At 70.1% G+C, this 114,232-nt stretch carries 104 protein-coding genes (2 of these 104 running past the window's edge); 71 read left to right on the top strand and 33 right to left on the bottom strand.

All coding sequences use genetic code 11. From position 1 onward, the window contains the following. Both ABZ098_RS08750 and ABZ098_RS08755 read right to left on the bottom strand, forming a co-directional pair. On the bottom strand, positions 1 to 198 hold the start of the coding sequence (locus ABZ098_RS08750) for a hypothetical protein (RefSeq protein ID WP_356588624.1). 1,059 nt of this gene lie to the left of the window's left edge; the window shows 198 of its 1,257 coding nt (coding positions 1-198); it begins with the start codon at positions 196 to 198; its stop codon lies beyond the left edge, outside the window. A gap of 56 nt (positions 199 to 254) precedes the next feature. Continuing rightward, entirely contained in the window at positions 255 to 761 is a 507-nt protein-coding gene (locus ABZ098_RS08755) for a SigE family RNA polymerase sigma factor (RefSeq protein ID WP_356588626.1), read from the bottom strand. 123 nt (positions 762 to 884) lie between these two features. On the opposite strand from ABZ098_RS08755, the gene ABZ098_RS08760 reads away from it, so the two are divergent. After that, entirely contained in the window at positions 885 to 1,304 is a 420-nt protein-coding gene (locus ABZ098_RS08760; RefSeq protein WP_356588628.1) for a hypothetical protein, read from the top strand. A 145-nt stretch (positions 1,305 to 1,449) separates the two neighbouring features. Here the strand turns inward: ABZ098_RS08760 and ABZ098_RS08765 are convergent, their stop codons facing one another. Next, positions 1,450 to 3,138, bottom strand: a complete 1,689-nt coding sequence (locus ABZ098_RS08765) for a glycoside hydrolase family 18 protein (protein WP_356588630.1) — start codon at positions 3,136 to 3,138, stop codon at positions 1,450 to 1,452. Positions 3,139 to 3,393: 255 nt separating this feature from the next. Here ABZ098_RS08765 and ABZ098_RS08770 point away from each other — a divergent pair, with 255 nt between their 5' ends. From ABZ098_RS08770 to ABZ098_RS08850, 17 genes are all read left to right on the top strand, one after another. Continuing rightward, complete coding sequence (locus tag ABZ098_RS08770) at positions 3,394 to 4,275, top strand: hypothetical protein (protein ID WP_356588632.1); 882 nt, start codon at positions 3,394 to 3,396, stop codon at positions 4,273 to 4,275. Between the two features lie 67 nt (positions 4,276 to 4,342). After that, on the top strand, positions 4,343 to 5,050 hold the full coding sequence (gene cpaB, locus ABZ098_RS08775; RefSeq protein ID WP_356588634.1) for a Flp pilus assembly protein CpaB: 708 nt from the start codon (positions 4,343 to 4,345) through the stop codon (positions 5,048 to 5,050). 9 nt (positions 5,051 to 5,059) lie between these two features. Beyond that, positions 5,060 to 6,310, top strand: coding sequence for an AAA family ATPase (locus ABZ098_RS08780; RefSeq protein WP_356588636.1), 1,251 nt, complete (start codon positions 5,060 to 5,062; stop codon positions 6,308 to 6,310). Continuing rightward, complete coding sequence (locus tag ABZ098_RS08785; protein WP_356588638.1) at positions 6,307 to 6,696, top strand: TadE family protein; 390 nt, start codon at positions 6,307 to 6,309, stop codon at positions 6,694 to 6,696. Before ABZ098_RS08780 ends, ABZ098_RS08785 begins: the two co-directional genes overlap by 4 nt. A 1-nt stretch (position 6,697) precedes the next feature. Next, positions 6,698 to 7,051 (top strand): TadE/TadG family type IV pilus assembly protein, encoded by a 354-nt coding sequence (locus ABZ098_RS08790; RefSeq protein WP_356588640.1) that lies wholly within the window; start codon positions 6,698 to 6,700, stop codon positions 7,049 to 7,051. Between the two features lie 13 nt (positions 7,052 to 7,064). After that, on the top strand, positions 7,065 to 8,402 hold the full coding sequence (locus ABZ098_RS08795; protein ID WP_356588642.1) for a CpaF family protein: 1,338 nt from the start codon (positions 7,065 to 7,067) through the stop codon (positions 8,400 to 8,402). A 21-nt stretch (positions 8,403 to 8,423) separates the two neighbouring features. Continuing rightward, a complete protein-coding gene (locus ABZ098_RS08800; protein ID WP_356588644.1) occupies positions 8,424 to 9,368 on the top strand; it encodes a type II secretion system F family protein in 945 nt (314 codons plus the stop codon). 16 nt (positions 9,369 to 9,384) lie between these two features. Next, positions 9,385 to 10,272, top strand: a complete 888-nt coding sequence (locus ABZ098_RS08805) for a DUF5936 domain-containing protein (protein ID WP_356589371.1) — start codon at positions 9,385 to 9,387, stop codon at positions 10,270 to 10,272. A gap of 191 nt (positions 10,273 to 10,463) precedes the next feature. Continuing rightward, the gene (locus tag ABZ098_RS08810) at positions 10,464 to 11,717 is read left to right on the top strand and encodes a histidine kinase (protein ID WP_356589373.1); all 1,254 of its coding nucleotides are present in this window, start codon (positions 10,464 to 10,466) and stop codon (positions 11,715 to 11,717) included. 1 nt (position 11,718) lies between these two features. Further along, positions 11,719 to 12,513: a response regulator transcription factor gene (locus ABZ098_RS08815; protein ID WP_356588646.1), complete on the top strand. Its 795-nt coding sequence runs from the start codon at positions 11,719 to 11,721 to the stop codon at positions 12,511 to 12,513. A 112-nt stretch (positions 12,514 to 12,625) separates the two neighbouring features. Further along, positions 12,626 to 12,787, top strand: coding sequence for a membrane protein (locus tag ABZ098_RS08820; protein WP_037903624.1), 162 nt, complete (start codon positions 12,626 to 12,628; stop codon positions 12,785 to 12,787). A 56-nt stretch (positions 12,788 to 12,843) separates the two neighbouring features. Further along, complete coding sequence (locus tag ABZ098_RS08825; protein WP_356588648.1) at positions 12,844 to 13,389, top strand: pilus assembly protein TadG-related protein; 546 nt, start codon at positions 12,844 to 12,846, stop codon at positions 13,387 to 13,389. A 36-nt stretch (positions 13,390 to 13,425) separates the two neighbouring features. Continuing rightward, the gene (locus tag ABZ098_RS08830; protein ID WP_356588650.1) at positions 13,426 to 14,007 is read left to right on the top strand and encodes a hypothetical protein; all 582 of its coding nucleotides are present in this window, start codon (positions 13,426 to 13,428) and stop codon (positions 14,005 to 14,007) included. A 7-nt stretch (positions 14,008 to 14,014) separates the two neighbouring features. Beyond that, on the top strand, positions 14,015 to 14,647 hold the full coding sequence (locus tag ABZ098_RS08835; protein WP_356588652.1) for an OmpA family protein: 633 nt from the start codon (positions 14,015 to 14,017) through the stop codon (positions 14,645 to 14,647). A 342-nt stretch (positions 14,648 to 14,989) separates the two neighbouring features. Next, positions 14,990 to 15,283 (top strand): hypothetical protein, encoded by a 294-nt coding sequence (locus tag ABZ098_RS08840; RefSeq protein ID WP_356588654.1) that lies wholly within the window; start codon positions 14,990 to 14,992, stop codon positions 15,281 to 15,283. A gap of 58 nt (positions 15,284 to 15,341) precedes the next feature. Next, entirely contained in the window at positions 15,342 to 17,582 is a 2,241-nt protein-coding gene (locus ABZ098_RS08845) for a DUF6571 family protein (protein WP_356588656.1), read from the top strand. Positions 17,583 to 17,594: 12 nt separating this feature from the next. Then, a complete protein-coding gene (locus ABZ098_RS08850; RefSeq protein ID WP_356588658.1) occupies positions 17,595 to 18,275 on the top strand; it encodes a hypothetical protein in 681 nt (226 codons plus the stop codon). A gap of 63 nt (positions 18,276 to 18,338) precedes the next feature. Here ABZ098_RS08850 and mycP read toward each other — a convergent pair whose 3' ends face one another. The 3 genes from mycP to ABZ098_RS08865 all read right to left on the bottom strand — a co-directional run bounded on the left by mycP (position 18,339) and on the right by ABZ098_RS08865 (position 21,466). Then, complete coding sequence (gene mycP, locus ABZ098_RS08855; protein ID WP_356588660.1) at positions 18,339 to 19,628, bottom strand: type VII secretion-associated serine protease mycosin; 1,290 nt, start codon at positions 19,626 to 19,628, stop codon at positions 18,339 to 18,341. An 85-nt stretch (positions 19,629 to 19,713) separates the two neighbouring features. Further along, a complete protein-coding gene (locus ABZ098_RS08860) occupies positions 19,714 to 21,090 on the bottom strand; it encodes a hypothetical protein (RefSeq protein WP_356588662.1) in 1,377 nt (458 codons plus the stop codon). A gap of 55 nt (positions 21,091 to 21,145) precedes the next feature. Continuing rightward, the gene (locus ABZ098_RS08865) at positions 21,146 to 21,466 is read right to left on the bottom strand and encodes a hypothetical protein (RefSeq protein WP_356588664.1); all 321 of its coding nucleotides are present in this window, start codon (positions 21,464 to 21,466) and stop codon (positions 21,146 to 21,148) included. A 590-nt stretch (positions 21,467 to 22,056) separates the two neighbouring features. Between ABZ098_RS08865 and ABZ098_RS08870 the strand changes: the two genes are divergently transcribed. The 4 genes from ABZ098_RS08870 to ABZ098_RS08885 are packed head-to-tail and all read left to right on the top strand — an operon-like array spanning position 22,057 to position 26,222. After that, positions 22,057 to 22,533 carry an SseB family protein gene (locus tag ABZ098_RS08870; RefSeq protein ID WP_356588666.1) on the top strand — a complete coding sequence of 159 codons (477 nt, stop codon included), beginning with the start codon at positions 22,057 to 22,059 and terminating at the stop codon, positions 22,531 to 22,533. 13 nt (positions 22,534 to 22,546) lie between these two features. After that, positions 22,547 to 23,155, top strand: coding sequence for a hypothetical protein (locus tag ABZ098_RS08875; RefSeq protein ID WP_356588668.1), 609 nt, complete (start codon positions 22,547 to 22,549; stop codon positions 23,153 to 23,155). Next, on the top strand, positions 23,155 to 25,179 hold the full coding sequence (locus ABZ098_RS08880; RefSeq protein ID WP_356588670.1) for a putative T7SS-secreted protein: 2,025 nt from the start codon (positions 23,155 to 23,157) through the stop codon (positions 25,177 to 25,179). The genes ABZ098_RS08875 and ABZ098_RS08880 overlap by 1 nt, the downstream gene beginning before the upstream one ends. Further along, positions 25,179 to 26,222: a type VII secretion system-associated protein gene (locus tag ABZ098_RS08885; RefSeq protein WP_356588672.1), complete on the top strand. Its 1,044-nt coding sequence runs from the start codon at positions 25,179 to 25,181 to the stop codon at positions 26,220 to 26,222. Before ABZ098_RS08880 ends, ABZ098_RS08885 begins: the two co-directional genes overlap by 1 nt. Before the next feature lie 41 nt (positions 26,223 to 26,263). Here ABZ098_RS08885 and ABZ098_RS08890 read toward each other — a convergent pair whose 3' ends face one another. Further along, entirely contained in the window at positions 26,264 to 26,626 is a 363-nt protein-coding gene (locus ABZ098_RS08890; protein WP_356588674.1) for a DUF192 domain-containing protein, read from the bottom strand. 99 nt (positions 26,627 to 26,725) lie between these two features. Between ABZ098_RS08890 and ABZ098_RS08895 the strand changes: the two genes are divergently transcribed. The 9 genes from ABZ098_RS08895 to ABZ098_RS08935 all read left to right on the top strand — a co-directional run bounded on the left by ABZ098_RS08895 (position 26,726) and on the right by ABZ098_RS08935 (position 35,851). Next, the gene (locus ABZ098_RS08895; protein WP_356588676.1) at positions 26,726 to 27,289 is read left to right on the top strand and encodes a dihydrofolate reductase family protein; all 564 of its coding nucleotides are present in this window, start codon (positions 26,726 to 26,728) and stop codon (positions 27,287 to 27,289) included. 152 nt (positions 27,290 to 27,441) lie between these two features. Then, complete coding sequence (locus tag ABZ098_RS08900) at positions 27,442 to 28,230, top strand: methyltransferase domain-containing protein (protein WP_356588678.1); 789 nt, start codon at positions 27,442 to 27,444, stop codon at positions 28,228 to 28,230. Between the two features lie 740 nt (positions 28,231 to 28,970). Then, positions 28,971 to 29,744 (top strand): isoprenyl transferase, encoded by a 774-nt coding sequence (locus ABZ098_RS08905; RefSeq protein WP_306976893.1) that lies wholly within the window; start codon positions 28,971 to 28,973, stop codon positions 29,742 to 29,744. Between the two features lie 368 nt (positions 29,745 to 30,112). Further along, complete coding sequence (locus tag ABZ098_RS08910; RefSeq protein WP_356588680.1) at positions 30,113 to 31,438, top strand: PhoH family protein; 1,326 nt, start codon at positions 30,113 to 30,115, stop codon at positions 31,436 to 31,438. A gap of 397 nt (positions 31,439 to 31,835) precedes the next feature. Further along, positions 31,836 to 32,519 (top strand): lytic transglycosylase domain-containing protein, encoded by a 684-nt coding sequence (locus ABZ098_RS08915; RefSeq protein ID WP_356588682.1) that lies wholly within the window; start codon positions 31,836 to 31,838, stop codon positions 32,517 to 32,519. A gap of 126 nt (positions 32,520 to 32,645) precedes the next feature. Beyond that, the gene (locus ABZ098_RS08920) at positions 32,646 to 34,004 is read left to right on the top strand and encodes an AI-2E family transporter (RefSeq protein ID WP_356588684.1); all 1,359 of its coding nucleotides are present in this window, start codon (positions 32,646 to 32,648) and stop codon (positions 34,002 to 34,004) included. 154 nt (positions 34,005 to 34,158) lie between these two features. Next, positions 34,159 to 34,977, top strand: a complete 819-nt coding sequence (locus tag ABZ098_RS08925; RefSeq protein ID WP_356588686.1) for a MarR family transcriptional regulator — start codon at positions 34,159 to 34,161, stop codon at positions 34,975 to 34,977. 42 nt (positions 34,978 to 35,019) lie between these two features. Beyond that, positions 35,020 to 35,418, top strand: coding sequence for a roadblock/LC7 domain-containing protein (locus tag ABZ098_RS08930; RefSeq protein ID WP_356588688.1), 399 nt, complete (start codon positions 35,020 to 35,022; stop codon positions 35,416 to 35,418). Between the two features lie 4 nt (positions 35,419 to 35,422). After that, positions 35,423 to 35,851 (top strand): hypothetical protein, encoded by a 429-nt coding sequence (locus tag ABZ098_RS08935; RefSeq protein ID WP_356588690.1) that lies wholly within the window; start codon positions 35,423 to 35,425, stop codon positions 35,849 to 35,851. Between the two features lie 22 nt (positions 35,852 to 35,873). On the opposite strand, the gene ABZ098_RS08940 is transcribed toward ABZ098_RS08935, so the two are convergent. The 5 genes from ABZ098_RS08940 to ABZ098_RS08960 form a co-directional block, all read right to left on the bottom strand. Next, positions 35,874 to 38,237 carry an FtsX-like permease family protein gene (locus ABZ098_RS08940; RefSeq protein ID WP_356588692.1) on the bottom strand — a complete coding sequence of 788 codons (2,364 nt, stop codon included), beginning with the start codon at positions 38,235 to 38,237 and terminating at the stop codon, positions 35,874 to 35,876. Further along, positions 38,234 to 38,920, bottom strand: a complete 687-nt coding sequence (locus tag ABZ098_RS08945) for an ABC transporter ATP-binding protein (RefSeq protein WP_356588694.1) — start codon at positions 38,918 to 38,920, stop codon at positions 38,234 to 38,236. The genes ABZ098_RS08940 and ABZ098_RS08945 overlap by 4 nt, the downstream gene beginning before the upstream one ends. Then, the gene (locus ABZ098_RS08950) at positions 38,917 to 39,441 is read right to left on the bottom strand and encodes a PadR family transcriptional regulator (protein WP_057609981.1); all 525 of its coding nucleotides are present in this window, start codon (positions 39,439 to 39,441) and stop codon (positions 38,917 to 38,919) included. The genes ABZ098_RS08945 and ABZ098_RS08950 overlap by 4 nt, the downstream gene beginning before the upstream one ends. 118 nt (positions 39,442 to 39,559) lie before the next feature. Beyond that, positions 39,560 to 39,823 (bottom strand): hypothetical protein, encoded by a 264-nt coding sequence (locus tag ABZ098_RS08955; RefSeq protein ID WP_356588696.1) that lies wholly within the window; start codon positions 39,821 to 39,823, stop codon positions 39,560 to 39,562. Continuing rightward, positions 39,820 to 40,722 (bottom strand): SPFH domain-containing protein, encoded by a 903-nt coding sequence (locus ABZ098_RS08960; protein WP_356588698.1) that lies wholly within the window; start codon positions 40,720 to 40,722, stop codon positions 39,820 to 39,822. Before ABZ098_RS08960 ends, ABZ098_RS08955 begins: the two co-directional genes overlap by 4 nt. A gap of 248 nt (positions 40,723 to 40,970) precedes the next feature. Here ABZ098_RS08960 and ABZ098_RS08965 point away from each other — a divergent pair, with 248 nt between their 5' ends. After that, positions 40,971 to 43,319, top strand: coding sequence for a transglycosylase domain-containing protein (locus ABZ098_RS08965; protein ID WP_356588700.1), 2,349 nt, complete (start codon positions 40,971 to 40,973; stop codon positions 43,317 to 43,319). A 48-nt stretch (positions 43,320 to 43,367) separates the two neighbouring features. On the opposite strand, the gene ABZ098_RS08970 is transcribed toward ABZ098_RS08965, so the two are convergent. The 4 genes from ABZ098_RS08970 to ABZ098_RS08985 all read right to left on the bottom strand — a co-directional run bounded on the left by ABZ098_RS08970 (position 43,368) and on the right by ABZ098_RS08985 (position 50,599). Next, the gene (locus tag ABZ098_RS08970; RefSeq protein WP_356588702.1) at positions 43,368 to 45,500 is read right to left on the bottom strand and encodes a SpoIIE family protein phosphatase; all 2,133 of its coding nucleotides are present in this window, start codon (positions 45,498 to 45,500) and stop codon (positions 43,368 to 43,370) included. A 295-nt stretch (positions 45,501 to 45,795) separates the two neighbouring features. After that, a complete protein-coding gene (locus tag ABZ098_RS08975) occupies positions 45,796 to 46,488 on the bottom strand; it encodes a DUF402 domain-containing protein (RefSeq protein ID WP_356588704.1) in 693 nt (230 codons plus the stop codon). Between the two features lie 72 nt (positions 46,489 to 46,560). Next, the gene (locus tag ABZ098_RS08980; RefSeq protein WP_356588706.1) at positions 46,561 to 47,970 is read right to left on the bottom strand and encodes a class II fumarate hydratase; all 1,410 of its coding nucleotides are present in this window, start codon (positions 47,968 to 47,970) and stop codon (positions 46,561 to 46,563) included. Positions 47,971 to 48,931: 961 nt separating this feature from the next. Then, positions 48,932 to 50,599: a fumarate hydratase gene (locus ABZ098_RS08985; protein ID WP_356588708.1), complete on the bottom strand. Its 1,668-nt coding sequence runs from the start codon at positions 50,597 to 50,599 to the stop codon at positions 48,932 to 48,934. A 189-nt stretch (positions 50,600 to 50,788) separates the two neighbouring features. Between ABZ098_RS08985 and ABZ098_RS08990 the strand changes: the two genes are divergently transcribed. Continuing rightward, a complete protein-coding gene (locus ABZ098_RS08990; RefSeq protein ID WP_356588710.1) occupies positions 50,789 to 51,505 on the top strand; it encodes a DUF1707 domain-containing protein in 717 nt (238 codons plus the stop codon). A gap of 174 nt (positions 51,506 to 51,679) precedes the next feature. Then, on the top strand, positions 51,680 to 52,054 hold the full coding sequence (locus ABZ098_RS08995; RefSeq protein WP_078902679.1) for a WhiB family transcriptional regulator: 375 nt from the start codon (positions 51,680 to 51,682) through the stop codon (positions 52,052 to 52,054). 105 nt (positions 52,055 to 52,159) lie between these two features. On the opposite strand, the gene glpX is transcribed toward ABZ098_RS08995, so the two are convergent. Beyond that, positions 52,160 to 53,194 (bottom strand): class II fructose-bisphosphatase, encoded by a 1,035-nt coding sequence (gene glpX, locus ABZ098_RS09000; RefSeq protein ID WP_031042027.1) that lies wholly within the window; start codon positions 53,192 to 53,194, stop codon positions 52,160 to 52,162. 126 nt (positions 53,195 to 53,320) lie between these two features. Here glpX and ABZ098_RS09005 point away from each other — a divergent pair, with 126 nt between their 5' ends. Then, positions 53,321 to 53,842 (top strand): DUF4245 domain-containing protein, encoded by a 522-nt coding sequence (locus tag ABZ098_RS09005; protein ID WP_356588712.1) that lies wholly within the window; start codon positions 53,321 to 53,323, stop codon positions 53,840 to 53,842. Between the two features lie 61 nt (positions 53,843 to 53,903). Here ABZ098_RS09005 and ABZ098_RS09010 read toward each other — a convergent pair whose 3' ends face one another. The 3 genes from ABZ098_RS09010 to xseA form a co-directional block, all read right to left on the bottom strand. Beyond that, entirely contained in the window at positions 53,904 to 54,494 is a 591-nt protein-coding gene (locus ABZ098_RS09010) for a malonic semialdehyde reductase (RefSeq protein ID WP_356588714.1), read from the bottom strand. A 138-nt stretch (positions 54,495 to 54,632) separates the two neighbouring features. Then, positions 54,633 to 54,866, bottom strand: a complete 234-nt coding sequence (locus ABZ098_RS09015) for an exodeoxyribonuclease VII small subunit (protein WP_356588716.1) — start codon at positions 54,864 to 54,866, stop codon at positions 54,633 to 54,635. Between the two features lie 9 nt (positions 54,867 to 54,875). Further along, positions 54,876 to 56,084, bottom strand: coding sequence for an exodeoxyribonuclease VII large subunit (gene xseA / locus ABZ098_RS09020; protein WP_356588718.1), 1,209 nt, complete (start codon positions 56,082 to 56,084; stop codon positions 54,876 to 54,878). A 349-nt stretch (positions 56,085 to 56,433) separates the two neighbouring features. Between xseA and ABZ098_RS09025 the strand changes: the two genes are divergently transcribed. After that, entirely contained in the window at positions 56,434 to 57,444 is a 1,011-nt protein-coding gene (locus ABZ098_RS09025) for a 4-hydroxy-3-methylbut-2-enyl diphosphate reductase (RefSeq protein WP_356588720.1), read from the top strand. A 29-nt stretch (positions 57,445 to 57,473) separates the two neighbouring features. Further along, complete coding sequence (gene ppgK / locus ABZ098_RS09030) at positions 57,474 to 58,217, top strand: polyphosphate--glucose phosphotransferase (protein ID WP_356588722.1); 744 nt, start codon at positions 57,474 to 57,476, stop codon at positions 58,215 to 58,217. Positions 58,218 to 58,652: 435 nt separating this feature from the next. Here the strand turns inward: ppgK and ABZ098_RS09035 are convergent, their stop codons facing one another. Next, on the bottom strand, positions 58,653 to 59,171 hold the full coding sequence (locus ABZ098_RS09035; protein WP_356588724.1) for a DUF6542 domain-containing protein: 519 nt from the start codon (positions 59,169 to 59,171) through the stop codon (positions 58,653 to 58,655). Between the two features lie 177 nt (positions 59,172 to 59,348). Here ABZ098_RS09035 and ychF point away from each other — a divergent pair, with 177 nt between their 5' ends. Both ychF and ABZ098_RS09045 read left to right on the top strand, forming a co-directional pair. Then, positions 59,349 to 60,437 carry a redox-regulated ATPase YchF gene (gene ychF, locus ABZ098_RS09040; RefSeq protein ID WP_356588726.1) on the top strand — a complete coding sequence of 363 codons (1,089 nt, stop codon included), beginning with the start codon at positions 59,349 to 59,351 and terminating at the stop codon, positions 60,435 to 60,437. 76 nt (positions 60,438 to 60,513) lie between these two features. Then, positions 60,514 to 62,700 carry a DEAD/DEAH box helicase gene (locus tag ABZ098_RS09045; RefSeq protein ID WP_356588728.1) on the top strand — a complete coding sequence of 729 codons (2,187 nt, stop codon included), beginning with the start codon at positions 60,514 to 60,516 and terminating at the stop codon, positions 62,698 to 62,700. A 416-nt stretch (positions 62,701 to 63,116) separates the two neighbouring features. On the opposite strand, the gene ABZ098_RS09050 is transcribed toward ABZ098_RS09045, so the two are convergent. After that, complete coding sequence (locus ABZ098_RS09050; protein WP_356588730.1) at positions 63,117 to 64,040, bottom strand: LysR family transcriptional regulator; 924 nt, start codon at positions 64,038 to 64,040, stop codon at positions 63,117 to 63,119. An 86-nt stretch (positions 64,041 to 64,126) separates the two neighbouring features. On the opposite strand from ABZ098_RS09050, the gene ABZ098_RS09055 reads away from it, so the two are divergent. Next, positions 64,127 to 64,957, top strand: a complete 831-nt coding sequence (locus ABZ098_RS09055) for an oxidoreductase (RefSeq protein ID WP_356588732.1) — start codon at positions 64,127 to 64,129, stop codon at positions 64,955 to 64,957. Between the two features lie 331 nt (positions 64,958 to 65,288). On the opposite strand, the gene ABZ098_RS09060 is transcribed toward ABZ098_RS09055, so the two are convergent. Beyond that, the gene (locus ABZ098_RS09060) at positions 65,289 to 66,440 is read right to left on the bottom strand and encodes a serpin family protein (protein ID WP_356588734.1); all 1,152 of its coding nucleotides are present in this window, start codon (positions 66,438 to 66,440) and stop codon (positions 65,289 to 65,291) included. Between the two features lie 143 nt (positions 66,441 to 66,583). Between ABZ098_RS09060 and ABZ098_RS09065 the strand changes: the two genes are divergently transcribed. The 6 genes from ABZ098_RS09065 (at position 66,584) to ABZ098_RS09090 (ending at position 73,161) form a co-directional block, all read left to right on the top strand. Then, entirely contained in the window at positions 66,584 to 67,846 is a 1,263-nt protein-coding gene (locus ABZ098_RS09065) for a DUF4190 domain-containing protein (protein ID WP_356588736.1), read from the top strand. 147 nt (positions 67,847 to 67,993) lie between these two features. Then, positions 67,994 to 68,746: a GntR family transcriptional regulator gene (locus tag ABZ098_RS09070; protein ID WP_280849532.1), complete on the top strand. Its 753-nt coding sequence runs from the start codon at positions 67,994 to 67,996 to the stop codon at positions 68,744 to 68,746. Between the two features lie 313 nt (positions 68,747 to 69,059). Continuing rightward, positions 69,060 to 69,251 carry an SPOR domain-containing protein gene (locus tag ABZ098_RS09075; RefSeq protein WP_007384464.1) on the top strand — a complete coding sequence of 64 codons (192 nt, stop codon included), beginning with the start codon at positions 69,060 to 69,062 and terminating at the stop codon, positions 69,249 to 69,251. Between the two features lie 25 nt (positions 69,252 to 69,276). Further along, positions 69,277 to 69,669 carry a (deoxy)nucleoside triphosphate pyrophosphohydrolase gene (locus ABZ098_RS09080; protein WP_356588739.1) on the top strand — a complete coding sequence of 131 codons (393 nt, stop codon included), beginning with the start codon at positions 69,277 to 69,279 and terminating at the stop codon, positions 69,667 to 69,669. A 125-nt stretch (positions 69,670 to 69,794) separates the two neighbouring features. Further along, on the top strand, positions 69,795 to 70,202 hold the full coding sequence (locus tag ABZ098_RS09085) for an ATP-binding protein (RefSeq protein WP_356588741.1): 408 nt from the start codon (positions 69,795 to 69,797) through the stop codon (positions 70,200 to 70,202). A gap of 331 nt (positions 70,203 to 70,533) precedes the next feature. After that, positions 70,534 to 73,161 carry a SpoIIE family protein phosphatase gene (locus tag ABZ098_RS09090; protein WP_356588743.1) on the top strand — a complete coding sequence of 876 codons (2,628 nt, stop codon included), beginning with the start codon at positions 70,534 to 70,536 and terminating at the stop codon, positions 73,159 to 73,161. 15 nt (positions 73,162 to 73,176) lie between these two features. On the opposite strand, the gene ABZ098_RS09095 is transcribed toward ABZ098_RS09090, so the two are convergent. Continuing rightward, a complete protein-coding gene (locus ABZ098_RS09095) occupies positions 73,177 to 74,559 on the bottom strand; it encodes a hypothetical protein (RefSeq protein ID WP_356588745.1) in 1,383 nt (460 codons plus the stop codon). Positions 74,560 to 74,639: 80 nt separating this feature from the next. Here ABZ098_RS09095 and ABZ098_RS09100 point away from each other — a divergent pair, with 80 nt between their 5' ends. From ABZ098_RS09100 to ABZ098_RS09110, 3 genes are read left to right on the top strand one after another with little or no spacing between them, the layout of a single operon-like run. Beyond that, on the top strand, positions 74,640 to 75,722 hold the full coding sequence (locus ABZ098_RS09100) for a hypothetical protein (RefSeq protein WP_356588747.1): 1,083 nt from the start codon (positions 74,640 to 74,642) through the stop codon (positions 75,720 to 75,722). Positions 75,723 to 75,767: 45 nt separating this feature from the next. Beyond that, positions 75,768 to 76,736 carry a phosphotransferase gene (locus ABZ098_RS09105; protein WP_356588749.1) on the top strand — a complete coding sequence of 323 codons (969 nt, stop codon included), beginning with the start codon at positions 75,768 to 75,770 and terminating at the stop codon, positions 76,734 to 76,736. Beyond that, positions 76,733 to 77,047 carry a hypothetical protein gene (locus ABZ098_RS09110; RefSeq protein ID WP_356588751.1) on the top strand — a complete coding sequence of 105 codons (315 nt, stop codon included), beginning with the start codon at positions 76,733 to 76,735 and terminating at the stop codon, positions 77,045 to 77,047. The genes ABZ098_RS09105 and ABZ098_RS09110 overlap by 4 nt, the downstream gene beginning before the upstream one ends. On the opposite strand, the gene ABZ098_RS09115 is transcribed toward ABZ098_RS09110, so the two are convergent. From ABZ098_RS09115 to ABZ098_RS09130, 4 genes are read right to left on the bottom strand one after another with little or no spacing between them, the layout of a single operon-like run. Further along, positions 77,028 to 77,798 (bottom strand): succinate dehydrogenase/fumarate reductase iron-sulfur subunit, encoded by a 771-nt coding sequence (locus tag ABZ098_RS09115; RefSeq protein WP_356588753.1) that lies wholly within the window; start codon positions 77,796 to 77,798, stop codon positions 77,028 to 77,030. The two genes, ABZ098_RS09110 and ABZ098_RS09115, sit on opposite strands and share 20 nt — an antisense overlap. Continuing rightward, positions 77,795 to 79,729, bottom strand: a complete 1,935-nt coding sequence (locus tag ABZ098_RS09120; protein ID WP_356588755.1) for a fumarate reductase/succinate dehydrogenase flavoprotein subunit — start codon at positions 79,727 to 79,729, stop codon at positions 77,795 to 77,797. Before ABZ098_RS09120 ends, ABZ098_RS09115 begins: the two co-directional genes overlap by 4 nt. 17 nt (positions 79,730 to 79,746) lie before the next feature. Then, on the bottom strand, positions 79,747 to 80,583 hold the full coding sequence (locus ABZ098_RS09125) for a hypothetical protein (RefSeq protein WP_356588757.1): 837 nt from the start codon (positions 80,581 to 80,583) through the stop codon (positions 79,747 to 79,749). A 19-nt stretch (positions 80,584 to 80,602) separates the two neighbouring features. After that, the gene (locus ABZ098_RS09130; protein WP_356588759.1) at positions 80,603 to 80,893 is read right to left on the bottom strand and encodes a hypothetical protein; all 291 of its coding nucleotides are present in this window, start codon (positions 80,891 to 80,893) and stop codon (positions 80,603 to 80,605) included. 299 nt (positions 80,894 to 81,192) lie between these two features. On the opposite strand from ABZ098_RS09130, the gene ABZ098_RS09135 reads away from it, so the two are divergent. The 12 genes from ABZ098_RS09135 to ABZ098_RS09190 all read left to right on the top strand — a co-directional run bounded on the left by ABZ098_RS09135 (position 81,193) and on the right by ABZ098_RS09190 (position 98,746). Next, positions 81,193 to 83,469: an ABC transporter family substrate-binding protein gene (locus ABZ098_RS09135; RefSeq protein WP_356588761.1), complete on the top strand. Its 2,277-nt coding sequence runs from the start codon at positions 81,193 to 81,195 to the stop codon at positions 83,467 to 83,469. 126 nt (positions 83,470 to 83,595) lie between these two features. Beyond that, positions 83,596 to 85,503, top strand: coding sequence for a translational GTPase TypA (typA, locus tag ABZ098_RS09140; RefSeq protein WP_356588763.1), 1,908 nt, complete (start codon positions 83,596 to 83,598; stop codon positions 85,501 to 85,503). A 370-nt stretch (positions 85,504 to 85,873) separates the two neighbouring features. Beyond that, positions 85,874 to 86,893 carry an ABC transporter permease gene (locus ABZ098_RS09145; RefSeq protein WP_356588765.1) on the top strand — a complete coding sequence of 340 codons (1,020 nt, stop codon included), beginning with the start codon at positions 85,874 to 85,876 and terminating at the stop codon, positions 86,891 to 86,893. 99 nt (positions 86,894 to 86,992) lie between these two features. Then, a complete protein-coding gene (locus tag ABZ098_RS09150; protein WP_356588767.1) occupies positions 86,993 to 88,798 on the top strand; it encodes an ABC transporter substrate-binding protein in 1,806 nt (601 codons plus the stop codon). Between the two features lie 98 nt (positions 88,799 to 88,896). Then, the gene (locus ABZ098_RS09155) at positions 88,897 to 89,874 is read left to right on the top strand and encodes an ABC transporter permease (RefSeq protein ID WP_356588769.1); all 978 of its coding nucleotides are present in this window, start codon (positions 88,897 to 88,899) and stop codon (positions 89,872 to 89,874) included. A 15-nt stretch (positions 89,875 to 89,889) separates the two neighbouring features. Continuing rightward, entirely contained in the window at positions 89,890 to 90,951 is a 1,062-nt protein-coding gene (locus ABZ098_RS09160; RefSeq protein ID WP_356588771.1) for an ABC transporter ATP-binding protein, read from the top strand. A 13-nt stretch (positions 90,952 to 90,964) separates the two neighbouring features. Further along, a complete protein-coding gene (locus ABZ098_RS09165; protein ID WP_356588773.1) occupies positions 90,965 to 92,092 on the top strand; it encodes a dipeptide ABC transporter ATP-binding protein in 1,128 nt (375 codons plus the stop codon). Between the two features lie 188 nt (positions 92,093 to 92,280). Further along, entirely contained in the window at positions 92,281 to 93,924 is a 1,644-nt protein-coding gene (locus ABZ098_RS09170) for an ABC transporter substrate-binding protein (protein ID WP_356588775.1), read from the top strand. Positions 93,925 to 93,931: 7 nt separating this feature from the next. Then, positions 93,932 to 94,855 (top strand): ABC transporter permease, encoded by a 924-nt coding sequence (locus tag ABZ098_RS09175; RefSeq protein ID WP_356588777.1) that lies wholly within the window; start codon positions 93,932 to 93,934, stop codon positions 94,853 to 94,855. Further along, positions 94,848 to 95,816 carry an ABC transporter permease gene (locus tag ABZ098_RS09180; RefSeq protein ID WP_356588779.1) on the top strand — a complete coding sequence of 323 codons (969 nt, stop codon included), beginning with the start codon at positions 94,848 to 94,850 and terminating at the stop codon, positions 95,814 to 95,816. The genes ABZ098_RS09175 and ABZ098_RS09180 overlap by 8 nt, the downstream gene beginning before the upstream one ends. A 925-nt stretch (positions 95,817 to 96,741) precedes the next feature. Next, the gene (locus tag ABZ098_RS09185; protein ID WP_356588781.1) at positions 96,742 to 97,716 is read left to right on the top strand and encodes an ABC transporter ATP-binding protein; all 975 of its coding nucleotides are present in this window, start codon (positions 96,742 to 96,744) and stop codon (positions 97,714 to 97,716) included. Further along, a complete protein-coding gene (locus ABZ098_RS09190) occupies positions 97,709 to 98,746 on the top strand; it encodes a dipeptide ABC transporter ATP-binding protein (protein WP_356588783.1) in 1,038 nt (345 codons plus the stop codon). Before ABZ098_RS09185 ends, ABZ098_RS09190 begins: the two co-directional genes overlap by 8 nt. Before the next feature lie 122 nt (positions 98,747 to 98,868). Here ABZ098_RS09190 and ABZ098_RS09195 read toward each other — a convergent pair whose 3' ends face one another. Continuing rightward, positions 98,869 to 100,989 carry a prolyl oligopeptidase family serine peptidase gene (locus tag ABZ098_RS09195; RefSeq protein WP_356588785.1) on the bottom strand — a complete coding sequence of 707 codons (2,121 nt, stop codon included), beginning with the start codon at positions 100,987 to 100,989 and terminating at the stop codon, positions 98,869 to 98,871. 188 nt (positions 100,990 to 101,177) lie between these two features. Between ABZ098_RS09195 and ABZ098_RS09200 the strand changes: the two genes are divergently transcribed. From ABZ098_RS09200 to ABZ098_RS09235, 8 genes are all read left to right on the top strand, one after another. Further along, entirely contained in the window at positions 101,178 to 101,372 is a 195-nt protein-coding gene (locus ABZ098_RS09200; protein ID WP_053851478.1) for a hypothetical protein, read from the top strand. Between the two features lie 45 nt (positions 101,373 to 101,417). Further along, entirely contained in the window at positions 101,418 to 102,275 is an 858-nt protein-coding gene (mshB, locus tag ABZ098_RS09205) for an N-acetyl-1-D-myo-inositol-2-amino-2-deoxy-alpha-D-glucopyranoside deacetylase (RefSeq protein ID WP_356588787.1), read from the top strand. Next, positions 102,272 to 102,682, top strand: coding sequence for a DUF6113 family protein (locus ABZ098_RS09210; RefSeq protein ID WP_356588789.1), 411 nt, complete (start codon positions 102,272 to 102,274; stop codon positions 102,680 to 102,682). The genes mshB and ABZ098_RS09210 overlap by 4 nt, the downstream gene beginning before the upstream one ends. 248 nt (positions 102,683 to 102,930) lie before the next feature. Continuing rightward, entirely contained in the window at positions 102,931 to 105,507 is a 2,577-nt protein-coding gene (locus ABZ098_RS09215; RefSeq protein ID WP_356589375.1) for a hypothetical protein, read from the top strand. Positions 105,508 to 105,627: 120 nt separating this feature from the next. After that, entirely contained in the window at positions 105,628 to 106,539 is a 912-nt protein-coding gene (locus ABZ098_RS09220) for an ABC transporter ATP-binding protein (protein ID WP_356588791.1), read from the top strand. After that, positions 106,536 to 107,276 (top strand): ABC transporter permease, encoded by a 741-nt coding sequence (locus tag ABZ098_RS09225; RefSeq protein ID WP_356588793.1) that lies wholly within the window; start codon positions 106,536 to 106,538, stop codon positions 107,274 to 107,276. Before ABZ098_RS09220 ends, ABZ098_RS09225 begins: the two co-directional genes overlap by 4 nt. Then, the gene (locus tag ABZ098_RS09230; RefSeq protein ID WP_356588795.1) at positions 107,273 to 108,439 is read left to right on the top strand and encodes a histidine kinase; all 1,167 of its coding nucleotides are present in this window, start codon (positions 107,273 to 107,275) and stop codon (positions 108,437 to 108,439) included. Before ABZ098_RS09225 ends, ABZ098_RS09230 begins: the two co-directional genes overlap by 4 nt. Then, on the top strand, positions 108,436 to 109,053 hold the full coding sequence (locus tag ABZ098_RS09235; RefSeq protein ID WP_356588797.1) for a response regulator transcription factor: 618 nt from the start codon (positions 108,436 to 108,438) through the stop codon (positions 109,051 to 109,053). Before ABZ098_RS09230 ends, ABZ098_RS09235 begins: the two co-directional genes overlap by 4 nt. A gap of 66 nt (positions 109,054 to 109,119) precedes the next feature. Here the strand turns inward: ABZ098_RS09235 and ABZ098_RS09240 are convergent, their stop codons facing one another. Both ABZ098_RS09240 and ABZ098_RS09245 read right to left on the bottom strand, forming a co-directional pair. Next, the gene (locus ABZ098_RS09240) at positions 109,120 to 109,980 is read right to left on the bottom strand and encodes a transglutaminase-like domain-containing protein (RefSeq protein ID WP_356588799.1); all 861 of its coding nucleotides are present in this window, start codon (positions 109,978 to 109,980) and stop codon (positions 109,120 to 109,122) included. Positions 109,981 to 110,012: 32 nt separating this feature from the next. Further along, a complete protein-coding gene (locus ABZ098_RS09245; RefSeq protein ID WP_356588801.1) occupies positions 110,013 to 111,020 on the bottom strand; it encodes a GNAT family N-acetyltransferase in 1,008 nt (335 codons plus the stop codon). 140 nt (positions 111,021 to 111,160) lie between these two features. On the opposite strand from ABZ098_RS09245, the gene fdxA reads away from it, so the two are divergent. Both fdxA and ABZ098_RS09255 read left to right on the top strand, forming a co-directional pair. Beyond that, positions 111,161 to 111,478: a ferredoxin gene (fdxA, locus tag ABZ098_RS09250; RefSeq protein ID WP_007384503.1), complete on the top strand. Its 318-nt coding sequence runs from the start codon at positions 111,161 to 111,163 to the stop codon at positions 111,476 to 111,478. 121 nt (positions 111,479 to 111,599) lie between these two features. Beyond that, positions 111,600 to 112,694, top strand: a complete 1,095-nt coding sequence (locus ABZ098_RS09255; protein WP_356589377.1) for a bifunctional succinyldiaminopimelate transaminase/glutamate-prephenate aminotransferase — start codon at positions 111,600 to 111,602, stop codon at positions 112,692 to 112,694. 64 nt (positions 112,695 to 112,758) lie between these two features. On the opposite strand, the gene ABZ098_RS09260 is transcribed toward ABZ098_RS09255, so the two are convergent. Both ABZ098_RS09260 and ABZ098_RS09265 read right to left on the bottom strand, forming a co-directional pair. Then, on the bottom strand, positions 112,759 to 113,214 hold the full coding sequence (locus ABZ098_RS09260) for an ATP-binding protein (protein ID WP_355743336.1): 456 nt from the start codon (positions 113,212 to 113,214) through the stop codon (positions 112,759 to 112,761). Positions 113,215 to 113,488: 274 nt separating this feature from the next. Next, positions 113,489 to 114,232, bottom strand: partial view of a heavy metal transporter gene (locus ABZ098_RS09265; RefSeq protein WP_356588803.1) — the 3' portion only. It continues 225 nt past the right edge of the window; 744 of the gene's 969 nt are visible here — the last part of the coding sequence; its start codon lies beyond the right edge, outside the window; its stop codon occupies positions 113,489 to 113,491.

Genomic DNA, 114,232 nt, shown 5'->3' on the forward strand with positions numbered 1-114,232 from the left:
CGTCCCGCCCACGCAGGCGAGCACGACGCTCGCGGCGCCCCCGACGACGGCGGCCCGCCGCACGAACCGTTTGCGCCGACCCCGCACCGCGCCGCGGGTAGCGAGGGCCGTGCGGTCGGTGTCGAACCCGGCGCCGGTCTCGTGCAGGGCGGCGGCGAGCCGCTCCTCGAAGGGGTCCTTGTGCTGGTCTGCGGACATGGGGCAGCCACCGTTCGGGTCGGTCGATCGGTCGAAAGGGCGGTCAGGGGGGCCGGTCAGGGCCGCGCGTAGGCGTCGATGTCCTCGCCGAGGAGCCCGCGCAGCTGCTTGAGGGCTCGGGTGCAGCGGGTGCGGACGGCGGCCGCGGTGGCGTCCAGGACTCCGGCGGTCTCCTCGATGGAGCGGTCCTCCCAGTAGCGCAGGACGACCACGGCCCGGTCCTTGGCGGGCAGCCGTGCGAGGGCGTCGAGCAGCGTCAGCCGCAGGGGCGTGTCGACGCCGGCGGCGGCCACCTCCGGCAGGACGTCGGTCGCGCGCTCCTTGCTGCTGCGGCGGCGCTGATGGGTCAGGAACACCCGGACCAGGACGGTCTGCGCGTACGCCGCGGGGTTGCCGACGTGGGAGACCCGGCTCCAGCGGACGTAGATCCGCCCGAGCGCCTCCTGCACCAGGTCCTCCGCGAGATGGGTGTCACCCGCGGTCAGCAGACACGCCGACCGGTACAGATGTCCGGCCCGGGCGGCGGCGAACTCGGCGTACTCGTCCGCGCGGGCCTGTCTCATGTGTTTCCCCCTGGTGCTGTACGCCCGGCCGTGGAAGAGGTCCTCACTTCACTGACGCCGTGAGGTGGGGAGAATGTTTCACATGATCTGGAAACACTTCGCGACGCGAGGGGACGGACGCCGATGACCACCCAGCCACCGCCCTACGGCGGCGGGCCCCATCCGTACGGCCCCCCGCCGCCCCCGCCGGGCGCGGCCCCGGGTTTCGGTCCGCCCCCGCCCCCGTCGGCCTTCGCCGCGCAGCCGCCCCAACAGGCCCTGGAAGGCCCGGAGTTCATGGCGGTGGACCGCCACAACTCCATCGTCGTCGACTCCGCGGGCGTCGCCTTCGAGGACCACGGCCACTCGGCCGAGTTCCCCTGGCACGAGATCCGCAGCGTCCACTACAAGGCGGGCCCCAACGGCAAGACCCTGATGATGGCCGTCATCCACCTCGACGGCCGCTTCTACGAGTGCGTCGTCGACGCGAGGAGCCGGGACACCCTGGGCCGCTGGTTCGCCGAACTGGCCGCGATCCTCGGTTACTACAAGCCGTTGGCGTGAAGGTGGAGATCGCCGAAGTGCGGAGCGCCAAGGCGGCGGAGGCGACAGTGGTCGTGCGCCCGAGCTGACCCCGACGGTCGGGGACACGGGCCGGGAGGTCATGCCTGTCGTCCAGGGCGACAACCCGGCCGCGTCCTGACCCCGGCTACGGCAGCCCGTGCACGTGCGGTCCCACCGCGTCGGACCAGGCGTTCCCCGCCGCCGCGTCCCAGTTCGTCGACCAGGTCATGGCGCCCCGCAGGTCCGGGTAGGTCCTCGACGGCTTGAAGGAGCCGCAGTTCGTGCCGCGCGTCAGGCAGTCCAGGGCGTTGTTCACCACGGTGGGGGAGACGTAGCCGCTGCCCGCCCCCCTGGTAGACGCCGGCAGGCCCAGCCCGACCTGGGACGGCGACAGTCCGCCCTCCAACTGGATGCAGGCCAGGGCGGTCAGGAAGTCCACCGTGCCCTGCGAGTAGACCTTGCCGTCGCAGCCCAGCATCGAACCGCTGTTGTAGTACTGCATGTTGACGACGGTGAGGATGTCCTTCACGTTCAGCGCGGTCCGGAAGTACGCGTTGGACGTCGACTGCATGTCGATCGTCTGGGGTGCCATCGTGAGCACCAGCGAACCGCCTACCTTCGCCGAGAGCGATCGCAACGCCTGGGACATGTACGTCGCGTCGAGCCCGTTCTCCAGGTCGATGTCGACGCCGTCGAAGCCGTACGTCTGCATCAGCGCGTACACCGAGTTCGCGAAGTTCGCCGCGGACGCCGGGTCGTTCACCGAGACCGTGCCGTTCTGGCCGCCCACGGAGATCACGACCTTCTTCCCGGCGGCCTGCTTCGCCCTGATGTCCGCCTTGAACTGGTCGACCGTGTACCCGCCGAGCCCGGCCGAGTCCAGGGTGAAGGTCACGGCACCCGGAGTCGTCGTCGCGTCCGCGAACGCCACCGCGATGATGTCGTACTGAGACTGCACGGCCGACAGCCTCTGGACCGTCGCCCCGTTGTCGAAGTTCTGCCAGTACCCGGTGACGGCGTGCTTCGGCACCGCGCCCCCGCCGCCGCCCGTCGCCGAGGTCCTCCCCGTCACGGTCCCGGACCTGGCCGACTCACCCGCCGCGTTCGTCGCCGTGACCTGGAAGCCGTACGACGTCGACGCGGCGAGCCCGGTCACGGTCGCCGAAGTCCCCGTGACCGCCGTGACCTTGGTGCCGTCGCGGTAGACGTTGTACCCGCTCGCCCCCGACACCGGGTTCCAGGCCAGGGAGACCGACGAGGACGACGTACCGGAGACCGTCAGGCCGCCCGGCGCCGAGGGGATCGCCGGGTCCGGGTCACCGCCACCGCCGCCGTCGGGGCCGTAGACCGACACGTCGTCCGCGAAGTACGCGGCCTGGCCGTACCAGCCGTGGGTGTACACCGTCACCGAGGTCGTCGAGGCGCCCGTCGTGAAGGTGGTCGTCAGCTGCTTCCAGGAGGCGGAGTCCGGGGTCCAGGTCGACACGTCCGTGGTGCCGGTGCCGGTCGCGCCCAGATAGGCGTAGCCGCCCTGCACCCACGCGTTCAGCGTGTACGTCGAGCTGGGCCTGACCGCCACCGTCTGGACGCAGCGCGCGTTGTCCTGCCCGGCCGGTGTCGCCTTCAGCGCGGCCGAGCCGCCGTGCACGGGGGAGGAGACCGTCGTACCGCTGCTCGCGGAACAGGTCCATCCCGACAGGCCGGACTCGAAGCCGGCGTTCTTCGCGTTGTTGACGTCGGCGGCGGAGGCGGGCCCCGCGAACCCGAGGGCGAGGGCCGCGACGAGGGTCGTCGTCCAGAGCGTCCGGAGTCGTTTGCTGCTGAGTATGGGCATGACAAGAGAGTTGGTCCAGACCAATGCCCTGTCAAGGAGGTCGGCGTGAATGGCTGCGCAACTCGCCTTTCGCCGGCTCGCGCACGTGGCAAGTGCGCCCCATCTGGGCAGGAATCGCCCGCTTTTGATCCTTCGGATAGGCCAGGAAGTCACAGAATCGCTGTTCTCCGGTCACTGAGCCGTGGTTACAGTGCTCAGGTAGTCACGCAGTGAAGTCGACCGGGTGCGCCGGAGTGATCCGCCGGACCCTCGGGCATGGGATACGGGGAGCTGCGCGTGCCAACTGCCATCGCAGTGACCGGTGCCGACATGGCGCTGCCGGCGCAGGACGAGCGGACCCTGCCCGCCGTCGTGCTCGACGGCCTCGACCGGCAGCCGCTCGACCACACGCTCGCCGTCCTCCGGACGCTGATCGACCAGCACGGCCATGTGGTCGTCGTGTACTCCCGTGCCGTGTCCCCCGCGGTGGACCAACGGCTGCGTACCGTACGGTCCCTCCTGGAGAGCGACCGGATCGCCCTGTTCCAGCCCGATCTGCCACCCCTCGGACTCGCGGTCCTGGCCCGTCAGTTGAGACAGCTCGCCTCCTGCGACCTCAGCCCCGGCGTCCTCGCCTCTGCGGGCCGGCTGCTCACCCACTACCTCCACGCGGGCGCGCTCCTCGGCTCGGTGGCGAGGCTCGACCGGGTCCCCGTCGGGCTCAAGTCGCACGCCAAGTCCTGGGTGCCGGGCAGCCAGTTCGCCGTGCTCGCCCACCCCCAGCCACAGCTCGTCAGGCTCGCCCCGGACGCCACGCTCGCCGGCCCGGAGTTCGCCACCTCGATGCTCGTCGCCCGCGGCCAGCTCCAGTCCGACTGGGTCTCCGGGAGCCTCGCCAAGTCCTGGCGCATCCAGGGGCTGCGGGAGACCCCGCTGCCCGCCGAGTCCGCCGCGTGGTGGGGCACCGGCAAGCTGATCGAGTTCTGCACCTTCCTGCCCGACCTGTCCGTCCTTTACCAACTGGTCACCTCGGTACGGCAGAACATCTGTCACTGGTGCGGTATCGACGTCATCGGAGACCGCTGTGTCTTCTGTTCGGCCACCGCACCCGTGACCCCCGCCCCTCAGTACGAACAGCACCAACTGCCCGCCGGGTGAGCCGTACGCCGGATCGCCCCCGTCCCCGATTCCGCCCGACCGAGCCCCCCAACGAGGTCCACGGTTCATGAACTCCCGTCAGCGCCGCGGCGTGATACTCCTGCTCCTGTCGGTCCTGGGCGCCCTCGCGGCCTTCGCCGGCGTGCTCTCCGTCATCGACGACGTGAAGTCCAAGGTCGGGCCCGAGGTCACGGCGTACGAGGTCAAGAAGGACATCGAGCCCTACACCCGGCTCACCGCGGCGCAGTTCGAGAAGACGGAGATGCCCGAGCGCTGGCTGTCGACGAACGCGATCACCGACCTCGACGCCATCCGCGACAAGATCGCCGTGACGACCCTCAAGAAGGGCTCCCTGCTCCAGAGCGACATGATCGTCGACCAGCCCGCGCTCCAGCCCGGGCAGCAGGAGATCGCCATCATGATCGACGCGGCGACCGGCGTCGCCGGCAAGATCACGGCGGGCTCCGCGGTCAACGTGTACGCCACCTTCGAGGGACAGAAGGAGGGCGACCCCGACCTGTCGAAGATCATCGTGACGAACGCCCGGGTCCTGGACGTCGGCGACCTCACCCCGCTCCAGCCCGACGCCGACGACCGCACCCGCGCGGCGACCGATGCCCGCCCCATCACCTTCGCCCTCTCCGCCCTCGACGCCCAGCGCATCACGTACGCCGAGTCGTTCGCCAAGCGGGTCCGGCTCGCCCTGGTCGCCCCGGGCGAGACCGGCACCGTGCCCGAGCAGGAGCGCACGTACGAACTCGCGAAGGACAAGTGAGAGGCCGCCATGCCCACGAGGATCCTCCCGGCAGTCGGCGACGCGGACGCGGTCCGCTCCCTCACCACGCTGCTCAGCCAGCTCCCGGACGCCGAGCCCCTCGCCCCGGTCACCGACTCCACCCAGCTCATCGACACCCTCGCCCGCCTGGCGTCCGAGTCGATCGACGAACTGCCCGAGGTCGTGGTCGTCCATGAGCGCATCGGCCCCGTCCCGGCCCTGGAGCTCATCCGCGAGGTCGCCCTGCGCTTCCCGGCCGTCGGCGTCATCCTCGTCACCTCCGACGTCGGCCCCGGCCTCTTCCAGGCCGCCATGGACTACGGCGCCCGCGGCCTCATCGCCCTCCCGCTCGGCTACGAGGAGCTCGCCAACCGGGTGCACGCGGTCGCCCAGTGGTCGACGGGCGTACGACGGCACCTGGGCGCCGCCACCGACGTGTTCACCGGCGTCGGCGGCACGGTCGTCACCGTCAGCGGCGCGAAGGGCGGCGTCGGCGCCACCACCACCGCCATCCAGCTCGCCCTCGCCGCCCAGGCCTCAGGGCGTACCACCGCCCTGCTCGACCTGGACCTCCAGACCGGCGACATCGCCTCCTACCTGGACGTGCAGTTCCGCCGCTCGGTCGTCGACCTCGCCACCATCACCGACATCTCCCCGCGCGTCCTCGCCGACGCCGTGTTCCCCCACGACACGGGCCTCGCACTGCTGCTCGCCCCCGGTGAGGGCGAACGCGGCGAGGAGGTCACCGAGCGCGCCGCCCGCCAGATCGTCAGCGCCCTGCGCTCCCGCTACGAGGTCGTCGTCGTCGACTGCGGGGCCCAGCTCAGCGGCGCCGGCGCGGCGATCGTGGAGATGGCCGACACGGCTCTGCTGGTCACCACCCCCGACGTGGTCGCCGTACGCGGCGCCAAGCGCGCGGTGCGCATGTGGGACCGGCTCCAGGTCCGCAAGGCCGAGGAGACCACCGTCGTCGTCAACCGCCACAGCCGCGGTACGGAGATCCAGCCCGGGCTCATCCAGAAGATCACCGGCACGGGGGTCGCGGCGACCGTGATCCCGGCCAACTTCAAGGAACTCCAGGGCGCGGTGGACGCGGGCCGGGTCCACGAACTCGACGCCAAGGGCACGGTCAAGCAGGCCCTGTGGGCGCTCGCCGGGGAACTGGGCCTGGTCAAGGGGACGGAGGCCAACTCCCATCGCAACGGAGGGCGGGAGCGGGGGGCGTTGGCGTTCCGGCGGCGCAAGGAGCTGGGGAGATGAGCACCCGGGTCCTTCGGCGCTTCCGGCGGGACGAGGGCCAGGTCACCATCGAGTTCCTCGGGATGACCCCGCTGATCCTGATCACGCTGGTGCTGCTGTGGCAGTTCGTGCTGCTGGGGTACACCTACACGCTCGCCGGGAACGCCGCTGACGAGGCGGCGCGGGCGGGGACGGTGGTTCCGGCCGGGGAGCGGCAGGCCGCCTGCCAGGAGGCGGGCACGGACAAACTCCCGGGCGCGTGGAGCGGCACGGTGAGCTGCGCGACCGGAGGCGGCTACGTCAAGGCCACCGTCACCCTCCAGGTCCCCGTCCTGTTCCCGGGATCGATCGGCTTCCCCTTCGACGTGGAGGGCCACGCGGGCGCCGTGGAGGAGGACAGGGACTGAGATGTCGTACTCCCACAAGAGCCCTCGCGACCGCGGCCAGGTGGCCCTCGAATACCTGGGCTTCATCCCGATCCTGATCCTCGTCGCCATGGCGGGCGTCCAGATCGGGCTCATCGCCTACACCGCCCAGCAGGCCGGTACGGCCGCGAGGGCCGGCGCGCGGGCCGCCTCGCTGGACCTGAGCGCGCAGGACGGCTGTGTGAACGCGATCAGCGACTGGCTGTCCGTCGACTGCACCGAGGGCGGGGGCGGCGACTCGGTCACCGTCACCGCCACCGTCCAGATCCCGTCGATCGTGCCCGGGTGGGACTTCGACCCCGCCGTCAAGACCGCCACCATGCCGCTCGACCACTGAACGAGGTGCCCCCATGAGCCTGCGGTCCCGCATCAACACCCCCGAGGAGAACGGCAGCCGGGGCGAGGACGGCCACCTCGTCTCCTCCTACCGGGCCAAGCTGCTGGAGGAGATCGACCTCGCGGAGATGAGCTCGCTGGCGGCGGCCGAGCGCCGGGCCCGCCTGGAGCGGGTGCTCGGGCACATCATCAGCCGCGAGGGGCCGGTCCTGTCGACCGTCGAACGCTCCCAGCTGATTAGGCGCGTGGTCGACGAGGCGCTCGGCCTCGGCATCCTGGAGCCGCTGCTCGAAGACGCCTCCATCACCGAGATCATGGTCAACGGACCCGACTCGATCTTCGTCGAACGCGCCGGCCGCGTCGAGCAGCTGCCGCTGCGCTTCCCCTCCCACGACCAGCTCATGCAGACCATCGAGCGCATCGTCTCCACGGTCAACCGACGGGTCGACGAGACGAACCCGATGGTCGACGCGCGCCTCCCCTCCGGCGAGCGCGTCAACGTCATCATCCCGCCGCTCTCCCTGACCGGCGCCATCCTCACGATCCGCCGCTTCCCCCGCTCCTACACGCTCCAGGAACTGGTCGGCTTCGGCTCGCTCGACGAGAACATGCTGTACCTGCTGGCGGGCCTGGTGCAGGCGCGCTTCAACATCATCGTGTCGGGCGCGACGGGCACCGGGAAGACGACCCTGCTCAACGCCCTGTCCGGGCTCATCCCGGAGGGCGACCGGATCATCACCATCGAGGACTCCGCCGAACTCCAGCTCCAGCAACGACACGTGGTCCGGCTGGAGTCCCGGCCGCCGAACGTGGAGGGGCAGGGCCGGGTCACCATCCGCGACCTGGTCCGCAACTCCCTGCGCATGCGCCCCGACCGGATCGTGGTCGGCGAGGTCCGCGGCGGCGAGTCCCTCGACATGCTCCAGGCGATGTCGACGGGCCACGACGGCTCCCTCGCCACCGTCCACGCCAACAGCGCCGAGGACGCGCTGATGCGACTGAAGACGCTCGCCTCCATGTCGGAGGTGGAGATCCCCTTCGAGGCCCTGCACGACCAGATCAACAGCGCTGTCGACGTGATCATCCAGCTCACCCGGTTCGCCGACGGCGCCCGCCGGATCACCGAGATCGCCCTGCTCGACAGCCACGGCAGCGAGCCGTACCGCCTGGCCACGGTGGCCCGCTTCGACGCCGAGCCCATGGCGGCGGACGGCCGGATCTACGGCCGGTTCGCGTACTTCCCGCTCCCACGCCGTACCGTCGACCGCCTCTACATGGCGAGCCAGCCCACCCCCCAGGCCTTCGGGGTGGCCGAGTCCACAAGCCAGTTGGCCATCCGAGAAGCCAGGTAGGAACAGGTAGGACGCACCCTCATGGACCTGCAGACCCTAGTCACGCTCACCATCGGCGTCACGCTGCTGACGTGCGCGCTCGCCGTCGTGGGCGTCCACTTCTACGCCAGGGGGCGGGCACAGCGGGCGGCACTGGTCGACCGGCTGTCGGCCGCGGGCCAGGTGCCGTACACCGGCCGCCGCCGGCACTTCCGCGACCTGGACCGCCGGCTGCGCCGTACCCGGCTCGGCCGGGAGCTGGAACTGCGGCTGGCGGCGACCGGTCTTGACGTGACCCCGGGCGAGTTCTTCGCCGCGATGATCGGGCTCGTCGGCGGCCTGTGGTTGATCGGCCAGGCCACCCTGGCGCCCTTCTTCGGCCCGCTGGCAGGCCTCGCGGGCGTCTGGGCGGCGGTGCAGTTCCTCAACTGGCAGCGCCAGAAGCGCATCGAGAAGTTCATCAACCAACTCCCCGAACTGGCCCGCATCCTGGCCAACGCCACCCACGCCGGTCTCGCCCTGCGCACCGCGATCGGCATGGCCGCCGAGGAGCTGGAGGCACCGGCCGGAGAGGAACTGGCGAACGTGGCCAACCAGTTGGCGGTGGGCGTGGCGATGGAGGACGCGCTCGACGAGATGGCGAAGCGGCTGCCGTCCCGCGAACTGGTGGTCCTGGTCACCACCCTGGTGCTGTCGAACCGGGCGGGCGGCCAGGTCGTCAGCGCCCTCCGGAACCTGACCGAGACGCTGGAGGAACGCAAGGAGACCCGGCGCGAGGTCCGCACCCAGCTCTCCCAGGTCAACATGACGTCGTACGCCGTCCCGGTCCTGGGCATCGGCTCGCTGTTCCTGATGAACGGCGTCAAGGACGGCGCGCTGGAGCGGATGACGGGCTCACCGCTCGGCCAGGGCGCGGTGATCATCGCGTTCGCCCTCTACGCGGTCGGATTCATCCTGATCCGCCGCCTGTCCCGCATCGACGTCTGAGGAGGGGGCGGCTGTGATCGCATTCGGGCTGGCCCTGCTGATGGCCGTGAGCGTGTGGGGCGTCTTCGCCGGCATCCGCATGTACCGGGCGGAGGCGAAACTGCCGAGCGACCTGGTGCTGGCGCTGGAGGTCGGCTCGACCCGCACCGGCGCCGTCGACTCCCTGATCGACCGCATGGGCATGCGCTACGCCCCCGCCGTCCTGCGCCTGATGGGCCCCAAGCAGGTCGCCAAGTACCGCCGCAAGATCGACCTGGCGGGCAACCCGGGCGGTCTGACCATCAACCGCTACGCGGCCCGCAGGGCGGTGTACGGCTTCCTGGGCGGCCTGGGCTTCCTGGTTTTCCTGCTGCGGGGGCAGCTGTTCGTGGCGTTGTTGCTCCTGGCCTTCGGGGCGTTCTGGACGGAGGTCGGCATCTGGTCGGCGATCCGGGTCAGGAAGGACGTCATCGAGCGCACGCTCCCCGACTTCCTCGACGTGCTGGCCGTGGTGGTGAGCGCGGGCCTGGGCTTCCGCCAGGCACTGGACCGGGTGGCCTCCAAGTACGAGGGCCCCTGGGCCGACGAACTGCGCATCACACTGCGCCAGATGGACCTGGGCATGAGCCGCCGCCAGGCCTTCGCGGAGCTGCGCCGCCGCAACGACTCCGAACAGGTGGCGATGTTCGTGACGGCCCTCCAGCAGGGCGAGGAACTGGGCGCTCCCATCGTGGACACCCTGGTCTCCCTGGCCAAGGACATGCGCCGCACGGACGCCCAGAACGCCCGCCGCAAGGCCGCCCGCGCGGTCCCCAAGGCCACCATGATGATCACGACCTTCATGGTCCCGGCCACGATGCTGCTCTTGGCCGCGGGCCTGCTCCTCGGCTCGGGCACGGACTTCGGCACGATCACGGGGAAGTAGGGGGGCGGGGGATGTCGATGACGGGTGAGCGGAGCGTAGGGCGACGGGTGGGGGTGGCACCCGCACTCGACGACGAAAGCAGTACGGGTGCGGGTGGGAAATCGAACCACGCGCACGCCCACGCACCCGTATCCGCAAGGGCACCCGCACCCGCACCCGCCCTGGACATCCAGGTCAACGCCCTCCAGGCCATGTGCCGCCAGGTCTTCGGCTTCCGCCTGGCGATGATCGCCCTGGCCGCCCCCGCCGCCCTCCTCAACGCCAACCCCGGCCTCGGCACCCGCCTGGTGGGCGCCGCGGTGGTCGTCACCTTCATGGTCTCGTACGCCCTCTTCAGGGACTGGGAACGCTTCGGCCCCCTCCTCCTGCGCCACCCCTCCCTCCTCGCCGCGGACACCCTCTTCGGCAGCCTCCTCCTGATCTCCGCGGGCCCGGACACCACGCTCGCGTACGTCAGCGTCTGCACCCCCCTCCTCGCCGGCATCGCCTACAGCTGGCGGGGCGCCGCGGTCTTCGCGTCCCTCCAGTCCCTGATCCTCCTGCTGGCCCAGACAGCTCTCCCGCACCCGAACACCACCCCCGCCGACACCCTCCTGCTCCCCGGCTTCTGCGTGATCACCGGCGCGGTCGGCTCCACGCTCCGCAACCTCCTGCTCCGCTTCGGCACCGCGACCCAGGCCCTCACCGCGATGAAGGCCCGCCTGGCCGTGACGGAGGCGATCAGCGAGGAACGGGCGCGCCTGGCGAGGGAGATGCACGACTCGGTGGCGAAGACCCTGCACGGTGTGGCCCTGGCGGCGGAGGGCCTGGCGACTTCAGCGGCGGCCCCCGCCCCGGACCCGGCCCAGCTCAGACAGCAGGCCGAACTCGTCGCCCGGGCGGCCCGCAGAGCGGCAGCGGAGTCCCGCGAACTCCTCACCGACCTGCGCCGCGACCCGGCCCCGAGCACGGACGTACTCCAGGAACTGGCCGCCCGCGTCCGCGACTTCAGCGCCCGCACCACGCTCCCCGCGACCTACCGCGCCCCCTGTCACGCCCACCTCGCCCTCACCGTCCCGCACCCCGTGGCCCGCCAACTCCTCACCATCACGGAGGAGGCGATGGAGAACGCCCACCGGCACGCCGGGGCCACGCGCGTCGACATCACGGCGGACGTCGACCCCGACCTCGGGCTGCTCAGCATCAGCGTCCAGGACGACGGCCGCGGGCTCCCGCCGGACACCACGCTCGACGCACTCCGCCGCTCCGGCCACTTCGGTCTGGTCGGCATGGTGGAACGCGCCGAGTCGGTGGGCGCCGGTATCCACATAGGCGAGGGCACGGACGCGAAGGGCACGCGCGTACTCCTGCAACTGCCCCTGTCACCACCTCCGTCCCCACCTCCGTCCCCGCCCTTGCCGCCCGCACAGTCGGACGACCCCCCACCCCACGAGAGGAGGCCGTGACATGCCGGACGACCCCCAGCACCCCACCCCACCGATCGCGCTGTTCCCGACGGCCCCGGCCACCCCCGTCCGGACCGTCGTCGCCGACGACAACCCGGTGGTCCGAGCGGGCCTCACCGCCCTGCTCTCGGGCCGCGCGGACATCACGGTCGTGGCGGAGGCGGCGGACGGCCGGGAGGCCTACGAGGCCACGAACCGACACCGCCCGGACGTGGTCCTGCTGGACGTTCGCATGCCGGGCATGGACGGGATCTCGGCGCTCCCGTACCTCGTGCCGATCGCCCCGGTGCTGATGCTGACGTACAGCGGAGAGCCGGAGACCGTCCAGGAGGCGCTGCGCAGGGGAGCCGACGGCTACCTCGTCCACGGCGAGTTCACGGCGGACCAACTCGCCGCGGCCGTACGGGACACCGCGCGGGGCCGCACCCATCTCACCCCGACGGCGGCCGGCGCCCTGCTGACCCATCTACGCGATGCGAATGCACACGTAAACCCCCATGTCCCTTCCCCCGCGCACCCAATCCCCCTCAAAGGGCTTTCGCAACTGCAACCATCTGTGGGACAGTCGTCCTCGGACAGGTCGCGTTTCCAACTCAGCGCGAGGGAGGCGGAGATCATGGACCTCATCGCATCCGGCATGACCAACCAGCAGATCGCCGCCGCCTGCTTCATCAGCGAGAAGACGGTCAAGAACCACATCAACCGCATCTTCGCCAAGCTCCACAGCACGAGCCGCTCCGAGGCCGCCGCGAAGTGGCTGGGCACCGCCCCGAGTTCGGGCCGAGGGGTGGGGTGAACCGTGCCGATACGACGTTGGGCCCGGATTTGGGCCCAGGGGCCCTGCGCCGACCGGGATCCGCGGGACTACGTTCCGGTTGTCGATGGCGGCGACACCGAAGGGTCTCACGATGAGCAACCGGTTCAACGACGACAAGGGCCAGACCGCGGTCGAGTACCTGGGCATCATCGCGGTGGTGGTGGCGATCGTGCTGGCGATCACGGGGACGGACATCGGCAACACGATCTACGACGCCATCACCGAGCAGATCGCCAACGTCACCGGCGGCTGACGGGCCTTAACTCGCACGGCGACGCAGGGCAGGCATTCCCCCTCTACATCACGGTGGTGGGGGGCTTGCTCCTGCTCGCGTTCGCCTATCTCGCGGTCGGTCAGGCTGCGGCCAACCGGAACAGCGCCCAGACGGCGGCCGACGCGGCCGCACTGGCAGCGGCCCTGGACACCCGGGACAAGCTGACCGACGAATGGGTGGAGAACATACTCGACCCCACCAAGTGGCGGGACATCTTCGAGGGCGGGGGAGTGGCGTTCGGGGGTTGCGCCCGGGCGAACGAGTTGGCCGCGCAGAACGATGCCACTGTGCTGTGCACGCCGCGTCCGGATCTGTCGCCCCCGGGTTATGAGGTCGAGGCCACGACCAACCAGAGCGTCGGTGATTCCATCGTCCCCGGCACCGAGGGCGAGCATTCGACCGAGCGCGCCACGGCCGTGATCGAGCGACGCTGCGACTTCGAGCTTCCCGGGGCGGGCGCCGACCCTGCCGTGCTGCCGAAGCTCACATGCGAAGGCGACGTCGAGTGGACCCTGGACCCGGAGGACCTCACGGATCTCCCAAAACCCGAGGACCTCTTCGACGTCCACCTGGCGGACTGACAAGCTGACGACACCAGCGACGAAGGAAATACAGTGATGAGCATTCGGTTCACGGCGAGGGCCCGCAGGGGGATCGTCGCGCTGACGATCGCGGCCGGACTGGCCGTCGGTGTGGCCGGCTGCGGCGGAGGTGGCGGCGACGGCAAGAAGCCCGAGACTTCGGCTTCCGCCTCCCGGGGGGAGGGCTCCCAGCCCAGTACTCAGGAGGGCCAAGCGGACGTCCCCTTGGCCGAACTGAAGGGCCAGGACGGACTGTTGCTTCAGATCACCTCCGCCGAGCGGGACGCCGGGGGCTTCGTCACGGTGAACGGAACCCTGAAGAACGACAGCGACAAGGGCGTGGTCGTTCCCGCGGCGGTGCGGGGCGACGAGACCGAGATCGTCCGGAACGGTAGGTCGCTGGGCGGCGCCACGCTCGTCGACTCGAAGGGCAAGAAGCGCTACTACGTGCTCCGGGACACCGACGGCCGTCCGCTGACCACCACCGGCTTCTCGACCCTCAAGGCCGGCGAAAGCCTCGCTGTGTTCATGCAGTTCCCGGCACCGCCCGAAGGTACGACGGAGGTGGCCTTCCAACTCCCCACCTTCGCCTCCGCCACCATCCAGATCTCCGGATGACGCCGCCATGACCGCCACCCGAACCCCACCCCGCCTGGCCCTGGCCCTCACGGTCACGTCGCTCATGGCGGCCCTGACCCTCACGCCCGCCCAGGCGGACGACGGCGGCCCCAGCGTTCCGCCCGGCACCGAACCCTCCGCCACCGCCCCCGTCGAGGTGGACCCCAACGACCCGGACCTGAAGCTCCCGGAAGGGGCCACCCTCGCCGAACCGAAGGTCCTGGACATCAAGCAGGTCGTGGAGGACCAGAGCGGAGACGAACGGCGTGAGGACACCAACGCGGACGTGAAGTTCGCCCTCCAGGCGGAGGTCCTCTTCGGCAAGGACAGCGCCAAGCTGAACGGCGAGGCGAAGGCCCGCATCTCGGCGATCGCGGCGGAGATCAAGAACCAGCACGCCACCCAGATCCGCGTCTTCGGCTTCACCGACAACCTGGGCAGCTACGCCCACGGCCGCACCCTCTCCCGCCAACGCGCCAACGCCGTACAGGACGTCCTCGACCAGGAGTTGAAGGACGCGGGCATCACCTACGAGGTCCGCGGCTACTCCGAGGACTACCCCATCGCCTCCAACGCGACAGAAGCGGGCCGCAAGAAGAACCGCCGCGTGGAGGTGTCGTTCCCACGGGGGGAGGGGTGACGCAGGGCGGTCGAGGGTACGAGGCCGGCCGGGACAGCTGTCGGGGAGTACTGGAGTATCCGGAGGCGTCCATGACTCGGCGCCCTGGGTGGAAGAGCTGTCAGGTCTTGCAGCCGCCTGCAGACCCCTCGAATGACACCGCCAACTGCTTTGTCACCGGCGCGCCAGCTGCGCCCCGGCCCCTTCGCGACTGCCCAACGCCCGTTCCTGACCCCACCCTTGGTGATCCGTTTAGCGTCTCTTTGGATATGGTCGACCTGACATGCGGCCGCTCGGGGTCGTGCCAGGGGGACAGAGGGGGCAACCGTGTCAGGCGGTACGGACGTCGATGACCCGGCGTCGTTGAAGAAGGCCGGCAATGGGGCGGCGGAGATCGCGGGTGAAACCCAGACCGCAGGCAAGCATCCGCTCGACGAGACCCGCGCGGCGGCCAAGGACTTCAGCGCCGACTGGAGCGGCGGATCCGGCGCTGCACTCAACCGTCTCGCGGCGGTCTGGTCCCTCCAGGTGGAGGGGCTGGTCGGCAAGTGCCGGGACCTCAGTGCACAGTTCGGTACAACCGGCGGTAACTACGTCGAGGTCGAGTCGGTGAACACACAGACCGTGAAGTCGGTCCGGCCGTCGCCCTTCGGTTGACCGGCTGGGCTCCAGTCAGCCGTTCACACGATCGTTCTTACGGGGAGAAGTCAGGCCGATGCCGACCTACGAGCAGCTCTACCACCTCAACCTGGCCAACCTCCGTACGGCCGCGGACCGGTGGGCGGAGACCTCCACCAAGTTCAAGGGCCTGCACACCTCTTTCGGGGATCGCGTCGAGCGCCCCTTCAAGGAAGCGGGTTGGCGCCAGCCGGTCATGACCGCCACCCTCGCGGGGACCAGGACCACCGAGGCGAAGCAGGAGTTCGACGACGCCCGGATCGAGGCCGATGGCATCGCCAAGATCCTCACCGACCTGCACACCAAGCTCAAGGGGTACCAGGCGGAGCTGCGTCACTGCGCCGACGTGAAGGCCAAGCAGAAAGGTCTGCACGTCAGTGCCAAGGGTGAGGTCACCGCGCGCGACGACCTGTCGGACGACCCGATGCGTCACCACGATCCCGACTACCAGGACCTGATCCGTCAGCAGCACAGCGACATCGACGCCATCGTCGCCGAGCTGGAAGGCATTCTGAAAAAGGCCGCGGAGGCCGACGAAGAGGCCTGTTACGCCCTGGACAAGAACCTCGGCGGAGACAACGCGAACTTCAACGACCACGTCTACACCTCTTTGAACGAAGCGGATGCGACCCGGGACTCCATCCGCGCCCTGGAACTGGCCGGCAAGGGCAAGGACATGTCGGACACGGAACTGACGGAACTCAACGCACTCCTCAAGGAGCACCGTGAGGACGGCAGGTTCGCCGAGAGGTTCGCCACCGGCCTTGGCCCCAAGGGAACACTGGCCTTCTGGTCACAGATGGCCGACCCGTACGGCGGCGACCACGGCCGCAGCGAGGAGCGCGAGAAACTCCTGCAGGACCTGCAGAAGCAGCTCGGCACCACGCTCGGCACCGCGACCCAGTCCGACAGCAAGGCGATGACGGACTGGAAGCAGGACATGATCAAGCTCGGGCCGCAGCGGCTCGAGATCGATGACGCCGGCAACCCGTACGGCTTCCAGGTGATGAGCAACCTGATGCGGCACGGGGAGTACGACAACGCCTTCCTTCAGCAGTACGGCGACGCCCTGATCAAGACCGAGAAGCCCTGGAACGACGGGGACTCCCACCAGGGCCTGGGCCTCGACCGGCTCTGGACCGGCAATTTCAACAGCGCCGACCTCAACTTCGGCTCCAAGAACGACCGCGGCAACGATCCCATGACCGGCTTCCTCGAGGCCCTCGGCCACAATCCCGAGGCGTCGGCCAAGTTCCTCTCCAAGGGAGAGCATTTCGATTACCTGGTCGGTGGTGGTGACGACACCAAGGCCCGTGCCTGGCCCCACGACACGGCGTTCGGAGGCGACCACGACAAGATCGGTGGGTACGACTCGCTGGGGCACGCGCTGGAATCGGCGACGTTGGGACAGCGCTATGACGCGGATCCCCCGCACCCGAACCGTGGCATGGACGGCGCGGCGAACATCATGGAGAAGGTGGTCCAGCGCTACGGCAGTGACCCCGAGCTGCTCAGTGACCGCGACGGTCTGTCCGACAGCGTGGCCGAGATGGGGGCGGCGTACATGGACGACCTCAACTACGCCGCCGCGGACATCGGTGGCAGCGGCAACGTGATCGGTAAGGATGAGCTGTTCCCCGCAGCCGGGCGGGAGCGCATGGAGGTCAGCCCACGCGAGGCCGGTGAATTCCTCCGTTCCCTGGGCCATGACAAGGACGCCCACGCCACCGTCTCCCTGGCGCAGCAGGCGTACACGTCTGGTCTCCTCGCCGACCCGAACACTTCACCGTCCGAGGCGGCAACCGTGGCTCGGATCGGAGGAACCGTGCACGGGATCCTGGACCAGGGGCGCATGGACCAGATCGAGTCCGACTACGGCGACAAGGGTGACGCCAAGAACCGCGAGATCGCCGAGTCCACCGCGTGGAAGTCCTCTGCCACGAGCATCGCCATCGGAGCTGGGGTAGGGCTGATCGCGGTGCCGACGATGGGAGCGGGTGCCATCGCCGTGCCCATCGCGATCGGGGTTGCGGAGGGAACCGCCAACACCTACTTCGGCAACATGTTCGAGGCTGACGCCGAGGAACAGGCGAAGGAGGCCGAGGACGAGCGGAACAAGGAGAAGCGGATGGACGAGAACCAATTCGAGGACGCGGGGCTCACAGCTTCCCAGTTGCCTCTGAATCGGTACATCCTCAATAACGGTGTTGCCCAGGAAGACAGCGGTGAAATGGTGTCCGGCGTTCAGAACGCATACATGTTCGGCCGTCAATACTAAAGGAAAACTGTCATGTGGGTACGGCGACCTTCGAACGCGCCATTTTCTCTGTCCCGAAAAGCATGGCGCTTTGGTGCTGTTGCTGCGCTGGTTGGCCTTGTAGCGGGCTGTTCGAACGACGGAAAGGACAAGGACTCGGAGGACGATGCTCTTTGTGGCGGTGTGATCAGCACCGCTTCGGAGCGAGCCCTGGAGAAGATGGCCGGCGAATCCTCCCTCGAATCCATTGTTCCTTCGGACTCTGAGAGCGGCCGGGACCTGAAGAAGGAGTCTCAAGGGTGGAAATCCGACCCGAATCCTGAGATCAGCAATTCCCGATGGACCTGCTCGGTGGATCCGAGCGGCGATCGGCACAAGAGGATCGTGCTCTTTGCGGGCTGGTCGAAGCTTCAGACGGAGAGCATCGCGAAGCTTATCGAAAAGGGCTCGGACAAGTATACGAAAGTGTCTCCGGAGGTTTTCATTGTTCCCCGGGGAAAGGAGTTTGCCAATGACTCCACCGTGTACTTCTCCTGCGAACTGCAGACCGAAGGCTCGCGGGCCGTCCGCCATACCCTCACCGCAGGTGTGACCGACACCGTTCGATCAAAGGGGACCCAGGCGGATGCGAACCAGATCACGCTTTCCGTCGCCCGCTGGATGGCTGACGAGGTCGACTGCGTGAACGCCGCCGACCTCCCGGCCTCTGCATAGTTCGGTCGAGGGTTTGTCGGGGCATGGCCGCGAGAACGAGACCGACGTTGATGTTGCATGCAGCTACGGCTGGGGCGGCCACGGCTCCTGGGGCGAAGCCGGCTGCTGATACGGGTTCTGCTGTGGCGGCACGTATTGCTGGTGCGGGTTGTGCTGGTCGTACTGAGGGTAGGCTGCGAGGCCGCCGGGCCCGCCGCTGTCGTTCCTGTGCCGCTTGGACCGCTTGACGAGCAAGAGCACAAGCAGGCCGATGACGGCCAGGCACGCGACACCGATGACACCCCAGATGATCATCGCCTTCTGATCGGCCTGCGCCTGATCCTCATCGGAATTGCTGAGAGAAGAAGTACTCGACTTATCCCTCAGGGACTCCGGCACGGTGAGCGGGCCGTACTTCGAGCCTGCCGGGATGTTGTCCTTGAGGGCGGCGAGCGGCTGGATGATGCCGTAGCCGTAGGTCTTGTCCGGAAGGGACAGGCCCTTCTCGGTATCGGGGAGAGCCGCTGTTTTGACCAGGCGGTTGGCGATCTGGCCTGCCGTAAGATCGGGGAACTTCGACCTGAGCAGGGCTGCTGCCGCTGACGTATAGGCGGTTGCGTCCGACGTGCCGTCGGCCGCGTGATACCCGTTGCCGGTGCCGTTCGCAGAAACGATGTTGGTGCCAGGAGCTGACAAGGCGACGAAGTCACCTGGGTTGGATCCGCTCCAGATCGACCCGTCGTTCTGCACGGCGCCGACGCCTAGAGCGCCTGGGGAAGCGGCGGGATAGCACTTACCGCCCTTGTCCTGTTCGTTTCCCGATGCGCCGACGACTAGGACGTCATGGCTCAAGGCGTAAGCCACAGCATTCGATGTCTCGTCCAGTTCGTCCTGATCGCTGGAATTGAAGCATTGTGAGACATTGATTACGGATGCGCCGTTGTCGACCGCCCATTTGATCGTCTGGGAAAGCTTTACTTCCTTCGAGTCCCGGACCGGTAGGATTTTCGCCTCGGGGGCAAGTCCGATGACTCCGTCATTTGTCCCGTGCCCGTGGGCGGCAATGATTGACGCCATGGCTGTGCCGTGATTATCGCCAGCGGCAGGCTCTGTATTTCCGCCATCCACGAAATCCTTGCCCTTGAGGACATTCCCTTGCAGATCAATGTGATTGGCGTTAACTCCGCTATCGATAACTGCGACGGTGACACCGCTTCCCTGGGAGATTTTCCACACGGATTCGGCATTGAGTGCTTCTAGTGCCCACTGGTCGTCTCTGACCTGGTCTGCAACAGCAAGCGGAGCAGAGGCAAACAGTAGAGCCGTGGCCAAGGTGCCACAGCCTGCTGCGTGAAGTAGCCGGGTGAAGCCCATCCGTATGTTCCTCTCCTGGGACGGTGCGGGGGCGCGCCGTAGAACACCCCCGCAGCACCGTCCTGGCTGCCTGTACACCGTGCGGTTACTCCTCGATGACCCGAGGTGCCACATTACGTTGAGGGGTCCAGGTCTCCTCGTCTTCGACAAGGTAGTCGGGGCGCTCGCCCTCGCGCCGCTCCTCTTCCCTGGAGCGACCGGTGCGGGAACCAGGAACACCTGCCACGCCACCCTGGCGAACAGCGCCGACTCCCCGCCCTGCGGCACCGCGGCTGCTGTGGAGACCTGAACCACCGGCAGTTCCCCTGCCCGAGCCCACACCCGCACCCGCCTTGGGCGCGCCGCCCACCACGCCACCACGGGCGCCACTGCCGGGACGCGCGGTGCCACCTGCGCCGGTGGCACCGCCTGCGCCCCCGGCACGCCCCGTCACACCAGCCCGACCGGTCATGCCGCGGGCGGCGCCGGCTCCGACAGCCCCTCCCATCGGGCCACCCATGAAACCGGTGCCACCGATGCCGGCGCCGCTGGCAGCTCCGCCACCGACCGACGCGGCTCCACCAAATGCGGGCGTTCCCGTGCGACCGACAGAGACACCGTCAATCGCCGTGCCGACATCCTCGGTTCGCACGGTCGCCTTATGTGCCCCACCCGTGATACCCGAAGGCGAAGCAACGGACTTCGAAGAGCTGATGGCACCTGCTTGGGCGGCCCCGGCTGTACTTGATGACACGCTCCGCGGGCTTCCAGAGGAACGGGCAGTCGGCATGACGACGGGCGTAGGCGTAATCCCACCGGGGTCCCCCGGGTAGTCCTTTTCCGCTTCCCTATTCGGCTTCTTCTCCCACGACCCCATAGCCTTCGCCTGCGAGTTGTACGCAGCCCCCAACGTCTCCATTTTCGCAGCCATCCGCAACTGTGCCTCGCGCCCCGCCGACAGGTCGTCCTTGTTGCCGTCGAGTGCCTCCTGCGCACCCTTTCCGGCGGCGATGTCCTTGTTGAGACCGTCGTCGCTGCGAGTGAAGCCGTCGCCGGCGGCGTTGGTGAGGCTGGACATCCGGCCAGGCTTCTCCATCGCCATGACCTCGTCCTTGATGGGCCTCAATGCGGCGCCCACGTTCGTCATAGCGATCGACGTATGGCTGGCGTATTTGGCCGTGTTGCCGATGCTCTTGCTGACCTGCCTGGCCTTCGCGGCGAATCCGTCGGCGGCTGCACCCCTCCAGTGCGCCTGGATGCGGGTGACCTCCTTCTCGAACTCGGCCTGGATACTGGCCAGCTGAGCCGACAAACCCGACCAGCCCTTGGCGACGTCTGTCACGAGGCCTGGTCTCGCATGGCTGAGCATGGCCTTCATCTCGTCCATGTTCTTGCCACCGGCGAAATTCGTCGTGTGCTTCTCGTTGAAGCACATGTTCATCTCGGTGTAGTCGTAGTCGATCTGACCGTCGCTGTCAGCCATGCCTTTGTGCCCCCTCGTTACCGCGCATCTCGGCCTGCACGCCGTCCATGAACCCCTACTGTCCCGCGTTGGGGAAGCTCGCCTTGGCCTCGTAGTCGGTGTCCTGGTAGGCCCCGTGCGTGTACTTCGTCTTTCGCCCGAACTCGTCCATGACGGAGTTGAGGTACCTCACGGCGTCCTCGATGTACGTCTTGATCTCGTTGTGCGCGTTGGCGAGCTTGTCCGCCTCGTCGAAGCCGGTGCCGAGGGCCCCTGGCGGAAGGTAGGTGTTGGTCGCCGCGTCCGTGTTCGCCTTGCCGAGACCGCTCAACACCTGGTTCAACGCGCTTACGGTCTTTTCGAGCTCGTCGAGATCGACGCTTACTTCTTCAGCCATGCCCAGCTCCCCGTGGATCCCCGTTGTCCCCAGCGTGAGCCCGCGCTTCAGACAAGCGCCACTCGGCTCACTTCGACCGGTACAACGAACGTCTCCGCCATCACCGAGCGACGGCAGACGTCCCCAACCTGGTCGGGTACCACCCTAGTTACGTCCAGTGACATCACGATCATCAGGGGAGGTCGGTGGCGAGATCGCGATCAACTCAGCTCACCTTCTTCACATCAACCGGGAACGGTGTCCAAGGGTGCGGTCGATCCCGAGGGGGAGGGGCGTGGCACCGCGGGCGGTGAATGAGGGCACACAGAGCCCTGAACGCAACCGATGCGGGCTCCGGGTGTCGGCAAGCGCACCCCGCACCCCCGAAGGGATGTGCAGGGCCGAGAGTTCCAGGCCTCACTCTTAAGACTGACGAACGGCCCGACGTTGGCCCAAACTCCCCCGCGTGGACGGGCAGACGACTCCCGGCCCTGCAACTGCCCCCGCTCCCACCACGGTTCTCGCACCCCACGCCATCACCGGTTGGACTGGCGCACGATCATCATGATGTGCTTTCGCGCATTACGACGTCAGCCGCGGGGTGACCAAGAATGAAGCCGGACGTGGCCGACAGCCCGACACACCGCCAGGGCGGGGCCGAACGGGCAACGCTGGCCGCAGAGATGCACGACCTGTACGACGGTCGGGGCGACAGCGAGAGGCTGTTGGCGGCCTTCCGGGCAGCGGCACTGTACGTGCCGTTCGCCGAGGACGATGCGATGTGCTCCGGTGAGACGGACGGCATTCGCTGGCTCTACGCCTTCACCTCCGCCACCGAGTTGGAGCGTTTCGCTCGCGCCCGCGTCGAGGCGGGCACCGACCCCGGGTGGGCGAGCGGCCGGATCCGTTACTGGACGGTGCTCGGCTCCCGGCTGCTCGACGTCGCCGTACCCGCCGCCGTCACCGAGGCTCGGATCCCCACCGGGGTCGCCGTGGACGTGGGCGGTGTCAGGCCCCTCTTGCTCCCCCCGGTGTCCGGGATCGTGCCGGGCCCGGTGGCGGTGGACCTCGTGGACCAGAACCTGTAGCGCCGGGAGAAACGTGGACAACGGTTACGGAGCGGACCCGCAGGTCCTCAAGCAGGCTGCCCAGGGCATCAACCGGACGATCGATGAGCTGCAGGACGTCGGCGTGGGCGTCGGCGCGGGAGCGGTCGGACGGGGCTTCGGCAGCCTGGAGCTGACGCAGCTGCAGATGGGACACACCGGCCTGGCGGCCGCCTTCGCCACCTTCGCGCAGCGCTGGGAGTGGGGCGTGCGGGCGCTCGTGACGGAGGGCAACGCCATCGCGCAGAAGCTCGACCTGTCGGCCGGCTACTACCACGAGGCCGAGGAGTACGCGATCGGCGTGGTCAAGGACTCCGTCGTGGCCTCCTACGGTGACCCGGCCGCCTCCGGTGAGGAGACGGAGCGGATGTCGTGGAGCCAGGTCGGTTCGGCGATGAAGGAGACCTGGACACCGGACCTCTCCCAACAGTCGGCCGACGAGGCACGGCAGCAGATCGGCCACACCTGGCAGACCACCCAGGAGGACCTCACCACCACTGGCCAGTACGGCACCCAGCTGCGGATCGGCACCGAGTTCGTGCAGGAGTCGATGGAGAACGCCACCGGCAGCGGCGACGAGCCCGAGCACACGGGTGGTAGCTGATGGGCTTGGGGGACCTGGCCGACGGCGTCAAGCAGGGCCTGGCCGACGGAGTCGGCTCGGTCGCGGACGCGGTGGGCGACCAGTTCGACGTAGTGGGCCTGAAGTCCGTCGGGGAGAAGGTCCGCGACGGTGCCGAGTACGTCACCGGGGCGGTCGGGGCCGTGGTGCCCGAACGGGAGCTGGGCCAGACCGACGAGCCGGGCGAGTTGATCCACGGCTCGCCCGGTGACCTGAACGACACGGTCCGCCACCTGCGGGCCCTGGCCGCCGCCTTCGAGAACACCGGGCAGGCGCTCCGGAAGCTCGACCCGGACCACTGGACCGGCACCGCCGCCGCGTCGTTCCGGGACTCCTTCACCACCCACCCCAAGCGGTGGCTGACCGCGGCCGACGCCTGTACGGCCGCCGCGGACGCCCTGGCCACCTACGCGGACACGGTCTCCTGGGCACGCGGCCGGGCGGCTGAGGCGATCGAGAAGTGGCGGGCCGCGGAGGCGCAGAGCTCGGCGGCCCGGAAGACGTACGACCAGCGGTTCTGGGAGTACCAGTCCGCACTCACCGTCGGCTCCCTGGCGGGCGCCGGCGCCGGCACCCCCATCGACCCGGGAGACTTCGTGGACCCGGGAGAAGCCGGCCGCAAGGCTGCCCGGGAGACCCTCGAACACGCCCGCCGGGAGCGGGACTCCGCCGCCGAGACCGCCACGGTCAAGGTGACCGGCGCCTTCGAGGCGGCCCCGGCCGAGCCCAGCACCTGGGCCAAGTTCCAGGCTGACCTGATGGACGGCACCCAGGCCGTCAACATGGAGCTCGAACACTTCGCCGGAGGCTTCGTCCAGGGCGGGACCGGGATGATCCGCATGGTGCGGACGGTCAACCCGATGGACCCCTACAACCTCACCCACCCCTCGCAGTACCTGCGGAACGTCTCCGTCACCGGCATGGGCCTGCTCACCGCGGCCAACCACCCGGTGAGAACCGCCAAGTCACTGGCCGGCTCCGGCTGGTCCAGCGACCCGTCCGAGGCGCTGGGCACCCTCTCCTTCGACGTCTTCCTCGACGCGGTCACCGGCGGCGCGGCGGCAGGAGTGGGCGCGGCCCGCCGTACGGCGACCGGTGTCGCGAGGGATGTCATGGAGACGGCCGGGGAGCGTGGCGCCCGCGACGCGGCCGGGGCGGCTGTCCGGGACACCGGGGAATCGGCCGCCGAGGCCGCGTCCAAGTCCGCGGGCAAGAGCGCGCCGCTTCCTGACAGTTGGACCCCCTACAAACACAGCGGGGATGTCACCGACGCGACGGCGGACACGGCCAAGGACGCCGCCGACACCGCCAAGGAAGCCGCTCGTGGCAAGTGGGACGGCGATGTCGCCGGCTCCTCGGACGGTTCACCGGCCACGGAGTCCGGCGCCGGGAACCACGTCCGTGATTCCGCCGAGCACCGATCGGCGATGGCCGAGATCTCCGACAAGGCGGTCACGTTCGACAACAACGCGGACGCGGCGCAGTACGGCGCCAAGCACTGGAACGACTATGCGGAGAGCCTGCCCGCCGAACAGAAGGCAGCGGTGCACAGCTACACGGGCCCCGCACACCACCGGATCAACGGGTTCCTGCGAGAGGGCGAGGGCAGCTACCACGACATCCCCGAGGTACGCCGACACGTCGAGCAACTCGACAAGGCACTCGCCGGGAATCGGCTGCCCGAGGCCGTCGTCGTCAGCCGTGGTACGGGTCTGGAGCACTATCTGGAAAAAATGAGTTCCGCGAACCCGGCGGACATGATCGGTAAGAAGTTCACGGATGACGCCTACATGTCCACCTCGTTGGGGGACGCCGTGTTCACGAACAAGGGCGCTGTCCTCCACCTGCGCGTGCCCGAGGGGACTCAAGGCCTGTACGTGGAGAAGCTGAGCCGCTACGGAGCCGACGAGCGGGAACTTCTGCTCGGCCGCGGCAACGAATACACGATCACCAAGGCGTTCGAAGACGGCAACGGTACGTGGCAGATCTACGGGAAGATCCACTGATGAGTGAGCAACACGGCCCGGACGAGCACTCCGAGGAGAGGCCCTTCTCCCGGCTGGGGCAGGACCTGCAGGTACGGGTGACCGGTGGCCAGGACGACTACGTGCTGCGGGCCGAGGGACCCGTGCAGTATGTCCTGTTGGCGAATATGGACGGGATCCTGGGGGCCCTGTTCGCGTCTGACGCTGAGGGCGCCGTCGGCACAGTCGTACGCCCTGAGCTGGGGCCCGATGCCAGCAATGCCACCATCCATTGGATCAAACTGCGGCGATCCGCGAAACAACGAGGCCTGTCTCCGACCGAGGCCCTCGCCGAGATGGCACAGCAGCCCGGCGCCTACCCCCTGCCGGGGCGGGTGCTGCCCGGGTCCTGGCAGGAGGCCCCCAGCATGGCGGCGCTGAAGGAAGAGATCGTGGGCGACGGCGAGTGGGTCCGCGGACCACGCGACCTCAAGATCCACGTGTATCCCGACATCCCGCTCCGCGGCCCCAAGATGCTGCCCCCCAAGGTGACCGAGGCCATGCGGGTGTCCGCCCGGCGTCAGCCCGGCAGGGCGATCTTCGCCATCGACCCGGCCTACACCAACCCGCACGGCGAGGTCCCCGAGCACGGAAAGCTGGGCGGCTGGCCCATCGACGAGCACGGTGAGATCGGCGAGTTCCACTTCAACCCCGGGTACGAGCCCACCCTCACCGCGCTCGGATACCGGCCCCCGGAGAACGAGGTGGAGCGCACGCTCCAGGCCCTGCGCTCACGCCGCGGCACCCCCGAGGCACTCCTGGACGCCTTCCGCAAGGCCACGCTTCTGGTCTCCGTCGAGGCGGACGGCACGCAACTCCGCTTCCGCCGACGCGACAACGGCGAGCCCTGCCTCGACGTCTACACCGGGGCCCAGTACGTCCCGGAGGACGGCCGGCAGGTGCGGGCGATGAACGGGGGAGAGCTCACCAAGGGCCTGTACGGCTGCTTCGTGGGGATCAACCCCGGTAGCCGGCCGAGCATGTACATCCCGGCCTCCGATCTCGCCGTCAGCGCCTTCGGCTGACGGCGGCCAGGCGGCCACTTCGAAGCCCCCGCGCACCACTCCTACTCCACGACAACCTGCACCCGCACCCCCACCCGAACCCCCCACCCCTCCATCACCCCGGCCCCCGCCTCCAGCACATGCCGAGACCGCACCCGCGGCAGCCCCAGCCGCCCCGGCCTCATCGTGCGGACGGCGATGACGCGGAGCCCGCGGTCGAGGTAGGCGACGTCGATGGGGAACCGCATGCGGAACGTGTGCACACTGCCCGCGGGGGAGAGGAGCAGGGCCCCGTCGACGGAGTCCCGGCCGAGCAGGCCCTTCGTCCTGGCCCGGTAGGAGGAGGCGATCTCCAGCGGTACGGCGAGCTCTCCCCGCTCACCGTGCACGACCAGCTTGCCCCGACCGTCCTGCCAACGCCCCATCCCGGAGCCACCCTTCCGCCATGGCGTTCCCACGCCGTCCCCGTCGCCCCCGATACCGTGGGAGTCGATCCTCTCCCCACTGCCCAGGTCAGGTGTCCGATGCGCAAAATCGTCCTGATGATGTCGGTGTCCCTCGACGGCTACATCGAGGGCCCCGACGGCGACATCGGCTGGCACCGGGTCGACGACGAGCTGCTCGCGCACATGAACGCCACGGTCGGGAGGATGGGCGGCCTGATCCACGGCCGCCGCGTCTACGAACTCATGGCCGCCTACTGGCCCACCGCCGACGCAGACCCCGACGCCCCCGCGTCCGACAAGGAGTTCGCCCCGATCTGGCGGGACCTCCCCAAGATCGTGTACTCCCGTACCCTCACGCACGTCGGCTGGAACTCCACCCTCGTCCGTGAGGTCGTACCGGAAGAGGTCCGGGCCCTGAAGGAGCAGCCCGGCGGTGACCTCGGGCTGGGCGGGGCCGACTTGGCGGAGACCTTCCTGCGGTACGGCCTCGTCGACGAGCTGCGGATCTACGTCCACCCCGTCCTCGTCGGCCGGGGCAAGCCCCTGTTCCCGCACACCGACACGACGACGTCGCTCCGGCTCGTCGAGTCGCACACCTTCGGCAACGGCGTCGTACTGCTGCGGTACGAGCCGACGCCGTAAAGAAGTTGCCGCACCGTAAGGAAGTTGTCGCACCGGAAAGAAGTTGTCGCACCGGAGCGCGAACCACACCGCAGCACATCCACCCGAGCCCGGAATGACCGCCCCGAGAAAATGAGCGGCGCCCACCCCCGCCCCCCTGCCACCATCACCCCATGATCTCCCCACACCCCCGCACCTTCGAAGACCTCGTCGCCGAGGGCGCCGCCGTGCCCACCGCTGGTTGGGACTTCTCGTGGTTCGAGGGGCGGGCCACCGAGGCGCGGCCCTCGTGGGGGTACGCGCGCTCCCTGGCCGGACGGCTGGCCGGGGCCGCCGCCTCGCTCGACATCCAGACCGGCGGCGGCGAGGTCATGGACTTCGCGCTCGGGCAGGGGGTCAAGACACCCGTGCTCGCCGCGGCCACCGAGGGCTGGCCGCCGAACGTCGCCAAGGCCACGGCCCTGCTGCGCCCGCGCGGCATCGTGGTTGTCGCCGCACCGGAGGACGCGCCGCTGCCCTTCGCCGACGACACCTTCGACCTGGTCAGCAGCCGGCATCCGGTCAGCCCCCAGTGGGCGGAGATCGCGCGTGTGCTGCAGCCCGGTGGCACGTACTTCGCCCAGCACGTCGGCCCGCGCAGCGTCTTCGAACTCGTCGAGTACTTCCTCGGCCCGCAGCCCGCGGCACAGAGCTCGGACCGTCACCCCGACCGCGAGCGCGCCGCCGCCGAGGCCGCCGGACTGGAGATCGTGGACCTGCGCGCCGAGCGGCTGCGGATCGAGTTCCACGACATCGCGGCCGTCGTCCACTTCCTGCGCAAAGTTGTCTGGATGGTGCCGGGATTCACGGTGGCGGAGTACGAGCCCCGACTGCGGTCCCTGCACGAGCGGATCGAGGCAGAGGGCCCCTTCGTCGCCCACAGCTCCCGCCATCTCTTCGAGGCCCGCAAGCCGCTCGCCTGACGTTCGCGCCCGCGGATGGTCCATACATGCCTGCAAAGCGGACAATGGGCGCACTGTGGGCTGATCCACCCCGCATATCCATGGTCTTCACGGGGTTTCCACATCGTTATCCCAGGCGGCTCGCATCCGGACCCCGGCTGACGTAAATTCAAGGCGAGGCAATTCGCGTCAGCAAAGCTGCGCGGGGGCACCGCGCAGAGGAGGGGGCTGCGCGGTGCCGCGCCCACTTCCCGGCGTCAAAGAAACGTTCCGACCCGGAGTCACCCACGCGGGCGATGCCCCACGCCCCCATGATTCCGCCGTGATTCGGCCACGAAACCCCCATGAACAGGGCCTTGACCGCCCACCGCGCCGTCGCCGCCCGACTCCGGAGAGTAGTTGTGGCACGCCGATGCACGCACCATCCCTCACGAAGGGTTATGGTGGAAACCCCCCCTCGGGCCGGTCCGTCTCCCCCCCACGGACCGGCCCGTTTTTTGTGCCCCGACATGAGCTCGAGACCGGCGTACGGCATACGGGGAGATGTGCGGGAGACGCGCGGGGGACGCGCATGAGTGGGGCGGACGGGGTACCCGCCAGGCCGCGGGGCCCGAAGCGGCAGGCGCTCCGCCGCGTGGCCCGACCGGTGCCCGACGACCCGCGGTCGCCCATGCGCCAGAAGGCCCCGCGCAGTTGGCGCCCGGAAGCCCCCGGTACGCTCTAGCCGCGGGGACCGCCATCTCAGAGGGGCTGACTTTCACGTGAACCTGCGCGACAAGCTGCGCGGCCTGCTGGTCAGGCTCTACGCACGCCGGGTGGAGGGCCACCTGGACCACGCCCAGGTGCCCAAGCACATCGGTGTCATCGTGGACGGCAGCCGGCGCTGGGCGAAGGCCGCCGGTTCCACCCCTGTCGACGGCCACCGCGCCGGCGCGGAGAAGATCGAGGAGTTCCTCGGCTGGTGCACCGAGACGGACGTCGAGGTCGTCACCCTCTGGCTTTTGTCGACGGACAACTTCAACCGCCCGCCGGAGGAGCTCGGCCCCCTCCTCGGCATCATCGAGGACGTCGTGCGCACCCTCGCCGCCGACGGCCGTTGGCGCGTCCACCACGTCGGCACCCCCGACCTGCTGCCCTCCCCGATGCAGACGGCGCTGAAGGAGGCGGAGGAGTCCACCGCCCACGTCGACGGAATACTCGTCAACGTCGCCATCGGCTACGGCGGCCGCCAGGAGATCGCCGACGCCGTACGGTCCATGCTGCTCGACGCGCACGACAAGGGCACCTCGATGGAGGAGCTCGCCGAGGCCGTCGACATCGACATGATCGGCCGCCACCTCTACACCGGCGACCAGCCCGACCCCGACCTCGTGATCCGCACCAGCGGTGAGCAGCGGCTGTCCGGATTCATGCTGTGGCAGACCGCCCACTCGGAGTACTACTTCTGCGAGGTCTTCTGGCCGGCCTTCCGCAAGGTCGACTTCCTGCGCGCGCTGCGCGACTACGCGGCCCGCCACCGCCGCTACGGCGGCTGACGCAGGCGCCGTAGCGACCGGTACAGGCGCCGGGGCGACCGGCACGGGCGCTCCACGGAAAGCGCACGACTACCCGTTTTGGGGCGGAAGTAACAAGGAGTTCACCAGCGCGCCGTCGCCCGGGTCGGCATGGCGGCGCGTGTTCGAGGGCATAAGCCAGTCAGGTCGATGCCCGAACCACGGGTGTCGGATCTCAGCGGGCGGCACGGGGCCGTCCGCCCGGGAGGCCCTTTGCACCAGCTCGACCGTGCGGTCTCAGCACGGAAGAAGCAGTGGAGGGCCGGTTCCCGGCCCGTGCAAACGGGCCGTCGACCGGTCCAGCTCCACTCCGTCGCTCCCCGACCTCATCCGAGGGGGTACGTCCTTCCGTGGTGACCAGCACAAAGCGCCGTATGCCTGACCGGCGCACCTACGTTCTCGACACCAGCGTCCTGCTGGCCGACCCGAACGCCCTGAGCCGCTTCGACGAGCACGAGGTCGTGCTCCCCATCGTCGTGGTCACGGAGCTGGAGGCGAAGAGGCACCATCCCGAACTCGGCTATTTCGCCCGGCAGGCCCTTCGGCTGCTCGACGAGTTCCGGGTGCGGTTCGGCCGCCTCGACGCCCCCATCCCGATCGGGGAGCTGGGCGGGACCGTCCGTGTCGAGCTCAATCACTCGGACCCCAGCGTGCTGCCGAGCGGCTACCGCCTGGGGGACAACGACTCCCGCATCCTCGCGGTGGCCCGCAATCTGCAGGCCGAGGGGTTCGACGTCACCGTCGTGTCGAAGGACCTCCCGCTCAGGATCAAGGCCTCGTCCGTCGGTCTCCTCGCCGAGGAGTACCGCGCTGAGCTCGCCATCACGGACTCCTCCGGCTGGACCGGAATGTCCGAACTGACCCTGCCCGGCGAGCAGGTGGACATCCTCTTCGAGGAAGGCCACGTGTATGTCCCCGAGGCCTCCGAGCTGCCCGTGCACACGGGGCTGACGATCCACTCCGAGCGCGGCAAGGCGCTCGGCCGGGTCTCGCCCGACGGCAACATCCGCCTGGTGCGCGGCGACCGGGAGGCGTTCGGCATCAAGGGCCGCAGCGCGGAGCAGCGCATCGCGCTGGACATCCTCCTCGACCCGGACATCGGGATCGTGTCCATGGGCGGCCGGGCCGGCACCGGAAAGTCGGCGCTCGCGCTGTGCGCGGGCCTGGAGGCGGTCCTGGAGCGCCGCCAGCACCAGAAGGTCATGGTCTTCCGTCCGCTGTACGCGGTCGGCGGGCAGGAACTCGGCTATCTGCCGGGCTCCGAGTCCGAGAAGATGAGCCCCTGGGCGCAAGCGGTCTTCGACACGCTGTCCGCGGTCACCAGCCGCGAGGTCATCGAGGAGGTCACCGCGCGCGGGATGCTCGAGGTCCTGCCGCTCACCCACATCCGCGGCCGCTCGCTGCACGACGCGTTCGTGATCGTGGACGAGGCGCAGTCCCTGGAACGGAACGTCCTTCTCACCGTTCTGTCCCGAATCGGCGCGAATTCCCGGGTGGTTCTCACCCATGACGTGGCACAGAGGGACAATCTCCGCGTCGGCCGCTACGACGGTGTCGTCGCCGTGGTGGAGAAGCTGAAGGGGCACCCGCTCTTCGCGCATGTGACCCTGACCAGGTCCGAGAGGTCCCAGATCGCGGCCCTTGTGACCGAAATGCTGGAAGACGGCCAAATCTGAGGTAGTACCCACCAGTTGGCGCCGTCCGGAAAGGCCAAGAGCCTAGCCGGGCGGCGCCTTCGCGTGTCGAGGTTTCTCGAATCCCTGGGGTCAAACGGGATGTGAGCTTTCACACGCAACTCAGAATTGCCACCCGGCGTCCGGTTACGGCAGAGTCTCGGTTCTGTCAGGCCCCGCATACGGCACACCTGTACCCCCAGCGGTATAGCACCACAGCAGCACCACCAACTCCATAGTCGAAGCCGTATGCCGCCCGCGAACCACGCGGCGCTCCCCGCAAGGGAGTTGCCCACCGGGCCCGCGCCTCCCGTGACCCCGTTAGTTGGGAGGCCAGTGTCTAGGGGCACGATTGCGTCCGCCAGGGTCACCGAAGCGGGCGATGCTGGAAGGAAACCGTGTGAGCCCGATTTCGGTCCGGGGATTCGCAGTGGCCTCCGCCACCGCGGTCACCGCTGTCGGAAGCGTTGTCGGAGTTGCCTCCGGCAGTGTCGCGCAGCCGAACGACGCCGAGGCGACGGCAGCCGGCACGACGCTCCTGGCGGACATCCCCGCGGGTGAGCAGGCTCAGGTGCAGACCGCGTCCCTCACGCAGCAGGCCGACACGCAGGCCATCGCCGCGGACGCGAGCGCCAAGAAGATCGCGGAGGAGTCGGCCCGCAAGGCCGCCGCCAAGTCCGCGATCGAGAAGAAGGAGGCCGCCGAGCAGGCGGCCAAGGAAGCCAAGGAGCGCGCCGAGGCCAAGGAGAAGGCCAGCAGGAGCTCCTCCAGCTTCCCGGTGCAGAGCTCGTACACCGTCGCGCAGATCCAGGCGATGGCTGCCTCGATGGTGCCGAGCGGGCAGTTCCAGTGCTTCAGCAACATCGTGGACCACGAGTCCAGCTGGAACTACCGGGCCGTCAACGCCTCCTCCGGTGCCTACGGTCTCTTCCAGGCCCTTCCGGGCTCCAAGATGTCCTCGGTCGGCGCCGACTGGCAGACCAACCCGGCCACCCAGATCAAGTGGGGCCTCAACTACATGGACAGCCGGTACGGCAGCCCCTGCGAGGCCTGGTCGTTCTGGCAGGCCAACCACTGGTACTGAGCGCGCCCGACTCTCAACCTTGCGAAGCCCCTCCCCGTCCTAGGGGGAGGGGCTTTCGCCATGTACGGTCGGACCGGACGACTCCAGGGGGGAGTGGTGAGGAGAGACGGGGGAAGAGGACGGATCATGTCGCGAGTGCCAGGGTGGATCGGTCGGCTCGGTGCCCGGCTGACCGATGTGGGAGAGCGGTTGGACGAGCGCCGCGCGGAGGTGGCCCGCGAGGAGGCCGAGGCCGAAGCGGCCGAGGCGCCTGAGCGCGGGCCCAAGAAGTCCCCGAGGGTCGCGGCCCGCCCGCCCGTCGTACTGGTCCCCCGCCCCGACCCGGCGCAGGCCGTGCCGTGGGGCGTACGGGTCGCCGCCGAGGCCGGCTGGCGGCTCCTGGTCCTGGCGGGCACCGTCTGGGTGCTGATGCGGATCATCAGCTCCGTCCAGCTCGTGGTCTTCGCCTTCGTCGTCGCCCTCCTCATCACCGCGCTGCTCCAGCCGACGGTCGCCCGCCTCATGCGGCACGGCGTCCCGCGCGGCCCCGCCACCGCTCTCACCGCGATCCTCGGCTTCGTCATCATCGGGCTGCTGGGCTGGTTCGTGACCTGGCAGGTCATGGAGAACATCGACGACCTCTCCGACCAGATCCAGAACGGCATCGACGATCTGCGCAACTGGCTCCTGAAGAGCCCCTTCCACGTCACCGACAAGCAGATCAACCAGATCGCCAAGAACCTCAGGGAGGCGGTCGGCGCCAACACCGACCAGATCACCTCGGCCGGCCTCGAGGGCGTCCAGGTCGTCGTGGAGGCGCTCACCGGCATCCTGCTGACCTTCTTCTCCACCCTCTTCCTGCTCTACGACGGCCGCCGCATCTGGAACTGGACGCTGAAGCTGGTCCCCGCGGCCGCCCGTCCCGCCGTGGCCGGCGCCGGCCCGCGCGCCTGGCACACCCTGACCGCCTACGTCCGCGGCACGGTCCTGGTGGCCCTCATCGACGCCGTCTTCATCGGCATCGGCATCTACTTCCTCGACGTCCCCATGGCCGTCCCGCTGGCCGTCTTCATCTTCCTGTTCTCGTTCATCCCCCTGGTGGGCGCGGTCGCCTCCGGCGCGCTCGCGGTTCTCGTCGCGCTGGTCACGCAGGGCGTCTTCACGGCGGTGATGACCCTCGCGGTGGTCCTGGCCGTCCAGCAGATCGAGGGCCACATCCTCCAGCCGTTCATCCTCGGCCGCGCGGTGCGCGTCCACCCGCTCGCGGTCGTCCTCACGGTCGCGACCGGCGGCATGGTGGCCGGCATCGGCGGCGCGGTGGTGGCCGTACCGCTGGTGGCGGTGACGAACACGGTGGTGAGCTACCTCAAGGCCTACGCCGAGGAACAGTCGCCGCCCGAGGACGAGGACGAGGGCGAGGGCGAGGGCGATGTCGTCACGGACCAGGAGGGCCGGGCGGAGCCGCCGCCGGATCCTGAAAAACCTTCCTCGAATTCGGTCAATTGAGCGCCGAACAGAGTGTTTTGAGCAGCCCGCGAACTCAACTTCCGTCAACTAGGGGCAGGTGGGAAACCCGCCCCCGGAATATGCGCGCGGACTGATACACCTTCCCTCCTCAGCGCTACGCGTCAGGCGTGTGTGCGAGACGGCGGGGGGTGTGATGTCGGGCCACGAGCTCCTGGCGCAGGCCCTGGCCGCGTGCGGCCGTGACGGTTTCACCGGAGAGCTGCGGATCACCGGGGCACCCGGCGGCACCTTCCACTTCGGGGACGGCCGGGTGGTCGCCGTGGAGTCGCCCGGCGCCCCGGGCCCCGAGGCGCTGCTGCTGCGCTCGGGGCGGGTCAGCGGCGAGCAGTGGGCCGAACTGGTGCGGGAGTCCGGCGGCTCGCGCTGGCCGGCCACGGCGCTCATCGCCCACGGTTACGCGGGGGCCGCGCAGCTCAGGGTGGTGTGCGCGCTGGCCCTGCACGACGCCGCCTTCGCGATGGCCGCGGGCCGGGTCGAGGAGTGCGAACGCCGGCCCACCGCCGAGCCGTTCGCGCAGGTCCCGCTGGGTGAACCGCCCCTGCGGCTGCTCCAGGACGCGCTCCGCAGACTCACCGCCCTCGCCGCCCTGCCGCACCCCGTGCACCCCGACCGGGAACGTCCCGTACGCTCCGGCACGGACAGCGGGACCGGGGCCCTGCGGCGCGAGTTGCTCACCCACGCCGACGGCCGCCGTACGGCCCGCGACCTCGCCTTCCGGGTCGGGCGCGGTGTCTACACCGTGACCGTCGAGGTCGCCCGCATGCTCGACGAGGGGCTCCTGGTGTGCGCGGGACCGCCCGCGCCCGTCGCGGTCCGCTCCCTCCCCGACGGCGACGAACTCCGGCCCCGCAGGCCCCCGGCAGTGGAGCCGTCCCCGTCCGCGGCGAGAACCGATCTGCCCCGCCGGAAACCCGGCAACTTCTTCCGACTCAGAAACGGAACAGCCAGATGAAAACGCCGATCAGATACGCAAAGAATCAGGGGAGTTGACTTTATGGACCACCAAGCCCTGGCGCTCGAAATGCGCGGTCTGCGGGAACAGGTCACCGGGATAACCGACACCGCGGTGGCCGCCGCGGACGGGCTGCTCATCGCCGCCGACACCGCCGACTCGATCGACCCGGAAGGCCTCGCCGCACTCGCCGCGGCCGGCCTCGGCCTCGCCCGGCGCACCGCCGAGGCGACCGCCCGCGGCACGCTGCGCCGGACGGTGACGTACGGCAGCCACGGCTGCGCCGCCTTCTACGCCGTCGGCGAGACCGCCCTGATGGTCGTGCTCGGCGACGAGGGCATGGACGTGGACCACCTGCACCGGGCGACCCAGCCGACCCTGAACCGGATCGGCTCGATCCTCACCGACAAGGCGCCCGGGAAAGCACCAGAAGGAGTCTGAAGGGATGGCGACGAAGCGCATGGCCACAGGTTTCTCCGACCAGGTGATGGGCCTGGTCAAGTCCCTTCGTACCGACGCCCCCGACTGCGTGGCTTCCGGCGTGGTCGACATATCCACGGGCATGCTGCTGTCGTACGAGACCGTCGAGAACCACCCGCCGGAGGTCCTGGACCTCCTGGCGGGGGCGACTCTCGACCTGTTCCAGGGCCGTACGGTCGTGATGATCGAGGACGTCTTCAAGGAGCGTCGCGGGATCAGCAGTGACAACCACTTCTTCCAGGAGATCCTTGTCAACAGCGAGAACCTCACGCACCTGTTCGTGCGGCTGGTCGAACAGCAGGACGTCGTGGCCGTCGTGGTGTGCCGCAAGTCGGTCAACGTCGGCATGCTGTTCGCCCAGGTCCGGCGGGTGGTGAAGGAGTACAGCCTCTGAGCGGACGGCCGGCTGCGGGCGGTTACTCCGTCCGCAGCCCGTCCGGGCGCATCAGCCTGAGCAGCGGCGGCAGGCTCAGCAGCGTCACCACCAGGACGACACCGGCGCCCACGCCGGTCATCGACAGCACGCTCGACCAGTCCACGCGCACCGAGGTGTCGGTCATCTTCAGCAGGACCACGCCCAGCGTCAGCCCCACCGCCGACGCCAGCAGCAGCCCGAGCCCGACCGGGATCGCCGTCTGCCACAGCACCGACAGGCTCAGGGTGCGCCGCCTGGTACCGAAGGCGACCAGCGCCGACAGCAGCCTCCTGCGCTCACGCAGCTGCTCCAGCTGGGAGACCAGCAGGCTCGCCCCGATCAGCGCGAGGACACAGACGGCGCCCACGAACAGGCCGGTGCGGATGGAGGAGTAGCGGTCGTTGCTCTCGGTGGACACCCAGGTCATGGGCTCCTCGTACGGGTTGATCCGGGCGGCCGTGTTGCGGACGTGGTCGCGCGCGTCCGGCAGCGAGTCGTCCACCCGCACGTAGATCTCTCCGCGCACCCCCGCCGCGGCCTGTGCCGGGAAGGCGCCCGGGGTGAGCAGGATTCCGCCGCGCCGGTAGCCCGTCGGGTCGGCGATGGACTCCGCCTGCTTGACGGCCTTCGGGACCGTCCAGACGACCGAGGTCTGCTTTTCCGCGGCCTCGGAGGTGTCGAAGTAGAGCTTCTGGCCGGGCCGGGCCGTCACGTTCGACTCGTCGTCGGAATTCTGCCTGGCGGTGTCGCTGTCGCCCACCGCCGGCGCGACATGGGAGACGAAGACGTCACCGTCGCGGCAGGAGGACAGCTTGGCCACCTCACGCAGGGACGTGCAGTCGGCGACGGTCACCCGGGCCCAGTGCGCGTCCTCGCCCGTCCCGTCGTTGACGTAGCCCTCGTTGAACGCGTACACCTGCCGGACGCCCTTGGTCTCGGCCAGTTCCTTCGCGGTCGCCGCGAGCGTCTTCCCCTTCGGGACGGTCACCTGCATCTGCGCCCGCGAGATGTCGTAGCCGGTGTCCTTCGTGTAGTCGCTCGAGGTGCCCGCGAACAGCATCTGCAGCGCGATCGCCCCGGCCACCGCGACCGCGATGCCGTTGACCATCCGGGCCGCCGTGCCGCTGCTCAACTGGAGCCTGCGCACGGCCAGTTGCCAGGACACCGCGCCCGCGCCCAGCCGGGCCACGACCGCCTCGACGATCCACGGCAGCAGCGCGGTCACACCGACAAGCAGCAGGATGACACCGCCGCTGACGAGGTACTGGTTGAAGTCGCCGCCGTCCCGGCCCTGTCCGACCATCGGGTACAGCATCCCGAGCCCGGCCAGCGGCAGCAGCAGCCGCCACCACAGCCTGCGTCGCGCGGGCTTCGCCGTACGCACCACGCCGAGCGGTTCGATCACCACGCCCCGCAGGGCGAGCAGCGTCACCAGCACGGCCGCCGCGGGCACCGCGACCGCGACCAGCAGGGCCAGCAGCGGCGAGGGGTTGAGATAGCTCGGGAACACGCTCTGCCCGAACACCTCGACGGAGCCCGCCACTTCGCGGCCGATCAGGAAGAACCCGGTGCCGAGCACGAGACCGAGCACCGAGCCCGCCAACGCCTCGCCGGCGGCGATCCGCCGGGTCGAGCGGCCGTCGGCGCCCACCAGGCGCAGGGCCGCGAGCCGCCGGTCGCGCCGCTCGCCGCCGAAGCGCGCGGCCGCGGTGATGAACACGGCGACCGGCATCAGCAGCACCACGAAGACGACCAGGACCAGCAGCACCAGCACGGGGTCGGAGTCCGACTCGGTGGGGTTCGGGTTGCCGTACTTGTTGATCCGGCTGATCCCGGCGCCGTTGATGTCCTGGGCGGCGAGCCCCTCGGCCCCGCGGTAGAAGGCGAGTTCGTGGGAGCCGATCAGTCCGCTCTCGGCGATCGTCCCGGAGATCCGGTTCGGCAGCCGCTCCCGCAGCAGCTTGCCGTCCTCGGACTCCAGAAGTTTCTTCAGCGCGGGGGAGACGACCATCTCGCCGACCGCGGGGAACTTCGCGACGCCGGGCGGCAGGGGCGCCTTCGGCCCCTCGGGCTCCAGGTCCCGGCCGCGGATGTCGGTGTCCCGGAAGGTGGTCGACGCGTTCCCCGACAGCAGGGTGTCGTCGCCCTTCTTCATGTCCTGCCCGTAGTTGATGTCCGCGCGGGCGTCGCCCCGCTCGTGCCGGACCGCCAGCGCGTTCGGCAGCGCGGTGGTCAGCAGCAGCAGCGCCACCCCGAGCCCGACGCCGACCGCGGTCAGCAGCGCCCGGACCCACCCCTCGCGTCCGCCCGCGAAGGCGAACCGGACCCCCATGGCGAGGTCTCGCCACCACTGCCCGAGTTTCATACGACCCGCTCCATGTCCCGGGACTTCCCGTCCCGTACGACGATCTCGCGGTCGGAGTAGGCGGCGACCCGTGCCTCGTGCGTGACGAGGACGACGGCCGCGTTGGTGGACCGGGCGGCCTCGGTGAGCAGTTCCATGACCCGCTCACCGTTGAGGGAGTCCAGCGCACCGGTCGGCTCGTCCGCGAACAGCACGCGCGGGTTGGTCACCAGGGACCGGGCCACGGCCACCCGCTGCCCCTGACCGCCGGAGACCTCACCGGGCCGCTTCTTCCTCAGGTCGTCGACCTCCAGGCGCTCCATCCAGCCCAGGGCCGCCTTCTCGGCCTCCTTGCGGGAGGTGCCGTTCAGGCGCAGCGGCAGCGCCACGTTCTCCACACAGGTCAGCTCGGGGACGAGCTGGCCGAACTGGAAGACGAACCCGAACTCGGAGCGGCGCAGAGCGCTGCGCTCGGAGTCGTTCATCGTGGCCATCTCCCGGCCGTTGTACGTGATCGAGCCCGAGTCCGGGGTGACGATCCCGGCGAGGCAGTGCAGCAGGGTCGACTTGCCGGACCCGGAGGGGCCCATCACGGCGACGACCTCGCCGGGGTGGATGGAGAACTGGGCGCCGTCGAGGGCGACGGTCGGACCGTAGGCCTTGCGCAGTTCGTCGGCGACGAGCAGGGAACCGGCCGGGGTCACTTGACCACCACCTCCGCGAGTTTGTCCAGACGCGCGGCGGTCAGCTCCAGCCAGCGCAGGTCGGCTTCCAGATGGAACAGGGCGTGGTCGCAGATGAGCTGGTCGGCGAGGTCGCCCTTGCGCTTGCGGTCGGTGAGGATGCGCATCATCCGCAGGTGCTCGGCGCGCTGGTTGTCCAGGATGTCGCCGGCGTCCCGGTGCGTGAGCAGCGCGAGGACGACCTTGGTGTACAGCGTGGACTGGAGGTACGGCTCGGGCTTCTCGGGCGTGGCGAGCCACCGCTGCACGTCGGTGATCCCGGCGTCGGTGATGGCGTAGCGCTTGCGCTCGGGGCCGCCGCCGGGCTCGATGCCGTCGACTTCGACGAGCCCGTTCTTCAGCAGTCGGGACATCGTCGAGTAGACCTGGCCGTAGTGCAGCGGCCGGTCGTGACCGAACTTCTCGTCGAAGGCCCGCTTGAGGTCGTAGCCGTGGCGGGGCCCGGACTCCAGGAGCCCTAGGAGGGTGTGACCGATGGACATGGAGAGGACTGTACATGCGGTGTATACCCCGCATGTATACGCGGAGTGTGTAGATGGCTGTCCGGCGTGAGCAGCCGCAGGTGGCGGCCGATTGTCACGGTTCTGCTACGCCCGCGCTCTAGGTGTCCCGAGCGTCGCCGGTGTCCTTGGGCGGCCGGCCCCGACGCGGCAGCGGGCCGGTGTCACCGGGCAGCCGGCCGGCCTCCTTCAGGGCCCTGCGCAGCAGGAACTCGATCTGCGCGTTCGCCGACCGCAGCTCGTCCCCGGCCCACCGCGCCAGGGCCTCGTACACCAGCGGGTCCAGCCTCAGCAGCACCTGCTTGCGCTGCTGAGGCCGCCGCTCGGGGGGGCCGCCCTCGGAAGGTGCGGAAGGTGCCGTCACTGGTAGAGCGTCCCGGTGTTGAGGACCGGCTGCGGGGCGCGGTCGCCGCACAGCACCACCATCAGGTTGGACACCATCGCCGCCTTGCGCTCCTCGTCCAGTTCCACGATGTCCCGCTCGGTGATCCGGGCCAGCGCCTCCTCGACCATGCCGACCGCGCCCTCCACGATCTGCCGCCGGGCCGCGACGACCGCGCCGGCCTGCTGCCGCTGGAGCATCGCCGAGGCGATCTCCGGCGCGTAGGCGAGGTGGGTGAAGCGGGACTCGATGATCTGCACGCCGGCCGACTCCACGCGCGCGTGCAGCTCGGTGGCGAGCTTCTGGGTGATCTCGTCGGCGTTGCCGCGCAGCGAGAGCCCGTCCTCCTCGTGGGCGTCGTAGGGGTACTCGATGGCGATGTGCCGGACCGCCGTCTCGGTCTGGGTGGCGACGAACTTCACGAAGTTGTCCACCTCGAAGGTGGCCTGGGCGGTGTCCTCGACCTTCCACACCACGACCGCGGCCAGTTCGATCGGGTTGCCGTAGGCGTCGTTGACCTTGAGGACGGCGGTCTCGTGGTTGCGGACCCGGGTGGAGACCTTGGTCCGGGAGGTGAAGGGGTTCACCCAGCGCAGGCCGTCCTGGCGGATGGTGCCCTTGTAGCGCCCGAAGAGCTGGACGACCCGGGCCTCGCCCGGCGCGACCGTGTTCAGGCCGCGCAGCGAGATGAGTGCGGCGATCAGCACGAGGACCCCGCCCACGGCGAACCCGGGGTTCTCCCCGCTCAGCGCGAGAAGGAAGACGGCGATCAGGAGTCCGATCAGGCCCAGCAGCAGCGCGAGCGCGCCGCCGATGCTGTGCGCGGCGAACTCCCGCACGCGCGGGGCGGGCATGTCGGGTACCGAGTCGTCCATGGACATAGGGGTCCCCCTTGTTCGATCTCACGGATCAGCTAGCGCTGATCTAGCTAAGTGATATCACTTTACCCTGTCCCGGCAACCTTCAAGCCCCCTCGGAGGTCTGGTTCCGAGGAGGCGGGTGCTGATTCTCACGCCCCCCCGAGGCCGGATCGAGGGCCCTGTGTCATATAGACCGGTGTTAGCTTTCTGAGCTGACCTGAGCCACGAACCTGTGTGGCCGCCGATGAGGAAGCGGAGCGAGTCGACCCATGGGACGAGCGGAAGAGAGAAGAGCACGTCAGCGCGGTGGCCGCCGCGCGGCGCCGCCCACGCGCTCGTCCGGGACGCCGAGCGAGGGCCTCGCCACCGGCGGCAGGGCCGCGGCGCGCAAGGCCGCGCGAGGCAAGAAGGGCGCGAAGAAAGGTAAGAGCGGCATACGCCGGCTCTTCACCTGGAAGAAGATCCTCGGCACGTTCTTCGCCGTCTGCCTGCTCGGCATCGGCGCCTTCGTCGTGATGTACATGATGATCGACGTGCCCAAGGGCAACGCGAAGGCGCAGGAACAGAGCAACATCTACAAGTACAGCAACGGTTCGGTCATGGCCCGCGAGGGCGACACCAACCGCGAGATCGTCGACCTCTCCGAAGTGCCCAAGCCGGTCCAGCGCACCTTCGTGGCAGCGGAGAACAAGACCTTCTACACGGACGCGGGCGTCGACTTCAAGGGCATCGCCCGCGGACTGTTCAACACCCTCTCCGGCAAGGGCAAACAGGGTGGCTCCACGATCACCCAGCAGTACGTCAAGAACTACTACCTCGACCAGGACCAGACCGTCACGCGCAAGCTGAAGGAACTGGTCATCTCGCTGAAGGTGGACCGCGAGACGCCCAAGGACGACATCCTCGCCGGCTACATCAACACCAGCTACTACGGCCGCGGCGCCTACGGCATCCAGGCCGCCGCCCAGGACTACTACCGCGTCGACGCGAGCAAGCTCAGCGTCGAGCAGGGCGCCTACCTCGCCGCGCTGCTCCAGGCCCCGAGCCAGTACGACTGGGCGGTCGCCAACGACACCGGCAAGAAACTGGTGACGGCCCGCTGGAACTACGTCCTGGACAACATGGTCAAGCAGGGCTGGCTGGACAAGACGAAGCGCGCGGAGATGACCTTCCCGGTGCCGAAGGAGCCCAAGGCCGACCCCGGCCTGGAAGGGCAGAAGGGCTACTTCGTCAAACTCGCCAAGCAGCAGCTCGAGAAGCAGCTGATGGCCAAGGAGAACATCACCCAGGACGAGGCCGAGGCCCGGGTCGAGAACGCCGGGTGGACCATCACCCTGAACATCGACAAGAAGAAGCAGGCCCAGCTGGAGAAGGCGGTCAAGGACAAGCTGACCAGCCAGCTGGACCCGAAGAAGCGCACGGTCGACAGAAACGTCCAGGCCGGTGCCGCCTCCGTCGACCCCAAGACGGGGAAGATCGTCGCCCTGTACGGCGGCACGGACTACACCAAGCACTTCTACAGCAACGCCAACCGCACCGACTACCAGCCCGCCTCCACCTTCAAGCCGGTCATCCTCGCCGCCGCCCTGGAGAACAACTCCGAGACGCAGGACGGCAAGCCGATCGGCGCGAACACGATCTACGACGGCACCAGCAAGCGTCAGGTCGTCGACAGCAACGGCGACAAGGTCGGATTCGCCCCCGAGAACGAGGACGACCACAACTACGGCAAGCAGGTCACCGTCCAGACGGCGATGAACCAGTCCATCAACTCCGTCTTCGCGCAGATGGGCGTCGACGTCGGCATGGACAAGGTCCTCGCGACGGCCACCAAGCTCGGCATGGACACCGGCAAGCTCAGGCCGCTCCCCGCCTACACCCTGGGCACCATGGGCGCGAGCCCCATCCAGATGGCCGGCGTCTACGCCACCCTCGACAACCACGGCAAGCAGGTCACGCCGACCATCATCAAGTCGGCGGAGCAGGGCGGCAACGAGTTCCAGATGCCCGACCCGATCGGCGAGCAGGTCATCAGCCGGGAGGCCGCCGACACGGTCACCTCGGTGCTGACCGGCGTGGTCAACGACGGTACGGCTCAGAAGTCCGTGCAGCAGAACCCGGACCGCGAGGGCCGCAAGGTCGCCGGCAAGACCGGTACCTCCGACGACAACAAGTCGGCCTGGTTCACCGGCTACACCCCGGACCTCGTCACCTCGGTCGGTCTGTTCGGCGAGAACTACAAGACCAGGGCCCAGGCCAAGATGTACGGCGTGGGCGGCGAGGCGCGGGTCAACGGCGGTGGCTTCCCGGCGGAGATCTGGGCCGAGTACACCTTCGGCGTGGCCGGCGAGAACACCAAGTTCGACCTGGAGACCGACCAGGGCGCCGCGGTCCAGCCGACGTGGACACCGACGGTGTCGAACACGCCGAGCCCGACGCCGTCGGCGACGCCCAGCACCAAGAAGCCGTCGCAGACGCCGAGCGCGACACCCTCGCAGACGCCGTCGCAAACCCCTTCGCAGACGCCGTCGCAGTCGCCGCCGACCGGTGAGCAGAGCACTCCGGTCGTGACGACGAGCCCACCGGCGAACCCGTTCGACCCGAACGAGGACCAGTAGCGAACGAGAGAGGGCGCCCGGTGACCACCGGGCGCCCTCTCTCGTTCCCTAGCCCCTGTTGAGCTCGAACCACACGACCTTGCCGGTGCTCAACCGAGTGGCCCCCCACCGCCGGGCGAGCCGGTTGACGAGGTACAGCCCGCGCCCGCCCTCGTCGGTGGCGCGAGCCTGCCTCAGCCGCGGCAGCTGCGGTACGTCGTCCCCGACCTCGCACCGCAGCACATCGGTCCGCAGCAGCCGGAGCGTCACCGGCCGGGTCGCGTACCGCACGGCGTTCGTCACGACCTCACTGACCAGCAGCTCGACCGAGTCGGTCAGATCCTCCATGCCCCACCGCGACAGCGCCCGCCGCGCGAGCCGCCGGGCCCGGCCCGGGGCCGCGTCCTCCGGCTCCAGGAACCAGTACGCCACATCACTGGGCGCGATCCCGTCGAAGCGGGCCGCGAGCAGCGCGATGTCGTCGTCCCGGTCGCCAGGACCGAGCATGTCGAGCACCTCGTCGCACAGCGCCTCCAGCGGCGGCGGATGATCTGGCCCGGTCAACTGCGCCGTCGCGGCGAGCTTCTCCCGCAACTGCTCTATCCCGGTCCACACGTCCCGCAGCCGCGACTCCACCAGCCCGTCGGTGTACAGCAGCAGCGTCGCCCCGGCCGGCGCGTCCAGCTCCACGGCCTCGAAGTCCACGCCGCCGACACCGATCGGCGCCCCCGGCGGCACCCGGAGCACCTCGGCCCGGCCGCCCAGATGCAGCAGCACCGGCGGCGGATGACCGGCGTTGGCGATGGTGATGCGGTGCGAGACCGGGTCGTAGACCGCGTAGAGACAGGTCGCCATACGGTCCGTGCCGAGCCGCTGGGCCTGTTCGTCAAGGTGGTGCAGCACCTCCTGCGGCGGCAGGTCGAGCCCGGCGAGGGTCTGCGCGGTCGTCCGGAGCTGGCCCATGATCGCCGCGGACGTCATGGAGTGCCCCATCACGTCACCCACGACCAGCGCGACCCGGCTGCCGGGCAGCGGGATCGCGTCGTACCAGTCGCCGCCCACCCGGGCCGTCTCGGCGGCCGGCAGATAGCGCGAGGCCAGCCGGACACCGGTCGGCCGCGGGAGCGTCTCGGGCAGCATGGTGCGCTGGAGCTCGTCGGCGATGTACGCCTCACGGCCGTAGAGGACCGCCTTGTCGATGCCCAGCGCGCTGTGCGTGGCGAGCTGGGCGGCGACGAGCAGGTCGTCCGGGTCGAAGGGGATGCGGTCGGGGCGGCGCAGGAACAGGGCGGCGCCGATCACCCGGCGCCGACCGCGCAACGGGGCGAGGATCGCACGCCGGCCCGACGGTACGGCGAACTCGCCGCCCTCGCCGAGCAGTTCCGGCAGCGCGGCGTGGGCCGCGGGCGTGTCCGTGAAGACCGGGCGCACCCCGCGCAGCACCTCGGCGAGCGCGCTGCCGGGCTGCACCTCGCACAGTTCGGTGCCGAGCGCGTCCAGCTCGGTCGGGTTCTCCGGCACCGGCACCGGCAGGATGCCGTCCTCCAGGTCCCGCTCCTGCTGCGGGATGCGGTCGCTGCGCCGCAGCCGGAGCACGAGGGGGCCGGTGGGCCGCTCGTCGCCGACGGGCAGCGGGTCGCGCAGATAGACGAGGATCGCGTCCGAGAAGGTCGGCACGGTCGCCCGGCACAGACCCATCACGATCTCGTCCAGGTCGATACCGCGGGCGATCCGGCGGGTCGCCGCGCCCACGAAGCGCAGCCGGTCGCCGTCGCGCCGCATGGGCGTGGGCCGGCCCGCGGGCAGCCCCTGCCCGGTACGGCGTTCGTCGCCGCTCTGGGGCGGCCGCTCGCCCTCGCCGCCCGGCTGGACCGGAACCCCCTCGGGGACGGGCCGCGGGCGGTGCGTGTCCGGCTCGGCGGCGGCCGGCTGGGAGTGCTCGGGGCCGGTACCGGCCGGGTTCATGCCCATGTCCTTGTGGTCGCCGGTCCTGCCGGTCCTTCCGGTCGTGCTGTTGCCTGCCTGGACGACGGGTGCCGCCTCCGGGGTGGAATCACCGGAGCGGGCCTGGAGCGGTAAAGCGGTGGGCGCCTCGACGCCCTGGGCGGTCGGCGGCACCGGGGAACGCAGGAGCGCCCCGCGGGGGTCCGTGGGGTCGACGCCCGGCTGGGGGCGTTCGAAGGAGGTCGGGTGCTCCGTCACGCGTGTCGAATCCGTCCGTCCGGGGCTGCACGCCGTACGCGCAGTTGGTCCCGCCGAAATCCCGATACCCGGAATACGTGTCCCAGGAACGGAATTCCCGCGTGGTCAGGGGCTGTTCCTGCGTTTTTGGTCAACCTTCCGCGGCCCGTACCGGTGTTGCCCTCGTACCCCACGCTCACGTCCTGCCGCCCCTCGGTGACGATCGGTCAAGCCCAGTGCCCGCTCCGGTAGTTGCCGCTGCGCGCTCTTGCGGAGGACGATCCTACGTTTGCAGCCCGGGGGCGCATCAAGGGTCTCATGAGGACAAGTGCGCGGGCGTACGGTCCCAGTCTTCCGGAAGGAGCGGCACGGTCCAGGACGGATCGGGCCGCCAGTCGGGCCAGCCGTCCGAGAACGGCGGGCCCCAGGCGCGGATCACCTCCACCGCACAACGTCCCGCCGCTCTGACCCGTTCGGCCAGGTCCGGGCCCATCAGCCCGTCCCGCTGGGCCTGCGCGAACTCGTCCTCGTCCCGCCACTGCCAACGGCGGTCGGGATCCACGGTGATGTCCAGGAAGTGATCCTCGGAATCCACACCCCCGGCCCAACGCGCCAGCGGCTCCTCCAGGTTCACGTACCAGTTCTTGAACTGCCAGCCCGGCTCCCAGAACAGCCACACCGACCACGGCAACCCCGGCCGCGCCAGCTTCAGCACCCCGGTGCCGAACCAGCGGTCCCGATGGACCGAACGCGGCTTGGTGTAACGGGACTCCAGCGGCTCGGCGTGCACCGGCGTGCCGTCGGCCAGCACCGGCCGCACACACTCGGTACCCGGTGCCAGCCACACGGCGAGCAGGTCCTCGTCGTCGCGTACGACGGTGACCGGGCGGGCGATGTGGAAGTGCGCGCCCGCGTTCTCCCGGTAGCGCCACAGGATCTGACTCCCGGGCTCCCAGAACCGCGCCGACGTACCTGCTTCCACCGCTCTCACCGCTCCACCGTCTGCCATGCACAGATATTAGGTGCCATAGGCATACGACGCTGCGGTACGCGTCACGGTTCACGCCGGCGCCGGGAAAGGTTACGGCCGTGTCATCCGCAGGACATCCAGCGCCTCGTCGAGTTGTTCGGCCGTCAGATCACCGCGCTCGACGTACCCGCTCTCCAGGACGACCTGGCGAATCGTCTTCTGTTCGGCGAGCGCCTTCTTGGCGACCTTCGCGGCTTCCTCGTACCCGATGTACTTGTTGAGCGGGGTGACCACCGAGGGCGAGGACTCGGCGTACTCGCGGGCGCGTTCCCGGTGGGCGACGATGCCGTCGACGGTCCGGTCGGCGAGCAGCCGGGAGACGTTGGCGAGCAGCCGGATCGACTCCAGGACGTTCTTCGCGATGACCGGCAGCATGACGTTGAGCTCGAAGTTGCCGGCCGCTCCGGCGGTCGCGACGGTGGCGTCGTTCCCGATGACCTGGGCCGCGACCATCAGCACGGCCTCCGGGATCACCGGATTGACCTTGCCGGGCATGATCGACGAACCGGGCTGGAGGTCGGGCAGCGAGATCTCCGCGAGCCCGGTCCTGGGCCCGGAGGACATCCACCGCAGGTCATTGGCGATCTTCGTCAGCCCGACCGCGATGGTCCTGAGCTGCCCGCTGGTCTCGACGATCCCGTCCCGGGCGCCCTGGGCCTCGAAGTGGTCCCGCGCCTCGGTGAGCGGCAGGCCGGTGGTGCGGGCGATCTCCTCGATGACGGCGGCCGAGAAGCCGGGCGGGGTGTTGATGCCGGTGCCGACGGCGGTACCACCCAGGGGCAGTTCGGCGAGCCGGGGGAGGGAGGCGTTCAGGCGCTCGACGCCATGGCGGATCTGGGCCGCGTAGCCGCCGAACTCCTGCCCCAGGGTCACCGGGGTGGCGTCCATCAGGTGGGTCCGCCCCGACTTCACGACGTCGGCGAACTCCTCGGACTTGCGGGAGAGGGCCGCGGCGAGGTGGTCGAGGGCGGGGATGAGGTCCCGGGTGACGGCGGCCGTGGCCGCGATGTGGATGGAGGACGGGAAGACGTCGTTGGAGGACTGCGAGGCGTTCACGTGGTCGTTGGGGTGCACGCCGCGGCCCTCGCCGAGCCGTTCGCTCGCCAGGGTCGCGATGACCTCGTTGGTGTTCATGTTGGACGAGGTGCCGGACCCGGTCTGGAACACGTCGACCGGGAAGTGCGCGTCCCAGTCGCCCCGGGCCACCTCGTCGGCCGCCTCCTGGATGGCCTCGGCGATGTCCTTGTCGAGCACGTCCAGCCGCGCGTTCACCTTCGCGGCCGCACCCTTGATCCGGGCCAGCGCCTCGATGTGCGCCCGCTCGATCCGCTGCCCGGAGACGGGGAAGTTCTCCACCGCCCGCTGGGTCTGCGCCCGCCACTTGGCGTCCGCCGGGACCCGGACCTCGCCCATGGAGTCGTGCTCGATACGGAACGCCTGTTCCTGCTGCTCGTCGGCCACTGCCGATCACCTCCGTCTTGGTCAGCGTCTGCCCCTGTGGCACCTATTCCTGCCGCACCGAGCCGTTCTGGATCACTCCGACCGGTGACGAGACGAACAGACGGCGACGCGAGGAGGTGCCTCGCTGCAGGTGCCCTCAAGGCGCAGCCTGAAGCGCGCCCCACCGGACCGGCAGAGGGACAGCCATGATCGCAGAGGTGCCGCCCGTGGACTTGGAGCCACGGAACGGCCAGGAGCGGCGGAGTGGCGAGTCCCCGCGCTGCCCCTTGCCTGCGCAGACAAGGCGCCAGACCGAACGGCACGCGGGGTTCGGGCCCACGGCGAATCAGTGGGCGAAGCCCGGGGGTGGCGTGCAGGGGACGCAGTCCCAGCGCGGGCTGAGGGGGCGGCTGCCCCCGAGGTGGGACGGGTAGGGGCGGGGGCGAGAAACACCCCCCCGCTGCCCCGGTGGGGCACTCCAGCCCAGCCCAACCCCCAGCCCAACCTCCAGCCCGGCCCGGCGTCGGCGCGGTGTCCTGGAAGCAGTCGTTTGACTTGTTCGGCGGCGACACCCATCAGCCCGGCCGGCCTTTGAGAATGGGGTGTCAGGCCGGTCGCCCGGCCGCAGGAGGTCCGGGTAGCCGTGGGCCGGCGGGAAGTCGTGGGCCGGGCCGACGGGGCGGCTGGCTCTGGGGATGGCACGGGTAGGGGCGGCGGGGGCGAGCCCCCTTCCACCCCCAGGGCACTTCCGCCGGCCCCGGCCCCCGGACCGGAATGGAGGTGAACGTCGGGGCGGGCGCCGGGGCCTGGAAGAAGTCGTTCCACTCTGTTCGTCCGGCGGGTACTGGCGCGTGCCACGCCGAGCCGCCTCGCGGGGGTTCGGGGGCGGAGTCCCCGGCGGGGTCGAAGGGGCGGAGCCTCTGGTAACGGGACGGGTAGGGGCGGCGGGGGCGAAAACCGTCCCCGCCGCCACCCGAAGGCATTACGCCAGGCCGGGACCGCGCACGGGGATCGACGTGAAGGTCGGCTGAGGGGCGGGATCTTGGAAGAAGTCGTTGCCCTTGTCGTCGACCACGATGAACGCCGGGAAGTCCTCGACCTCGATCTTCCAGACCGCCTCCATGCCGAGCTCCTCGTACTCGACGACCTCGACCTTCTTGATGCAGTCCTGGGCGAGCCGCGCGGCCGGGCCGCCGATGGAGCCGAGGTAGAACCCGCCGTGCGCACCGCACGCGTCGGTGACCTGCTTGCTGCGGTTGCCCTTGGCCAGCATCACCTTGGAGCCGCCCGCCGCCTGGAACTGCTCGACGTAGGAGTCCATGCGGCCGGCCGTCGTCGGGCCGAAGGAACCGGACGCGTAGCCCTCGGGCGTCTTCGCCGGACCCGCGTAGTACACCGGGTGGTCCTTCAGGTACTGCGGCATCTCCTCGCCCGCGTCGAGACGCTCCTTGATCTTGGCGTGCGCGATGTCCCGCGCCACCACGAGCGGACCGGTCAGCGAGAGCCGCGTCTTCACCGGGTACTTGGTGAGCTCCGCGAGGATGTCGTCCATCGGCTGGTTGAGGTCGATCTTGACGACGTCACCGTCGGAGTCGAGGTGCTCGTCGGTCGTCTCCGGCAGGAACCGCGCCGGGTCCGTCTCCAACTGCTCCAGGAAGACACCCTCGGCGGTGATCTTCGCGACGGCCTGCCGGTCGGCCGAGCAGGACACGGCGATGGCGACGGGGCAGGACGCACCGTGCCGGGGCAGCCGCACCACCCGCACGTCGTGGCAGAAGTACTTGCCGCCGAACTGCGCCCCGATCCCGATCTTCTGCGTCAGCTCGAAGACCTTCTCCTCCAGCTCCTTGTCCCGGAAGCCGTGCCCGAGCTCCGAGCCCTCGGCCGGGATCTCGTCCAGGTAGTGCGCGGAGGCGTACTTCGCGGTCTTCAGCGCGTACTCGGCGGACGTACCGCCGACCACGATCGCCAGGTGGTACGGCGGACAGGCGGCCGTACCGAGCGAACGGATCTTCTCCTCCAGGAACTTCATCATGGAGGCCTCATTGAGGACGGCCTTCGTCTCCTGGTACAGGAACGACTTGTTGGCCGAGCCGCCACCCTTCGCCATGAACAGGAACTTGTACGCGCCGCCGTCGGTGGCGTACAGCTCGATCTGCGCGGGGAGGTTGGAGCCGGTGTTCTTCTCGTCCCACATGGTCAGCGGGGCCATCTGCGAGTAGCGCAGGTTGAGGTTCAGGTACGCGTCGTAGATGCCCTTCGACAGGGCCTCCTCGTCGCCGCCCTGCGTGAGCACGTTCTGCCCGCGCTTGCCCATGACGATCGCCGTGCCGGTGTCCTGGCACATCGGAAGCACGCCCGCGGCCGCGATGTTCGCGTTCTTCAGCAGGTCCAGCGCCACGAACTTGTCGTTGCTGGACGCCTCGGGGTCGTCGATGATCCGCCGCAACTGGGCGAGGTGCGCGGGCCGCAGGTAGTGCTGGATGTCGTGGATGGCCTCCGCGGCGAGCTTGCGCAGCGCCTCCGGCTCCACCTTGAGGAAGGTCCGCCCGTCGGCCTCGAAGGTGGAGACACCCTCGGAGGTCACCAGCCGATAGGGGGTGGTGTCCTCTCCCATGGGGAGCAGATCGGTGTACGCGAACTCAGGCATCTCAGCCCATTCCTCACTCTGCGGGTCGACCACCCGCCTCCGTTGGCGGGCCTCACCAGCCTAGAACCTGCCCGAGGACGCGAGCTTGTGAGGTAGGGCTCAGTCGGTGCTCGTTCGGCGCTTGTTCGGTGTGCCAAGACTTGTCCACAGCCCTAGTCGCGATCTATCGCGTTTGGGTACGCTGCTGACGTGGACCTTCAGAAGCCGGACCTTCAGAAGCACGCGGGCCCCGCCCCCGCGGTGGCCGACCTGCGTGCCTCGGACGCCGACCGCGACCGTATCGCCGACATCCTGCGCGAGGCCCTGGCCGAGGGCCGCCTCACCGCGGACGAGCACGCCGAGCGGGTCGAGGGGGTGCTGAGCGCCAAGACCGTCGGCGAGCTGGAGGTCTTCATACGGGACCTGCCGGCGGCCCACGAGCCCCGTACCGCCCCGGCCTGGACCCCGGCCCCCAACCGCCCGACCGACGCGATCCCCCCGGACCCGGACGACAACGTGGTGGCGGTGTTCAGCGCCGCCGTCCGCAAGGGCCGCTGGCGCGCCGGCCGCCGTATCCACGCCTACGCGGTCTTCGGCAGTGTCGAGATAGACCTCAGCGAGGCGATCTTCGAGTACCGCCAGGTCGTCATCAAGGCGTTCTCGGTGTTCGGCAGCGTCGAGGTGCGCGTCCCGGAGAACGTCTCGCTGCGCGGCACGGGAGTCGGGGTCCTCGGCGACTTCCAGGTGGACACGCTCGACTCCGCGGAGCCGGACGCGCCGGTGGTGTACGTCGACGGCTGGGCCGTCCTCGGCAGCGTCGACGCGAAGCCCAGGCGCGGCAAGCTCGTCGCGGACATTCTCGACCGGGTTCAGCGCGCGGTCGATCGCAAGGTCGACAAGAGTTTGCGCAAACACCTGGATCGTTGACGGTTGTGAATCAGGGTGGGTCCGAAACGGCGGAATCCGCCCTCGGTCGGCCCGCGGAAGCGCACACGACCGCCCGCGATCCAGCGGTTGGGGACTCAGTGCATAGGCGCGCGCACAGCGGGTAGGGCTTGCTGCATCGTCTCTCGCTCGCGAAGCCGTCGTCAGGAGTAGACCGTGCTGCAACCGCCGCATTCGTCCCTGCAGGTCGCTGCCGTTCCGGCCCAGCGGGTGCCAGTGCGGGACAGGGACCAAGACGCTCCATGGCACACCGAGGCGGTGTGCCGGCGCGACGAGGCCGGCCTGTTCTTCGCTCCGTCCAAGGAACCCACCGCTGCCCGGCTCTCCCGGGAGGAGGCCGCGAAGCGCGTCTGTGCCCGCTGTCCGGTCATGGTCGAGTGCCGCGAACACGCCCTGCTCCAGCCCGAGCCCTACGGCGTCTGGGGCGGCCTCACCGCGGCGGAACGCCGTGTGGTCCTGGCCCGCCGCAGGCGCCGCGACCTGGAGCTCACGAAAGCGGCGCGGGCGGCACGCATAGCCCAGGCCGGCTGAGCACAAGGACAAGAGGAAGGGCGCCCCCTCCGCACCGGGGGCGCCCTTCTCCTCAGGGACGCGGGGCTTGATCGCCACGCTCCGAAGCTCCCGAGCCGTCAGGCGCTATTTGGCGCGATCGAAATCGATCGCGCTGTAGGCCCGCAGCTTGCTGAGCCGGTGCTCCGAGTCGATCCGCCGCACCGTCCCGGACTTCGACCGCATCACGATCGAGTCGGTGGTCGCGGTCTCCGACCGGTACCGCACACCCCGCAGCAGCTCACCGTCGGTGATCCCGGTCGCCACGAAGAACACGTTCTCCCCGGAGACCAGGTCGTCGGTCGTCAGCACCCGGTCCAGGTCGTGCCCGGCGTCGATCGCCCGGGCCCGCTCCTCGTCGTCCTTCGGCCACAGCTTGCCCTGGATCGTGCCCCCGAGGCACTTCACGGCACAGGCCGAGATGATCCCCTCGGGCGTACCGCCGATGCCCAGCAGCATGTCGACGCCGGTGCCCTCGCGCAGCGCGTAGATCGACCCGGCCACGTCACCGTCGGAGATGAGCTTGATCCGCGCTCCCGCCTCCCGGATCTCCTTGATGATGCCTTCGTGCCGGGGCCGGTCGAGGATGACGACGGTCACGTCCTCCGGGGTGGAGCGCTTCGCCTTGGCGACCCGGCGGATGTTCACGGAGACCGGCGCGTTGATGTCGACGAAGTCCGCGGCTTCCGGTCCCGTGACCAGCTTGTCCATGTAGAACACGGCGGACGGGTCGAACATCGAGCCCCGGTCCGCCGCGGCCAGGACCGCGATCGCGTTCGGCATGCCCTTGGCCGTCAGCGTGGTCCCGTCGATCGGGTCGACGGCGATGTCGCACTCGGGGCCGGTCCCGTCGCCCACGCGCTCTCCGTTGAAGAGCATCGGGGCCTCGTCCTTCTCGCCCTCACCGATGACGACGACGCCGTTCATCGACACGGTGGAGACCAGGGACCGCATGGCGCGCACCGCGGCGCCGTCGGCGCCGTTCTTCTCGCCCCGCCCGACCCAGCGGCCCGCGGCCATCGCGGCAGCTTCGGTCACCCGGACGAGTTCCAGGGCGAGGTTGCGGTCGGGGGCCTCGGAGGGGACTTCGAGTTCGGACGGCAGATGATGATGCTCGGTCATCGGAGCGCACCTTTCTGATACGACGACGGCCGGATGAGGGTTCGACCGTCGACTCTATCGTCAGTCCGACAAAATGAGCAGGGGACCCCACGGATGAGCGGACCGGGCACCTGCGACGATAGGGGCGTGGCAGGTTCGAACGGCAAGCAGAAGACGGTCCGGGACATGATTCTGTCCCTGGGCCTCATCGGGATCGCGGCGGCGGTCATCTACGTGTTCATCCCGCACGACGACTCCGCTCCCGACATCAAGACGGTCGACTACCGCGTCGAGCTGCTCACGGCCCGCCGCGCGGCCTCCTACCCGGTGGCCGCGCCCGAGGGTCTGCCGGCCGGCTGGAAGGCGACCTCGGTGCGCTTCCGGGGCGACCAGTCCGACGCCTGGCACCTGGGCTTCAACGCCCCCGGTGGGCAGTACGTGCAGATCGAGCAGTCGACTCAGAAGCCCTCGGAGTTCATCGACGAGGCGAGTCAGGGCGGCGAGGCGACGAAGCAGACCCAGGAGATCGCGGGCCGCACCTGGACGCGGTACACGGGCGGCCGTTACGACGCCCTCGTGCACAGCGGCGACGGGGCGACGACGGTGGTCGCGGGCACGGGGTCGTTCGGGCAGCTCACCGAGATGGCGAAGGCGCTGAAGATGGCGTGAGGTGACACACGGGAGGGGCCCGGCTGCCAGGCAGCCGGGCCCCTCCCGTGTGTCAGTCGTCTCAGACGGTGGTGACGACCTCGTCGTACGCCAGGCGCGGGGAGCGCGGGAACCAGGCGTCCTCGCCCGGCTTGCCGATGTTGACGACCATCAGCGGGGTGTGGTCGTCGTCCAGGAACTCCTTGCGGACGCCCTCGAAGTCCAGACCGGTCATCGGGCCGGCGGCGAGGCCCGCGGCACGGACGCCGATGATGAAGTAGGCGGCCTGGAGGGCGGCGTTCAGCCCGGCGGCATCCTCGCGGGCGGGGCGCTCGCTGAAGAAGACGTCCTTGGCCTGCGGGAAGTGCGGGAAGAGCTGCGGCAGCTCCTCGTGGAACTCGTTGTCCGCGGAGAGGATCGCGACCAGCGGGGCGGTGGCGGTCTTCGGCTGGTTGCCCTCGGCCATGTGCTGGACCAGGCGCTCACGGGCCTCGGCTGAGCGGACCAGGGTGATGCGCAGCGGGCTCTGGTTGAAGGCGGTCGGGCCGTACTTGACCAGGTCGTAGATCGCCTGGACCTGCTCGTCGGTCACCGGCTCGTCGGTGAAGGTGTTCGCGGTACGGGCCTCGCGGAACAGCAGGTCCTGGGCGGCGGGGTCAAGGACGAGAGACATGGGGAACCTTCTCGGGATGTACGTCGGTCCCGTAAACGGACCGTGGACCGGTTGACGTCTCCGACCGTACGCGAATGAAGTTCAACCTTCAATCAAAAGTGGGGTGTGGTGATCCGCTTCACAGATCACCCGTGCCCGCTACGCGGAGTCGCCCTCGCCCTCCTCCGACTCCTCGGCCAGGGCCGCGTCCAGGCGTGCCCGCGCCCCGTCCAGCCACCGCCGGCACACCTTGGCCAGCTCCTCGCCCCGCTCCCAGAGTGCGAGGGACTCCTCGAGTGTCGTACCGCCCGCCTCCAGCCGCCGTACGACCTCGATCAGCTCGTCCCGCGCCTGCTCGTACCCGAGCGCCTCTTCCGCCACCTTGCTGGTCATCCGCCCACCCTATGCATCGACTCGGACAGTGAACTCACCCTCGGCGACCCGCGCCCGCAAGGTCTCCTCCGCCGTCACCTCGTCCGGTGCCCGCACCACGTGGCCGTCGGCCTTCTGGAGGACGGCGTACCCGCGCTGGAGGGTCGCCGCGGGGGAGAGGGCCACCACACGCGCGCGGGTGTGCGTCAGCTCGGAGTCGGCGCGGTCCAGCAGATGCCCCAGGGTGCGGCGGGCGCGGTCGGCCAGGGCGGCCACATGGTCGGCGCGCTCGTCGATCATCCGGTGCGGATCCTCTATCGACGGCCGCGCGAGCGCCTGCGCGAGCCCACGCTCCTCCCGCTGGAGGAAGGACTCGACACACCTTCGCGCCCGGTCCCGCAGCGCCCGCACCCGCTCGTACTCCTCCCCGACGTCCGGTACGACTTTCTTGGCCGCGTCCGTGGGCGTGGAGGCCCGCAGGTCGGCGACGTAGTCGAGCAGCGGGGTGTCCGGTTCGTGCCCGATCGCCGACACCACCGGCGTACGGCAGGACGCCACCGCCCGCACCAACTGCTCGTCGGAGAACGGCAGCAGATCCTCCACGCTGCCCCCGCCGCGCGCCACGATGATCACGTCCACGTCGTCCTGCGCGTCGAGCTCCTTGACGGCCTGCACGACCTGCGGGACGGCGTGCACTCCCTGCACCGGGACGTTGCGCACCTCGAAGCGGACGGCCGGCCAGCGGTGCCGGGCGTTCTCCAGGACGTCGCGCTCGGCGGCCGAGGCACGGCCGCAGACCAGCCCGACGAGCTGCGGCAGGAACGGCAGCGGCTTCTTGCGCTCCGGCGCGAACAACCCCTCCGCGGCGAGGGACTTCTTCAGCGCCTCCAAGCGGGCCAGCAGCTCACCGACCCCGACCGGCCTTATCTCGGCGGCCCGCAGCGAGAGCTGGCCCCGCGGCGCGTACCACTCCGGCTTCGCCAGGACGACCACGCGGGCGCCCTCGCCGACGACCTCGGCGACCTCGTCGAAGACCTGGCGGAAACAGGTGACGCTCACCGAGATGTCGTACGACGGATCGCGCAGCGTGAGGAACACGACACCGGCGCCCGGGCGCCGGGAGAGCTGGGTGATCTGCCCCTCGACCCACACGGCACCGAGCCGGTCGATCCAGCCGCCGATCAGGCGCGACACCTCGCCGACGGGCAGGGGCGTTTCGGGGGTCGAGTTCACAGCCATGCCGCGAGCGTAACGGCCGGGTACGACAACACACGGTCACCGGTGCGCAACCCCCGGCCGCGCTCGGACGAGCCGCCGCACGCCACACGTCGCACGACCAGCACCCGAGCCCGTAGACGCCGACGGGCGCCTGGGCGCGATGACAGCGGGTCGCGGACGACGAGGTCCCGGAAGCAGGGGCTGCGCCGCAGGTCGCCGTGCGGCCTCCTCGGCCGTGCGGTCCGCCGTACCGGTGCCGGACACAGCGCTCCGCCTGGTCCTCGTCCGTCCCGCCCGTCACATCTCCTGGTCAGTCTCCCCAGGAAGGTCACGCCCGCGTGATCTTCGACCCACCGAACGCGGCCTTACGATGGGACGCATGACCGCTTCGCCTGGCCGCCGTGTCCTGCTCGCCGCCCCCCGTGGTTACTGCGCGGGTGTGGACCGCGCCGTGATCGCCGTCGAGAAAGCCCTGGAGCAGTACGGCGCTCCGGTGTACGTCCGGCACGAGATCGTCCACAACAAGTACGTCGTACAGACCCTGGAGAAGAAGGGCGCGATCTTCGTCGAACGGACGGAGGAGGTCCCGCCCGGCAACATCGTCATGTTCTCGGCGCACGGCGTCGCCCCCGTCGTCCACGAGGAGGCCGCGCGCGGAAAGCTCGCCACCATCGACGCGACCTGCCCGCTCGTCACCAAGGTCCACAAGGAAGCCGTCAGGTTCGCGAACGAGGACTACGACATCCTCCTGATCGGCCACGAGGGCCACGAGGAGGTCATCGGCACCTCCGGCGAGGCTCCCGACCACATCACCCTCGTCGACGGCCCCGCGGACGTCGCCAAGGTCGAGGTCCGCGACGAGTCGAAGGTCGTCTGGCTCTCCCAGACCACGCTCTCCGTCGACGAGACCATGGAGACCGTCGACGCCCTCAAGGAGAAGTTCCCGCAGCTCATCTCCCCGCCCAGCGACGACATCTGCTACGCCACGCAGAACCGTCAGCTCGCGGTGAAGCAGATGGGCGCCGAGGCCGAGCTGGTCATCGTGGTCGGCTCCCGCAACTCCTCCAACTCCAAGCGGCTCGTCGAGGTCGCCAAGCTGGCCGGCTCCCGCGAGGCCTACCTCGTGGACTTCGCCAGCGAGATCGACGAGGCCTGGCTGGAGGGCGTGACCACGGTCGGCGTGACCTCGGGCGCCTCGGTGCCGGAGGTGCTGGTCGAGGAGGTCCTGGAGTGGCTGGCCCAGCGCGGCTACGGCGACGTGGAACTGGTGAAGGCGGCCGAGGAGTCCATCACCTTCTCCCTGCCGAAGGAACTGCGGCGCGACCTGCGCGAGGAGGCCGCGGCGCTGGTCGCGGAGCGCAAGGGGACCTCGCAGGCGTGACTGTCAGTCGTCCGTCGTAACGTAGGGCCATGCAGATCTTCGGCTTGGACATCGGCGGATCCGGGATCAAGGGCGCCCCTGTGGACCTGGACAAGGGCGACCTGGCGCAGGAGCGTCACAAAGTGCTCACCCCGCACCCGGCCACGCCCGACGGCGTGGCCGACGGGGTGAAGCAGGTCGTGGACCACTTCGGCTGGACCGGCCCGGTCGGGCTGACCTTCCCCGGCGTGGTCACCGGTGGATCCCACATCCGTACGGCGGCCAATGTCGACAAGAGCTGGATCGACACCGACGCGCGCGCGTTGTTCAGCGAGCGGCTCGGCGGACTGCCGGTGACCGTCGTCAACGACGCGGACGCGGCGGGCGTCGCCGAGATGAGCTTCGGCGCGGGCAAGGACCGCAAGGGCACCGTCATCCTGCTCACCCTGGGCACCGGCATCGGCAGCGCGGTCTTCGTCGACGGCGTCCTCGTCCCCAACACCGAGCTGGGCCATTTGGAACTGCACGGCCACGACGCCGAGAAGAAGGCCTCCAGCAAGGCCCGGGAGGACGAGGAGCTCACCTGGGAGCACTGGGCCCACCGCGTCCAGAAGTACCTCGCCCACGTCGAGATGCTCTTCTCGCCCGAGCTGTTCATCATCGGCGGCGGCGTCAGCCGCAAGTCCCAGAAGTTCCTGCCCCACATTGAGGGCATCAAGGCCGAGATCGTCCCGGCGGAGCTCCAGAACAACGCGGGGATCGTGGGGGCGGCGATGCGGGCGGCGCAGGGGTAAAGGGGCGCGGGTGAGAAGGGGCGCGGGCTGGACCCGGCGCTCCTGCTCCCTGCCGGCGCCGTGACCGGCGGGGCCCTGACTGGTGGCGGGCCGCCTCCGGTGGGGGTGCCGTGACCGACGGGAACGGTGTGCCCGGCACGGCGTCGGGGCGAGCTCCGGCGGGGAGGTGCCGTGACTGGCGGGGGCGGTGTGGCCCTGCATGGCGGCAGGGCGGAGTCAGAGTGAGCGGCACCGTGTCGGCGGCCCACGTCAGCGTGAGTAGCCCCATGCCGTCGCCCCAGAGCGGCCCCGTGTAGTCGGCCCAGGTCAGTGCGAGCGGCCCTGTGCAGCCGGCCCGCGTCAGTGCGAGCGCCCCCGTGCAGTCGGCCCATGTCAGCGTGAGCGGTCCGTGGAGTCGGCCACGCCAGCGTGGTGGCCCCAAGCTGTCGCCCCACGTCAGCGCGAGCGTCCCCGTACCAGGCGGATTCTGCGGACCAGCGCGATGAGGCCGGCGGCCAGCGTGCCGGCGTAGAGCCAGCCGGCCTGTGTGGCCAGGGCGGTGAACAGGCCCATCAGACGGCCCGAGGTGCCGCCGCTGCTGTCGGCGACCGGGACGAGCCCGGCCGCGAAGGCGATCGGGACGATGATCGGGGCGGTCAGCAGGTCACCCCGGCGCATCCAGACAGACGTCAGCACACTGACCGGCACGAACAGGACGCCGTACAGCGTCAGCGACGAGCCGAAGAGCAGGGAGACGAGGAATCCGAGCACGACCATCAACCCAGCGCAGAACAGGCCGCCGCCGAGCCCGGTGAGCCGGGGGTTGGGCAGCCGTCGCAGCGTCTGGACCACGGGCGGCGGCGGGCGGCGCGCCACGGGTGGCCGTCGCTCGCCGCGGGCCTGCGCGGGCAGCGGTGCTCCTTGTGCCGGGCGTCGTGTTCCGTTGTGCGGGGGTCGGGTCCTGTGTTGCTCCACTGGACCAACCTAGGTCTGTTTATGTGCCGAATGGCTCCTCGGACACGCCGTGGGAAAGACCTTGGCCATGCGTTCGAGAGGACCGCCGGAGCGTGCCGCGACACGCCGTAGACTGGTGGATCGGTCCCCTGGCCGCCAGTCTCCTCACGTCTCCTCTCACGTACGGGAAGTCGCAACGTGTCGCTCACGATCGGAATCGTCGGTCTGCCGAATGTCGGCAAGTCGACCCTGTTCAACGCCCTGACCAAGAACGACGTGCTGGCGGCCAACTACCCGTTCGCCACGATCGAGCCGAACGTCGGCGTGGTCGGCGTCCCGGACCCGCGGCTGACGAAACTGGCCGAGATCTTCTCCTCCCAGAAGATCCTCCCGGCGACCGTGGACTTCGTGGACATCGCGGGCATCGTGCGCGGCGCGAGCGAGGGCGAGGGCCTGGGCAACAAGTTCCTGGCGAACATCCGTGAGTCGGACGCGATCTGCCAGGTCATCCGCGCCTTCAAGGACGAGAACGTCGTCCACGTCGACGGCAAGGTCTCGCCCAAGGACGACATCGAGACGATCAACACCGAGCTGATCCTCGCCGACCTCCAGACCATCGAGAAGGTCCTGCCCCGCCTCCAGAAGGAGTCGCGGATCAAGAAGGACATCGCGCCGAAGGTCAAGGCCGTCGAGGAGGCCAAGGAGATCCTGGACAAGGGCGACACCCTCTTCTCCGCGGGCATCGTCCAGGGCTCCGGCAAGGAGGAGCTGCTGCACGACCTGCACCTGCTGACGACGAAGCCCTTCCTCTACGTCTTCAACGTCGACGAGGACGAGCTGGTCGACGAGTCCTTCAAGGACGAGCAGCGCGCCCTGGTCGCCCCCGCCGAGGCGATCTTCCTCAACGCCAAGCTGGAGGCGGACCTCGCCGAGCTCGACGAGGCGGACGCGATGGAGCTGCTGGAGTCGGTGGGCGCCGAGGAGCCGGGTCTGGCGACGCTGGCCCGCGTCGGCTTCAACACCCTCGGCCTCCAGACCTACCTCACGGCAGGCCCGAAGGAGTCCCGCGCCTGGACCATCAAGAAGGGCGCCACGGCCCCCGAGGCGGCCGGCGTGATCCACACCGACTTCCAGAAGGGCTTCATCAAGGCGGAGGTCATCTCCTTCGACGACCTGGTGGAGACCGGCTCGGTGGCCGAGGCCCGCGCGAAGGGGAAGGCGCGGATGGAGGGCAAGGACTACGTCATGCACGACGGGGACGTCGTGGAGTTCCGCTTCAACGTCTGACGGCCAGCCAGAAACCTGTGCCCGACGCGCTTCCCGGCGCATCGGACACGGGTTTCTTCCGTAGAGGGGCGGGAGCGTGGGGCGAGACGAGCGGGACACGGTCGCGAGGGGAGCGCGGCTGTACGAGGCGGCCCAGGCGGTGGTCGCCGACCGTGCGAGGGCCGCGGAGGCGGTACGGGCGGCCCTGAAGCCGATCCACGACGCGGCGGTGCGGCGGGAGCTCGACGCCATCCCCGTGGCCCGGTTGCAGGACGTCACCGACGGGCGGCTGCGGCTGGGGAGTGTCGAGAAGAGCGGGCTGAGCACGGTCGGCGGTGTGCTGGAGGCAGGCCCCTACCGGTTGCGGCAGATCCCCGGTGTCGGGCAGCGCACCGTCGACCAGATGCTCGCGGCCGCCCGCCGGCTCTCCGAGGCCGCGCACGAGACCGTGGCCGTCCACATCGACGTGGAGCGGCCGCAGCCGAGTACCACCGCGCTCGTCATGGCCCTGCACGTCCTGGTGGAGGCCGGTCCCGACGCCCGGCGCGCGGTCGACAAGGCCGCCGTACTGTCGACGCGGCTCGGGCCGCTGCTCACCGACGCCAGGCTCGCGGTCGGACGCATCCGGATGCTCCTGGCCGGCCAGGAGAGGAAAGCCCGTGCGTGGGCGGCGGTCGCCGAGATCCGGTCGCTGGTGGACGAGGCGGATCGGTCGGACCTGCCCGGGCTGCTCGCCCAGGCATCGGTGGACCTGCTCCGCGTGCCCTCGTCCGACATCGCGGCCTGGGTGGACTTCGAGCTCCGCTCCGCCGAGTACTACAGCCTGCTCGCCGAGATCTCCGGGCGGCAGCCGGACGCGGCCGCCGCCGAGGGCTTCCTGCCGGACGAGATCGCCGAGCGGGTGCGGACCCAGCCGCTCGACGACACGCACCGGCGGGTCTCCCTGCGCGGCTACCAGTCGTTCGGCGCACGGTTCGCGCTCGCGCAGCGCAAAGTGATACTCGGCGACGAGATGGGACTCGGCAAGACCATCCAGGCGATCGCCGTCCTGGCACACCTGGCGGCCGCCGGACAGAGCCACTTCATGGTCGTCTGCCCGGCGAGCGTCCTGGTGAACTGGACACGGGAGATCGAGGCCCGCAGCGCCCTGCGGGTGACGGTGCTCCACGGTCCCGACCGGCGCCACGCGCTGGCCGACTGGCAGGAGCGGGGCGGGGTCGGGGTGACCACCTTCGACGCCCTGCGCGGTTTTCCCGCGCCCGCGCCCGGCGACGGGGAGGTCGGGCTGCTCGTCGTGGACGAAGCGCACTCCGTGAAGAACCCGAAGGCCAAGCGGTCCCAAGCGGTCGCCCTGTGGGCCGAGCGGTGCGGGCGCACGCTCCTCATGACCGGAACCCCTATGGAGAACAGGGTCGTGGAGTTCCACAACCTGGTCCGGCTGCTCGACGGCGACCTCGCGGACTCCCTCGGCGAACGGGACGCGGTGGCCGGATCGGTCGCCTTCCGCAAGGCCGTGGCCCCGGTCTACCTGCGGCGCAATCAGGAGGACGTGCTGACGGAGCTCCCCAGTCTCCAGCAGACCGACCAGTGGGAGGAGCTGAGCGCGTCGGACGAGGAGGCGTACCGGGAAGCCGTGCGCGCGGGCAACTTCATGGCGATGCGCAGAGCCGCGTACATGCGCCCGGAGAGGTCGGCCAAGCTGGACCGGCTCCGGGAGATCGTCCAGGAGGCCGGGGAGAACGGGCAGAAGACGGTGGTCTTCTCCTACTTCAAGGACGTACTGGGCGTGGTGGAGGAAGCACTCGCGACCGCGGACACCGACGGCACCCCACTGTTCGGCCCCCTCACCGGAGGTGTCCCGGCCGGACGGCGGCAGCAGATCGTCGACGACTTCGCCGGTGTTCAGGGCCCCGCGGTGCTCCTGGCGCAGATCCAGGCAGGGGGCGTCGGCCTCAACCTCCAGGCCGCCTCCGTCGTCGTCCTGTGCGAACCCCAGATCAAGCCGACCCTCGAACACCAGGCGGTGGCGCGCGCCCACCGCATGGGCCAGGTCAGGCCGGTCCGTGTCTACCGCCTCCTCGCCACCGGGGGCGTCGACGAACGCCTGGTGAAGCTGCTGGAGACCAAGACCCGCCTCTTCGACGCCTACGCCCGCCGCAGCGCCGTGGCCGAAGCCTCCCCGGACGCGATCGACGTCTCGGACACCGAGCTGGCCCGACGGATCGTCGAGGAGGAACAGGAGCGTCTGGGCATGAGGGACGAGAAGCTCACAGCAGCGGAGTGAGCCGGGACAGCGTGGACCCGAACCCCGCGCCCCGTCAGACGGCCCGGACCTCGCACCCGCCGGACGGCCCGGACTCCGCTCCCCGTCAGTCGGCCCGGACCTCGCACCCGCCGGACGGCCCGGACTCCGCTCCCCGTCAGTCGGTCCGGATCCCGCTCCCCGCCGGACGGCCTGGACCTCGCTCCCCGCCGGACGGCCCGGATCCCGCTCCCCGTCAGTCGGCCTGGACCTCGCTCCCCGCCGGACGGCCCGGACCTCGCACCCGCCGGACGGCCTGGACCCCGCTCCCCGTCAGACGGCCCGCACCTCGCACCCGCCGGAAGGCCCGGACCCCCTCCGTCAGACGGCGCAGACCCCGCTCCCCGTCAGTCGGCCCGGACTCCGCTCCCCGTCAGTCGGCCCGGACCCCGCACCCGTCAGACGGTTTTCGCCTCCGCCCCCGCCACCCACCGACAAGCCCGCGCATACCCCCGCACCAGCGGCCGCCCCTCGTCCTCCCTGCGCCAGGCCAGGACGTATCTGCTCGGGCCGATTCCGCGCACCGGCCGGGTGACCACCCCGCCCAGGGTGATCAGGGGGGCGTTGCCGGCGGCCACGAGGCAGATGCCCAGGCCGGCGACGAGGGCCTCGTACGTCTCCTCGGTGCCGGCGATCTCCGCGCCGACGCGGGGCGGCCGGCCGGACCGTTCGTCGAGGGCGAGCCAGAAGTCACGCAGGGGGCCCGCGCTCGGCGGCAGCGCGAGGAACGGTTCGTCGGCCAGGTCGGCGAAGTCGATCTCGGCGCGGGCGGCGAGCGGGTGGCTGTCGGGGAGGGCGACCAGGCGGGGTTCCTCGGCGATCACGGTCCAGCCGTAGCGTTCCTCGTCGGGCAGCGGCAGCCACACGAACGCGACCTCCGTCTCACCGTCCGCCAGACCCGCGGTCGGATCCTGCCAGCCCATCTGCCGCAGCCGTACGACCGCCTCCGGATGCGCGGCCGTGAAGCGGGAGCGGATCGCCGGGAGCAGGCCACCGCGGCCGGGGCTGGTGCTCATGCCCACCACCAGCGTGCCGCGCCCCGCCGCCCGGGCCGTCGCCATCGCGGAGTCCGCCGCCGCCCAGGCCTCCAGCACCTGCCGGGCGTGCGGCAGCAGGGCCTCGCCCGCCTCGGTGAGCAGCACGCCCCGCGGGTCCCGCCGGAACAGCTCCACGCCCAACTGCCGCTCCAGCGCCCGGATCTGCTTGCTCAGCGCGGGCTGCGACACATAGAGCCGCTCGGCCGCGCGCGTGAAGTGCAGTTCCTCGGCCACCGCCAGGAAGTAGCGCAGCTCCCGTACATGCACGTCGGTCGTCATGACCATCGGTTATCACCGTGGGTCTTGGACGGGCAACCGACTTACCCAGCAAGGTGGTTGGCGACACGAGCTGTGGATCACGAGGAGTCTTCATGAACAAGGTGTGGCTGATCACGGGTGCGAGCAGCGGGTTCGGGCGGGCGATCGCCGAGGAGGCCCTGGCCGACGGGGACGTCGTGGTGGGCGCGGCCCGCCGGCCCGAGGCCCTGGACGACCTGGTGGCCGCCCATCCGGACCAGATGGAGGCGCTGCGCCTGGACGTGACCGACACGGCCGCCGCGGAGGCCGCCGTACGGGACGTGGTGGCCCGGCACGGGCGGATCGACGTGCTGGTCAACAACGCGGGTCGCACGCATGTCGGCGCCTTCGAGGAGACCACCGACGACGAACTGCGCGACCTGTTCGACCTGCACGTCTTCGGCCCGGCCGCGCTCACGAGGGCGGTGCTGCCCTCCATGCGGGAGCGGCGTTCGGGGGCCGTCGTGCAGATGAGCAGCATGGGCGGGCAGATGTCCTTCGCGGGCTTCTCGGCGTACAGCGGGACGAAGTTCGCGCTGGAGGGCATGTCCGAGGGGCTCGCCGACGAGGTGCGGGAGTTCGGCATCAAGGTGCTGATCGTGGAGCCGGGCGCCTTCCGCACCTCGCTGTTCGAGACGGGTCGGGCGGGGGCCAGTGCCGACAGCGGCGTGTACGCCAAGGTGACCGAGACCCGCGGGTTCGTCTCCGGCGGCGACGGCACCCAGACCGGCGACCCCGCGAAGGCGGCGGCCCTGATCCGCGCCGCCCTCGAAGCCGAGGAGACGCCGCTGCGGCTGCCCCTCGGCGAGGACGCGGTGACCGCCGTCCTCGACCACCTCGACGGCGTACGGGCCGACGTCGTCGCCTGGGAGAAGAGCACGCGGGCCACGGGTTTCGACGACTGAGCGCCGGGTCAGGTCGAGGCGGAGCCGTACAGGTTGCCGTGGGTCCGTCGGGGCCGTGGGCCCGCGGACGCGTCGGCGGGACCAGGGGGACCGCGCCCGGGCCCCGCCTGACGACACCGCGAACTGCTCCGGCGTCTCCCCGCCCGCATCCGCCGGCCCTGGCCCGCTCGGAGTCGTTGACCTCGGCCGGCGCCTGCCGGACCACCCGCTGCTGTCCGGCGTCCAGCGTGCCAGTGTCCCGCCCGACGAGGTCGGCGCCGATGACACCGTCCGACCACGACGGGAGAGCCGAGCGGCCGGCCTTGGCCCCCCGCCCACCCGCTCACCGCCGTCAGAACTCCTCGGAGAACAGAAGCGCGTCGTCGTCGGGGTAGGGCTCCGGATCGGTGACCCAGCCGGCCATGAGCGCGAGCCGTGAGTGGCGGTGTACGGCGAGGAAGCCGAAGGGGCGGTCGAAGACGGCCTGCACGCCGGTGGTGATCCAGCGCAGGTCCGGCACCCCGGCCACGAGGGCCCCGACCGCGGTGACCGCGGCGGCGTGGAAGCCCTTGGCGCCGAACGTCGCCGTCGTGGACTGCCGGGCGGAGCCGACGGCCAGAGGCGAGGGGCTGATGCCGGGGAAGTGGCCCTCCCGTGCGTCCCGCGCCGCGGTGAGGCCGAACAGCCGGTGCAGTTCCAGCAGATCGTGCCCGGCCCGTATGTCGAAGGCCGGGGTCCCCACGGTCAGCGTCGGGGGCAGCGGTCGCGCGCTGCGCCTCTTGAACACGTGCAGACCTGGCCCCGGTTCCCCGTAGGGCAGATGGAAGCCCGACACCACCGGCCAACGGCGGGCCAGCAGACCGATGCCCGCCCCCAGCACCTGGCCCGCCGTCATGTGCTCCTCGCCCAGCAGCAGATGGACGTCTACGGCGGTGTCGCCCAGCACCTTCAGCTCGGTGACATGACCGTCGGGTGTGTCGGCGACGCCGACCCGGTCCAGGAGTTGGCTCGTGCGGTACAGGCCCAGCAGCTCGCGATCGGCCCAGGGTCCGGTCTCCGGTATCAGCCGGAGCTCCCGGAAGGGGCGCAGCCACGTGGTCCGCAGGGCCAGCGCGCTCGCCAGCACCAGCTCGGTGTCGTCCCGCACCTCCACCGGCATCCGCTCGATCAGGCCGCCCGTCCGTTTCGCCGCCCAGGCGTCCATCTCCCGCCGGTCGAGCGCGGGGTCGCCGGTGAGGACCCCGTGCGCGTCGGTGGGCAGCCCGGCCCGCCACTCCTCGCGCGGCTCCAGCGTCCGACCGGTCCACAGCCCGAGCGCCGAGTCCAGTGCCCTCACCCGGGCCAGTCCCGCGAGCAACTCCCGTGCCGCAGCGGCCGCTTGGTCCGCGGGCACCCCGAGCGCCCGCGCCAGCTCGGCCCGTGCCGTGCCCTGTGCGCCGTCGGCCAGGAAGGCCAGCAGCGGCCACACCCCGGCGGCCGAGAACACGGTCCCCCCGGAGGACATCGCGGCCCACCGTGCCGTGAGTCCGTTCACCGCCCGGGTCGTCCCACCCGTGATCGGCATTCCGCCCCCGCCCACCCCGCGCATACCATGCGCCCTGTCGTACGTCAGTTCCCCACCACTGCTGAACCAGGAGCACGGAACCCGTGTCCATACCCCCGCCCCCTGGGCCCCACCAGCCCGACCCCGCCCAGGGGCCGTCCCCGGCCCCGGACCCGTACGGGCCGCCGCCGCAGGGACAGCAGCCGTATGGGCAGCAGCCGTACGGGCAACAGCCCTACGGGCAGCAGTACGGGCAACCCTATGGCCCGCCCTACCAGGCCTGGGGGCAGGGCTACAGCCCCTACGCCCGCCCCTCCTCCGTCAACGGTCTCGCCGTCGCCTCCCTGGTGCTCGGCGTCCTGTGCTGCTTCCCGGCCGTGGGACTGGTGCTCGGCCTGATCGCGCTCGCGCAGATCAAGAAGAAGGGCCAGTCCGGCAAGGGACTGGCGATCGCCGGGTCGATCCTGTCGTCGCTCGGGCTCGCCCTGTTCGTGACGGCGCTCGCCACCGGCGGGTTCTCCGACGCCTGGGACGAGTTCAAGAAGGGCGCGACGGAGGGTACGGCCTTCTCCGTGGTCAAGGGCCAGTGCTTCGACGCGCCGGGGGAATCGCTCGAAGGCCTGACCTACGACGTCGACGAGGTGCCCTGCGCGGGTGAGCACGACGGCGAGGTGTTCGGCGAGTTCCGGATGACCGGCGGCTCCGCCTTCCCGGGGGACAGCGCGGTCTCCGACGCGGCCGACGAGAAGTGCTACCCGCTCCAGGAGACCTATGCCATGGACACCTGGGCGCTGCCCTCGGACGTCGACGTGTACTACTTCGGCCCGACCCGGCAGAGCTGGCGACTCGGTGACCGCGAGGTCACCTGCATCTTCGGCAACACCGACGAGAACGCGACCCTGACCGGCTCGCTGCGCGCCGACGAGAGCACGCTCGACGGCTCGCAGGTCGCCCTCCTCAAGTCCCTCAACGCCCTCGACACCGTGCTGTGGGAGGAGCCCGAGGACTACCCGGAGGACGATCTGCCCGGCTACCGGACCTGGTCGCGGGACGTCCACGACAGCCTGGACCAGCAGATCAGGGCGCTCCGCGCGCACTCCTGGCCGGCCAAGGCCGACAAGCAGGTCGCGGCCCTGGTGAAGGACATGGAGGACGCCCGCGACGAGTGGGAGAAGGCGGTCGCCGCGGCGGAGGACGACGACGTGGACGCCTTCTACATCCACTACGACAAGGGCTACGAGTACGTCGACGGCCCCAGCACGGTCACCGCACGCAAGGCTCTGGGGCTGGCCACGAAGCGGCCGACGTACGACGAGGAGGGCGGCGACGGGAGCGGCGAGCGGAGCGGTGGCGAACTCAATGTGTGATCGCCGCCATAGCGGGGAGAAAGTGCCTGCGTAAAGCCCACCACCGGCACATGTCATCACATCGAGTGATTCTCTGGCCTTTGCTTGCATGGGCCAACCCACGGTTGCCAGGCTGTTGCTGTCTGTACAACCTGATGGGAGCGGCCAGTGACATTCGGTGAGCAGCCGGCGTACCTGCGCGTCGCGGGTGATCTCCGCAAGAAGATCGTCGACGGTTCGCTGCCACCGCACACCCGCCTGCCGTCCCAGGCCAGAATCCGCGAGGAGTACGGCGTCTCGGACACCGTGGCGCTGGAGGCCCGCAAGGTGCTGATGGCAGAAGGCCTGGTCGAGGGCCGCTCCGGCTCCGGGACGTACGTGCGCGAGCGGCCCGTGCCCCGACGCATCGCCCGCTCCGGCTACCGCCCGGCGTCCGGTGCCACCCCCTTCCGGCAGGAGCAGGCCGACGGGGAGGGTCGCGGTACCTGGGAGTCCAGCAGCCGGCAGACCGAGGCCTCGGCGGTGATCGCCGAGCGGCTCGCCATCCGGGCCGGTGACCGGGTGATGTGCACCAAGTACGTGTTCCGGGAGGCGGGTGAGCCGATCATGCTCTCCACCTCCTGGGAGCCCCTCGCGGTCACCGGGCGCACTCCCGTGATGCTCCCCGAGGAAGGCCCCCTCGGTGGCATGGGCGTGGTCGAGCGCATGGCCGCCATCGACGTCGTCGTGGACAACGTCACCGAGGAGGTGGGCGCCCGCCCCGGCCTCGCCGAGGAGCTGCTCGCCCTGGGTGGTGTCCCCGGGCATGTCGTCCTCGTGGTCCACCGCACCTACTACGCCTCGGGCCGGCCGGTGGAGACGGCCGACGTGGTCATTCCGGCCGACCGTTACCAGGTCGCGTACCACCTTCCGGTGAAGTAGCGCGCGCCCCGGGGAAGTTGCCCGGGGCGAACACGCAACCGGAGCCCAGGCGAACGCCGTTCGAATTCGGCCGTTCTGGCAGGTCGATACCGCTGTTCCGGAGGCCTCGCCGACGGGGGGCACCGCCGTCCACCGGGGGCGTGTTCATCGGTGTGCGCCCCTGCCGGAGGAGTCCGTCCTGGCTGGTTGCGTACCTCTTTGTGAAAACGCGTGTTCGCTGCGTAAAGGTTGGGCGTAGGCTCGGGCATATGCGGAGTGCGGTTTCCTTATCGGGTGGGGCTCGACGCAGGTCGGGAAGGAGCGGTGGGGCGCGGTGAACGACGGCACGATCACTCTTCCCTGGCTCGTCATACGGCAGGACGACAACGGCAATCGCTACCGCGTGGGCAGGTACGCGACCCGGGCCGAGGCCCAGAAGATCGCCGACAGCCTCGATGCCCGCGGCCACAAACAGCTCTACTGGGTCGAGCGCATCGGCCCGAACGGCGCGAGTTCGGCCGACTGACGGAGCCTGTCGTAGGCTCCGGCGCATGACGGAACGGATCGTGGTGGTGGCGGCCGCCCTGTACGACGGCGACCGCCTCCTCGCAGCCCGCCGCAGCGCACCTCCCGAACTGTCCGGCCGCTGGGAGCTGCCGGGCGGCAAGGTGGAGCGGGGTGAGACGCCCGAGGAGGCGTTGTCCCGCGAACTGCGCGAGGAACTGGGTGTGGACGCGGAGGCGGTGGAGCGCGTCCCCGGCGAGTGGCCGCTGAGGCCTCCGTATGTCCTCCAGGCGTGGCGGGCCCGCCTGCTCCCGGGTTCCGCCGAACCGAAGCCCCTCCAGGACCACGACGAACTGCGCTGGCTGACGCCGGCGGAGATCTGGGACGTGGACTGGCTGGACCAGGACGTGGAAGCGATCGGCGCGCTGAAGGCCCTTTAGGGGCGCGGGCGGCTGCCCGAACTCTCGGGTGCGCCCCACTTACGCCATTCGCCGCGGTACCGCACCCCTGATATCGGGTATGTGCCCCTTAACCCCACGAAAGCGGACATGGGCTGGCCCGGGATGTGATCGGCGTGATCGACACCGAAGGCGACTGCGCCAAGTGGACTTTCCCGGCGGACCCGGGCGCCGTACGCGCCGCCCGGACGGCCGTCCGGAACCGGCTGACCGCCTGGCGTCTCGACGGCCTCGCGGACATCGCCGCCCTGCTGGTCAGCGAGCTGGTGACCAACTCCCTGCGGCACGCCACCGGTCCCATCGGCGTCCGGCTGGTCCGTCCCGAAGGCGTCGGCGGTGTCCTCCTGGTCGAGGTCTCCGACCCCCTCCCCGACCCGCCCCGTGAACGCGTCGCCGACCTGGACGACGAGAGCGGCCGGGGCCTGCAACTGGTCGCCCACGCCGCCCGCCGCTGGGGCACCCGCCCCGGCACCACGGGCAAGACGGTCTGGTTCGAGCTCTCGGTGCCGGGGTGAACGGCACCTGACGGCGGCGAAGAACACCATGAAGATCATGAACACCGAGAAGTGAAGATCATGAAAACCGACAAGGGCGGGAACACCTGTACGGCACCCCGCTCGCTGTCCATCGACTGGTTCAGGCCAGTGGCGGTTGTCGGCAGACGTGATTCGAGGTCGTGTCCGCTGGTTAGAAGACTGGAAGTGTTGTCGCAGCCCGGACCGAAAACCGTCGGGATCGTGCTGTGATCGTGAACACCGTGTTGTGCGGCGCCGTAGTGCTGGATACTGCGGGCAGCCGCCCCCGGTGACCGGTACCGGACGCGGTGAGCTGGAGGGGACGGTTCGCGTGAGCGAGATACCAGCGAAGGCCACGGAGTCGAAGGACCCGTCGGACGGCGCGAGGGCGGAGGCCGCGGATGCTGCCGTGGTGGACCTCCGTCACGGCGACGCGCCGTCCGGGGACGCCATGTGGCAGAGCAGCCCGCCCGGCTCGATCTACGACTACATCAAGGTCGCGTCCTTCTCCATAGGCCCCGACGGTCTCGTCGACCAGTGGAGCCTGCGTGCCGAGCAGCTCTTCGGCATCCCCGCCGAGCACGCCGTCGGCATGGACCCCATCGAGGCCTTCATCGACCAGGACCTGCGCGCGCAGGGCCAGCGCAAGATGGCCGAGATCCTGGACGGCCGCGAGTGGACGGGTGTGGTCCCCTTCCGGGTGCCGCCGTCGGCTGCCGACGGCGAGTCCGGCCGGGAAGGGCTCGCCGAGGTCTACGTCATGCCGACGCGGACCGAGGAGGGCGAGAAGGCCGCCGTCTGCATCGTCGTGGACGTGCGCACGCTGCGCAGCATCGAAACCGACCTGGCCGCCTCGCAGGCGATATTCGGTCAATCTCCCTTCGGGTTCGTGCTGATCGACCCCGAGCTGCGGGTCCGCCGCGTCAACTACCGTTTCGCCTCCCTCTTCGGCGGCACCCCTGACGACCACCGCGGCAAGGGTGTCCACGACTATCTGCCGCGCCCCGAGGCCGAGCGGGTCACCGCGACCCTGCGCCGGGTCCTGGAGACCGGCGACTCCATCACGGACATGCACGTCACGGGCTTTCTGCCCGGCTCCGACGAGCGCCGCCACTGGTCCATCAACCTGTACCGGGTGCGCAGCGGGTCCGGCCGGCCCATCGGCATCGCCTGGCTGGGAACCGACATCACCGCCCGCCGCGCCGCCGCCCGCGAGGCCGCCGCCGCCCGGCGCAATCTCGCCCTCCTGAACGAGGCCGGCGCCCGCATAGGGAACTCCCTCGACCTGGAGACCACGGCCCGCGAACTCCTCGACGTCGTCGTCCCCGGCTTCTGCGACCTGGCCACCGTCGACCTCTACCAGGGCCTGCTGGCAGGCGACGAGACCCCGCCCGGGCTCGCCGACGGCAGCGCCGAACTGCGCCGGGTGGCCTTCGCCAGCGCGGTCTCCGACGCCCCGTTCGCCGGCTCCGGCGCCCCCGTCTCGGTCGGCGCGGTCCACCACTACCCCTTCAACTCGCCCTGCGCGGACGCCCTGCGCACCGCCCGCCCGCAGTACATCCCGGCCGAGGACGGCGGCCTCGTGCAGTCCACGCTCGCGGTGCCGATGGTCGCCCACGACACCGTCGTAGGACTCGCGCAGTTCTCCCGGACCAAGGGCAGCGAGCCGTTCGGGGACCGGGACCGGGATCTGGCGGTGGAGCTGGCGGCCCGTGCCGCGGTCTGCATCGACAACGCGCGCCTGTACCGGCGGGAGCACGAACGGGCGCTGATACTCCAGCGGTCCCTGCTGCCCCCCGGCGACCCGGTCGCCTCCGGACTGGACATCGCCTGCCGCTACCTGCCCGGCAACTCCTCCGCGGACCGCCCCAGCGAGGTCGGCGGCGACTGGTTCGACGTCATCGAACTGCCGGGACACCGCACCGCGTTGGTGGTCGGCGACGTGATGGGCCGTGGTCTGCGCGCGGCCGTGGCGATGGGCGAACTCCGCTCCGCCGTCCGCACCCTGGCCCTGCTGGACCTCGAACCGGCCGAAGTCCTCTCCGCGTTGGACGAGATCGCCCGCGGCCTCGGCGCCCCCGGCGGCGTCCAGCAGGCCACCCGCGCGGCCCGCCGCCCCCGTGAGGCGGACCTGTCCGAGGTGTACCTGGCGACCTGCGTCTACGCCGTCTACGACTCGGTGACCCGCCGCTGCACCTTCGCCAACGCGGGCCATCTGCCGCCCGTGCTGGTCGAGCCCGGCGAGGACGCGCTGATGCTCGACGTGCCGCCCGGCATGCCGCTCGGCGTCGGCGGCGAGCCCTTCGAGGAGGTCGAGGTCGAACTACCCGAAGGCGCCCTGCTCGCGCTCTACACGGATGGACTGGTCGAAAGCCGCGATCACCCCCTCGACGAAGGGCTCCAGGCGTTCGTCGGAGCGCTCACCGACCCCTCCGCCCCGCTGGAGGACGTGTGCGACCACGTCCTCAACACCCTCGACACCCACCACGGCGAGGACGACATCGCGCTGCTGATGGCACGTGTCCAGGGGCTGCCCGCCGACTCGGTCGGCGACTGGACCCTCCCGCGCGAGCCGCGCAGTGTGGGCCGGGCCCGCGAGTACGCCCGCGGCCAGCTGCTGAGCTGGGACCTGGAACCCCTGGTCGACACCACGGAACTCCTGGTCAGCGAACTGGTCACCAACGCCCTGCGGTACGGCGAGGGCGACATCCGGCTCCGGCTCCTCCTCGACCGCACCCTGGTCTGCGAGGTCTGGGACTCCGGTCTCGTCCAGCCCCGCCGCCGCCGCGCCCGCGACACCGACGAGGGCGGCCGCGGCCTGCAACTGGTCGGCCTGCTCAGCGCGGCCTGGGGCTCCCGCCGGACCCCGCGCGGCAAGACGGTGTGGTTCGAACTGCCGCTGCCGGACGGGGAGAACGGCATGGTGGACCCGGCGGAGGCCTTGCTGAGCCTGTTCTGAGTCCCGGGCCTGTCTCTAGGCGGGGTGCCCGCGCAGGCGTACGTCCCGTTCGGCGAGGTCACGCGCCTCGCGGGCCAGGGCGTCCGCCCGCGGGAGCTCGTCGGTCAGCCGTGCCTCCGACAGCAGGACACGGGGCCCGGCGCCGACCGCCTCGCGGTGCACGCCCACGTAGTCGTCCGCCGCGGCCACGGACTCCCGCGCCACCAGCAGCGCGGCCACCTCCAGCACCCCGGACCGCCCGGTCGCCAGGGGCGCGGTCGCGTGCACGATCCGGCGCAGGACGCCGAGCGGATCGTACGGCTGTCCGGACGTCGTCTCCCGGCGTACGGCGGCGAGGACCGCGTCGGCGTGCAGGAGCAGGGCGTACGTCTCGCCCTCGTACGCGGTGCTGTCACGGAAGGGCGCCAGTTCCGCCTCCGCGCCGGTGAGGGCGGGCGGGATCAGCCGGGCGGCCTCGGCGCGCGTCTCGCGCAGCCGGGTCACGGCCGTCACCAGCACGTCCGCCCGGGCGATCGCGGTCTCCGCCGCGCGCAGGTGCCCGGCCGCCTCGTCGGTACGGCCGGAGGCGGTGGCCTGGTGGGTCTGGTTGAGGTGGACGGTGGCGGTGACCAGGCTGTCCTTGGCCGACTCGACGTACCCGGTGACGGAGTCGTCCAGGAGCCCGGTCTCCGCCCCGGCCGTGCGGGCGGTCAGGTCACGGAATCGGGTCTCGGCGGACGCCAGGGCCGCGGCGGGATCGCGGTCCAGCCCCCGCAGGACGCGCAGGCTCTCCGCCGCCCCGGACAGTCGCCGCCCGGCCTCCTCGCAGCGGCCCACGACCCCGGCGAGCGCGGCCGCCTCCTCCGGTACGCCCTCCTCGTACCGTCGCCGTATCGCGCACGCCGCCGTCAGTTCGGCCTCCGCCGCCTCGGCCGCCCGGGTGAGCGGGGTCACCGCGTCGGGGTCCGACCCGGTCTCGGCGAAGGTGAGTTCCTCGCGGAGTGTGCGCAGACGGTTGTCGGCGTCGACCAGCGCGGCCCGGGAGCGCTCGTCGAGGCCGGCGAGCGGGGGCGTGGCCGCGGGGGAGGGGTACGCGCCGACGTGGGTCGTGCCGGCGGCCGCCGGTGTCGTACGGCGGCGGGTACGGCGTGTGCGGCGGACCGCGCCGTAGGCGGCGAGGACCGCCACCACGGCGAGGGCGGCGACCGGCAGGACGAGGTCGGTGCCGGAGGACTCGTCCGCGGCCGGGGCGGCGGCGCTGACGCGGGCGTCCGCAACCGGAGCGTCGTCGTTGATCGTCATCCATGGCAACACCAGCCACACGACCCCGGCCACCACACCCAGCAGGGCGTGCGCCACCCGCACGGATATGTGCGAGCGGCCCCGCCGCGGTCGGCCCCGTACCAAGGATGGCGTCACATTTCGGAGCGTATGGGCCGGGATGCGGGGGCGCGAGCGGGGTGGGACGGGCGGGGGTACGCGAGCGGATGGGGGAGCGGATGTCACAGGCGCGGGACGTACGGGCCGACGCGGACGGCGAGGCGGAGAAGGAAGCGCCGACGCCGGTGCCGGTGCCGAGGCGCCGCCGCTGGGTCCGCTGGAGCGTCATCGGGCTCGCGCTCGTCGTCCTCGTCCCCCTCCTGTCCGTCGCCGTCGCCCTTCGCCTGAACTACGCCGGCGACCTCGCCGACGGCACCCGCACCCGGGGCAAGGACGCGATCTGGCTCGGGCACGCCTGGGTGGACGGCCGCAAGACCGACGCCGACGTCAGGGCCCTCGCCCGGCGCCTGAGCGACACCGGGATCCGGGACCTGTACGTCCACGCGGGGCCCCTGGAACACGACGGGACGCTGCCCGCGTCGGCGTACCCGAGGGCGCGCTGGCTGATCGGCGCCGTGCACGAGGCGGCCCCCGGCATCCGCGTCCAGGCCTGGCTCGGCGACAAGCTCGCCACCGAGAGCCCGGACGGCATGCGCCTCGCCGAGAAGGACACCCGCGCCGCCGTCGTCCGCTCCACCCGCCAGATCCTCGCCGCCGGGTTCGACGGCGCCCACTTCGACCTGGAGCCCCTGCACTCCGGCGACGAGCACTACCTCGACCTCCTCGACGCCCTCCACGAGGTCACCCGCGCCCGTGGCGTCCCCCTCTCGGTCGCCGCCCACCAGATCGACCCGCTGCCCGCGCTGCACTCCGTGGCGGGGACGCTCGCCGGGCACCCCAAGTGGTGGTCGCAGGCGTACTTCGGGCAGGTCGCACGACGGGTCGACCAGATCGCGGTGATGTCCTACGACACGAGTACACCGCTGGAGAGCCTGTACGGCGGTTACGTGGCCCAGCAGACCTCGCTGGCCCTGGAGGTGACCCCGGACTCCACCGACCTGCTGATGGGCCTGCCCTTCTACCAGGAGAACAACTTCGACCACTGGGCCTTCGCCGAGACCGTCCCCGCGGCCGTCCGGGGCGTCCGCCTCGGCCTCTCCCGCACGGACGCGGACCGCGCGAACTTCGGGGTGGCGCTGTACGTCGACTTCGCGGCCAGGGAAGCGGACTGGACGGCGTACGAGAAGGACTGGGTCCGCTAGAAAACCAGCTGCGGTCCGGCGCGCCGCCCTGCCACGATCTGCCCGGTGACCGTCACCCGCAGACACCTCACCCGCGACGACCTCGCGCCTCTTGCCCGAGTGGCGACCGGCCGTTCGCTCACCGCCGCCGAACGTCTGCGCGGAGGCACCAGGAAGGGTGTCTACCGGCTCTCCCTCGACGACGGCACCACCGTCGTCGCCTACGTCTGGTCGGCGGACGAGGACTACTGGGACGCCGGCCCCGCCGACCCCCGCGACCCGTTCTCCGCCGGCTCCGGTCCCGAGGTGTTCACGGCCGCCCACGACCGGCTGGTCGCCGCCGGTGTCCGCACCCCGCGCCTCCTGTACGCCGACACCACCAGGGACGCCGTGGTCGTCGAGGACCTGCGGGGAGGCAGCCTGGAGGAAGCCCTGGAGCGGGACCCGGTCGCCGGGCGGGCCGCGCTGGAGCGGTTCGCCGACGAGCTGGCGACCCTGCACGCACAGGAGGGCCCCGCCTTCGGCAAGGTCGGCCTCGTCGACAACGGCGGTACCTCGTCGGCGGGTTCGGCCGTGGAGCGCGTCACCGAAGGAGCCCTGCGGGACATCGAGCGGGCCGCCGTCCGGGACACCCGGATCGCCGTCGTACGGGACGAGGTGGAAGAGACCGTGCGCCGGCTCGCGGCGGCGGTACGACCCCGCGACCGGCACACTCTCGTCCACGGCGAACTGGGCGCGGACCACGTCCTGTTGGACGACCGGGGGCGGCCCGCCCTGATCGACGTCGAAGGACTCATGTACTTCGACGTCGAGTGGGAGCACGTCTTCCTGCGGATCCGTCTCGGTCCGCACTACGACGCCCTCGGCGTCCCCGACCTGGACGAGGACCGGATGCGCCTGTACCGCCTAGCCCTGCACCTGTCCCTGGTCGCCGGCCCCCTCCGCCTGCTCGAGGGCGACTTCCCGAACCCCGAGGGGATGCGGGAGATCGCGGAACACAACCTGGTCAGGGTGCTGGAGCTCGTGGGACGATGATCGATGTGCACGTGACGCTGGTGGTTCTCGCGGTGCTGGTCCTGACGGCCGGGGCGGTGCTCTCCCTGGCCGCGATCACCACCGGGTGGATCGCGCCGGGCCGCGGACGGGCCAAGGTGCTGCGGCCCCGGGTGTGGGGCTACGGCACCCTGGTCGCGATGGCCGGGATCGGCACGTACCTGTTCGTCGGCCCGCTCCAGGGGCCGGACATGGGGAACTTCCCGGTCGCGATGAGCGGCATGGCCGCGTTCGCCGCGGGGCTGTACGTCCAGCGGCAGTCGCTGAAGCCCGCTAGGAAGACCTCCTCCTGATCTTCGAGCCCAGCCACACCAGCGGGTCGTACTTGCGGTCGACGGCCCTCTCCTTCAAGGGGATCAGCGCGTTGTCCGTGATCTTGATGCCCTCGGGGCAGACCTCCGTGCAGCACTTGGTGATGTTGCAGTAGCCGAGCCCGTGCTCGTCCTGGGCCGTCTTCTTCCGGTCCAGGCCGGACTCCTCCGCCGCGTCCAGCGGGTGCATGTCCAGCTCCGCCACCCGCATGAGGAAGCGCGGGCCCGCGAACGCCGTCTTGTTCTCCTCGTGGTCGCGCACGACATGGCAGGTGTCCTGGCACAGGAAGCACTCGATGCACTTGCGGAACTCCTGTGAGCGGTCCACGTCCTCCTGCATCATCCGGTACTCGCCCGGCTCGAGACCGGACGGCGGCACGAACGCCGGGACCTCGCGCGCCTTCTGGTAGTTGAAGCCGACGTTCGTGACCAGGTCCCGGACCACCGGGAAGGCCCGCAGCGGAGTGACGGTGATCGTCTCCTCCTGCGTGAACACCGACATGCGGGTCATGCACATCAGCCGGGGCCGTCCGTTGATCTCCGCCGAACACGAACCGCACTTGCCCGCCTTGCAGTTCCAGCGGACGGCGAGGTCGGGCGCCTGGGTGGCCTGGAGGCGGTGGATGATGTCCAGCACCACCTCGCCGTCGTTGACCTCGACCTTGAAGTCCTCCAGGTCGCCGCCCTTCACATCGCCCCGCCACACCTTGAAGTGGGCCGTGTAGCCGCTCATTCGTACAGCTCCTCTTCGGCGAGGTACTTGACCAGCTCCTCCTTGTCGAAGAGGGCGAGCAGGTCGGCGCGGATGGGGTCGGTGGTCTCACGGGTGAGGTCGATCTGGCCCCGGACGGGGTCGGTCGCCGCCAACCCGCCCGTGGGATCGGTCAGTCGGCACAGCAGGTTGACGCGGCGCCACTCGCGGTCCATCCCCGGATGGTCCTCACGGGTGTGGCCGCCGCGCGACTCGGTCCGCTCCAGCGCGGCCCGCGCCACACACTCGCTGACCAGCAGCATGTTCCGGAGATCGAGCGCGAGGTGCCAGCCCGGGTTGAACTGCCGGTGCCCCTCGACCCCGGCCCGCCGGGCTCGTACCCGAAGCTCCGCGAGCTTCTCCAGGGCCTGCTCCATCTCGCCCTCGCGGCGGATGATGCCGACCAGGTCGTTCATCGCCTGCTGGAGCTCCTGGTGGAGTGTGTAGGGGTTCTCCGGAGGTCCTACGGCGGGTTCGACGCCCTCCGCCGAGAACGGCCTGAGCGCCTCGGCCGCCGCCGCGTCGACCTGGGCCTCGTCCACCGGCGGACGTGCCGCGGCGAGCCCGGTCGCGTACTCCGCCGCGTGCCAGCCCGCGCGGCGCCCGAACACCAGCAGGTCGGAGAGCGAGTTCCCGCCGAGCCGGTTCGAGCCGTGCATGCCGCCCGCGACCTCACCGGCCGCGAACAGCCCCGGCACTCCGCGCGCCGCCGCCGTGTCCGACTCGACCGCGACGCCGCCCATCACGTAGTGACAGGTCGGCCCGACCTCCATCGCCTCCGCCGTGATGTCGACGTCGGCCAGCTCCTTGAACTGGTGGTACATGGAGGGCAGCCGGCGCCGGATGACCTCGGCGGGCATCCGGGTCGAGACGTCCAGGAAGACCCCGCCGTGCGGGGAGCCGCGGCCCGCCTTCACCTCGGCGTTGATCGCACGGGCGACCTCGTCACGGGGGAGCAGCTCGGGGGGACGCCGGTTGTGGTCCGGGTCCTCGTACCAGCGGTCGCCCTCCTCCTCCGACTCGGCGTACTTCTCCTTGAAGACGTCCGGGACGTAGTCGAACATGAACCGCTTGCCCTCGGAGTTGCGCAGCACCCCGCCGTCGCCGCGGACCGATTCGGTGACGAGGATGCCCTTCACCGACGGGGGCCAGACCATCCCGGTCGGGTGGAACTGCACGAACTCCATGTTCAGCAGGGGCGCGCCCGCGAGCAGCGCCAGCGCGTGCCCGTCGCCGGTGTACTCCCACGAGTTCGACGTCACCTTGAAGGACTTGCCGATGCCACCGGTCGCGATCACCACGGCCGGGGCTTCCAGGACGAAGAAACGGCCGGTCTCACGGTCGTAGGCGAAGACCCCGGAGACGCGGGAGCCGTCCTTCAGCACCCGCGTGACCGTGCACTCCTGGTAGACCTTGAGGCGCGACTCGTAGTCGCCGGTCTCCTTCTTGTCCTCCTGCTGGAGGGACACGATCTTCTGCTGGAGCGTGCGGATCAGTTCGAGGCCCGTGCGGTCGCCGACGTGGGCCAGGCGCGGGTACTCGTGGCCGCCGAAGTTGCGCTGGGAGATCCGGCCGTCCTTGGTGCGGTCGAACAGGGCGCCCCAGGTCTCCAGCTCCCAGACCCGGTCCGGGGCCTCCTGGGCGTGCAGCTCGGCCATCCGCCACTGGTTGAGGAACTTGCCGCCGCGCATGGTGTCGCGGAAGTGCACCTGCCAGTTGTCGTTCTCGTTGGCGTTGCCCATGCTGGCCGCGATGCCGCCCTCGGCCATCACGGTGTGCGCCTTGCCGAACAGGGACTTGCAGATCACGGCCGTACGGGCACCGCGCTCGCGGGCCTCGATGGCGGCGCGGAGACCGGCACCCCCGGCGCCCACCACCACGACGTCCCACTCCTGCCGGTCGACCACGGACATCAGAAGGCACCTTCAATCTAGAAGAAGCGCGGATCGTCGAAAGCGCCCGAGGCGACCAGGAAGACGTAGAAGTCGGCGAGCGCCACGCTCACCAGCGACGCCCAGGCGAGCTGCATGTGCCGGGCGTTCAGCTTCCCGACGAGCTGCCAGGCCCTGTAGCGCACGGGGTGTTTCGAGAAGTGCTTGAGCTTGCCGCCCACGATGTGCCGACAGGAGTGGCAGGAGAGGGTGTACGCCCAGATCAGCACGATGTTGACCAGGAACACCAGGGTGCCGAGGCCCATGTGGCCCCACGCGTAGTGCTCGTCGCGGAAGGCGAGCACGGTGTCGTAGGTCAGGATGCCGGCGACCAGGATCGCGGCGTAGAAGAAGTACCGGTGGATGTTCTGCAGGATCAGCGGGAAGCGGGTCTCACCGGTGTACTTCTTGTGCGGCTCGGCCACCGCGCAGGCCGGCGGGGACGCCCAGAAGCCCCGGTAGTAGGCCTTGCGGTAGTAGTAGCAGGTCAGCCTGAAGCCGAGCGGGAAGATCAGGATGATGATCGCGGGGGAGATCCCCCACCAGCCGCCGAAGATCTCCCAGTTGGGGCCGTGGCGCATGGGCGCGCAGCGCTCGGCGAGGCAGGGGGAGTAGAACGGCGAGACGTACGGGGCCGCGTAGTAGTCCGTGTCGGCGAAGGCCCGCCAGGTCGAGTACACGATGAAGGCGAGCAGCCCGGCGGCCGTGGCCGCGGGCGCCAGCCACCAGCGGTCGGTGCGCAGATGCGGGGCGTCGATCGCGGCGCGCGTACCGGTGCGTACGCCGCCGCTCACGGTATGGGATTCGGTGTCGGGGGGTTCCGTACCAGTGGCCAACGCTTGACTCCGGTCGGGTTCAGGGGGCTCGGCGGTCGCGGGCGCCGAGTCCCTCGTCGTCCGAGTCCGTCCACAGGGTGTTGTCGTACGGGGTGTCGGAGATGGAGACGAGATCCGGGCGGCGGGCCTTGGCCAGCGCCGGGTCGGTCTCCCTCAGCAGCGCGAGGCTCTCGCGCAGGCGGTCGGCGTCGATCCGCACACGGCGCATCTCCAGACCGTTGCTGCCCAGCTGCTGCTCCAGGCGCTTGACGTACCTGAGCACCTCGTCGAGCGAGCGCTGGGCCGCTGCCAGTTCGTCGTTCACGGACATGACGTGACCTCACTTCCGTGGGCGGGGATGCCCTGGACGGGAACGGTCATGCGCCTGCGAGTGTTGCGCGTCACACCTGCCGGTGTGAAGGGACGTGCATGGATTGGCGGATCGTGTGCCTCCGTGCGCGCCCCTCGTGCGCCGTCGATTGCGCCGCACGGGTGGGCTTCCCGGTCGTTGTCGCCGTGTCGCCGTCCGTTGCCGAACCCTTTCCTCTTCAGTGGCCGCAATAGATGTGATCAGCTCCATATACCGCCAAAAGTGATCATAACGCCCGTGGCTCCCGGAGGTAAGCAGAGATGTCCCACAACGGCGTCGCCCTGCGCGCGGTCACGCGCTCGGTCGGCTTCCTCACCGCGGGCGCGCTCGCGGTGACCGCGCTCTCCGGGTGCAGTTCCGATGAGAAGACCAGCAAGCCGCTCGCGGAGCAGGACATCGCGCCCGCCGCCCGCGACCAGGTCGCCGACGGCGGCACTCTGCACTGGGCCGTGGACGCCGTCCCCGAGACCCTGAACACCTTCCAGGCGGACGCGGACGCGACCACCACCACCGTCGCCCAGGCGGTCCTGCCGTCGATGTACCGGCTCGACGCGAACGGGCGACCGCAGGTCAACCCCGACTACCTGGAGTCGGCCAAGGTCGTCGAGACCGAGCCCCGGCAGGTCGTGCTGTACAAGCTGAACCAGCAGGCCGTGTGGAGCGACGGCCGGGAGATCGGCGCCGCCGACTTCGCCGCCCAGTGGCGCGCCCTGTCCGGCAAGGACTCCGCGTACTGGACCGCCCGCAACGCCGGCTACGAGCGCATCGAGAAGATCGAACGCGGGGTCGACGACCTGGAGGTCCGGGTCACCTTCGCGCGGCCGTACGCCGACTGGCGCTCGCTGTTCTCGCCGCTGTACCCGAAGGACGTCATGGGCACCCCGGACTCCTTCAACGACTCCGCCCGCAAGAAGCTCAAGATCACCGCCGGTCCCTTCCAGGTGAAGAAGGTCGACCGCAAGGAGGACGAGGTCACCCTCGCCCGCAATCCGCGCTGGTGGGGCCACCCCGCCAAGCTGGACGAGATCGTGTTGCGCGCCGTACCGCGCGACGAGCGGACCGCCGCGCTGGCCGCCGGCGCGATCGAGCTCGCCGAGATCGATCCCGAGGCGCTCGACCGCATCGGCCTCGCCGCCCGCGCGGGAGCGAAGACCGGCGGCAGCCCGGTCGCGGGCCCGGGCGGAGTCCCCGCCCGCCGCTCCGGCAACCTGGAGGCCGCCGACGCGCTGCGCTCCTGGGCCGAGGCCCACGGGGACGACGAGGAGGCCGACGACGAGGAGCTCAGCGCCCGGCAGAAGGAGCGCAGGGCGCTCGCCGCCTACCGGCGTGAGCAGGCGGCGCTGAAGGGCTTCGAGGTCCGCAGGTCCCTGGAGCCCGCCTACACCCAGCTCGCCCTCAACGGCGCCTCGGGTCCGCTCGCCGACGAGCGGGTCCGCCGGGCCGTCGCCCGCGCCCTCGACCGCAAGGCGCTGGCCGGCGCCGTCCTCTCGCCGCTCGGACTGCCCGCCGTGCCGGTCGGCAGCCACCTCGCGCTCTCCGGCCAGGACGCCTACGCCGACAACAGCGGCGCACTCGGCGGCCAGGACGCCAAGGAGGCCCGGGCGCTGCTCGCGGACGCCGGGTGGGTGCCCGGCGGACCGGTCGACAAGGAGAAGAAGAAGGGCGACAAGGCGGCGGGGGCCGAGGGCGAGAAGGCCGGACGGGACTCCGGGGGCGAGAAGGCCGGACGGGACTCCGAGGGCGAGAAGGCCGGACGGGACTCGGAGAAGGGGGACGACGGGACGTACATCGTCGGCGAGGACGACAAGAGCGACGACAAGGACCCCAAGGACCACCGTGAGGGCGGGGCCGGCCCGCGGCACCTCGCCCAGGACGGCAAGCAGTACGCGAACAAGCTGAGGCAGGGCGGTGCGCCGGGGGCGTACGCCCCCAAGGGCACGGCGGCTCCGGCGGACGCGGCGACGAAGGTGCTGGCCAAGAACGGCAAGGCGCTCGCCCTGCGGTTCGTGCTCCCGTCGGGGCCGGGGTCCCAGACGCTGCGCACGGTGGCCGGGCGGATCTCCGCGATGCTGGAGAAGGTCGGTATCCGGACCGAGATCTCCAAGGTCTCCGACGAGAGCTACTTCAAGGACCACATCGCGTCCGGGCAGTACGACCTCGCGCTGTACTCCTGGCCCGCGTCCGCCTTCCCCGCCACCGACGCCCGCCCGATCTTCGCGAAGCCGGTGCCGGCCGCCGACGGGTCGCTGAACGTCGAGCAGAACTACACCCGGGTCGGCACCGACCAGGTGGACCAGCTCTTCGACCAGGCCGTCGGCACGCTCGACGAGGGAAAGAGCCGGAGCCTGATCCGCAAGGCCGACTCCCGGATCTGGGCCGCCGCCGGATCCATCCCGCTGTACCAGCGGCCCCAGCTCACGGCCGCCAAGAAGAACGTGGTGAACGCCGGTTCCTTCGGGTTCCAGACACCGGTCTACGAGGACATGGGCTTCCTGAAGAAGGGCGCGAAGCCGGCGGCCGGCCCCTCCGCCGACTGAGCCCGGCGAGCCCCCGCCCAGGAGGCAACGTACGATGGGGTGAGGCCGTGGCATGTTGAGCCCGGCAGGGTCCGCGTAACACAGAAGTACGCGTCGGCCTTCCTCACACTCCAGGAGTACGCCTTCATGGCCACGCGCCACGACATCCGTAACGTCGCCATCGTCGCCCACGTCGACCACGGCAAGACGACCCTCGTCGACGCCATGCTGAAGCAGGCCGGTGCGTTCGCCGCGCACGCCGCCGAATCGCTCGACGACCGCATGATGGACTCGAACGACCTGGAGCGTGAGAAGGGCATCACGATCCTGGCCAAGAACACGGCCGTGAAGTACCACCCGAAGGATGGCGGCGAGGTCGTCACCATCAACATCATCGACACCCCGGGCCACGCGGACTTCGGCGGCGAGGTCGAGCGTGGTCTGTCGATGGTGGACGCGGTGGTGCTGCTCGTCGACGCCTCCGAGGGCCCCCTGCCCCAGACCCGCTTCGTGCTGCGCAAGGCGCTGCAGGCCCGGCTGCCCGTCATCCTCTGCATCAACAAGACGGACCGCCCCGACTCGCGCATCGACGAGGTCGTCAACGAGGCGTACGACCTCTTCCTCGACCTCGACGCCGACGAGGACCAGATCGAGTTCCCCATCGTCTACGCCTGCGCGCGTGACGGTGTGGCCTCGCTGACCAAGCCGGAGGACGGCACCGTCCCGGCCGACAGCGACAGCCTGGAGCCCTTCTTCTCCACGATCCTCTCGCACGTGCCGGCTCCGGAGTACGACGACGCCGCCCCGCTCCAGGCGCACGTCACCAACCTGGACGCCGACAACTTCCTGGGCCGTATCGCGCTGCTCCGCGTCGAGCAGGGCGAGCTGCGCAAGGGCCAGACCGTCACCTGGATCAAGCGCGACGGCACGATGTCCAACGTGCGCATCACCGAGCTGCTGATGACCGAGGCGCTCACCCGCAAGCCCGCCGAGAAGGCCGGCCCGGGTGACATCTGCGCGGTCGCCGGTATCCCGGACATCATGATCGGTGAGACCCTCGCGGACCCCGAGAACCCGATCCCGCTGCCGCTGATCACGGTCGACGAGCCCGCGATCTCCATGACGATCGGCACGAACACCTCGCCGCTGGTCGGCCGTGGCGGCACGGGCAAGGGCGCCGACGCGAAGGCGGCCGTCAAGGACCGCAAGGTGACCGCCCGTCAGGTCAAGGACCGCCTGGACCGCGAGCTGATCGGTAACGTCTCGCTGCGCGTCCTGGACACCGAGCGCCCCGACGCCTGGGAGGTCCAGGGCCGTGGTGAGCTCGCGCTCGCCATCCTGGTCGAGACCATGCGCCGGGAGGGCTTCGAGCTGACCATCGGCAAGCCGCAGGTGGTCACCAAGGAAGTCGACGGCAAGGTGTACGAGCCCGTCGAGCGCATGACCATCGACGTGCCCGAGGAGCACATGGGCGCGGTCACGCAGCTCATGGGCGTGCGCAAGGGCCGTATGGACAACATGTCGAACCACGGCTCCGGCTGGGTGCGCATGGAGTTCGTGGTGCCCTCCCGCGGTCTGATCGGCTTCCGCACGGAGTTCCTGACCCAGACCCGCGGTACCGGCATCGGGCACTCCATCCACGAGGGCTTCGAGCCCTGGTTCGGCACCCTGCAGACCCGTAACAACGGCTCGCTGGTCGCCGACCGCTCCGGTGCCGTCACCGCCTTCGCGATGACGAACCTTCAGGAGCGCGGCGTGCTCTTCGTGGAGCCCGGCACCGAGGTGTACGAGGGCATGATCGTCGGCGAGAACTCCCGCGCCGACGACATGGACGTGAACATCACCAAGGAGAAGAAGCTCACGAACATGCGGTCGTCCTCGGCCGACTCGTTCGAGGCGATCGTCCCGCCGCGCAAGCTCTCCCTGGAGCAGTCCCTGGAGTTCTGCCGCGACGACGAGTGCGTCGAGGTGACCCCGGAAGCGGTGCGCATCCGTAAGGTCAACCTGGACGCCCGCGAGCGCGCCCGCGCCGCGAGCCGCGCCAAGCACGGCTGACCCGACCGCCGGCGACGGTCGGCAGCCCGGTTCCCCGACGCGGGGAACCGGGCCTCAGGCGTGCCCGCGAAAGCCTGTCCGCGATCCATGAGACACCGTCCGGATATCGGTAAGGACCCGATCGTGTTTCGGACATGTGAACCGAAATCCATTGCGGTATGTCCGATTTGACGGTCTGTCGTCTTGCGTGTCAAGCGCGACCAGGTGTCAATCTTTGCAATTTTTCCTCAAAATATGGTCGGTAGGGAGATCCCTATGTCTTCCGCCCTTGACGCGCGTTGAACACTTTGGCGAAAGTTCCCCCAAACCACAGAACCTGCCGGTATCTGTGCTGCGCTCAACTCTCCAACCCCCCGGGGGAAGTACACACATGACCAGTCCAGTCGCCTTGGACCCCGAGCTCGAGTCGAACGCCGAGCCTGTCAAGGCCGAGCAGAAGCTCGAGGGTCGTTCTCCCGGCCAGTTGATGTGGCAGCGCTTCAAGCGCGACCGTACCGGTGTCATCTGTGCCGTGGTAGTGATTTTGTACTTCGTGATCTCGCTGCTCGCGCCGCTCCTGGTCAAGCTGAGCGGGACCGACCCGTACACGCTGTACGGACAGGACCCGACCTACGCGGACAAGCCGGTCCTGGACGAGTTCGGTCTTCCCCTGGGCTACTTCGGCGGCGTCTCGGGTGACCACTGGTTCGGTGTGGAGCCGCAGTACGGCCGTGACCTGTTCGCCATGCTCGTGTACGGCATGCGGACGTCGCTGTTCATGGCGCTCGGCGTGACCGTCCTGCTGATGGTCACCGGCGTGATCATCGGTCTGATCGGCGGCTACTTCGGCGGTCGTACCGACTACTGGATCGGCCGGGTCACCGACTTCTTCCTGTCCTTCCCGCAGCAGCTGTTCTTCATCGCCTTCATGCCCGTGGTCACCGCGTTCTTCGTCGACCCGCGGGAGGAGACCCCCACGTACTTCCGCGCACTGGCGATGCTGATCGTGCTGTGGCTGCTGGGCTGGATGGGCATGGCGCGCCTCGTGCGCTCCACCGTGCTGTCCCTGCGTGAGAGGGAGTTCGTCGAGGCCGCCAAGGTCTCCGGCGCCTCCCCCTGGCGGATCGTCCGCAAGGAGATCCTGCCGAACGTGGTGACGCCGATCCTGGTGCAGTTCACGTACTCGCTGCCCAGCACCATCCTCACCATCGCCTTCCTTTCCTTCGCCGGTGTCGGGTTCGTCGAGCCGACTCCGGACTGGGGACGACTGTTCGCCGCCGCTGCCCAATACACCGAGCAGGACCCGGCGTTCCTCTTCTTCCCCGGCCTGGCGCTGGTGATGTTCGTTCTGGCCTTCAACCTCCTCGGAGACTCGGTCCGGGACGCTTTCGACCCCAAGTCCGGGCGGTAACTCGTCCATTGGTGGGGGGTGGCTGCCGCCCCCGCGTCGGCCTACCAGCCGCGTCAGGCAGTACTCATGGATAACAACCGACAGGTAGGTATTCGCCTCATGAAGCCCATCAGCTCGCGCAGAGCGCGCGCAGTCGTCGTCGCCCTCGCAGCCGGTTCCCTGGCTCTCACGGCCTGCTCCAAGAACGAGGGCGGCGACTCCGGTGCCGACTCGAAGAAGGACCAGAAGCAGGCTTCGGTCCAGTCGAAGGCGGTCACGTACGCCGACGCCGCGGGCTCGACGGGTCCTGCCGAGGAGGTCCCGGGCGCCAAGGCCGGCGGCACGATCAACGTCTACCAGGAGGCGGGCCTCTCGCACCTGGACCCGGGCCAGATCTACGTCTCCGACGCGGGCCAGGTCGCCAACCTGCTCTTCCGTCGTCTGACGCAGTTCAAGGAGGACGACAAGGGCAACGTCTCGGTCGTCGGTGACCTCGCCACCGACTCCGGTCAGTCCTCCGACGGCGGCAAGACCTGGACCTTCAAGCTGAAGGACGGCATCAAGGACGCCAACGGCGCCGCCATCACGTCGGCCGACGTCCGCCACACGGTCGAGCGCCAGTTCGCGAAGTTCATCTTCGACGGCCCGCCCTACCTCCAGACCTGGCTCGCCGGCGACAAGTACGCCTCCGACTACCGCAAGCTCCTGCCGGGCGGCGGCTTCGACGGCAAGCACCTGCCGGCCTCGGTCCTGGACACCCCGGACGACAAGACCGTCGTCTTCCACTTCGACCAGGCTCGCCCGGACCTGCCGCAGACGCTGGCCATGGCCGGCTACGCCGTCGTCCCGGAGAAGACGGACACGAAGGAGAAGTACGACAAGGCCCCGGTCGCCACCGGCCCGTACAAGATCGCCTCGTACAAGGTCGGCAAGGAGCTCGTGCTCACCAAGAACACGAACTGGGACCCGAAGACGGACTCCGTCCGTCACCAGTACCCGAACGGCTTCGACTTCCAGTTCGGCATCACCGAGTCGACCCAGACCAAGCGTCTGATCGCCGACCAGGGCGCGGACAAGAACGCCATCCAGCTCACCGGCGGTGTCGAGTCCACGCAGATCCAGGACGTCATCGGCAACGCGGCCGTCAGCAAGCGCACGGTCAAGGGCTACCAGCCCTACGTCATGCAGTTGACCTTCAACCTCAGCCGTGTGAAGGACCTGAAGGTCCGCCAGGCCATCACCTACGCGGTCAACTCCAAGTCGCTCATCGCCGGTGAGGGCGGTGCCTACGGCGGCGACGTGGCGCCGAACTACTTCGCCCCGACCCTGCCGGGCTACGAGGCGAGCTACGACCCGTACGGCCGTCTGAAGACGCCGCAGGGCAACATCGCGAAGGCCAAGGAGATCCTCAAGAGCGTCCCGGCCGCCGAGAAGAAGGTCGTCTTCGCCTACGCCAACAGCGAGAACGGCCAGAAGCGCAAGGTCGCCATCGAGGACGCCCTGACCAAGGTCGGCTTCGACGTCGTCTCCAAGGAGGTCGACGCCGCGAGCTACTACGAGCAGATCGGCAAGCTCGACAACCCGTACGACATGTACATCTCGGGCTGGGGCCAGGACTGGCCGTCGCCGGGCACGGTCATCACGCCCATCTACGACGGCAACCAGGTCTCTGACGGTTCGCCGAACTACTCGCACGTCAAGGACGCCACGGTCGACGGTCTGATCAAGAAGGCCCTCGCCGAGGACCCGACCGCGGCTGCCAAGACGTGGAAGGAAGCCCAGCACTACCTGCTGGAGAAGGTCGTCCCGGCGGCCCCGCTCTGGTACACCAAGCAGTTCCAGCTCTCCGGTTCGAACATCGGCGGTGCCCGCTACGGCTCGGTGTCCAGCCTGATCGACATCAACCGTCTGTTCGTCAAGTCGTAACTCTCTACGGCTGATCGCGGGGGCGCGCACCAGGCGGAGCGCGCCCCCGCACCTCCGTGAAACCTCCCACCGTCTCCGCAGAGAGCAGCCCTCCCGCCATGTTTCAGTTCATCGTCCGGCGCACAGTCGGTGCCCTGGTCACCCTGTTCCTCATCGGCGCCGCCACGTTCTTCCTGTTCGTCGCCGCGCCTTCCGACTACGCCTCTCTGGCCTGTGGCAAGGACTGCTCTCCCGCGAGGCTGGAGGACATCCGCCAGGCTCTCGGCCTCAACCTGCCGATCCACCAGCAGTTCTGGGACTTCATGTCCGGCATCGTGCTGGGCCGTGACTTCCCGACCGGGCACTGCAGCGCGCCCTGCCTCGGTCAGTCGTTCTACTCGGGCGACATGGTCTGGTCGACGATCATGGACCGCTTCCCGACGACCCTGACGCTCACCGCGGGAGGCGCCGTCGTCTTCGTCATCGTCGGTGTCGGCGCCGGCATGATCGCCGCCTACCGGCGCGGCACCCTGATCGACAAGGTCGCCACCGGTGTCTCGATGGTGCTCAGCTCGTTCCAGATCTACGTTCTCGGCCCGATCGTCCTGCTGATCTTCGTGTACAGCACGGGCTGGATGGACAACCCGGCCTACCACCCGATCACCGAGGACCCCTGGAAGTGGTTCACCGGCATGCTGCTGCCGGTGCTGGTGATGGCCACCATCTTCACCGCCCAGTACACGCGTATGGCGCGCTCCTCGATGATCGAGCAGCTCGCCGAGGAACACGTCCGCACCGCCCGCGCCAAGGGCATGTCGAACAAGTACGTGTTCTTCCGCTACGCCTGGCGCGGTTCGATGATCCCGATCGTCACCGTCCTCGGCATCGACATCAGCTCCATGCTCGGCGGCGCCGTCGTCACGGAGCTGACCTTCTCGTTGCAGGGGATCGGCCGCCTCGCCGTGGACGGCGCGGTCCACAAGGACCTGCCGCTCACCATGGGCGTCATGCTGTTCGGTGCCTTCTTCATCCTGATCGTCAACATCCTCACCGACATCGCGTACGCCCTCATCGACCCGCGCGTCCGTCTCTCCTAGGAAGAACGAACCACCGTGACCACACTGACCAAGACCGAGGACGCTCCGGCCCCTTCCGGCTCGGACAGCTTCCTCTCAGTGCGCGATCTGAAGGTGCAGTTCTCCACCGAGGACGGCATCGTCAAGGCCGTCGACGGTCTGTCCTTCGACGTCGAGCGCGGCAAGACGCTGGGCATCGTCGGCGAGTCCGGCTCCGGCAAGTCCGTCACCAACCTGACGGTCCTCGGCCTGCACAACCCGCGCACCACCTCCATCGACGGCGAGATCATCCTCGACGGCAAGGAACTCGTCACCGCCACCGAGCGGGAGCTGGAGCAGCTCCGCGGCAACAAGATGGCGATGATCTTCCAGGACCCGCTGACCGCGCTGTCGCCGTTCTACACGGTGGGCCGCCAGCTGTCCGAGCCGTTCATGAAGCACCGCGGCGCCTCCAAGAAGGAGGCGAAGGACCGTGCGGTCCAGATGCTGGAGAAGGTCGGCATCCCGCAGCCCAAGACGCGCTTCGACGACTACCCGCACCAGTTCTCCGGCGGTATGCGCCAGCGCGCGATGATCGCCATGGCGCTGATGTGCGACCCCGAGCTGCTGATCGCCGACGAGCCCACCACCGCACTGGACGTCACCGTGCAGGCCCAGATCCTGGACCTGCTCAAGGACCTCCAGCAGGAGTTCGGCTCCGCGATCGTCTTCATCACCCATGACTTGGGCGTCATCTCCAACATGGCCGACGACCTCCTGGTGATGTACGCGGGCCGGGCCGTCGAACGGGGCAGCGTCCGCGAGGTCATGCGCGCGCCCCGCCACCCCTACACCTGGGGTCTGCTCAGCTCGATGCCGCGCCTCGACAGCGACGTCGACGAGGAACTGGTGCCGATCCCCGGCTCCCCGCCCTCGCTGCTCAACCCGCCCTCGGGCTGCCCCTTCCACCCCCGCTGCGGTTTCAAGGACGAGGTGGCCGGCACCCTGTGCACGGACGTCAGGCCGCCGCTGGCCGCGGGCCGTGCCTCCGCGTGCCATCTGACGGCGGAGCAGAAGCAGACCATCTTCATCGACAAGATCCAGCCCCGGCTGCGCTAGGGAGAACCGAGACATGAGCGACAACCTCACCCTCCCCGCCCAGCAGGGTCCCACCGGTACCTCGACCGAGGAGCTCCTCAGGGTCGAGGGCCTGACCAAGCACTTCCCGATCTATGGCGGCTTCCCGATCAAGCGGAAGGTCGGCGCGGTGCAGGCCGTCGACGGCATCGACCTCTCGGTCGGGGTGGCCGAGAGCGTCGGCCTGGTCGGCGAGTCCGGCTGCGGCAAGTCGACCACCGGCCGACTGATCACCCGGCTCCTGGAGCCCACGGCCGGCAAGATCACGTACTCCGGTCAGGACATCACGCACGCCTCGCGCCGCCAGCTCGCGCCGGTGCGGTCCGAGATCCAGATGATCTTCCAGGACCCGTACTCCTCGCTCAACCCGCGCCAGACCGTCGGCTCGATCATCAAGTCGCCGATGGAGGTCAACGGGATCGAGCCGGAGGGCGGCCGGGAGAAGAAGGTCCGCGAGCTGCTCGAACTCGTCGGCCTCAACCCGGAGCACTACAACCGCTTCCCGCACGAGTTCTCCGGCGGTCAGCGCCAGCGCATCGGTGTGGCCCGCGCGCTCGCCCTGAACCCCAAGCTGATCGTGGCCGACGAGCCGGTCTCCGCGCTCGACGTGTCCATCCAGGCGCAGGTCGTCAACCTGCTCAAGAAGGTCCAGGACGAGCTCGGCATCGCGTTCCTGTTCATCGCCCACGACCTCGCCGTCGTACGGCACTTCTCGCAGCGCGTCGCGGTGATGTACCTCGGCAAGGTGGTCGAGGTCGGCGACCGGGACTCGATCTACAACCGGCCGCGGCACCCGTACACCCACGCCCTGCTCTCCGCGGTCCCCGAGGTCGAGATCGACGACGAGGCCGAGCGCCGGGAGCGTATCCGGCTCTCCGGTGACGTCCCCTCGCCGATCCACCCGCCGTCCGGCTGCCGCTTCCGCACCCGGTGCTGGAAGGCACAGGACAAGTGCGCGAGCGAGGAGCCGCCGCTGGTCCAGATCTCCGGCAACAAGGCCGGCCACCTGACGGCCTGCCACTTCCCGGAGGACCCGACCACGGAGGCCCGCGACGAGGACGTGATCATGGATCCCGCCCTGAAGGCCCTGGAGGAGGCGGCGCAGTCGCCGACCAAGGACTGACGACGGTTGCACAACCCCCGACCGGGGGCGGAGGCGAACTGCCCCGCCCCCGGTCGCCGTTTCACACGGAGCCCCCACCACTCGACCCAGCTCCCGCCCCCCCGCCCCCAAAGGCCTACCCAGGCGTGCGGAATGCCCCTCTTGATCAGATATTGGCCGGTAACGGATCAGTCTTGAGGAGGCACTCCATGCGTGGAGCCACGCACGCCAGATGGGCCGCATGCGCGGTGGCGACAGCCCTCGCGGCGACGGCCTGCGGCGGTGGGGACAGCGGCAGCGACAGCGGCGGCAGCGGTGCCGGCGGCGCCGTGCTGAGCTCGTCCTGGGGCGACCCGCAGAACCCGTTGGAGCCGGCGAACACCAACGAGGTGCAGGGCGGCAAGGTCCTCGACATGATCTTCCGCAGCCTCAAGAAGTACAACCCGGAGACCGGCAAGGCCGAGGACATGCTCGCCGAGAAGATCGACACGAGCGACTCGCAGAACTTCACGATCACCGTCAAGGACGGCTGGACGTTCAGCAACGGCGAGAAGGTCACCGCCAAGTCGTTCGTGGACGCCTGGAACTACGGGGCCTCCCTCAAGAACAACCAGAAGAACGCGTACTTCTTCGGCTACATCGACGGCTACGACAAGACGCACCCCGAGGACGGCAGCAAACAGAGCGCCGACACCCTGTCCGGGCTCAAGGTCACCGGCCCCAGGACCTTCACCGTCAAGCTCAACCAGAAGTTCTCGACCTTCCCCGACACCCTCGGCTACCCCGCCTACGCCCCGCTCCCGCAGGCCTTCTTCACCGACCACGCGGCCTGGGTGAAGAAGCCGGTCGGGAACGGGCCGTACACCATCGAGTCGTACACCAAGGGCTCGCAGATGGCCCTGAAGAAGTGGGACGGCTACAACGGCCCGGACAAGGCGCAGAACGGCGGGGTGACCCTCAAGGTCTACACCGACAACAACACCGCCTACACCGACCTGATGGCCGGCAACCTCGACCTGGTCGACGACGTCCCGGCCTCCCAGCTCAAGAACGTCCAGAACGACCTGGGTGATCGATACATCAACACTCCCGCCGGCATCATCCAGACCCTCGCCTTCCCGTTCTACGACAAGAGGTGGAACAAGGCCGGCATGGAGAAGGTCCGCACCGGCCTGTCCCGCGCGATCAACCGCGACCAGATCACCGAGACCATCTTCCAGAAGACCCGTACCCCCGCCACCGACTGGACCTCCCCGGTCCTCGGCAAGGAGGGCGGCTTCCAGGACGGGCTGTGCGGGGACGCCTGCGACTACGACCCCGCCGCCGCGAAGAAGCTCATCAAGGAGGGCGGCGGCCTCCCCGGCGGCCGAATCAAGATCACGTACAACGCGGACACCGGCTCCCACAAGCAGTGGGTCGACGCCGTCTGCAACTCCATCAACAACGCGCTCGACAACGACAAGGCATGCGTCGGCAACCCCGTCGGCACCTTCGCCGACTTCCGCAGCCAGATCACCGCGAAGAAGATGAGCGGCCCCTTCCGGGCGGGCTGGCAGATGGACTACCCGCTCATCCAGAACTTCCTCCAGCCGCTCTACTACACCAACGCCTCCTCCAACGACGGCAAGTGGACCAACAAGGACTTCGACAGGCTCGTCAACGAGGCCAACGCCGAGACCGACACCACCAAGGCCGTCGAGAAGTTCCAGCAGGCCGAGGAGGTCGTACGGGACAACATGGCCGCCATCCCGCTCTGGTACCAGAACGGCAGCGCGGGCTACTCCGAGCGGCTCTCCAACGTGAAGCTGAACCCGTTCAGCGTCCCCGTCTACAACGAGATCAAGGTCGGCTGAGCCCGCCATGGGACGGTACGTCGTCCGGCGCCTGCTCCAGATGATCCCGGTGTTCGTCGGGTCGACCCTGCTGATCTTCCTCATGGTCAACGTGATGGGCGACCCCATCGCGGGCCTGTGCGGCGACAAGCAGTGCGACGCGGCGACGGCCGCCCAGCTCAAGCGGGAGTTCGGCCTCGACAAGCCCGTCTGGCAGCAGTACCTGACCTACATGGGGAACGTCTTCACCGGCGACTTCGGCACCGCGTTCAACGGCCAGAAGGTCACCGAGCTGATGTCGACGGCGTTCCCCGTGACCATCCGGCTGACGATCGTCGCGATCCTCATCGAGATCGTCGTCGGCATCACCCTGGGCGTGATCACCGGACTCAAGCGCGGCCGGCCCGTCGACACCTCGGTCCTCCTGCTCACCCTCGTCGTGATCTCCGTCCCGACCTTCGTCACCGGCCTGCTGCTCCAACTGCTCCTCGGGGTGCAATGGGGCTGGATCAAGCCCTCGGTGTCCACGGACGCCACCTTCAGCGAGCTGCTCGTGCCGGGCCTGGTCCTCGCGTCCGTGTCACTGGCGTACGTGACCCGGCTGACCCGCACGTCCATCGCGGAGAACAGGCGCTCCGACTACGTCCGTACGGCGGTGGCGAAGGGGCTGCCCCGCGGCAGGGTCATCACGCGCCATCTGCTCCGCAACTCGCTCATCCCCGTCGTCACCTTCATCGGCACCGACATCGGTGCCCTGATGGGCGGGGCGATCGTCACCGAGCGCATCTTCAACATCCACGGCGTCGGCTACCAGCTCTACCAGGGCATCCTGCGCCAGAACACCCAGACCGTGGTCGGCTTCGTCACCGTCCTCGTCCTGGTGTTCCTGGTGGCCAACCTGCTCGTCGACCTCCTGTACGCCGTCCTCGACCCCAGGATCCGCTATGCCTGAGCCCCAGGAACCACAGGGCGCGATCGCCGGGACCGGAATGGGCGGCGCGATGGACCTCGCCGTGAGCGAGGCGAACACCCTGGAGAAGGGCCCCGACGGTCCGGCACCTCGGGACAGGGCCCGCTCCCTGTGGTCCGACGCCTGGCGCGACCTGCGCCGCAACCCCGTCTTCATCCTCTCGGCGCTGGTGATCCTCTTCCTGGTCGTCATCTCCCTGTGGCCGTCGCTGATCGCGTCGGGGAACCCGCTGAAGTGCGACCTGTCGAAGGCCCAGGAAGGCTCACAGCCCGGGCATCCCTTCGGCTACGACGGCCAGGGCTGCGACGTCTACACGCGCACGGTGTACGGCGCCCGTACGTCCGTGACGGTCGGTGTCTGCGCCACGCTGGGCGTCGCGATCCTCGGGTCGGTCCTCGGCGGCCTCGCCGGCTTCTTCGGAGGCTTCTGGGACTCGATCCTGTCCCGCGTGACCGACATCTTCTTCGCGATCCCCGTGGTCCTCGGCGGCCTGGTGCTCCTGTCGGTCGTCACGAGCAGCACGGTGTGGCCGGTCATCGGCTTCATGGTGCTGCTGGGCTGGCCGCAGATCTCCCGCATCGCGCGCGGCTCGGTGATCACCGCCAAACAGAACGACTACGTGCAGGCGGCCCGGGCACTGGGGGCCTCCAACTCCCGCCTGCTGCTCCGCCACATCACCCCGAACGCGGTCGCCCCGGTGATCGTCGTGGCGACCATCGCCCTCGGCACGTACATCTCGCTGGAGGCGACCCTGTCGTACCTCGGCGTGGGCCTCAAGCCCCCCACGGTCAGCTGGGGCATCGACATCTCCGCGGCCTCCGCCTACATCCGCAACGCCCCGCACATGCTCCTGTGGCCCGCCGGAGCCCTCGCGATCACGGTCCTCGCCTTCATCATGCTCGGCGACGCGGTCCGCGACGCCCTCGACCCGAAGCTGAGGTGAGCGGACGTGGGTGAGAGGCGCGGGGGCCGGCTTCCCTGCTGGGGGAGGGGCACTGTCCTGTGTGGCGGTGCCGTGCCCGACGGCTGGGGTGCGCTGCGGGCGGTTCGTGGCGGGGCGCGTCGGGTGCGCTGCGGTCGCGCCCCGGCGGAAGCGGTGGAGGCCCGTCCGTTCCGCTCGCGCTGCCTCGTCCTGTACGCGGCGTTGTCCCCGGTGGGTGCCTTTGGGTCGGGCGGGGCGAGGGGTTCGTGCGGGGAGGCGGGCTGGGGTCGCTGCGCGGCGTGTCGGGTGCGTCGTCCGGGCGGGGACCAACGCGGTCGCGTCCCGGCGGAAGCGGTGGAGGCCCGTCCGTTCCGCTCGCGCTGCCTCGTCCTGTCCGGCGGCGTCGTCTCCGGTGGGTGCCTTTGGGTCGGGCGGGGCGAGGGGTTCGTGCGGGGAGGCGGGCTGGGGTCGCTGCGCGGCGTGTCGGGTGCGTCGTCCGGGCGGGGACCAACGCGGTTGCGTCCCGGCGGAAGCAGGGGAGCCCCCCGTCCGTTCCGCTCGCGCTGCCTCGTCCTGTCCGGCGGCGTCGTCTCCGGTGCGTGCCTTTGGGTCGGGCGGGGTGCGGGGGTGCTGTGCGAGGGGTTCGTGCGGGGAGGCGGGCTGGGGTCGCTGCGCGGCGTGTCGGGTGCGTCGTCCGGGCGGGGACCAACGCGGTTGCGTCCCGGCGGAAGCAGGGGAGCCCCCGTCCCTTCCGCCCGCGCCGGTCCGTCCTGTTCGGCGGCGTCGTCTCCGGCGTGTGCTCCGGGGCGAGGCGGGTGGCTGGGGTGCTGCGGGAGGCGGATGCGCGCGTCCACTGCAGGACGCACCCGGAACCCACCGCACCCCGTTCCTCCCCCACCCGCGGCGCCACCGCCGACGCCCCGACCCGAAGCTGAGGTGAGTCGTCGTGTTGCTCGAAGTACGTGATCTGCACGTGGAGTTCAGGACCAGGGACGGGGTGGCCAAGGCGGTCAACGGGGTCGACTACGGGGTGGACGCGGGGGAGACCCTCGCGGTGCTCGGCGAGTCCGGGTCGGGGAAGTCGGTGACCGCGCAGGCGATCATGGGGATCCTCGACATGCCGCCCGGACGGATCACCGGAGGCGAGATCGTCTTCCAGGGGCAGGACCTGCTGAAGTTGAAGGAGGACGAACGGCGCAAGGTCCGCGGCGCCGAGATGGCGATGATCTTCCAGGACGCGCTGTCCTCCCTCAACCCCGTCCTCTCCGTCGGCGACCAGCTCGGCGAGATGTTCGTCGTGCACCGGGGGATGTCGAAGAAGGACGCGCGGGCCAAGGCGGTCGAGCTGATGGACCGGGTGCGCATCCCGGCCGCCCGGCAGCGCGTGAAGGACTACCCGCACCAGTTCTCCGGCGGCATGCGCCAACGCATCATGATCGCGATGGCCCTCGCCCTGGAACCCGCGCTGATCATCGCCGACGAACCGACCACCGCGCTCGACGTCACCGTCCAGGCCCAGGTGATGGACCTGCTCGCCGAGCTCCAGCGCGAGTACAACATGGGGCTCATCCTCATCACCCACGACCTCGGTGTCGTCGCCGACGTGGCCGACCGGATCGCCGTGATGTACGCCGGCCGGATCGTCGAGCAGGCCCCCGTCCACGACATCTACAAGGCGCCCGCCCACCCCTACACGCGCGGACTGCTCGATTCCATCCCCCGTCTCGACCAGAAGGGCCAGGAGCTGTACGCGATCAAGGGGTTGCCGCCCAACCTGATGAACATCCCTGCGGGCTGCGCGTTCAACCCGCGCTGTCCGATGGCCCGGGACATGTGCCGCACCGACGTACCTCCTCTGTACGACGTTGACGACAGACGGACGAGTGCCTGTCACTTCTGGACGGAGTGCCTCAATGGTTGAGCCGATCCTGGAAGTGGATGGACTGGTCAAGCACTACCCGTTGACCGAGGGTGTCCTGTTCAAGAGACAGATCGGTGCCGTCAAGGCCGTGGACGGTGTGGACTTCACGCTCCACAAGGGGGAGACCCTCGGCATCGTCGGGGAGTCCGGCTGCGGCAAATCAACAGTTGCCAAGATGCTCGTCAACCTTGAGCGGCCGACGCAAGGGTTGATCAAGTACAAGGGCGAGGACATCACCAAGCTCTCCGGCAAGGCCCTCAAGTCGGTCCGCCGCAACATCCAGATGGTCTTCCAGGACCCGTACACCTCGCTCAACCCCCGTATGACGGTCGGCGACATCATCGGGGAGCCGTACGACATCCATCCCGAGGTGGCTCCCAAGGGCGACCGGCGCAGAAAGGTCCAGGACCTGCTGGACGTCGTCGGCCTCAACCCCGAGTACATCAACCGCTATCCGCACCAGTTCTCCGGCGGCCAGCGCCAACGCATCGGCATCGCGCGCGGGTTGGCGCTGCGCCCGGAGGTCATCGTCGCCGACGAACCGGTCTCCGCCCTCGACGTCTCCGTCCAGGCCCAGGTGATCAACCTCCTAGACCGGCTCCAGAGCGAGTTCGAGCTGTCGTACCTGTTCATCGCGCACGACCTGTCGATCGTCCGTCACATCTCGGACCGGGTCGGGGTGATGTACCTGGGGCGGATCGTCGAGATCGGCCGGGACGCCGAGATCTACGACCATCCGACGCATCCCTACACCCAGGCGCTGCTGTCCGCCGTGCCGGTGCCCGACCCGGAGGCCCGCGAACACCGCGAGCGGATCATCCTGGCCGGTGACGTCCCGTCCCCGACGAACATCCCGTCCGGGTGCCGCTTCCGCACCCGCTGCTGGAAGGCCCGGGAGCGCTGCGCGCTGGAGGTTCCGGCGCTGGCGGTGCCGGCGGAGTTCCGGTTCGCGAGCGGCCCCGCGGCGCACGACTCGGCGTGCCACTTCGCGGAGGAGAAGCAGGTGGTGCCGCTGGAGGGGACGGAGTAACACGGAGGCAACTTGGCCGACCCTGTTCCGATATACGGACGCGTCAGTCTCTACGACGTACGGCCGTGCGGGTGCCGTAAGCGGGCCGGGACGCGCCATGTCGTCCCGGCCCGCTGCCGTGCCTAGGAAAGCCCCAACGACCGCTTCAGGAAGTCGAGCTGAAGCCGCAGCAGGTTCTCCGCGACCGTCTCCTGCGGGGTCATGTGGGTCACGCCGGACAGCGGCAGCACCTCGTGCGGGCGGCCGGCCGCCAGGAGGGCCGAGGACAGGCGCAGGGAGTGGGCGACCACCACGTTGTCGTCCGCGATGCCGTGGACGATCATCATCGGGCGGTGCGGCTCGGCCGCGTCGACCAGGCCCTCGTCGTCGATCAGCGAGTTGCGGCGGTAGACCTCGGGCTGCTCGTCCGGGTGGCCGAGGTAGCGCTCCTGGTAGTGGGTGTCGTACAGCCGCAGGTCGGTGAGCGGGGCGCCGACCACGGCCGCGTGGAAGACGTCCGGGCGGCGCAGCACCGCGAGGGCGGCCAGATAGCCGCCGAAGGACCAGCCGCGGATCGCGACCCGGGACAGGTCCAGGGGGAAGTCCGCGGCGAGCGCCTGGAGCGCGTCGACCTGGTCCTGGAGGACGACCGCCGCGAGGTCGTCCCGGATCGCCTTCTCCCAGGCGGGGGAGCGGCCCGGGGTGCCCCGTCCGTCGGCCACGACCACCGCGAAGCCCTGGTCGGCGAACCACTGCGAGGTCAGGTGCGGGTTGTGCGCGGCGACCACGCGCTGCCCGTGCGGACCCCCGTACGGGTCCAGCAAAACCGGAAGGGGGCTGTCACCGGCGTAGTCCTGCGGCATAAGCACGGCGCACGGGATCTTTCGTGCGCCCCCCTCGGCGAGGGTCACGCGCGGGGTCAAACCAGGATCTTCTGCGTACGACAGGACAGTCGCCGTCTCCTTGCCGTCGCGCAGTACCCGTGCCCGGGTGCCCGGCCGGTCGAGGGTCGCCGACACCAGCACGGTCACGCCCCCGGCGCGCACCGCCGAGTGCACGCCCGGTTCCTGCGACAAGCGCTCCACTCCGAGCTCGTTCACCCGGTAGACGTGCACCTGGCCGGTCTCCGGGGACTCGGCCTCCGCACCGGCCGACGCCGAGACCAGCACGTCGTCCGCGGTGACGTCCAGCACCGCGCGGACGTGCAACTGCGGTCCGGTCAGCGGCCGTTCCCCGACCGCGAGCACTCGCGCGCCACCCTCGTCCGCGATCCGCACGAGCTGTCCCGAAGGGCTCCAGCAGGGCACTCCGGGGAAAAGATCCAGCCAAGTTGGATCTTCGTCCGCGTGCACCATCCGGGTCGCGCCGGACTCCGGGTCCACCGCCAGGTAGAGCTGACTGCGCTGGTCGCGCGCCTGTACGAGCAGCAGTGGAGCACCCGCGGCTGACCAGTGCACATGCGCCAGATACGGATAGCGCCGCCGGTCCCAGGAGACCTCCGTGCGCGTCCCGTCCAGCGCGATCACGAACAGTCGTACGTCCGCGTTGGAGGTGCCCGCGGCCGGGTACGGGACGTGTTGTGGATCACGCTCCGGGTGGGCCGGGTCGGAGAGCCACCAGCGCCGCACCGGCGTGTCGTCCACGCGCGCGACCAGCAGTCGGTCCGACTCCGGCGACCACCAAAAGCCCCGTGACCGGCCCATCTCCTCGGCCGCGACGAACTCCGCCAGGCCGTAGGTGACTTGATCCGACTCCGGCGCGGCGAGCGCCCGGTCGTCCTCGCCCTCGGCGCCCACCACCCGCACGGAGCCCCGGGCGACGTACGCGACGTGCCGTCCGTCGGGGGCCGGGCGGGGGTCGATCACCGGTCCGGGGACGGGCAGTTCACGTGCCGTGCCGGCCCGCAGCTCCGCCGTGAAAAGCCGTCCTGACAAGGCGAAAGATGCCAACTCGACGGCCGCGTCGGTGGCGTAGCCGACGATGCCGGCACTGCCCTCGCGGCTGCGTTCGCGGCGCGCTCTTTCCTCGGGCGACAGGCGCTCCTCGGTGCCGCCCAGGAGGGCGCGCGGGTCGGCCGCCACGCGCTCCCCGCCGTCCGCCACGTCGAGCACCCACAGCGAATTGGCCGGGTTCGTGCCGGAGTTCGAGCGCAGGAACACGACACGCGATCCGTCGGGCGCCACGGTGAACGCGCGCGGCGCGCCGAGGGTGAAGCGCTGGGTACGGGCGTGCCGCCGGGGAAAGGAGTCAGGCTCGGTCGTCATGCCCCGACCATATTGGCCATGCGCCCCCTTGTGCGGCCGTGCGCCGACGGATGCGCAGGCCCGGATAGTTATGATCACTACCGCATAGTGGGTATGAATCCGCTGGCTGCTGTATGGATTTATCTGCCCCCATAGTTCCGTTCCCGTCCGACCCCCCACGTCCCTGGGTTCTTTGGAGGTGAGCCGCCGTGGCACTCTCGATTTCGGCGGTGGTGCTGCTGGCGATCATCGTCTTCTTGCTGATCAAGAAGTCGGGCTTGAAGGGCGGTCACGCGGTCGTGTGCATCCTGCTCGGCTTCTATCTCGCCGCTTCCTCGGTCGCCCCGACGATCAGTGAGCTGACGACGAACATCGCGGGCATGATCGGCAGTATCAAGTTCTGAGACCGGCTGAGCGGGACTGTCGGTGGCTCCTCGTAGGCTGGGGCCATGACGGAACAGCCCGCTCGGCGTCTTCTCCTGGTGCACGCGCACCCGGACGACGAGTCGATCAACAACGGCGCGACCATGGCCAGGTACGCGGCCGAGGGAGCCCGGGTGACCCTGGTCACCTGCACCCTCGGCGAACTCGGTGAGGTCATCCCGCCCGGGCTGCGGCACCTCACCGGCGCCGCTCTCGGCGAGCACAGGCGCGGCGAGCTCACCGCGGCCATGCGTGCCCTCGGCGTCACGGACTTCCGCCTGCTCGGCGGCGCCGGGCGCTACCAGGACTCCGGAATGATGGGCCTCCCGGAGAACGACGACCCCGCCTGCTTCTGGCGGGCCGACGTCGACGAGGCGGCCGGCCATCTCGTCCAGGTGATCCTGGAGGCGCGCCCCCAGGTCCTCGTCACCTACGACGACCACGGCGGGTACGGCCACCCCGACCACATCCAGGCCCACCGCGTCGCCATGCGCGCCGTCGAGCTCGCCGCCGACGCCGGGTGGCGGATCCCGAAGGTCTACTGGAACCGCGTACCGCGCGCGGTCGGCGAGCAGGCCTTCGCCCGGCTCCACACCGACCTGCCCAACCTCCCCTTCGCCAAGACCGCCGTCCTCGACGACGTACCCGGTGTGGTGGACGACGAGCGGATCACCACCGAGATCGACGGCACGGCGTACGCCGCCGCAAAGAGCGCGGCGATGGCCGCGCACGCGACCCAGATCGACGTGTCGGGGGCGTACTTCGCGCTCTCCAACGAACTCGCGCAACCCCTCTTCACCACCGAGTACTACGAACTGGTGAGAGGGGAACACGGAGATAGCAGGGAGAGCGACCTGTTCTCCGGGATCGAGGGCGCGTCATGAGCGACCGTACGTCGATGCTCGCCCAGCCCCTGCAGCGCCCTTCCGCCGGACGGGCCGCCGCCTACCTCGGCCTTCTCGTGCTCGGGGCGGTCGTGGGGCTTGCCGGAGCGCTGGTGCAGGGAGGCTGGTTCCCCGGCGGACTGCTGCTCGCGCTGCTCGGCGAGGCCGGACTGCTGCTCGGCGGGGCCCGGGCGGCCGGCAGTCGCGCCGGAGCCGTCGCGCCCGCCGCCGGCTGGATGATCGCCGTCATCTTTCTCACCACCAGCCGTCCGGAGGGCGACTTCGTCTTCGCCGCACAAAGCGGCTCCTATCTCTTCCTGCTCGGCGGGATGGCTGTGGCTGTGATCTGCGCCACCCTTGGACAGGGGCGGCAACCGGGCGGCGACGCCGTCCGACTTGGCAAGTGACGTACCACTTCTCCGCATCGCGCGCGTGCGAGTCCCGTGTGGGTTTCACCAGCGGTCGTGGGATACCGGCCAGAAGTGGCCAGTATGGTGGTGCGCGCCGCCGACGCCCGAAGCAGTGAGGTCGAAACGGGCGGCGGAGCCAACCGGGAGAACCTGCCTTGAGTCGTGAAACTGACAGTCCGTCCTCCGGGCCCAACGGGCGCGGCGGAGCCGCCTACCCCTCGGGCACGCCGCCGTACGGGACGCCCATGGCGTCCGACGGCGGTCCGGACGCGGGCCGTTCGGCCACGCAGCCGGAGGAACGCAAGACCGAGACCACGCTGACGACCCGGATCCGGATCAACATCCCCGGTTCGAGGCCCATTCCGCCGGTCGTCGTGCGTCAACCCGTCGGGGAGACGGAGAGTTCCGGCGACAGCGGTCCTGAGGCCGAGGCGCCGACACCGAGTCCCTCCTCGACCACCGGCACGGTCGAACTGCCCGCCGAACCCGCCCCGCCCGCCGCCGACGAGAAGGCGAGCGACTGGTTCGCGCCCCGCAAGTCCGGCCCCGCCAAGCCCTCCCAGGGCGGCGGCGGCACCAACGGGGCCGGTCTGCCGGGCGGTTCGGGCGCGGGTGCGCCCGGTGCCGGTGCGTCCGGTGCCGGTGCGGCCGGTGGCGCGGGTGCGCGCCCCGGGGCCGGTCGTCCCGGCGGGGTGGTCGGATCCATGAGCATGCCGGGCGGTTCGCGTCCCGGCGCCGGCAACGGCGCGGGACTGCCGGGTGCCACGGGTGGTCCGGTGGCGCCGGGCCACGGCGGCGGCACCGGCTCCTTCGACGTCACCGAGGCGCTCAACGGCGGCCAGCGCGCCAACGAACCCCGCCGCGACGAGCTGCCGTACTTCGCCGAGAACGGCAACGGCTCAGGCTCCCCGGCCGGGGACAGCGGCCAGGGAGGCTTCGCCGGCCAGGGCGGTCAGGACGCCCTGAACGGACAGGGCGGCTTCGGCGGCCCCGCGGGCCCGGGCGGCCCCGGCGGTCCCCACGGTCAGAACGGCTACGACGGTCAGGACGCCCCGAACGGTCAGGGCGGTCAGAGCGGCTACGGCGCCCAGGGCGGACTCACCGGCCCCGGTGGCCCCGGCGGCCAGAACGGCCAGATCGACTACGGCGGCCAGGGCGGCCAGATCGACTACGGCGGCGGTTTCGGAGGAACGCAGGGTCCCGGCGGCCCCGGCAGCTCCCAGGGGCCCGCGGGCCCGACGGGCGGCCCGGTCACCGGCGACGGCCCGGTCGTGCCGCCCGCCGGACCGGACCCCTTCGCCAGGGCCGAGTCCTTCGGCGGCGAGTCCTTCAACGGCCCCGACGGCTTCGGCGGCCAGGGCGGCCCCGGCGGCCCGGGCAGCGGCGCACGCGGTCCCGGCGGCCCGGGCGGAAACCGCGGACAGAGCGGTCCAGGTGGCCCCGGCGGTTCGGGCGCTCCCGGCACCCTCGGCGGTCCGGGCGGCCCCGGCATCTCCGGCGGCCTCGCGGGCCCCGGCGCCCCGGCCGGCCCCGGCGGTCACCCCGGCCGGCCCGGCCAGTCCTCCCCGGGCGGCCCCGGCACCCTCGGCGGTTCCGGCGCCCCCGGCGGTGCTCCCGGTGCCGGTCTCGGCCCCGGTGGTGGTCTGAGCGACGACACCGCGATCCTCACCCCGCAGAAGCCGGCCCCCGGGCCGGGCGCTCAAGGCCACGGCACCCCGGACAACGTCTCCGGGCACACCGTCACCAGTGGCATGCCGGTCGTACCGTCGGGCGCCCAGAACGCCCCCTTCGGCCAGGCCACCGACGGCCGTACGCCCCCCAAGGCACCCGACACCGCGACGCAGGCGGCCCCGGCAGCCGCGTCGAAGAAGAAGAAAAAGAAGGGCCGCAGCAAGCTGGCGATGGTCGGCGGCACCGTGGTCCTCCTCGGCGTCTGCGCCTACGGAGCCGGTCTGCTGATGAACCGCTCCGACGTCCCCAAGGGCACCACCGTGCTCGGCGTGGACATCGGCGGCGGCACCCGAGACGACGCCGTCAAGAAGCTCGACGACTCCCTCGGCGACCGAGTGAACGAGCCGCTGAAGCTGTCGGTCGGCGGCGACACCGTCTCCCTCCGGCCGGACCAGGCCGGGCTCCAGCTCGACGAGCAGGCCACGGTCGCCGCGGCGGCCAAGAGCGACTACAACCCGGTCTCCGTGATCGGCTCCCTCTTCGGCAACCACCGGGTCGTCGACCCGGTCATGCCCGTCGACGAGGAGAAGCTCCAGGCGGCCCTGGAGGACGCCTCGGGCGGCGCCGGCTCGGCGACCGACGGCACGATCAAGTTCGAGAACGGCAAGGCCGTCGCCGTGTACGGCAAGGCGGGCAAGGGCATCGACGTCGCCAGGTCGACCACCGCGGTCGAGGAGGCGTACCGCACCCAGGTGGAGACCGGCACCGCCGGCTCGGTCACGCTGCCGACGACCACCAAGCAGCCGACGATCTCGAACGCCGAGGTCGACCGGGTGATGAAGGAGTTCGCGGAGCCCGCGATGTCCGAGCGCGTCACGATCAAGACCGACGCGGCGCACAGCATCGACTTCGGCTCGCTGTCGCTGCCGAAGATCCTCGGCTTCAAGGCGGTCGGCGGCAAGCTCGTGGAGACGTACAACCTCGAAGCGCTCAAGGAGGCGTACGGCACCACCTTCGTCGGCGTGCAGATCGACGGCGCGAGCGGCAAGCGCGACGTGCTGCCCGAGGACGTGGCCTCCGCCCTCCGCAAGGCCCTGCGCGGCAAGACGCCGGCCGAGCGCATCGGGGTCATCGACACGAACCCGAGCTGACCGCCCGGCGGACCGCGCACCGGATCACGTACCGGAGTGCCGCCCGACATGACATCTGTCATGCGGCACTCCGGACGGCCGACACTGCACGCCACCGCACCGCGGAGCCACCATGGTCGTATGACAACGACAGCCCCGGTGGTCGCGTTCGACCAGGTGAGCAAGGCGTACGGTGAGGTACGGGCCGTGGACGGACTGACCCTGACCCTGCGCCCGGGGGAGACCGTCGCGCTCCTCGGCCCCAACGGCGCCGGCAAGTCGACCACCCTCGATCTGCTGCTCGGCCTCAAGCAGCCCGACAGCGGCAGCGTCGGGCTCTTCGGCACCACCCCACGTGAGGCGATCGTCGCCGGGCGGGTGGGCGCGATGCTCCAGAGCGGCGGCCTGATGGACGAGGTCACGGTCGCCGAGCTGGTGCGGCTCGCCTGCGACCTGCACCCGAAGCCGTACAAGCCGAACGACGTCCTGGCCCGCGCGGGCGTCGCGCAGATCGCCGACCGCAAGGTGAACAAGCTCTCCGGCGGCCAGGCCCAGCGGGTCCGCTTCGCCCTCGCGACCGCCGGCGACAGCGACCTGATCGTCCTGGACGAGCCGACGACCGGCATGGATGTCACCACCCGCCAGGCCTTCTGGGCCACCATGCGCGAACAGGCCGACCAGGGCCGTACGGTCCTCTTCGCCACCCACTACCTCGAAGAGGCCGACGCCATCGCCGACCGGGTGCTCGTCCTGCACCGGGGCCGTCTCCTCGCCGACGGCACCGCCGCCGAGATCAAGGCCAAGGCGGGCGCCCGCAGGATCGCCTTCGACCTGGAGGGCGTCATCGACGAGGCCCCGCTGCGGAACCTGCCCTTCCTGACCGGCATCGACATCTCCGGCCACACCGTCCGCATCCAGTCCACCGACGCCGACGCGACCGTCCACGCCCTCTACGGCCTCGGCGTCTACCCCCGCAACCTCGAAGTCGCCGGGCTCGGTCTGGAGCAGGCCTTCGTCGCCATCACCGAGGCCGAGGAGGCCCGTACCCGATGAACAGCCTGATCAAGCTGGAACTCGTCCGCGCCCTGCGCAACCGCAAGTTCCTGTTCTTCTCGGTGATGTACCCGTCGCTGCTGTTCCTGATCATCGCGGGCAACGCCGACAGCACGACGAAGGTCGACGGCACGGGCCTGACCCTGCCGACCTACATGATGGTCTCGATGGCCTCCTTCGGCGCCCTGACCGCCGTCCTGATGGGAAACAGCGAGCGCATCGCGAAGGAACGCGAGGGCGGCTGGGTACGGCAGTTGAGGCTGACCACCCTGCCGGGGCGCGGCTATGTCCTCGCCAAGACGGCGAGCGCGGCCGTGGTGAGCCTGCCCTCGATCGTGGTCGTGTTCGCCGTCGCCGCGGCCGTGAAGGACGTACGCCTGGACGCCTGGCAGTGGCTCGCCCTCACCGGCGCGATCTGGGCCGGCAGCCTCGTCTTCGCCGCGCTCGGCGTCGCCATCGGTTACCTCGCCACCGGTGACGCGGTCCGCCCGATCACGATGATCACCTACTTCGGCCTGTCGATGCTGGGCGGCCTGTGGATGCCCACGACGACCTTCCCGCAGTGGCTCCAGGACATCGCCGAGTGGCTGCCTACGCACGCGTACGCTGCCCTCGGGCAGGCCATCGAACAGAGCCGCGCCCCGCACGCACAGGACATCGCCATCCTGGCCGTCTCCTTCGCCCTGTTCGCGGGCGGCGCGGCCTGGCTGTACCGGAAGGACACGTTGAAGGCGTGAGCGGCACCGGCGTCGGGATCGGGCAGCGCCCGGAGACCCGCAGGCAGATGATGGTCAAGATGCTGTGGACGGGCATCTGGCTGGTCTATCTGAGCGCGCCCGTCTCGGACCTCCTGCACGGCGGCCACGGCGTCGCGGCCGTCGTGCTCGGCTGGCTCGGCCTCGCGGGCTTCGTCGCCTGGTACCTGGCCCTGCTGTTCAGGACCGGCCGCCGAAACGCCCAGGAGTTCGTGCTCGCCTCCCTCGCGGTCCTCTCGGCCGAGTCGGCCCTGCTCGTGCTCACCCTGGGCCGCGAGTGGCTCGTCCTCTTCGTGTACGTGTCGATCGCGTCCGGCGCGGCCCTGCCGCCGCGGCTCGCCCGCTGGACCGTCCCGGCCGCGTCCGCCCTGATGGCGGGCCTCGCCCTGGTCGTCGCCGACGGCACGGAGTACATCGGCGGCCTGCTCATCCCGGCCCTGCTCGGCGGGTTCGCGATGACCGGCGTCCGCGAACTCATCCGTACGACCATCGAGTTGCGGGAGGCGCGCGCACGGGTCGCCCAGCTCGCCGCCAACGAGGAGCGGCTGCGCCTGGCCAGGGACCTGCACGACCTCCTCGGCCACTCCCTGTCCCTCATCACCCTGAAGAGCGAACTGGCGGGCCGGATGCTCCCCGCGCATCCCGAGAAGGCGGCCCAGCAGGTCGCCGACATCGAACAGGTCAGCCGCCAGGCCCTGGTGGACGTCCGCGAGGCCGTCTCCGGCTACCGGCGTGCCCGCCTGGCCGCGGAACTCGCGGGCGCCCAGGTCGCGTTGGCGGCCGCCGGAGTCACCGCCACCCTGCCCGCCGAACCCGACCTCACCGGTGTCCCCGAGGAGAGCGAGTCGGCCCTCGCCTGGGCGCTGCGCGAGGCGGTCACCAACGTCGTACGGCACAGCGGCGCCCGCGGCTGCACGGTCGAGCTGCTGCACCGCCAGACCCTCGACGGGCCGCGGCTCGAACTCACCGTCGAGGACGACGGCTCGGGCGGCGCGGGCGACGGCCCCGGCAACGGCCTAACCGGACTCACCGAGCGCCTGGAGAAGGCCGGCGGCACCCTGGAGGCCACCGGCACCCGGCACGGCTTCCGGCTGGTCGCCCGCGTGCCCGCCGGTTCCGCGGCCGACATAGGATCCGTCTCATGACGAGCCGCACGATCAAGGTCCTGCTCGCCGAGGACCAGTCGATGGTCCGCGAGGCCCTGGCCGCCCTGCTCGGCCTGGAGGACGACATCGAGGTCGTCGCGCAGGTGGCCCGCGGCGACGAGGTCCTGGCGGCGGCCCGCGCCCACGACATCGACGTGGCCCTCATGGACATCGAGATGCCGGGCGCCACGGGCATAGAGGCGGCGGCACAGCTCCACAAGGAACTCCCGGAGGTCAAGCTCGTCATCCTCACGACCTTCGGCCGCCCCGGCTACCTGCGCAGCGCGATGGAGTCGGGCGCCGACGCCTTCCTGGTCAAGGACGCCCCCGCGGCCCAACTGGCCCAAGCCGTACGCAAGGTGCTGGCGGGGGAGCGGGTCATCGACCCCACGCTGGCGGCGGCCGCGCTGGCGGAGGGCGCGAACCCGCTGACGGACCGGGAGCGGGAGGTCCTGCGAGCGGCGGCGGACGGCTCCACGAACGCAGAGCTGGCGCAGACCCTCCATCTGTCTCAGGGCACGGTCCGCAACTACCTGTCGACGGCGATCCAGAAGCTGGCGGTGAGGAATCGGGCTGAGGCAGTCCGGATCGCAAGGGAGAAGGGCTGGCTGTGAGGGCCTTTTAGGGGCGCGGGGAACTGCGCGACCAGCCCCCACCGGGCCGCAGACGCCACACAACCGTCAGTTCAACATCGCTCGAGCGGAATGGGCCTGCTGCCGAATCCGAGCCGCCGCCGCCTCATCCACCGCGGCCACCACCCCCGCATACGCCTCCAACTCCCCGGCCCCCTCGACGAAGTCACCCCGCTGCACCAGCAACTGCGCCCGCTCGTACCGCAGTCGCGCCGGATGCGAGGGAAGCAACAGGGCCAGCTCCACGGCCCACAGCCCCACATCCGACCGCTCCGGCCGAGCCGCGGCCCACGCGCGCACGTTGTTCAGGATCCTCTGGACCACGTCCAGCGGATCCGCCGGACCCAGCATCGACGGATCCAGCGAACCCCCCGTCGCCCCGGCGACCAGCACCTCCGCGTCGCCCCCGCTCAACACCCGCCCCCCGTCGAAGGGATCGGCCAGCACCTGCTCCTCCGGCGGCCCGAATCCCACGACGAAGTGCCCCGGCAGCGCGACCCCGTACACGGGAGCCCCCGCCCGCCGAGCCACCTCCATCCACACCACGGACAGCAGGATCGGCAGCCCCCTCCGCCGCCGTAGCACCTCGTGCAGCAGCGAGGACTCCAGCCGCTGGTAGTCGACAGGCGCCCCCCGAAACCCGCACCGGTCACCCAGCAACTCCCGCAACGAAACCGCCCAGGACCGCGGCCCACCGGGTCGGAACGGCAACTGACCGGCCAGCGCGTCGAGTTCGATCTGGGCCGCGTCGATGCCGGTGTCGTCGAGCGCCCCGTCCGCCTGCGCGCCCACCAGCAGGCACAGCGCGGACAGATCGGGCCGCTCGGAGCGCGCCTCTTCGGCGAACCGCCTCCTGATCTCTGCGGAACGCCCGGGCGGTGGAGGACAAGGAGGATTCGGGGGACGCATAGCTGGCTCGTGCCCTTTCGCGGCGATCGCTACTACCGCGCCCCGCCGGAGACGTCCGGCTCGCGGTAGTGGTGGTAGGCGTGGTGCGCGGTGAACCCCATCCGCTCGTACAGGGCCCGCGCACCGGTGTTGTCCGACTCGACCTGGAGCCACGCGGCCGACGCCCCCTCGTCGAGGGCACGCCGTGCCAGCGCCGCCATCACGGCCGAGGCCAGCCCCCGCCGCCGTAGCGCGGGATCCACCTCGACCGCGGCGAAACCGGCCCACCGCCCGTCCACGACACACCGCCCGATCGCGGCCGGCGCTCCCTCGCCGGGGACGGTCGCGAACCACACCGACGGGCCGCTGCCCAGCACCCGCAAGGCCACCTCGCTCACCCCCTTGCGCTGATAGCGCGCCAGCCAGTCCGCGTCGGCCTCCCGGGACAGGACCACGTCCTCGTCGCAGGGCCGGTCCGCGACCGGCGCCAGCGCTCCGGTCCACAACTCCGCCGTCACCTCCAGCGTCCATCCGCGCGCCTCCAGCTCCGCGCACAGCACCTCCTGGGTGCCCGCGGCGCCGGTCGCGGTCTGGACGTACGCCGGCAGACCGCGGTCGCCGTACCACCCTCGTACGGCGGCCAGGGCCTCGTCGAGCGGCAGGCCGGGGTCGCCGAGCGGGAGGACGGAGTTGGCGCGGCGGGTGAATCCGGAGGCGGCGCGCAGTTCCCACTCGCCGAGCCACTCGCTCTCGACGGGCCGCCAGCCGCGCGCGGCGATCCGGGCCAGCTCCTCGTACGAGGCGGCCGGGCCCCGGCGGCGGGCCGGCTCGGCGGGCACGACCTTGCCCGCGACCAGCGTGGATTCCGCGATGCGGACGCTCCGGCCGTCCCGGCGCGTGATCATCAGCACACCGTCGTCCCATGATGTGAGAACACCCACCGTGTCGGTGAACTTCTCCCCGGTGACGCCGGTGGCGTCCAGGCATCGCACGGATACCCGTTTGCCCACGTCAACTGCGGAGATACGGACGACGAGGCGTCCCGCGGCGGAGATTTCCACAGGTCAGTTCACCCCTCCTGTTCGGATCGTGCCCAGGAACGGAGATACTAGGTGCGGGCATCGACGACGCCGCGCTCCCGCGCGCCAGGCGGCGGAGCCTGAGGAGGCCCGCCAGCGCCCAATGGAGGAGGAACGACAGCGTGACCTACGTCATCGCGCAGCCTTGTGTCGACGTGAAGGACAAGGCTTGCATCGAGGAGTGCCCGGTCGACTGCATCTACGAGGGCTCCCGGTCCTTGTACATCCACCCGGACGAATGCGTCGACTGTGGTGCCTGTGAGCCGGTCTGCCCGGTCGAGGCGATCTTCTACGAGGACGACACCCCGGACGAGTGGAAGGACTACTACAAGGCGAACGTCGAGTTCTTCGACGAGCTCGGCTCGCCCGGCGGCGCCAGCAAGCTGGGGCTGATCGAGCGGGACCACCCGTTCATCGCCGCGCTGCCGCCGCAGGCATAGTCATCCGCATCAGCGGCCCGCACCTCGTGCCGCCTCGGTCCCGTACGGCCTGATCGCCTCCGATCGTGGCCGTACGGGGCCGAGGCGTTTGCCGTACGACCCGAAAGTGAGCCCGAACGCCGTGTCCGCAGTCTCCGACCGCCTTCCCACCTTCCCCTGGGACAAGCTGGAGCCGTACAAGAAGACGGCTCTTGAGCACCCGGGCGGCATCGTCGACCTCTCCGTCGGCACCCCGGTCGACCCGGTCCCCGATCTCGTCCAGAAGGCCCTGATCGACGCGGCGGACTCCCCGGGCTACCCGACGGTCTGGGGCACCCCGGCCCTGCGCGACGCGATCACCGGCTGGGTGGAGCGACGCCTGGGCGCCCGCGAGGTCACCCACCGCCACGTCCTGCCGATCGTCGGCTCCAAGGAACTCGTCGCCTGGCTCCCCACCCAGCTGGGCCTGGGCCCCGGGGACAGGGTGGCGTATCCGCGGCTGGCCTACCCGACGTACGAGGTCGGCGCCCGCCTCGCCCGCGCCGACCACGAGGTCTACGACGACCCGACCGAGCTGGACCCGGCGGGCCTGAAGCTCCTGTGGCTCAACTCCCCGTCCAACCCGACCGGCAAGGTGCTGTCCAAGGACGAGCTGACGAGGATCGTGGCCTGGGCCCGGTCCCACGGCATCCTGGTCTTCTCCGACGAGTGCTACCTGGAGCTGGGCTGGGAGGCCGACCCGGTCTCCGTCCTGCACCCGGACGTCAACGGCGGCTCCTACGACGGCATCGTGGCCGTCCACTCGCTGTCGAAGCGGTCGAACCTCGCGGGCTACCGCGCGGCCTTCCTCGCGGGTGACCCGGCCGTCCTGGGGCCCCTCCTGGAGATCCGCAAGCACGGCGGCATGATGACGTCGGCGCCGACGCAGGCGGCGGTGGTGGCGGCCCTCGGCGACGACACCCACGTCCACGAACAGCGCGAGCGCTACGCGGCCCGCAGGTCGCTGCTGCGCGAGGCCCTGCTGAACCACGGCTTCCGCATCGAGCACAGCGAGGCCAGCCTCTACCTGTGGGCGACCAGGGACGAGTCCTGCTGGGCCACGGTCGCCCACCTTGCCGACCTCGGCATCCTGGTGGCTCCGGGCGACTTCTACGGCGAGGCGGGCGAGAAGTTCGTACGGGTCGCGCTGACGGCGACGGACGAGCGGGTGCGGGCGGCGGTCGAGCGACTGGCGTGACCGGCTCCGGACACGACGAAGGGGCCCGGGGAACTCCCCGGGCCCCTTCGCCGTGCGCTGGGTACTAGCCGAGCGGGAGGCTCTTCACCGGCAGGGTGTCCGCCGACGGCAGGCCGCCGCCCTTGGCGAGGGAGTCGGTCGGCAGGCCGCCCTTCGTCGCCGTGGACGTCGTGTCGCCGAGGACACCCCCGGCGGAGCCCGCGGCCTCGCCCGCCGTCTTCTGCGCCACCGGCGTCGCCTTCTTCACGGCCTTGCCGCCGGCCTTGCCCGCGGACGGCACCGCCTTCTCGACGGCCTTGCCGCCGGTCTTGCCCGCGGTCCCGGTCAGGTTCTGCGCCGTGCCGTCCACCGTGTTGCCGACGTGCGCCCCGTCCAGAGCGGTCAGGCCGCCCAGGTTCGGAGTGGCGGGCAGCGCGGCGGGAGCCGCACTGGCGGAGCCGGCCGCACCGACCCCGGCGGCCGCTCCCGCAGCGACGAGCAGCGCGGCACGGGCGATCCTGCGGGTCAGGGGGAGGGACATGTTGCTCCTTCGACGGAGGAAACGTTGCTAGGACGCCGTGACTACCGCTCGAAGCCCACGAAGGTTGCGGACGCGCAACCTAAAGAGTTGGTAATGCGTCGCATTATCACCTGCGGATAAAAACGGGCAAAAAGCTTCCGGTCCGAAAGTCCTTCGAATCCTCGCAGCCCTTTGTTCTCAAGGGTTTTCGCGGATACGGGGGTGAGGTCACGAAAACCTGCGCACACCCGCTCCGGCGGTGGCCGGACGTGACCCTTCCAGGTGATCTCCCGAACTACCGTGCCGTCACTATCCGCACCGAGTCCGCGCCGCCCTCGCCGCCCGCCGTACGCCACTCGCTGGCGGTGCTCCCGGCCGTCCACTGCCGTCCGGCGTACGACACCCGCTCGATGCGCAGCGCCGAGGAGTTGGCGACGGCCCAGTGGGCGAGCTGCCAACCGCGTTCCCGCAGGCTGCGGTGGGAACCCGGGCTGGTGTCCGCGCGCACGGGGAGGGTCACGGTGCGCTCGTCGGCCGTGGTGGGCGTCGGGCTCGGCGCCGCCTTGCCGCCCACCTCGGCGGCGGTCGTCTCCAGCGCGTCGCGCCCGAAGTCCCGCACCAGGGCCGACCGCACCGCGTCGGGGCCCGTGGCGGCGGCCTGGGCGGTCCCGCCGGTCTCCTGGCGGCCGTCACAGGTGAGGGTGGCCGCCGAGGTGCCGGTGAGGGCGGCGGCCAGCAGCCCGGCGTCCGGCTCGTGCTTGGCGTACGCCTCCGGATAGCCGCTGCGCTGCACGCGCTGGGCGGCGACGGTCAGCGGGAGGTCCTGGTAGTCCCGCACCTTGACCAGGTGCTTGTAGAACTCGCCCGCCGCGTACGTCGGGTCCAGGATCTCCTTCGGGGTGCCCCAGCCCTGAGAGGGCCGCTGCTGGAACAGGCCGAGGGAGTCACGGTCGCCGTGCGAGATGTTGCGCAGCCCCGACTCCTGGAGTGCGGTGGCGAGCGCGATGGTCACGGCCCGCTCCGGCAGCCCGCGCCCGGT

This window comes from Streptomyces sp. NPDC006335, assembly GCF_040612795.1.
Lineage (GTDB): Bacteria > Actinomycetota > Actinomycetes > Streptomycetales > Streptomycetaceae > Streptomyces.

Bases quoted from the DNA above. Each gene is read 5' to 3' on its own strand.
- ABZ098_RS08770 (WP_356588632.1), top strand. From the start codon at position 3,394: ATGGGATACGGGGAGCTGCGCGTGCCAACTGCCATCGCAGTGACCGGT.
- xseA (WP_356588718.1), bottom strand. From the start codon at position 56,084: ATGGCTGTGAACTCGACCCCCGAAACGCCCCTGCCCGTCGGCGAGGTG.
- ABZ098_RS08940 (WP_356588692.1), bottom strand. From the start codon at position 38,237: ATGAAACTCGGGCAGTGGTGGCGAGACCTCGCCATGGGGGTCCGGTTC.
- ABZ098_RS08965 (WP_356588700.1), top strand. From the start codon at position 40,971: ATGGGACGAGCGGAAGAGAGAAGAGCACGTCAGCGCGGTGGCCGCCGC.
- ABZ098_RS08935 (WP_356588690.1), top strand. From the start codon at position 35,423: ATGGCGACGAAGCGCATGGCCACAGGTTTCTCCGACCAGGTGATGGGC.
- ABZ098_RS08950 (WP_057609981.1), bottom strand. From the start codon at position 39,441: ATGTCCATCGGTCACACCCTCCTAGGGCTCCTGGAGTCCGGGCCCCGC.
- ABZ098_RS08880 (WP_356588670.1), top strand. From the start codon at position 23,155: ATGGGCTTGGGGGACCTGGCCGACGGCGTCAAGCAGGGCCTGGCCGAC.
- ABZ098_RS09210 (WP_356588789.1), top strand. From the start codon at position 102,272: ATGAGCGACCGTACGTCGATGCTCGCCCAGCCCCTGCAGCGCCCTTCC.
- ABZ098_RS09220 (WP_356588791.1), top strand. From the start codon at position 105,628: ATGACAACGACAGCCCCGGTGGTCGCGTTCGACCAGGTGAGCAAGGCG.
- mshB (WP_356588787.1), top strand. From the start codon at position 101,418: ATGACGGAACAGCCCGCTCGGCGTCTTCTCCTGGTGCACGCGCACCCG.
- ABZ098_RS09055 (WP_356588732.1), top strand. From the start codon at position 64,127: ATGAACAAGGTGTGGCTGATCACGGGTGCGAGCAGCGGGTTCGGGCGG.
- ABZ098_RS08870 (WP_356588666.1), top strand. From the start codon at position 22,057: ATGAAGCCGGACGTGGCCGACAGCCCGACACACCGCCAGGGCGGGGCC.
- ABZ098_RS09110 (WP_356588751.1), top strand. From the start codon at position 76,733: ATGATCGATGTGCACGTGACGCTGGTGGTTCTCGCGGTGCTGGTCCTG.
- ABZ098_RS08925 (WP_356588686.1), top strand. From the start codon at position 34,159: ATGTCGGGCCACGAGCTCCTGGCGCAGGCCCTGGCCGCGTGCGGCCGT.
- ABZ098_RS09150 (WP_356588767.1), top strand. From the start codon at position 86,993: ATGAAGCCCATCAGCTCGCGCAGAGCGCGCGCAGTCGTCGTCGCCCTC.
- ABZ098_RS09225 (WP_356588793.1), top strand. From the start codon at position 106,536: ATGAACAGCCTGATCAAGCTGGAACTCGTCCGCGCCCTGCGCAACCGC.
- cpaB (WP_356588634.1), top strand. From the start codon at position 4,343: ATGAACTCCCGTCAGCGCCGCGGCGTGATACTCCTGCTCCTGTCGGTC.
- ABZ098_RS09180 (WP_356588779.1), top strand. From the start codon at position 94,848: ATGCCTGAGCCCCAGGAACCACAGGGCGCGATCGCCGGGACCGGAATG.
- ABZ098_RS08885 (WP_356588672.1), top strand. From the start codon at position 25,179: ATGAGTGAGCAACACGGCCCGGACGAGCACTCCGAGGAGAGGCCCTTC.
- ABZ098_RS08920 (WP_356588684.1), top strand. From the start codon at position 32,646: ATGTCGCGAGTGCCAGGGTGGATCGGTCGGCTCGGTGCCCGGCTGACC.
- ABZ098_RS08760 (WP_356588628.1), top strand. From the start codon at position 885: ATGACCACCCAGCCACCGCCCTACGGCGGCGGGCCCCATCCGTACGGC.
- ABZ098_RS09120 (WP_356588755.1), bottom strand. From the start codon at position 79,729: ATGTCCGTGGTCGACCGGCAGGAGTGGGACGTCGTGGTGGTGGGCGCC.
- ABZ098_RS08765 (WP_356588630.1), bottom strand. From the start codon at position 3,138: ATGCCCATACTCAGCAGCAAACGACTCCGGACGCTCTGGACGACGACC.
- ABZ098_RS09010 (WP_356588714.1), bottom strand. From the start codon at position 54,494: ATGTCTCTCGTCCTTGACCCCGCCGCCCAGGACCTGCTGTTCCGCGAG.
- ABZ098_RS09115 (WP_356588753.1), bottom strand. From the start codon at position 77,798: ATGAGCGGCTACACGGCCCACTTCAAGGTGTGGCGGGGCGATGTGAAG.
- ABZ098_RS08930 (WP_356588688.1), top strand. From the start codon at position 35,020: ATGGACCACCAAGCCCTGGCGCTCGAAATGCGCGGTCTGCGGGAACAG.
- glpX (WP_031042027.1), bottom strand. From the start codon at position 53,194: ATGACCGAGCATCATCATCTGCCGTCCGAACTCGAAGTCCCCTCCGAG.
- ABZ098_RS09130 (WP_356588759.1), bottom strand. From the start codon at position 80,893: ATGTCCGTGAACGACGAACTGGCAGCGGCCCAGCGCTCGCTCGACGAG.
- ABZ098_RS08800 (WP_356588644.1), top strand. From the start codon at position 8,424: ATGGACCTGCAGACCCTAGTCACGCTCACCATCGGCGTCACGCTGCTG.
- ABZ098_RS09050 (WP_356588730.1), bottom strand. From the start codon at position 64,040: ATGGTCATGACGACCGACGTGCATGTACGGGAGCTGCGCTACTTCCTG.
- ABZ098_RS08810 (WP_356589373.1), top strand. From the start codon at position 10,464: ATGTGCCGCCAGGTCTTCGGCTTCCGCCTGGCGATGATCGCCCTGGCC.
- ABZ098_RS08890 (WP_356588674.1), bottom strand. From the start codon at position 26,626: ATGGGGCGTTGGCAGGACGGTCGGGGCAAGCTGGTCGTGCACGGTGAG.
- ABZ098_RS09235 (WP_356588797.1), top strand. From the start codon at position 108,436: ATGACGAGCCGCACGATCAAGGTCCTGCTCGCCGAGGACCAGTCGATG.
- ABZ098_RS08835 (WP_356588652.1), top strand. From the start codon at position 14,015: ATGACCGCCACCCGAACCCCACCCCGCCTGGCCCTGGCCCTCACGGTC.
- ABZ098_RS08815 (WP_356588646.1), top strand. From the start codon at position 11,719: ATGCCGGACGACCCCCAGCACCCCACCCCACCGATCGCGCTGTTCCCG.
- ABZ098_RS09155 (WP_356588769.1), top strand. From the start codon at position 88,897: ATGTTTCAGTTCATCGTCCGGCGCACAGTCGGTGCCCTGGTCACCCTG.
- ABZ098_RS09195 (WP_356588785.1), bottom strand. From the start codon at position 100,989: ATGACGACCGAGCCTGACTCCTTTCCCCGGCGGCACGCCCGTACCCAG.
- ABZ098_RS08830 (WP_356588650.1), top strand. From the start codon at position 13,426: ATGAGCATTCGGTTCACGGCGAGGGCCCGCAGGGGGATCGTCGCGCTG.
- ABZ098_RS09100 (WP_356588747.1), top strand. From the start codon at position 74,640: ATGTCACAGGCGCGGGACGTACGGGCCGACGCGGACGGCGAGGCGGAG.
- ABZ098_RS09165 (WP_356588773.1), top strand. From the start codon at position 90,965: ATGAGCGACAACCTCACCCTCCCCGCCCAGCAGGGTCCCACCGGTACC.
- ABZ098_RS08985 (WP_356588708.1), bottom strand. From the start codon at position 50,599: ATGCCTGAGTTCGCGTACACCGATCTGCTCCCCATGGGAGAGGACACC.
- ABZ098_RS08755 (WP_356588626.1), bottom strand. From the start codon at position 761: ATGAGACAGGCCCGCGCGGACGAGTACGCCGAGTTCGCCGCCGCCCGG.
- ABZ098_RS08850 (WP_356588658.1), top strand. From the start codon at position 17,595: ATGTGGGTACGGCGACCTTCGAACGCGCCATTTTCTCTGTCCCGAAAA.
- ABZ098_RS09215 (WP_356589375.1), top strand. From the start codon at position 102,931: ATGGCGTCCGACGGCGGTCCGGACGCGGGCCGTTCGGCCACGCAGCCG.
- ABZ098_RS08960 (WP_356588698.1), bottom strand. From the start codon at position 40,722: ATGTCCATGGACGACTCGGTACCCGACATGCCCGCCCCGCGCGTGCGG.
- ABZ098_RS08900 (WP_356588678.1), top strand. From the start codon at position 27,442: ATGATCTCCCCACACCCCCGCACCTTCGAAGACCTCGTCGCCGAGGGC.
- ABZ098_RS08820 (WP_037903624.1), top strand. From the start codon at position 12,626: ATGAGCAACCGGTTCAACGACGACAAGGGCCAGACCGCGGTCGAGTAC.
- mycP (WP_356588660.1), bottom strand. From the start codon at position 19,628: ATGGGCTTCACCCGGCTACTTCACGCAGCAGGCTGTGGCACCTTGGCC.
- ABZ098_RS08785 (WP_356588638.1), top strand. From the start codon at position 6,307: ATGAGCACCCGGGTCCTTCGGCGCTTCCGGCGGGACGAGGGCCAGGTC.
- ABZ098_RS08860 (WP_356588662.1), bottom strand. From the start codon at position 21,090: ATGGCTGACAGCGACGGTCAGATCGACTACGACTACACCGAGATGAAC.
- ABZ098_RS09175 (WP_356588777.1), top strand. From the start codon at position 93,932: ATGGGACGGTACGTCGTCCGGCGCCTGCTCCAGATGATCCCGGTGTTC.
- ABZ098_RS09190 (WP_356588783.1), top strand. From the start codon at position 97,709: ATGGTTGAGCCGATCCTGGAAGTGGATGGACTGGTCAAGCACTACCCG.
- ABZ098_RS09015 (WP_356588716.1), bottom strand. From the start codon at position 54,866: ATGACCAGCAAGGTGGCGGAAGAGGCGCTCGGGTACGAGCAGGCGCGG.
- ABZ098_RS09080 (WP_356588739.1), top strand. From the start codon at position 69,277: ATGACGGAACGGATCGTGGTGGTGGCGGCCGCCCTGTACGACGGCGAC.
- ABZ098_RS08845 (WP_356588656.1), top strand. From the start codon at position 15,342: ATGCCGACCTACGAGCAGCTCTACCACCTCAACCTGGCCAACCTCCGT.
- ABZ098_RS08790 (WP_356588640.1), top strand. From the start codon at position 6,698: ATGTCGTACTCCCACAAGAGCCCTCGCGACCGCGGCCAGGTGGCCCTC.
- ABZ098_RS08795 (WP_356588642.1), top strand. From the start codon at position 7,065: ATGAGCCTGCGGTCCCGCATCAACACCCCCGAGGAGAACGGCAGCCGG.
- ABZ098_RS09260 (WP_355743336.1), bottom strand. From the start codon at position 113,214: ATGTCCCTCCCCCTGACCCGCAGGATCGCCCGTGCCGCGCTGCTCGTC.
- ABZ098_RS08975 (WP_356588704.1), bottom strand. From the start codon at position 46,488: ATGGCAGACGGTGGAGCGGTGAGAGCGGTGGAAGCAGGTACGTCGGCG.
- ABZ098_RS09145 (WP_356588765.1), top strand. From the start codon at position 85,874: ATGACCAGTCCAGTCGCCTTGGACCCCGAGCTCGAGTCGAACGCCGAG.
- ABZ098_RS08895 (WP_356588676.1), top strand. From the start codon at position 26,726: ATGCGCAAAATCGTCCTGATGATGTCGGTGTCCCTCGACGGCTACATC.
- typA (WP_356588763.1), top strand. From the start codon at position 83,596: ATGGCCACGCGCCACGACATCCGTAACGTCGCCATCGTCGCCCACGTC.
- ABZ098_RS08865 (WP_356588664.1), bottom strand. From the start codon at position 21,466: ATGGCTGAAGAAGTAAGCGTCGATCTCGACGAGCTCGAAAAGACCGTA.
- ABZ098_RS08780 (WP_356588636.1), top strand. From the start codon at position 5,060: ATGCCCACGAGGATCCTCCCGGCAGTCGGCGACGCGGACGCGGTCCGC.
- ABZ098_RS09025 (WP_356588720.1), top strand. From the start codon at position 56,434: ATGGGACGCATGACCGCTTCGCCTGGCCGCCGTGTCCTGCTCGCCGCC.
- ABZ098_RS09060 (WP_356588734.1), bottom strand. From the start codon at position 66,440: ATGTCCTCCGGGGGGACCGTGTTCTCGGCCGCCGGGGTGTGGCCGCTG.
- ABZ098_RS09240 (WP_356588799.1), bottom strand. From the start codon at position 109,980: ATGCGTCCCCCGAATCCTCCTTGTCCTCCACCGCCCGGGCGTTCCGCA.
- ppgK (WP_356588722.1), top strand. From the start codon at position 57,474: ATGCAGATCTTCGGCTTGGACATCGGCGGATCCGGGATCAAGGGCGCC.
- ABZ098_RS09170 (WP_356588775.1), top strand. From the start codon at position 92,281: ATGCGTGGAGCCACGCACGCCAGATGGGCCGCATGCGCGGTGGCGACA.
- ABZ098_RS09135 (WP_356588761.1), top strand. From the start codon at position 81,193: ATGTCCCACAACGGCGTCGCCCTGCGCGCGGTCACGCGCTCGGTCGGC.